Below are 85,610 nucleotides of genomic sequence, written 5' to 3'. Positions count from 1 at the left end.
GCCCGTCACCATTCAGCCCCCCGTCGTCACCCCGCCGGCCGACCCTGTCCTCGACCTGCACAGCCGCCTCAACGCCGACAGCAGCGCGGCGCGCGGCCGCTACCCCGAGCCGACCAACGCGCTGATCCGCCAGGTGGAGCACTGGTCCTGGGCGGTGCTGGCGGCCAACGGCCGGAAGAACGGCCCGGTGCCGGCAAGCGAGGAGACAGATCCCACCGCGGCAGCCCTCGCCATCTACAACCGGATCGTCGACCACGCGGCGCTAGATCCGCAGGCTGCGGCGATGATCGCCGGGTGGGTCCAGGCGATTGAAACCGTGCTGGACGGGCAGCTTCCCGACCGCGAGACGCCGGATCCGGTGACGCCGCCGGCTTCGGGCGAGGTCGAGGCGCTGAAGGCGAAGGTGGCCGCTCTGGTCAAAGAGCGGGATGCAGCTCGGGCCGAGCGGGACGCGCTGCGGAAGTGGCTGGCGGCGGCGCCGGCCTGATCTGGTTGTTGCCGCGGCGCGCATCTAAGCACTACGCTCCGCGCAAATCCCACAGGAGGAGCGCGGGGCAATGGCGAGCGACAACGCGGATCGACTGGTAGACTTGGCCATGTCCCTGCCGCCAAGCCTGCCACGCGAGGAGGCGGTCAACGCCTTCGAGGCCTTCGTTGCGCCGTACCCGCTTGAAGGGAAGGCGCAGATAATCCGTGGCGCTCGGGATGAAATGACTAGCCGGCGGGCGTCAGAAGAACTCGACGCGGTGACCGATGAGCAACAGCTTCACCTCGAAGCTCTGAGTGACTGGCTTGGCGCCTTTTCTGGTTCGGCAGGACGCGACTAAAGCTTGAGCCCCCGACTCGCGGCCCGTAGAATCGGTGGGCTGCGGAGGTTTACCGTCCGCCAAAGCGCGCATCGGGGGCCGGCCTCATCAACGGTGCGACACCTTGAGCCGGAGTAGCCCGGCCCGCAGCACAGGGTTCGACACGGTAAGCCTGCATGCCGTGCCTCGGGTGACCTAAAGCGTAGCCCGGTGGATTGATGGCCCTCTTGCAGCGGGCCGCCCTGCCCAAGGTGAGCGGCTCTGCTCCGGCATCCGTATTGGAACGCCCCGCTGGGAGACTGGCGGGGCGTTCTGCGTTTGTGGGGCGAGGTCGGGATCCCGGCCCCGAACCGCAGTTAATGGCTTATGGGGCCCCCGTTATCGCCAACTCGCGTTGACGGCGAATTTCGCTTGTCAGCTGCCGTCAAGCTGGGACGCCCACGACGAAGAATGTAGGGCACTTAGCATTATAGCAGCTGGTGGGTGCTCGATGGGACATCAGCCCATCGAGCAAGCATTACAGCCCCATAGAGCCATGCACCAACTTAGTTCGGACCAAAGAGGAAGTGGTCCGAGGTCAGGTTGGCGATCGTCGTGTTCATGAAGGTCAGGACGTCGCCGTTGCCAGCATCGACCACCACGTTGCCGCCGCTCTGCACAAACTTGGCGGAAACCTCAGCGTAGCTGTCCAGCGTGGAGCCGAAGGACGTCCACTCTACGTTGTCCCCGTCGACCGCCGAGAAGTCCATGATGGTGTCGGCGCTGGAGCCTTTGGTGAAGACGAAGGTGTCTGCACCGGTGCCGCCGGTCAGCTCGTCGGCACCCGTGCCGCCCACCAGACGGTCGTTGCCGGCGCCGCCGAAGAGCTTGTCGTCGCCCAGGCCGCCGCTCAGCACGTTGGCCAGCGCATTGCCGTAAAGGGTGTCGGCGTAGATCGAGCCCTGCAGATTCTCGACCTGGAAGAACTGGTCGCCGAGGGCCTCGCCCGTGCCGGCCCGCTCGCCGCTCAGGTCAGCGGTGATGCTGGTCGTCGCGTTGCGATAGGTCGCGGTGTCATTGCCGTCGCCGCCGGTCAGGATATCCGCGCCGAGGCCACCCTCGAGGAGGTCGTTGCCGGCCTCGCCCAGGAGTTGGTCGTTGCCCACGCCGCCGGCCAGATAGTTCGCACCGGAATTGCCGCGGATGAAATCGTCATGGACCGAGCCGGTCACGTTCTCGATGCTGATCAGCACGTCGCCGGCCGCACCACCGAGGGTCCCCTGCGTCTCGTCCTGCAGGTTGACCGACACGTACAGAGTGCTGTCGGAGTAATCGGCCGTGTCCACGCCGGTCCCGCCATCCAAGTAGTCGGCACCCGCGCCGCCCTTCAGGATGTCATTGCCCGCGCCGCCGTAGAGGACGTCGTTTCCGGCGCCGCCCTCCAGCGTGTCGGCCAGGCCGCCGCCATACAGCGTGTCGTTGCCGCCGCCGCTTTCGATGGTGTTCTGACCATCATCGTTGCCATGCAGGATGTTGTCGCCATCGTTGCCGATGAGAGTGATCACACGGCCGCTGGTCAGCTGACGCGCATCGACATTGATTGCCGCGATGCTGCTGGTGTCACCGTTCGCGTCAGAGATGCGCACCTCTTCGACCGCCACCACCAGACCTGTCAGCGTCAGCGTATCGGCGGCCGTCGCCGCGAACCGGAGTGTATCGCGATCACTGCCACCATCGATGATCTCGCCGACAGCGAAGTCCGCCGACGAGTTCAGGATGAAGATGTCGTTGCCCTTCTCGCCGTACAGCGCGTCGGCGCCCGCACCACCGGTGACGATGTCGTCCCCAGAGCCCGCGGTGATGCGGTTGGTGTTGCCATCACCGATGAGCACGTCGGCGCGGCGGCTGCCGTTAATGCCCTCGATGCTGATCAGAGTGTCGAGCGTCGTTCCAACACCACCGGTGCCGGTGAGGAGATTAACCGTGACGCCCGTGGTGAAGTCGCTGTAGTCGACCGTATCGTAACCATCGCCGCCGTCCAGCAGGTTGGTGCCGGTATAGCCGATCAGCGTGTCGTCGCCGTCGCCGCCGACGATCTGATCATTGCCTTCGCCGCCATTCAGCACGTCGTTGCCGAGGCCACCACTGAGGTAGTCGTTGCCCGCTCCGCCCAGCAGCGTATCGTCTCCGACATCGCCACTCAGGACGTCATCGCCGTCCAAGCCGGCGATCTGGTCGTTGCCGCCGCCCCCATGCAAGGTGTTCGCCGCGGCATTGCCAGTGATGGCATCAGTAAGGGCGCCGCCGTTGACATTCTCGAACCCGGTCACGGTCTTCGCCGCCAGGCCGGTTATCGCCAGCACACCCGTGGTCAGGTTGACCGTCAGCGCCCGGGTCGTCTCCGAGCTGGCATTGATCACGTCCTGGGCGCCGCTCGTCGCGATCACGGTCTCGACGTCGATCAGCGTGTCGGTGCCGACCAGCAAGCCGCCCCCTGCCGAGACGTAGCGGTCGACAGTCGAGGTGGAGGTGGAGAACACCACGGAGTCGGCCGCGGTCGTGGCGTAGGTGACCGTGTCGTTGCCGCTTCCACCGTTCAGAGTGTTGTCGCCAGCGCCGCCATCCAGGATGTCGTCGCCCTTGTTGCCATGGATCCAGTCGTTCCCGGCACCACCCTTGAGAAGGTTGTTGAAGCGGTCGCCGTAGATGGTGTCGGCGAAGTCGGTGCCGGTGACATTCTCGATGCTGGTCAGCATGTCGCCACCAGACAGGCCCGTCGACAGGTCGATGGTGCGGCCCGCACTGGCCTGCGAGTAGTCGACCGTGTCAATGCCGGCACCGCCGTTCAGCGCATTGGTGCCCAGGCCGGCATGGAGCAGGTCGTTGCCCGCGCCGCCGTCCAGCACGTTGCTGCCGCCGCGGCCGTCGAGGACGTCGTCGCCGGCGCCGCCGGACAGGTGGTTGCCATGGACATCGCCCTTCAGCGTGTCGTTGCCCGAGCCGCCGATCAGGTTCTCGATGTTGACCAGGGTCTCGCCGGCCGCGGCGCCGGCCGAGTTCGCCTGCGCGGTCAGATCGAGCGAGACGCCGCTCGTCTCGGAAGCATAGGAGACCGTGTCGACACCTTCGCCACCGTCGAAGTAATCGACGCCGCCGCCGCCGATCAGAGTATCGTTGCCCAAGCCGCCGGACAGCCTGTTGTCGCGATCGTTGCCGATCAGCGTGTCGTCGAAATCGGAGCCGACGACGTTCTCGATGCTGATCAGGGTGTCGCGGTCGGCGCCGCTGCCGGCGATGCCGGTGGCGAGGTTCACCGTGAGGCCCGTCTCACGATAGCGGTAGTCGACCGTGTCGCTGCCGCCTTCGCCGCCATCGATGGTGTCGTTGCCGATGCCGCCGATCAGCCGGTCATCGCCGGCCCCGCCCAGCAGCCAGTCATTGCCGGCGCCGCCCTCCAGCCGGTCGTTACCGGAAGCGCCGTCAAGGGTGTCGTTGCCGTCCAGGCCCTGCAGGATATTGCCATTCGCGTCACCCGTCAGGAGGTCGTTGAACGTCGAGCCGCGCAGGTTCTCGACCGACACATAGGTGTCGCCCAAGGCCTCGTTGCCGGTGGTGATGGTCGTCGGCGTGTTCTTGCGGGCCGTCAGCGAGGCCTCAACTGCGGAGGCCGCGTTCTCGTAGCTGGCGAAGTCGCTGCCCTCGCCGCCGTTCAGGGCGTCGGCATCCAGGCCGCCTTCCAGCACATCGTCGCCGGCGCCACCGTAGAGCGCATCCTTGCCGGCCAGGCCGGAGAGGTGGTTGTCCTCGGAGTTGCCGTAGAGCGCGTCGGCGAACTTCGAACCCTCGAGGTTCTCGATGCTGCTGTAGGTGTCGCCCGCCGCGTCACCCGTGTTGATCGAGTTGGGCTCCGGGATGAAGATCGTAAAGTCGCCCGGCGGGGAGCTATCGTAGTCGCTCAGCGCCGCGGTGACGCCGCTGGTTGCATTGGTATAGGAAGCGGTGTCGATGCCTCTGCCGCCGTCCAGGTAGTCGGCCCCGGCGCCACCCTCGAGCTTGTCGTTGCCTCGGCCGCCATACAGCTGGTTCTCCGCGGCGTCGCCGATCATCAGGTCGTTGTAGCGGGTTCCGACCGCGTGCTCGATCGAGATCAGGTCGTCATGCTCCGGCGTCGCGTCGCCGGTGACGCGCGTCTCGGCATAGCCCTTGTCCAGGCGCACCTCGACCCCGACGTCGAGATCGCGGAAGTCGGCGGTGTCGTTGCCCTCGCCGCCGATCAGCTCATCGTTGCCGCGGCCGCCCTGCAGCGTGTCGTTGCCGTAGCCGCCATCCAGGATGTCGTCGCCGTCGCCGCCTTCGAAGCGGTTGTCGACGCCCTCGCGGTACCCTTCGCCGCCTGTCACATCGCCGATGATCCAGTCGTCGCCGCTGCCGCCGACGACACCTTCGATATTGGTGAAGGTGTGGCCCCCCGCGATGCCGTCACCCGGAACGAAACCGTCCAGCGAGATGGTAATGCCGTCCTGCGCCTCGGCGACCTCATTATAATAGACTGTGTCAAAGCCCTCGCCGCCGTCGATCGCGATGGCGCCAGCGCCCATGATGAAGTCGTCATCATTGCTGGTGGCGATGAGCTTCTCGATGCCGGTGATGGTGTCGTCGGCGTCGATGGTCCCGCTGGTGCCCGAGTCATAGCCGTGCTTGCGCACGGTGCCTTCGATCAGGTCGACGTGCAGGTGGATGTCCCGGCTGCCGCTGTCCAGCGACTCGTAGCTCAGCGTGTCGTCGCCGTCGCCGCCGCTGACGACATCGGTGCCGAGGCTGCCATTGATCGTGTCGTTGCCGACGCCGCCCTCGATCAGGTCGTCGCCTTCGCCGCCAGTCAGGATGTCGTCACCGGCATTGCCGCGCAGCGTCAGCTCGGCCTCGCTGGTGCCGCCGGTGATGGTGTCGGCATTGGCGGTGCCTTCGACCACCTCGAAGCCGCTGACATCGTAGTGGAGCGGGCCCCCGACGGAGGAGCTGTAGCTGCTGTTGGTGAAGGTGATGTCGACCGTGCCAGAGCCGAGGTCGACATTCATCGAAGCGCCGACGGCGCTCGTCCCGTTCTGCCGCAGCGCGTCTAGCGTGCGGCCGTCGATGGTGTCCTCATCGCCGCTGCTGCCGGTGATCTTCTCCACATGAGCAGCCATGCCGAGCGACTCGCCGTCGGCGTCCTCGAAGGCGGCGACCGGGGTGGGGCCGGAGACGACGTTGATGCCGAAGGAGACATCGGTGCCGGCGCTGGTGTAGTCGACCTCGTCGTAGCCGGCGCCGCCGTCGATCATCATCTCATCGGCGTTCATCCGGAAGATGTCGGCGCCGCTTGTGCCCTGGATGCCTTCGATGTCGCTGATTTGGTCGAACGAGCCGCTGGTGCCGATCTTGCTCACCGTGCCGGAGATCAGGTCGACCTCGACGGTGAAGGCGCTGCCGGCGTTGTTGTAGCTGAGCGTGTCATTGCCCGCACCGCCACTGATAACGTCGTTGCCCAGGCTGCCGGACATCGCGTCGTTGCCGGCGCCGCCATCGAGGAGGTCATTGCCCAGGCCGCCGGTCAGCGAGTCGTCACCGTCATTGCCGTAGAGCTGCAGGTCGGCCGTGCTGCTGCCACCGCTCATGGTGTCGCCGTTCTTGGTGCCCTGGACCTCTTCGAAGTCCGCCACCGTGTAGCTCTGCGTGCTGTAGCCGCTGCCACCCGAGACGACGACCTGCACACTGCCCGAGCCGAGGTCGACCGTCAGGCGGGCGCCCGGATCGCCGGAGATCGGCGCCAGGTTGTCGACCTCGCGCCCGTCGATGACGTCGTTCAGCGCCGTCGTGCCGGAGATGACCTCGACCAGCGTGGCGGTGTCGACGCCGTTGCCGGTGCCCTTCTCGACGCGGACGGTCGCCGCGCCGTCGACGACATCGAGCTCGAGGGTGATGCCGCTGGAGCCGCTGATGCCGCTGTAGTCCAGGGTGTCGGTGCCGGAGCTACCATTAATGGTATCGCTGCCGGCCAGCGAGCCGAGGAACGTATCGTTGCCGTCACCGCCGCTCAAGGTGTTGGTGCCCGCGCCGCCGGCGATGGTGTCGTTGCCGATGCCACCCTCGAGGGTGTCGTTGCCCAGGCCGCCGGTCAGGGTGTCGTCGCCGTCATGGCCGCGCAGCGTCAGGTCGGCCGTGCTGGTACCACCGGTCAGAGTATCGGCATTGTCCGTGCCTTCGATGACCTCGAATCCGGTGACATCGTAATGCAGCACGCCGCTGCTGAACTGCGACGCGTAGGCGGAATTGGTGAAGCTGATGTCAACCGTGCCCGAACCAACATCGACATCCATGCTGGCGCCAACCGGCGCGCTCAGCACGTCATCGGTCAGTTCGTCCAGGGTGCGGCCGTCGATTACGTCGTTGCTGCCGTTGCTGCCGACGACATTCTCGACCTGAACCGCAATATCGACGCCCTGATCCTCTCCCTTCTCGATAGCCAGGACGGATGTCCCGGACATGGCGCTGCCGAAGCCGAGGGATACCTCCGCGCCTGCGCTCGTGTAATCGAGCGTATCGTAGCCGGAGTCGAGAGAGGCGCTGCTCACGAAATCCATGCCGCCACCAACGAAGGTAGCGCTGCCATTAACCACGCCGTAGAAGCTGTCGTTGCCTTCGCCGCCGATCAGTGTGTCTTCGCCCGCGCCAGCCGTAAGGCTGTCATTGCCGAGCCCGCCTTCGAGCAGGTCATTCCCGGCGCCGCCAGCGAGGATGTCATCCCCCTCGTCGCCGTAGAGTTCGTCGTTGCCATCGCCGCCGCTAATGGTGTCGCTGCCCAGGCCACCGGTTAGAAGATCGTCACCGCCATTGCCGCGCAGGGTTAGATTGGCCGAGGTGGCGCCACCGGTGACGACATCGTCGTTCTCGGAACCTTCCACCACCTCAAAGCCGCTCACGCTGTACGTGGTGCTGCCGGATAGGAAGGGGGCATAAGCGGAATTCGCGAACTCTATGCCCACAGAGCCCGAGCCGAGGTCGACGTTCAAGCTGGCATCGGCCGACTGGCCGTCAAGAGACGGTAGGTCGTCAAGGGTGCGGCCGTCGATAACGTCGCCGGTGCCAGAGCTGCCGATGACTTGCTGAACGTTTACAGCGGTGTCGATGCCGATATTGAGGCCCTTATCGATCGCTATACGGGGCTCAGTACCTGAAACGACCTCGGTCAGGCCGAAGGAAACGGGTGCACCGACGCTGGTATAGTCGAGGGTGTTAAACCCCTCGGCCCCATCGATGGCGTCGTTGCCGATGCTTGCGATGAACGTGTCGTCCGATACCGTTCCCGAGAGGACATCGTTGTCAATGGTACCACTGATTACAGCCATTTTTTGACCTCGAAGCGGTGTGACATCACCGCCTTACACACGCCCTGCGTGTACCTCAATGGTGATTTCACGTAACAAGTAAGAAAATTTCGGTAAAAATGATATCTCTGCGAGTAAGGAATTTCGGATGTCTGTCACGGGCCTGCATTTTGCCGGAGCGCCATTGCATATTCTCGACAGCGACCAGGGGCAGCCCGGGCCCTTATTGCTTCGACTCAGGTTACGAGCATGTTTTCTGCCTTTGCCAGAGCGAAACCTAGATTTACGTCCGAGGAAATTCCTTCTTGATACTATGTACCTGAGCCTGATTATGCGGCGCTGCGAACCCGCTGAATGCTCTCGCCGGCAGTCAATCGAAGGACCAGGCTCACGGCGCCAGCGGTAGCTCCACAGGCGCTGCAGCGGATCCCGTCGGCCATGCCCTCGAGCGTCACGTCACCGCGGCTGTCCGCAATGTCAGTGACCGCGATCATCCGGTTGGGCGGACACTCCAGGTGGCTGCATCGCGATCGCACGGCCCAGCTCCTCCAGGAGGAGAGGTGCGTCCCCAACACTTCATGCCGCGCACGAGGCAGGCGGGCTGCATCGAGGTCCATGTCATCATCCTTGCTTCACCCCTGAAGCGCCCCCTCACGACCGGGGTAGCATGGAGAACGTAAAGGGAACAAGAAGGTTGGCGGTTTCCGGCCAATTCCCGAATTGTTCTGGAAACTGGGCCTCTAAGCCTCTGGTCTTGCAGCGATAGAACTTCTTGTCTTGCGAAGTTGGGGCGAGGAGGAGCAGGGCAGGGCGCCGTGCCATTACCAGCCCACAAAAAAGCCCGCCGGATGGCGGGCCTCCTGCGCTCTAGGCTGGATCGGCGGGCTAAGCGGCAAGCCGCCTCAGTTCGTACTCAGGTTGGGAATCAAGATCGACAATATGCGTCGCGGTCTGCCCGACAAGACTCAGGTCCGCGGAGGTCCAACGCTGCTTTGCGGAGATGACCGCAATTCTTTCACTATCCGGATGCGCCAGCGCAATATCACCAAAAGCAGTGTGACACGCGAAGAACGACTGCGGCACATCCACGACGGTTCGGAAAATAGCCGTTCTGTTGTCAGGAAGGGCCACAACAGCGCTCATACTATACAGTCTAGTGCTATCTCCGTTTACTTCGACCGTTCGCCCGACGACCTTCTCTCCGTAGATTCGATCTAATATCTCGAGAAGGCGAGTATCGAGATCAACATCGTGATTGTGAGTGATCCTTGCGACCTGACTAGCCACCCAAGCCTGAACTCTGTTGGCCAGATGGATAATGTAGCCCGGAAGCAAGGCGTCTTTGATGCCCCGCATGTAGAATTCCCCAGCGGAGAAAGACAGCCCATGAAGCTTCGCAAAACGATCTGCATCACGGACGACCCATCCGGTGTCTGGGTCAAGCCCAGCCGAACTCAGCGCCTCCCAAGCGCTACCATGATCCGAGATCGTGCTGTGACCGCGAGGGTCGCGCTGTACCAGTACGACCACATGGTCGCCATTCGGGAACATGCAGTGAGTTGACAGCATGGTACCACCATGACCGTCCCACCTCTCGGGGAACAGGTCTAGCAAACCCGCAAGGATCGTATCGCGCCCAAATGTCGAGCTCACAGCAACACCGGATTAAACGGAGGTAAAGGGATGTTCCCTACGATAGACCAGTGGCTAATACAGTATCTCACAAGCGCTTCGGCGCTGTCGAGATCGCCGTCGATCAACTCCGCAAACCAGGGGCCTCCCTTATCAGGAGGATAGTCGCGGCTCGGGTCAAAAGGGTAATGACGCGCTTGCTTTGGCGGCAACCTTGTCCCATCGCCAAGTGGCGGATGATTTCTGTGCGGCCCGTCCGGATTGAGAGTGACGCGCTCCAGAACGAAGTCTGAAAACTGCAGCCTTAGATTAAAGTTCTGCGGGGAAACCGCCTCGAGCGCACGGCCTCTGACTGCCAAGCCCGGCAAGATCTGGCCGTCTATAGCTAGCGTCACAACCAAGTCCTGCACCTTGGAAAAGGGGGTAAGCCCATCCTTCCTCTTCGGGGCCGGCTGCCACTCTGGGCGGCCCACCACCGTCTTAGGGGCGCGCACCAAGCGCAGATAATCTTCTGCCGTTAACGTAGGCATCGCGCACCCAAGTGGGTCATTTACCCACCCACATTCCTGCTGATCCACACCACGCGGCCGAGGACCACAATGTCCGCAGCAAGGGCGGGGAAGGGCGCTTGGTGACTTGGCATCCGACCTCCTGATCGCACCCGCGTGGAATCGGCGGTGCGCGCTTTCCGACTGGAAGCATCGCATGGGATCTGGGGGTGAGCGAGTGGCCGGCGATTGGCGCTGAGCACGGCCTACAAACGGCAGCGGGCTGACCGGGAAGCGGCTCTCCACAATCCAAATCCGCGCCGGCGTAGCATGGCCATTCAGACGCGCCTGGACATGCGGCGAATGCGCCCGCAGGAAAGGATTCCAGCGGCACGGCGCTTGCTGAAGAGGCTAATAAGCCTAGACCGCTTCTAGATGTAGTATGTGGCCGGTTTGAAGCGCATCGAGGCTAAGCCGTTGACGCGTAATGCGTTGACAGGAAAGGGCTTTCTATGCAGGCCTGCATAAGTCTTATAAGATGTATTATGTCATGTTAACCGGAAGCAATCCGTCACGGCTTGACGCCGGGCGCTGCCTGGACCAGTAGCCGCGCCCCGACGCACGCAGCGCGTCGGACGCCTCAGCCCCCCGTTCCGGGCCCATCGCCCTGCCGATGGAATTCTGCCGCCGCGCTGCCCTGCCGGACTAGGCTCGGCGGCAACGCGGGAGCCCGTCGGGGGCCAGAACACGCGACCACGCTTCAGGACAGGACAGCCGCCATGGCCCCATCGACCGACCTCTCACCGCCGGCCGCGGATCGCGACGCCGTCACGCCGGCCGCCTGGAAGGCGCTCTGGGGCTCGGCCCTGGGCTATGCCATGGACGGCTTCGACCTGCTGATCCTGGGCTTCATGCTGCGCGCCATCTCGGCCGATCTGGGCCTCAGCCCGGCCCAGGCGGCCTCGCTGGTGACGGCGACGCTGGTCGGCGCGGTGGTCGGCGGCGTCGGCTTCGGCATGCTCTCCGACCGGCTGGGCCGCGTCCGGGTGCTGACCTGGACGATCGTCCTGTTCGCTGTCTTCACCGGGCTCTGCGCCCTGGCGCAGGGCTATTGGGACCTGCTGTTCTACCGCACCATCGCCGGCATCGGGCTCGGCGGCGAGTTCGGCATCGGCATGGCGCTGGTGGCCGAGGCCTGGCCGGCCTCGAAGCGCGCCCGCGCCTCCTCCTATGTCGGGCTGGGCTGGCAGGCGGGCGTGCTGGGCGCCGCGCTGCTGACGCCGATGCTGCTGCCCGAGATCGGCTGGCGCGGCATGTTCGCCATCGGCCTGTTCCCGGCCGTCGCCGCCTATTTCATCCGCAAGAACCTGCACGAGCCCGAGGTCTTCGTCCAGCGGACGAAGACCACCGAAAGAAAATCGGCGCTGCGGCTGCTGGTGGCGGATGCGCGGACCACGCGCAGCAGCATCGGCCTTGTGATCCTCTGCGGCGTGCAGAATTTCGGCTATTACGGCGTGATGATCTGGCTGCCGAACTACCTGTCCTCGCGCTTCGGCTTCGGCCTGACGCAGTCGGCGACCTGGACGGCGGTCACCATCCTGGGCATGGCGGTCGGCATCTATGCCTTCGGCCATGTCGCCGACCGCATCGGCCGCAAGCCGGCCTTCCTGGGCTGGATGCTGGGCGCCGCCATCATGGTGGTGGTCTATGCGCAGCTGACCGACGCGACGGCGCTGCTGGTCGCCGGCGCGGTGATGGGCTTCTTCGTCAACGGCATGCTGGGCGGCTATGGCGCGCTGATGAGCGAGCTCTACCCGACGGCGGCGCGAGCGACGGCGCAGAACGTGCTGTTCAACATCGGCCGCGCCATCGGCGGCTTCGGTCCGGTGGTGGTCGGCGCCATCGCCCTCGCCTATGGCTTCCAGGTCGCCATCGCCCTGCTGGCGCTGCTCTACCTGGTCGACATCCTGGCGCTCTGGCTGCTGATCCCCGAGACCAAGGGCGAAGAGCTGGCCTGATCAGGCCAGCGCGTCCCGGGGGCGGGCCGCCCCCGGGGTCAGCGCCGCGCGGCCGTGGTGGTCATCAGCGCGGCGTGGATATTGGCCAGGTGCCGCGTCATGGCCAGCGAGGCGGCGCGCGGCTTGCGGTCCTCCACCGCGCGGAAGATCGCCTCGTGGTCGCGCAGCCAGGTCTTGCGGTACTGCTCCATCGGCATGTAGCGGTGGATCTCCTGCCAGATGCCGCTCTCGATCTGGCCGCGCCACAGCTGGTCGGCCATCTGCACCAGCACGCCATTGCCGCTGGCCTCGGCCAGCAGGATGTGGAAGCGCAGATCCGCCGCATCGGCCTCGACACCGCGGGCATGGTCGGCGCGCATGTCTGCCAATGTCCCGGCCATGTCAGCCAGCTGCATCGGCGTCGCGTGCTGCGCGGCGATGGCCGCGATCTGCGGCTCGATCATGCGCCGCGCCTGCAGGTTCTCGAAGGGGCCGAAGCCGGACAGTGCGCGCACCTCCGCCGCCTCCTGGCGGCTGGCGACATAGGCGCCGCTGTTTTTCCGCACCTCCAGCATGCCGGCCATCTGCAGCGACAGGATCGCCTCGCGGACCGTCGGCCGCGACACGCCGAAGCGTTTCGCCAGCTCGCGCTCGGCCGGCAGGCGGCTGCCCACCGGATGGTCGCTCTGGATCAGCGCGGCGATCTGCCGGGCGATGGTCTCGAAGCTGCGCAGGACGGGCATGGCGGGGAGCATCGCCGGCTTGAAGCACCCGCTTTAAGGGTTTGACAAGCGGAACCGGGACGCAGACAGTGCCCAGGCCAGATTGGTCAGGCCAATTTTACGTCACTTGCTGTCCGCCGCCCCCGAGGAGCTGCCCGCATGCCGACGCCGCCGCCCAATTCCGCCGAAGCGCGGGACGTGCTGTTCCACCTGCATTCGCAGACCAATGCCCAGGCCCATGCCGAGCGCGGCCCGCTGATCATGGAGCGCGGCGAGGGCATCCATGTCTTCGACAGCCACGGCAGGAAGTATGTCGAGGCCATGGCCGGGCTGTGGTGCACCTCGCTCGGCTTCTCGCATGCGCGGCTGAAGCGCGCCGCGGCCGAGGCCTATGACAGGTTCGGCTTCTACCACACCTTCAACCACAAGACGCCGGCGGCGACCATCGACCTGGCCGAGCGGCTGGTGGCGATGGGCCCGATCCCCGAGGCGCAGGCCTATTTCGCCACCTCCGGCTCCGAGGCGACGGAGACCATGGTGAAGCTCGCCTGGGTCTATCACGCGGTCCGTGGCAAGCCGACGAAGCGCAAGGTGATCTCGCGCGACCGCGGCTTCCATGGCTCGACCATCGTCGCCGCCTCGATGTGCGGCCTGCCGCGCATGCACCGCGAATTCGGCCTGCCGCTGCCCGGCTTCCTGCACACGCTCTGCCCCGATCCCTATCGCGGGCCGCAGCCCGGCGAGGACATCTCCGCCTTCGTCGCGCGCCTGGCCGACAGCCTGGAGGCGATGATCCTGGAGGAAGGCGCCGACACCATCGCCGCCTTCATCGCCGAGCCGATCAATGCCGGCGGCGGCATCATCGTCCCCCCCGCCGGCTATTTCCCGGCGATCGAGGCGGTGCTGCGCCGCCACGATATTCTTGTCCTGGGCGACGAAGTGGTCTGCGGCTTCGGCCGCACCGGCGAGATGTGGGGTGCCACCACCACCGGCATGACGCCGGACATGATCGCCATGGCCAAGGGGATTTCGTCCTCCTATTTCCCGATCTCGGCGGTGCTGCTGTCCAAGCCGATCCAGGATGCGCTCGCCAGGATGAACGAGGGCGGCGAGATCTTCGGCCACGGCTTCACCAATTCCGGCCATCCGGTCGGCGTCGCCGTGGCGTTGGAAACGCTGGCCGTCTATCGCGAGATGGATGTGGTCGCGCATACCCAGCGCATGGGCGCCCGGCTGCGCGCCGGGCTCGACGCCATCGCCGCGCGGTCGGGCATCGTCGGCCAGGTGCGCGGCGCCGGGCTGATGATCGGCGTCGAGCTGGTCGCCGATCCCGCAACCAAGACGGCCTTCGACCCGGCGCTGAAGGCCGGCGCCCGCTTCGATGCGGCAGCCCTCGCCAACGGGCTGGTGATCCGGCCGATGGGCGACACCATCGGCCTCTGCCCGCCGCTGATCATCGACGAGGCCGGCATCGACGAGATTCTTTCTCTCTTCGACCGCACGCTGGCCGAGGTCGAGCGCGACCTGCCGAAGAGCCGCCTCGCCGCTGAGTAACAAGCATCCCGCCCCATTCAGGGAACAGCCAGACTCGCCACCCCCGCTGGAGAGCTTCTGCCATGCAACGCCGTGACCTGTTCCGCAGCACGCTGGCCTTGGGTGCTGCCGCCGCCTCTCCCCTCGCCGCCCCGGGCATCGCCCGGGCGCAGGGGCGCCAGGGCAATGCCCGCACGCTGATCTTCGTGCCGCAGGCCGATGCCGCCATCCTGGACCCCACCATCACCACCGGCCTGGTCAACCGCAACCACGGCTTTCTGATCTATGACACGCTCTACGGCATCGATGCCGAGGGCGTGGTGCGGCCGCAGATGGTGGAAGGCCATACGATCGAGGAGGACGGGAAGCTCGTCACCATGCGGCTGCGCGAGGGGCTCCGCTTCCATGACGGCGAGCCGGTGCGCGGCCGCGACGTGGTGGCGAGTCTCAGGCGCTGGGCGCATCGCGATGCCTTCGGCACCTCGCTGATGGCGGTGGTGGACGAGCTCTCCGCCCCCGACGACCGCACCGTGCGCTGGCGGCTGAAGGCGCCCTTCCCGCTGCTGCCGACGGCGCTGGGCAAGGTCGGCGCCATTGTCGCCTTCATCATGCCCGAGCGGCTGGCGGCGGCCGACAACCCGGTGCCGCCGGTGAAGGAGCTGGTGGGCAGCGGTCCCTTCCGCTTCCGCGCCGACCAGCATGTCTCCGGCTCCCGCCTGGTCTATGAGCGGTTCGACGGCTACGTGCCGCGCCCCGAGGGCGTCGCCAGCCTGCTGGCCGGGCCGAAGGTGGCGCATTTCGACCGCATCGAGTGGCAGGTCATGCCCGATGCCAGCACCGCCGCCGCCGCCCTGCAGCAGGGCGAGATCGACTGGTGGGAACAGCCCATCTACGACCTGCTGCCGATGATCAAGCGCAACCTGCGCGTCAATGTCGAGGTGCTCGACCCTTATGGCGCCATCGCCGTGCTGCGCTTCAATTCCACCATCCCGCCCTTCGACAATCCGGCGATGCGCCGCGCCATCCTGGGCGCGGTGAAGCAAAGCGACTTCATGACCGCCGTCGCCGGCGACGACCGCACGCTGTGGAAGGACAAGGTCGGCTTCTTCGCGCCCGGCGGCGTCATGGCCAATGACGAAGGGATGGCGGCGCTGGACGGCAGCCGCAGCATCGAGCAGTCGCGCCAGGCGCTGCAGGCCGCCGGCTACAAGGGCGAGCGGGTGCTGCTGATGGCGCCCTCCGACTTCCCCTCGATCAAGGCGCTGAGCGAGGTCACCGCCGACCTGTTCAAACGGCTGGGCATCAACCTGGACTACCAGGTGATGGACTGGGGCAGCATGCTGACGCGCATGGCCAACAAGGGCGGCATCGACCGCGGCGGCTACAACCTGTTCTGCACCTATTCGCCGGGCGTCACCCATCTGAACCCGGCGGCGCACAACTTCCTGCGCGGCAGCGGCGAGCGCGCCACCTTCGGCTGGCCGACCAGCCCGCAGCTCGAGGCGCTGCGCGACGCCTGGTTCGCCGCCCCCGATGCCGAGGCGCAGCGCGCCATCGGCATCCAGGCCCAGCGCCAGGCCTTCATCGACGTGCCCTATGTGCCGCTCGGCCTGTTCTACCAGCCGACGGTCTACAAGAAGGAGCTCAGCGGCGTGCTCAAGGGGCTGCCGCTGTTCTGGAACCTGCGACGCGCCTGAGGCCCTGATCCATGCTTGCCATCACCGGCTATGTCGACCGCTGGAGCATTCGCCCCGGCGAGACGCTCAACGTCATGATCTCGGTCCAGGGCGGCGGTCCCTATCGGGCGCGGATTGCCCGGGTCATCTGCGGCGATCCCAATCCGAAGGGCCCCGGCTATCGCGAGGTGCCGGCGGACTGGGCGCTGGAAGGCGAGCATGCCGGCACCCAGCAGGACATTTTCCTGGGGTCCTGGGGCGAGGTGCCGGGAGTGACGCTGCCGGCCGGGCCGGTGGCCCTGGCGGCGACGGTCTGGCCGACGCGGCTGGCCGCCGGCGACCAGCCGGTGCTGGCCTGGGCGGGGGCCGGGCATGCGCTGGTGCTCGGCCTCGGCGCGGACGGCGCCTGGTGCCGCCTGACCACGCCGGCGGGCGAGACCCTGCTGCGCGCCGGGCTGCCGCTGACCGAGCGCGCCTGGCATGAGCTCGCCTGCGTCATCGACGCCGAGGGGCGGCTGCAGCTGCGGCAGCGCCCGCTGACGCCGCGGCTGGACCGCGCCGAGGCGGCCGAGGTCTCGGCCCTGGCGGCGCCCTTCCCCGGCGGCGCCGGTGCGGCCGCCATCGCCGCCGAGCGCCGCGACGGCGCGCATTTCAACGGCAAGATCGAGCGCCCGCGCTTCACCGCCGGCGATGGTGGCGCGCCCATCGCCGAATGGGACCTGTCGCGGGCGATGCAGACCGACCGCATCGAGGATACCGGCCCGCAGGCGGCGCATGGGCTGCTGCACAACCTGCCGACGCGCGCCATGACCGGCTCGAGCTGGCGCGGCGACGTGCATCGCTGGACCGAGGACCCGTCGCAATACGGCGCCATCCATTTCCACGACGACGATCTCGGCGATGCCGGCTGGCAGCCCTCGCTGTCCTTCGCGATCCCCGAGGACTGGCAGAGCGGCGTCTATGCCCTCCACTTGGAGACCGAGCGTGACGGCCGGACACACCGCGACAACATCGTCTTCCACCTGCGCGCCCGGGTGCCGGGGTCGCAGGCCCGCGTCGCCTTCCTCGCGCCGACCTTCAGCTACACGGTCTATGGCCAGTTCCAGAAGGCCGGGCGGCAGGCGCGCATCATCCCGCGCTCGCTGGAATGGGGCGCGCTGCCGCAGGCGCCGGACGGGCATCCGGAATACGGCGTCTCGCCCTACAACTTCCATTCCGATGGCAGCGGCGTGGTGATGTCCAGCATGCGCCGGCCGATGATCGACAAGCGGGTCAACCAGATCCACCTGGTCGATCCGAGCGAGGGCGGCTCCGGCCTCTACTGGATCGCCGCCGACAGCTTCGTCACCGACCTGCTGACCCGCAAGGGCATCGACTTCGAGGTCATCACCGACCACGACCTGCACGCCGAGGGCGTGGAGCTGCTGTCGAACTACAACGTCGTGCTGACCGGCCAGCATCCGGAATACCACACGGTCGAGACGCTGGACGCGCTGCAGGCCTATCTCGGCCAGGGCGGGCGCTTCCTGTATCTCGGCGGCAACGGCTTCTACTGGAAGGTGGTGCCGCATGGCACCGGCCCCTGGAGCTTCGAGCTGCGCCGCGCCGAAGGCGGCATCCGGTTGTGGGAGACGCTGCCGGGCGAAAGCTACCACGCGCAGGATGGCAGCTATGGCGGGCTGTGGCGGCGCCTCGGCCGGCCGCCGCAGCAGCTGGTCGGCGTGGGCTTCAGCACCCAGGGCGAGTATATCGGCTACCCCTACGCCTTTCTCGACGCCATCCGCGACCCGCGCGTCGCCTTCATGCGCGACGGCATCGAGGATATCTCCGCCCCCGGCGCGCCGCTGGGCGAGCGCGGGCTGATGGGCGGCGGCGCCGCCGGGCATGAGCTCGACCGTGCCGACGTGACGCTGGGCACGCCGCGGCATGCGCTGGTGATCGGCCGCGCGGTGCTGACCGATCCCAGCTACCAGCCGGTCAACGAGGAGCGGCGCGACCACACCTGGCCGGCGGCGCGGGAGGAGATCATCCGCTCCGACCTGACCTTCTTCGAGACGGCCGGCGGCGGCGCGGTCTTCTCGGTGGGCTCGATGAACTTCATCGGCGCCCTGCCGGTCGACGGCTACGAGAATGTCGCGGCGAGGCTGGTCACCAACATCATCCGCCGCTTCGCCGATCCGGCGCCCTTCCCGCCTCCGCCGCCGAGCTAGGTCACAATCCCGCCGCGAAGTCGCGGATCAGCCGCGCGACGGCGGCGGGCGCCTCGATCGGCAGCAGGTGGCGGGCACCGGGGATGACCTCCAGCCGCGCCCCGGGAAGATGCGGCAGCATCAGCCGGCGCTGCGCCGCGGGTCCGAGATCGCCATCCTCGGCGCCGGCCAGCACCAGGGCGGGCAGCGGCAGCTGGCCGACGCGGTCCGACCAGTCCTCGCGGCTGCCGGATTGCAGCCAGGCGCGCCAGGCGGCGGGGCTGGCGCGCAGCATCTCGGCCTCGGCCAGGGCGCGGGCGGCGTCCGGCAGGATCAGGGCATTGGCCGCGACGAAGTCGCGGGCATGGCGGTCGCGGGTGGCGGCGTCGCCCTCCAGCCAGCCGGTCATCTCGGCGCGGCGGTCTTCGGCCATCGGCTCCGGCGAGGGGGGCGAGCCGGCGAGCGTCACCAGCCCGGCCGGCGGCGGCAGGCCAGAGGCGCCGTCCAGCGCCCGCCGCGCCACCACTGCCGCCACCTTGGCGCCCATGCTGTGCCCGGCCAGCAGCCAGCGTCTCGGCGCCGCCGCGGCGATCCGCCGCGCCACATGCGCCGCCATCTCGGCCACCGTGTAGCCGGGGACGGCGGCGGCCTCGCCGAAGCCGGGCAGGTCGATGCCCTGCAGCACAATGCCCCCCGGCCCGTCGCTGGGGCCGAGCGCCTCGGCCACCGCGCGCCACTGCCGGGCGCTGCCGCCGAGGCAGGGCAGGCAGAACAGGGTCACAGGCGGGGTGGTGGCCGGTTCAGAAGGCATAGCGCACCCGGCAATAGGGCATGCGCGCCGCCAGCAGCGCGATGAAGCGGTCCAGCCAGCGCCGCTTCCACGGCGTGCGGTAGCGCAGGTTGGCGCCGCCGCCCTCGGAGACCTTCTGCTCCTGGATGTCGGGGCGCCAGAGCAGCGCCTCGGCCTTCGGGTGCCAGGCCATGTTCACCTCGTGCAGCGTCTCGTTGTGGGTCAGCATGATGATCTCCGCCGCCAGCTGCTGCTTCACCGCATCGGGCAGGCAATCGTCCAGCATCTCGAACAGGGCGCCCCATTCGCCCTCCCAGCCCTCGCGCAGCACGACGGGGGAGAAGTTGACATGCACCTCGTAGCCGGCGCGGTGCAGCTCGGGGATGGCGGCGATGCGCTCGGCCACCGGCGCGGTGCGCACGTCCAGCAGCCGCGCCAGGTCGGGCGGCATCAGCGACATGCGGATGCGGGTGCGGCCCTGCGGGTCATAGCCGAGCAGCGCCGGATTGACCGCCTTGGTGGCGAAGCTGCCCTTGGCCTGCGGCAGGCCGCGGAACAGCGCCACCAGGTCGCGCACATTGTCGGAGATGGCGGCATCGACGGAAAGATCGCCATTCTCGCCCAGGTCATAGACCCAGGCCTCGGGATCGACCTGGTCGGGCACCGTCTTGCGCCCCTGCTTCGCGGCATGGCGGGCGATGGCGGCGCAGATCGCCTCGATATTGACGAAGACGCTGACCGGATTGGCATGGCCCTTGCGCCGCGCGACGTAGCAATAGGCGCAGGCCATGGCGCAGCCATTCGAGGTGGAGGGCGCGATGAAATCGGCGCTGCGCCCGTTCGGCCGGAAGTCCAGCCCCTTCTTGACGCCCAGCACCAGCGACTGCCGCTTGGCCGCCAGGTAGTCGCCCGGATCGGCCTGCCGCAGCGCCGGGATGCGCCAGTGGGACTCGACCGGGATGCGCTCGGCGTCGGGAAAGCGCGCCAGGATCTCGCGGCCGCGCGGATGCGCTTCCACGGCGGCCTCCAGGTAGATCCGGTCGATGTCGAGCAGCGGGGCGAGCATGCCCGGCTGATGTGGGGATGCCGGCGCGCCTGCCCAGGGGTCCTGCCCAGGGGGTCCTGTCCAGGGGTCCCCGGCGCGGGGGTCAGGCGGCCTCAGGCGCCGGCAGCCCCAGCCGGGCGGCCATCGCCGCGCGGTTGGGGCGCAGCAGGTCGGCCAGGCTCTGCCCGTCCAGCACCGCCAGGAAGGCGGCCAGCGCCTCGCCCAGCAGCCCCTGCAGCCGGCAGGCATGGATCAGCGCGCAGCCGCCGCCGGTCGCCGGGTCCTGGAAGCAGGCGACCAGTGCCATGTCCTCCTCGGTGAAGCGCACCACGGCGCCGACATTGATCGCCTCCGGCGGACGCGCCAGCCGCAGCCCGCCGCCCTTGCCCCGCGTGGTCTCGATGAAGCCGCCGCGGCCGAGATTGTGCACCACCTTGACCAGGTGGTTCTCCGAGATGCGGTGCGCCTCGGCGATCTCGCGGATCGAGACGCGGCGCTCCTGCCGCAGGCCGAGATAGATCAGCGTGCGCAGCGCATAGTCGGTGTGCAGGGTGAGGCGCATGGAGAAGATGTAGGGGATTTACATCTTCAATCCAAGCGGCCATAAAGATGTACGAACTATACACCTTAAGAGGTCGCCATGCCCTGCCCGCTCACGCTGCAGACCATCACCACCGTCAAGGCCACGGTGCCGGCGCTGGAGGCGCATGGCCTCGACATCACCCGCTGCATGTATGCCCGGCTGTTCCAGGACCCGGCGATGCGCGACCTGTTCAACCAGTCGCATCACGGCGAGACCGGGTCGCAGCCCAAGGCGCTGGCCAATGCCGTGCTGGCCTATGCGCGCAACATCGACAATCTGGGCGCGCTGACCGGGGCGGTGGAGCGGATCGCGCAGAAGCATGTCGGGCTGAACATCCTGCCGGAGCATTACCCGGCGGTGGCGGAGGCGCTGCTGGGCGCCATCCAGGACGTGCTGGGCGCGGCGGCGACGCCCGAGATCCTGGCCGCCTGGGGCGAGGCCTACTGGTTCCTGGCCAATCTCCTGATCGGCCGCGAGCAGCAGCTCTACCAGGCCCAGGCCAGTGCCCCCGGCGGCTGGAGCGGCTGGCGCGACTTCGCCGTCGTCGACAGGATCCGCGAGAGCGAGGTCATCACCTCCTTCATCCTGAAGCCCGTCGATGGCGGCACGGTGCTGCGCCACAGGCCCGGCCAGTACCTGACCTTCTGGCTGGAGCTGCCGGGCCGGCCGCCGCTGAAGCGCAACTACAGCATCTCCTCCGGCCCCGGCGACGCGGCCTATCGCATCAGCGTCAAGCGCGAGCCGCAGGGCGCCGCCTCCGGCTGGCTGCATGACACGGTGGAGAAAGGCGCGGTGCTGAAGGTGGCCGCCCCGGCCGGCGATTTCTTCCTCCCCGACGCGCCGCCGCGACCCGTCGTGCTGCTGAGCGGCGGGGTCGGCCAGACCCCCTTCCTGTCGATGCTGCAGGCCGCTGCCGCGCAGCCCGCGGGCCCGGCGGTCCAGTTCGTCCATGGCACCCAGTCCGGCGCCACCCATGCGCTGGGCGCCGAGGCGCGGGCACTGGCCACGGCGTCGGGCGGCCGCATCCAGGTGACCACCTTCTACGAAGGCCCGCGGCCGCAGGACCGCGGCCATGACCTGGAGGGCCGCATCACGCCGGAGTGGCTGGCGGCCAACACGCCGCTGGCCGGCGCCGACTACTACCTCTGCGGCCCGCGCGACTTCCTGCGCGGCTTCGTCGCGGCGCTGCGGCGCCTCGGCGTGCCGGCGGCGCAGATCCACCACGAGTTCTTCGGCCCGGCCGACGAGCTGCTGGTCGCGTGACGGGAGGCGCCGCGATGCCCTGGACCGACCGCCGCCTCCTCGACCTGCTCGGCATCGAGCTGCCGATCATCCAGGCGCCCATGGCCGGCAGCACCACGCCAGAGATGGTGGTGGCCGTCAGCCAGGCGGGCGGCCTGGGCTCGCTGCCCTGCGCCGCCCTGACCGTCGCCCAGGCGCGCGACGCGGTCGTGGCGATCAGGGCCGCGACCGGCCGCCCCTTCGGCATGAACTTCTTCTGCCATGAGCCGCCGTCGCCCGACCCGGCGCGGGCGGCGGCCTGGCAGGCGGCGCTGGCGCCCTATTACCGCGAGCTCGGCCTGGATCCGGCGGTGCTGCCGCCACCCGGCGCCCGCGCGCCCTTCGACGAGGCCTTCTGCGCCCTGGTCGAGGAAGCCCGGCCCGCCGTCTGCAGCTTCCATTTCGGCCTGCCCGGACCGGCGCTGCTGCAGCGGGTGAAGAGAACCGGCGCGCGCATCCTCTCCTCCGCCACCACGGTGGCCGAGGCGCGCTGGCTGGAAGCGCAGGGCTGCGACGCCATCATCGCCATGGGCCTGGAAGCCGGCGGCCATCGCGGCAACTTTCTTTCGGATGACATGGCGACGCAGATCGGCACCTTCGCGCTGCTGCCGCAGGTGGTGGATGCGGTGTCGGTCCCGGTGATCGCAGCGGGCGGCATCGGCGACGCGCGCGGCATCCGCGCCGCCCTGGCGCTGGGCGCCTCGGCGGTGCAGCTCGGCACCCTCTATCTCTTCACGCCCGAGGCGAGGATCCCGGCGCCGCATCGCGCCGCGCTGCGGCAGGCGGCCGGGCGCGAGACGGCGCTGACCAACCTCTTCACCGGCCGCCCGGCGCGCGGCTTCGTCAACCGGGTGATGCGCGAGCTCGGGCCGGTCTCGGCCTTGGCCCCCGCTTTCCCCACCGCCGGCGGTTCGCTGGCGCCGCTGCGCGCCGCGACCGAGCCGGCGGGCTCCGGCGACTTCATGAGCCTCTGGGCCGGCCAGGCGGCGGCGCTGGGGCGGGAGATGCCGGCCGGCGCGCTGACCCGGCTGCTGGCCGAGGAGACGCTGGCGCTGTCCGGCCGCGGCTGAGGCGCTGTTCTCAGGTGGTGGCGCCGGGGGTCAGAAGATCGGCGGCAGTGCGGGCCAGGGCGCGGACGCCATAGCCGATGCAGCGCTCGTCCGGCTGGTAATGCGCGTTGTGCACCTTGTCCGCCCGCCCCGGCTGCGACGAGCCGACCAGCAGGCGGAAGGCCGGCACCATCGCCGCCATCAGCGCGAAATCCTCGCCGCCCAGGCTCGGCTCGTATTCGTCGGCGACATCGCCGAGCTGCGCGCGGATGGCGGCCAGCGTGTGCTGCAGCATGGCCTCGTCGTTGATCACCGCCGGCATGCCGCGGCGGTAGGACAGCGCGCAGCGCACCCGCAGCCCCGCGGCAATGCCCTCGCAGATGCGGCGGATGCCCGCCTCCGCGGCGTCGCGCGCGTCCGGCTGGCGGGTGCGCACGGTGCCGTTCAGCTCGCAGCGCTCGGGGATGACGTTGCGCGCCTCGCCGGCATGGATGGCGCCGATCGTGACGACGCAAGAATCCAGCGCCCGCACCTCGCGCGAGACGATGGTCTGCAGCTGCGTGATCAGCTGCGCCGCGGCGACGATCGGGTCGACCGCGGCATAGGGCCGCGCGCCATGGCCGGACTTGCCGTGCAGCACGATGTCGAAGGAATCGGTCGCCGCCGTCGCCGGGCCATGCACGATGCCGAAGCGGCCGACCGGGATCTCCGGCCGGTTGTGCAGGCCGAGCGCCATGTCGACGCCCTCCATCACCCCCTCGGCGATCATCTCCCTCGCGCCGCCGATGGCTTCTTCCGCCGGCTGGAAGATCAGCCGCACCGTGCCGGCCAGCTGCCCCGCCAGCCCCTGCAGCACCGCGCCGACGCCGAGCAGCGTCGTGGTGTGCAGGTCGTGGCCGCAGGCATGCATCTTTCCGGGGATGGTGCTGGCGAAGGGCAGGCCGGTCTCCTCCTGGATCGGCAGCGCGTCCATGTCGGCGCGGATCGCCAGCACCGGCCCGGGCCGGGCGCCGCGGATGGTGGCGACGACGCCGGTGCGGCCGATGCCGCTGCGGTGCTCGATGCCGAGGCGCGCGAGCTCGGCGGCGACCACGCCGGCGGTGCGGACCTCCTCGAAGGCCAGCTCGGGATGGGCGTGGATGTCGCGGCGGAGCGCGATCAGGCGGGGCTCGATGGCCAGGGTGGCGGCATCGATGGCGGCGCGCAGGTCGTTGGGCAGCGGGGTCATGCGGTGGGCTCGGCTCGTGGCTGGGATGCGGGTTCGGCGGCGGCGGCGCTGCGGGCCAGGGCTTGGCGCAGGATCAGCGGGATCATGCCGCCGGCCTGGACCAGCCGCACCTCCCGCGTGGTCTCCAGCAGCGCGGTGGCGGTGGCCTGCTCGACCCGGCCATCGCCGCGGCGCAGCGTCACCGGCAGGGCGGCGCGCGGCGCCAGCCCCTCCAGGTCCCAGCCGATCTCCAGCGTGTCGCCGGGCTGCAGCCGCATCGCCTCCGGCCGCCAGCCGGCGGGCAGCTTCAGCGGCAGGACGCCCATGCCGACCAGGTTGGCGCGGTGGATGCGCTCGAAGCTGCAGGCCAGCACGGCGCGGGCGCCGAGCAGCTGCGCCCCCTTCGCCGCCCAGTCGCGGGAGGAGCCGGTGCCGTAGCGCTCGCCGGCCAGGATCACCACCGGCAGGCCGAGCCCGGCATAGCGGGCGGCGGCCTGCCAGACCGGCAGCACGGCGCCATCGGGGGCGAAGACGGTGCGCCCGGCGGTCAGCGGCGCGCCCAGGAAGCTGGTCACCGCGCGGTTGGTGAACAGGCCGCGCAGCATGACCTCCCAGTTGCCGCGGCGGGCGGCATAGACGTTGAGGTCGCGCGGATCCTCGCCGCGTGCCACCAGCCAGGATGCCGCGTCGCTGCGGCCGCCGATCGCCCCGGCCGGGGAGATGTGGTCGGTGGTGATGTCGTCGCCCAGCACCAGCAGCGGATGCGCGCGCAGCAGCCCGGCCGGCGCGCGCCCGGGGCCGAACGTCACGAAGGGCGGCCGGCGCAGATAGGTCGAGGCCGGGTCCCAGGGGAAGCGCGGCGTGGCCGGCGCCGCGAGCGCCGCCCAGCCCGGCGAGGCATCGGCCGCCGCGCCGGCCGCGGCGATATCGGCCGGGTCCAGCCCGGCCGCGACCGCCGCCTCGATCTCCTGCCGCCGCGGCCAGAGCTGCGCCAGGGCGACCGGGCGGCCATCGGCATCCTGGCCGAGCGGGTCGCGGGTGATGTCGAGCCCGGCGCGTCCCGCCAGCGCATAGGCGACCACCAGCGGCGGCGAGGCCAGCAGGCCGGCCTCCAGCTGCGCATGCACCCGGCCGGGGAAGTTGCGGTTGCCGGAGAGCACGGCGACCGGCTTCAGCCCGCCCTGCTCCACCGCCGCGGCGACGGCGGGCAGCAGCGGGCCGGAATTGCCGATGCAGGTGGCGCAGCCATAGCCGGCGACGCCGAAGCCCAAGGCCTCGAGGTCGTCCAGCAGCCCGGCGCGCCGCAGCCGCCGCTCGGCCGAGGGCGAGCCCGGGGTCAGCGAGGTCTTGACCCAAGGGGGCACGGCGAGCCCCAGCGCCCGCGCCTGCCGCGCCACCAGCCCCGCCGCCACCAGCAGGGAGAAGTCCGAGGTGTTGGTGCAGGAGGTGATGGCGGCGATGGCCACCGCATCGGCCGGGATGCCGCCGACCGGCGCGGCGCCCGGCTGCGTGCCCGCCCGGGCCAGGGCGCCGGCGACCTCGGCCGGGTCCAGCCGGTCCTGCGGCCGGCGCGGCCCGGCGACCGAGGGGCGCAGCGCGGCGAGGTCCAGCGTCAGCACCGTGGTGTAGCGCGGCGTGGCTGCCGGGTCGTGCCACAGGCCCTGCGCGCGGGCATAGGCCTCGACCAGCGCCACCTGCTCCGCCGGCCGGCCGGTCTCGCGCAGATAGGCCAGGGTCTGGCCGTCGATCGGGAACATCCCCGTGGTGGCGCCGTATTCGGGCGCCATGTTGGCGACCACGGCGCGCTGCCCCGCCGTCAGGCCCCCGACGCCGGGGCCGAAGAACTCGACGAATTCCCCGGCGACGCCGGCCTGGCGCAGCAGCTGCGTCACCGCCAGCGCCAGGTCGGTGGCGAAGGTCCCCTCCGCCAGGGCGCCGTCCAGCCGGACGCCGATCACCTCCGGCACCCGCAGCGAGACGGGGACGCCGAACATCACCCCCTCCGCCTCGATGCCGCCGACGCCCCAGCCGAGCACGCCGATGCCGTTGACCATCGGCGTGTGGCTGTCGGTGCCGACCAGCGTGTCGGGCACCGCCCAGGCCTCGCCGTCGCGGGTCTCGCTGGCCACCACCGTCGCCAGCCGCTCCAGGTTGATGGTGTGCATGATGCCGGTGCCGGGCGGGAAGACGCGGAAGCCCTCCACCGCCTGGGCCGCCCATTTCATGAAGCGGTAGCGCTCGGCGTTGCGGTCCATCTCGCGCGCCATGTTGGCGGCCAGCGCGCCGGGGACGCCCGCGACATCCACCGCCAGCGAATGGTCGGTCGAGGTCGCGACCGGCACCGAGGGGTTGAGCAGCGCCGGATCGCCCCCGGCCTCGGCCAGGGCGTCGCGCATCGCGGCGATGTCGGTCAGCGCCGGGCCGCAGGTGGTGTCGTGCATCAGGATGCGCAGCGGCGCGAAGGGGATCTCCGCCTCCGACCGGCCGGTCTGCAGCCAGTCGAGCAGCGCCTGGCGGCCGGCGGCGCGCACCTCTGCCTCCGGCTGGCGCAGCAGGTTCTCCAGCAGCACGCGGTGCACCCAGGGCATCCGCGCCAGCGCCGGCCCGGCCGCGGCGGGAAGGTCGACGATGCGGCGGCGGCCGAAGACGCCCTCGAGGGTGGAGACGGGTGTCTCCTGCCAGTCCTGCATCGTGCCGCCTCCGTCGCCGGGGCTATACGTCGCATATCGCGATAGAAGACAAAAGACCCCTTTTGCCTGTGGGCGATCGCCGCGATATGAGGCGCCATGCCGCGCATGCCCGCCGCCCTGCTGCACCGCGCCACGGCGCGCCTGATCCTGGCGCATCTGCGCGCCAGCGGCGCCGCCCCCGGCGCACGGCTGACCGAGGAGAGCCTGGCCGCGGCGCTGGGCACATCGCGCGCGCCGGTGCGCGGGGCGCTGGCCATCCTGGCCGAGGCGGGTCTGGCCGGGCGCGACGGCCGCCGCCTGGCGCTGCGCCGCCTGCCGGACGACATCGACGCCGCCGTGCCGCTGGAGGCGCAGGGCCAGGAGGCCGAGGCGCTCTACGCCGCGCTGGTGCGCGACCGGCTGCGCCGCGCGCTGCCGGAGGTGGTCGGCGCGGCCGAGCTGATGCGGCGCTATGCCGCCGGCCGGGTGCTGGTGACCCGGGTGCTGCGCCAGGTGCTGGCCGAGGGCTGGGCCGAGCAGGCCCCGGCCGGCGCCTGGCGCTTCCTGCCGCTGATCGACGGGGCAGAGGGGCAGGAGGAGGCCTATCGCTTCCGCCGCGCGACCGAGCCGGCGGCGCTGCTCGAGCCGGGCTTCGCCCTGGCCGGGCCGATCGCCGCACGCCTGCGGCGGGAGCAGCAAGCGCTGGCCGCGGGCGGCGCCGCCGGCATGACGGCGCGCCAGGTCTTCGAGGCCAATTCCGGCTTCCACCTGGCGCTGATGCAGGCCTCGGGCAACCGCTTCTTCGCCGATGCGGCGCTGCGGGTGACGCGGCTGCGGCGGCTGGTGGGCTATGTCATCGCCGCCGACCAGGACCGGCTGCGGCAGCAATCGGCCGAGCACCTGCAGATCCTCGACCGCATCGAGGCGGGCGACATGCCGGGCGCCGCGGCGCTGATGGCCGCCCATCTGGAAGCCGGGCGTCCGTCCAAGGCGAAGCTGCTGCGCGACGCCCAGGCGCAGCATTTCGCGGGCGGCTGAGCGGCGCGCCCGCGGCAGGGCTCAGCCCGGGTTGCGCGCGCTCCACTCGGCAAAGATGCGCTCCAGCAGGTCGACCTTCTTGCAGTCCTGCGCCGCGGCAGCGCGCTTGAAGGCGCGGCGGAACTCGGCGCTGACGCGGAAGTTCAGCGGCTCGGTGCGGTCCTTGCGCACGGGCCTGGCGGGCTCGGCCTTCGCGGCCCCCGCTTTCGCGGTTTCGGGCGCCGATTCCGGAGCAGGCTTCGGCTCGGGTCTGGACACTGCCTTCGGCGCCTCCCTGGCGGCCTTCTTGCGCTTCTTCCCCTCCGCCTTGGCGGTGGGCTTGCCGGGCGCCTTCTCGGCCAAGGCCCCGGGCAGCGCGCCCAGCGTGTCGTCCTGCGGCGGCGGCGCGCCCTTGCGCGGGGCGCGCTTCACGGCGGCCGGCTTAGGAGCGTCCATGCTTGTCGTCCTTCTTCAGGCGGGGCTGGCGGGCGATGAAGTCGAGGATGCCGGCGGCGAAGGCCTCGGCCCTGCCGCGCAGCGAGGGGTGGCGCGCCTCGGTCGCGACCCGGCCCTCGTCATGCGCGCGGCGATAGCCGGCGCGTTCCGGCCAGGCGACCGGCAGGCAGTGGTAGCCGGCCTCGGCGACATAGCGCGCGGCCTCGGCGATCTCGCCGGCGGTGTCGCCGGCGCGGCACAGCGCGACTCCGATCCGCGCCGGGGCGATGCCGGCCCGCGTCAGCTCATGCGCCAGCCGCACCGAGGGCAGCAGGTCGTCGACCGCCAGGCCCGAAGGGATCAGCAGTGCGTCGGCGGCCCCGGCCACCTCCAGCGTCTGCGCATCGGCGAAGCCGCGGGCATCGAGGATCAGGCAATCCACCTCGGCCTGGCGCGCCTGCTTCAGCGCGTTCTTGACCGTCTCGCAGCGGGCGACCTGGAGTTCCGGCCGCAGCCCGGCCTCGGCGCGGCGCCGCGCCCATTCCAGCGAGGTCGCCTGCCGCACGTCGAGATCGGCCAGCAGCACGCGCTGCCCCTGCGCCGCCATCTCCCGCGCCAGCAGCCGCGCCAGCGACGATTTCGCCACCCCGCCCTTCTGCGACGCGCAGCCCACCACGAGCACCGGCCCGCCTCCCATCCTGTCCTGACGCCGCAGCATAGCCGGCGCGGCAAAAAGCGTGCAAGCGTGCTTTCGTGCGATCAGCCCTGCAGCGCGTGGCGCCGGCAGTGCTCGAGATAGGCGGCCTCGTGATTGGCGACGAGCTCGACCACCGCCCTCCACAGCCAGGAGGGCGCGTCCAGCGTCTTCGACCGCCGGCGGCGCAGCTCGGCGAGCCAGGCCTGGCGGGCGGCGGCGTCCAGCTGCCGCGCATGGGCGCGGCCGACGACGCCGGCGAGCGACGTCGCCAGCGCGATGCCCTCGTCCCTGTCCAGCCGCTCGATCTCGAACTTCAGGTCCTGCGGCAGCAGCTCCCGCAGGAAGACGCTGCGCCCGAGCAGCCGCGTCGCCAGCATGCGCTGGCCGAGATGCGGCGACAGGTGGCGCGCGCCCTCGACCACCCGGCCCGCATTGTCGCGCGGCATGGCGGCGTCCGGGTAGCGCGGGGCGGCGGCGGAGACCGCCTCCTTGACGTCGAGCAGGCAGTAGCGCGGGCGTGCATCCTCCTCGGCCTGCACCGCCGCCAGCACGGCGAAGCGCAGATTGCCGAGCGAGCTGCAGCCCTTGCGCCAATAGGCGCTGTCGGCGACCGTGACCCGCGCGCCGCCGTTGCGGCCGCGCAGCCCGGCGACCAGGCTGCGCAGCTCCTCGGTCGCGATCAGCTCGCGCAGCGCGCGCCGCTCGGCCGGCTGCAGCGGCCAGAAGCGGGCGCCGAGCGGGATCACCGGCGCCACCCCCTCGATCCGCTCGTCGGCCAGGTGCTTCCAGGAGCGGCGCGCGGCGCTATGCAGCAGCTTGCGCATCAGCGGCGGCAGCCGGGCATGCCGGCCGCGGCGGCGCGGCGCCGGCTCCTCCCCGGGATCCGCCTCGAAACTCGCCTCGTAGCCGGCGACCATGCCTTCCAGCATGCGCGCCGTCATCACGCCCGGCAGGTCGGAGCCGCGCGCCGCGGTCGCCAGCGACAGGCCGAGCCGCACCAGGTCATGCGCCGGATTGCCGATCACCGTCTGGTCGAGGTCGCGGATCTGCACCTCGAGATCGCCGTCGCGGCCGCCGACCGGTCCCAGATTGCCGACATGGCAGTCGCCGCAGATCCAAACGGCGGGGCCTTCCGGCAGGGTGGCGCCGCCGCCCTCCTCCAGCCATTCGTAGAAGCGCACCGTGCTGCCGCGCACATAGGCATGCGCCGAGGCCGCCATCTTCGTCGCGCGCCGCGCCGCAAGGGCCGGGCCGCGCTGATCGGGCTTGATGAGGGGGCGGGAGGCTGTCTTCATGGCGGGATTGAACGCCCGTCCGCCGCGGCCGTTCACCCGACGTGGCCGTGAGCGCGGCTTTCTGTCCGAGATGTAACGCGGCGGCGGCGACAGCAGCGAAGGAGGCGGCATGAGCCAGCCGGACGCCTACATGATCGACCAGGCCGAGCAGCTGGCCAGCCAGCTGCGGCTGAACGATGGCAAGTCGGGCTATGTCGAGGCCGAGGCGGATGCCTACCATGTCTATGTCCGGCGCAAGTTCGCCGGCAAGCAGATCGCCGAATGGGACGGCGTGCCGGTGGTCTGGCACGAGAATGTCGGCACCCACAAGGCGGCGAAGCGCTAGCCCCGGCTAAGGCAGCGAGGCCGAGAGCGTCGCCGCCGCGGCGACCAGCGCCGCCACCAGCCCGGCCTTGAGCGCCGCCGGCTGGTCGGCGGCGGTGACGAAGCAGAGCGTCGCCACCACCCTTCCTTGCGCATCCTGCAGGGGTGCCGCCAGGCAGCTGGTGAAGCGGTCGGACAGGCTGGTGGTGACGCAGAAGCCGTCGCGCCGCGCCTGGCGGATATTCTCCAGGAAACCAGCCGGGTCGATCCGCCGCCCGTCGGGAAGATCGTAGTCGGCGGCCGGGATCAGCGCGCGGATCTCGGCATCGCTGCGGCCCGCCAGCAGCAGCCGGCCGGAGGCGGTCCAGGGGATCGGCACCGGCACGCCGATCTCGGCGGTGATGCGGAAGATGCCGCCGGCGCTGACGCTGTCCAGCACGACATACTTGTCGCCATGCAGCGCGCAGAGCTGCGCCGTGCAGCCATCCTCCCGCGCCAGCCGCTCCAGCACCGGCCTGGCCAGGCGATGGATCGGGTTTCGCTCCGTATAGGCATGGCCATAGAGGCCGATGGCGCGGCCGAAATAGACCGCGTTGCCATCCTCCGACGCCTCCAGCACATCGGCGGCGAGCAGCAGCTTCACCAGGCTGTAGGTGGTCGAGCGCGGGGCGTCGATGCGCCGCGCCAGCTCGCCGATGCGCAGCGGTGCCCGGGCGCGCAGCAGCGCCTCGAGCAGGTCGATGACGCGGTCGACGCCGCGCTGGCGCTGGGCGCCCTCCGCCGCTTCCGGGGCCAAGCCGCCCTCCCTGGTCAATCTGTCCCGTATACGGGACATCATTCCTGTTGGCAAGACGAATGACCTGCGCCTAGTGTGCCGCAAAACGAGGAGATCGGCCCCTTGGCCCCAGAAAGTCAGGAGCGAAGCCGGGGCCGAAGCCAGGACCCGGCCAGGGCGTCATCGCGCCCGCGCATCTTCTCGGCGACCATCGCGACCGAGACCAACACCTTCTCGCCGCTGCCGACCAGCCTGCGCTCCTACCAGGACGAGGGCTGGTTCCGCCCCGGCGAGCTGCCCGACGACGTGCCGCGCAGCTTCAGCGCGCCGCTTTTCGTCGCCCGCCGCCGGGCCGCGCGCGACGGCTTCACCCTGGTCGAGGGCAGCTGCTTCGCCACCCATCCTTCCGGCACCACCAGCCGCGACGCCTATGAGACGATGCGCGACGAGGTGCTGGAGCAGATCCGCGCCGCGCTGCCGCTGGACGGGCTGCTGCTCGGGCTGCATGGCGCCATGGTGGCCTATGGCTATGACGACGTCGAAGGCGACCTGATCGCCCGCGCCCGCGCGATCGTCGGCGCCGGTTGCGTCATCGGCGTCGAGCTCGATCCGCATTGCCACCTGACGGTCAGGCGGGTGCAGGCCGCCGACATCATCGTGCTGTTCAAGGAATTCCCGCATACCGACATCGTCGAGCGCGCCGAGGAGCTGCTGACCCTGCTGCTGCGCGCCATCCGCCGCGAGGTGCAGCCGGTTTCGGCGCTGTATGACTGCCGCCAGCTCGGCGCCTATCCGACCACCGAGCCCTGGATGCGCGGCTTCATCGACCGCATCAAGGCGATGGAAGGCCAGGACGGGCTTCTGTCGATCTCCATCTGCCACAGTTTTCCTTATGCTGACGTGCCCGAGATCGGCGTGCGCGTCCTCGTCGTCGCCGATGGCGACAAGGCGAAGGCCGAGGCGGTGGCCACCGCCCTTGGCCAGGAGCTGGTCGCCATGCGCGGCCAGACCGCGCCGCCCTATCTGAGCGTCGAGGACGCCGTGCAGGCCGCGCTGACCGCCGAGCGCGGCCCCGTCGTCATGGCCGATCCGGCCGACAATCCGGGCGGGGGTGCTGCCGGCGACAACACCACCATCCTGCGCCGGCTGATCGAGGCCGATGCGCAGAACGTCGCTGTCGGGCCGATCTGGGATCCGATCGCGGCGCGGCTCTGCTTCGATGCCGGCCTCGGCGCGCGGCTGCCCCTGCGCATCGGCGGCAAGATCGCCCCCACCTCCGGCCAGCCGATCGATGCGATGGTCGAGGTCACGGCGCTCGCCCGGGACGCCTGGCAGATGTTCGGCGAGACGCGGGTCAATCTGGGCGACTGCGCCGCGGTGCGGCTGGGCGGCATCGACATCGTGCTGATCACCGAGCGGTCCCAGGCCATGGGGCTGGAGCTGTTCCGCAACCTCGGGATAGAGCCGGCCGAGCGCCAGGCGATCCTGGTCAAGTCGACCAACCATTTCCGCGGCGCCTTCGGACCGATCGCGGCCCGCGTCCTCTATGTCGATGCCGACGGGCCGATCCCGCGCGACTACCGCCTGCTGCCCTACACGAAGATCCAGCGCCCGCTCTGGCCGCTCGATGACGTCGCCGCGCCGCGGCTGATCCTCTGAGATCGCCGCCGCCGCTGCCGTCCAAGAATCAGGAAAGACCACGTCCGATGCACCGCCGTTCCCTGCTCAGCCTGCCGCTCGCGCTCGGCGCCTCGCTGGCAAGTCCCCTGGCCTCCCCCGCCCTCGGCCAGGATCTGCGCCGCAAGACGCTGCGCATCGTGCCGCATGCCGATCTCGCGGTGCTGGACCCGATCACCACCACGGCGGTGATCAGCACCAACCATGGCTACAACGTCTTCGACACGCTCTATGCGGTGAACGGCAGGATGGAGCCGCAGCCGCAGATGGCCGAGGGCCACACGGTTTCCGACGACGGCCGCGCCTGGACCATCCGCCTGCGGGAGGGACTGCGCTTCCATGACGGGGCGCCGGTGCGCGCGATCGACTGCGCCGCCTCCATCGAGCGCTGGACCAAGAGCATCGACACCTTCGGCCAGATCCTGGCGCCGCTGGTCGAGCGCTACGAGACCCCCGACGAGCGCACGCTGCGCATCCATCTGACGCGCCCCTTCCCGCTGCTGATCGACGCGCTGGCCAAGGCCGATGCCTGCGTGCCCTTCATCATGCCCGAGCGCCTGGCGCGCTCCAACCCGCGCCGGCCGCTGACCGAGATGGTGGGCTCCGGCCCTTATGAATTCGTGCCCGGCGAGCTGGTCTCCGGCAGCCGCGTGGTCTATCGCAAATTCGCCGGCTACCAGCCGCGCGCCGAGGCGCCCGATTGGGCCAGCGGCGGCAAGGTCGCGCATTTCGACCGCGTCGAATGGCATATCGTCGGCGATGCGGCGACCGCGCAGTCGGCGCTGCTGACCGGCGAGGTCGACTGGCTGGAGGCGCCGATCGCCGACCTGCTGCCGAGCCTGGCGCGCAACCGGCAGATCCGCCTGGGCCAGATCCATCCCTCCGGCCAGCTCGGGCTGATGCGGCTGAACTGCCTGCAGCCGCCCTTCGACAACGAGAAGATCCGCCGCGCGCTGATGCAGGCGATCAACCAGGAAGACTACATGCTGGCCGTCGCCGGCGAGGACCGCAGCGGCTGGACCACCTGCCCCGGCCTGTTCCCGCGCGGCACGCAATACTACACCGAGAACGCGGCCGCGCTGATGCCGGGGAATTCCTCCGCCGAGGCGGTGCGCAAGGCCTTCGCCGAGGCCGGCTATGCGGGCCAGAAGATCGTCGTGCTGCATGCCGCCGACCACCGCACCATCGAGCCGCTCGGCCAGGTCACCTATGACCTGCTGCGCCGCGCCGGGCTGAATGTCGAGCTGCAGGCGGCCGACTGGGGCACCATCGCCAGCCGCCGCGGCAATCGCGAGCCGGTCGATCGCGGCGGCTGGAGCATCTTCCACACCTATGGCACGGCGACCGTCTACGGCACGCCGGCGCTGTCGCCGCTGCTGCGCGGCAACGGCGCCCAGGGCTGGTTCGGCTGGTGGCAGAAACAGGAGGTCGAGGACGCGCTGCAGAGCTGGCTCTACGCGCCCACCCCCGAGCAGCGCCGCGACATCGCCTTCGGCATGAACCGCGCGGCGATGCAGGGGGCGGCGACCATCCCGCTCGGCCAGGTGATGAGCAAGACGGCCTTCCGCGCCGACATCACCGGGATCCGCCCGGGCAATGCGCCCTATCCCTGGGGCGTCCAGCGCGCCTGACGTGCGGCGGCGGCGCCGCCCCGGCCCCGGGCGGCGCCGCCTTCGCCTCAGTCTAGGCGCGCGCCTCCTGCGCGAGCTGCGCGACCACGGCGCGGTGCCGCGCGGCGGCGTCGCGGTTGCCCGGGCGCAGCCGGACGCGCTCGGCCAGCAGCATCCGCGCCTGGCCGAGGCGGCGGGCGCGGATGGTCGCCTCGATCAGATACTGGTCCAGGATGTCGCGCTGCGCATGGCTGGCGCCGATCGGCGCGTCGTTGTTGTGCAGCGGCGCGAGGTGGCCGATCGCCCCCGGGTAGTCGCCCTGCTCATAGGCCAGGATGCCGCGGCACAGCGGCAGGCCGAGCTGGCGCACCACCGATGCGGCATCGGCGGCGCCGCCCTCGGCATACTCCTCCATCGAGCGCAGCAGCCGCTCGGCCGCGCCGAAGCGCTGCTTGCGGGCCAGCGCCATCATGTAGTGCAGGTCGGTGAAGATCAGCGCGTGGTCGCCGATGCTCTTCTCGGCGAAATCGGCGAGCGAGTCCCAGCGCGCGCCGACATCGACGCCGCGCAGCGCCAGCCGCGCCAGCAGCGATGCGGCGTTCTGGATGTCGAGATAGAAGGTCGAGCCGTCATTCTGCACCGAGCGGTCGTAGAGGGCGAGCACCTCGTCGTAGCGGCCCTCCTCCAGCTGGAACAGCGCCAGGTGCCACCAGAGATGGCCCTTGAAGGGGTTGCGGTCGGACCAGGCCTCGACCGGGCGCGACAGCCAGGCGATGCCCTCCTGCTGGCGGTCCTCCATCTCCAGCACATGGGCGACCGCATGGATCGCCCAGAGGTCGTCCGGGTTGCGCTCCACCGCCATGCGGCCGAAGCGCTCGGCCTCGCGGTACTGGCCGCATTCCTCGTAGCCGAAGGCCAGCATGCCGAGGACATTGCCATAGCCCGGCAGATCCTCGGACCAGGCCTCCAGCAGGGCGGCCGGCCCGCCGCGCAGCGAATGCGCGCGGCCCGACCAGAAGCAGTTGAAGTGGTGCAGCCGCAGCGCGACGATGTCGCGCGGATGCTCGGCCAGCAGCGCCTCCCAGGTGGAGACGGCGGCGCCGATGCGGCCGTCGCTCCAGTGGCGCAGCGCCGCGACATGCTGCTGCTCGCGCCGCGTCGCCTGCGCCGCCAGCGCCTCGGCCGTCGCCAGCGCGGCGCGCGCCTGCGGCAGCACCGCGAAGGAGCCGTACATCATGAACTGATAGCCGCGCAGGCAATGCGCCAGCGCGAAGCCGGGATCGGCGGCGATCGTCTCCTTGATCGTCGCCATGGTGCTCAGCCGGTATTCCAGCAGCGCGCGCTGCGCCTGGCCGTAGAGCCCGGCCGCCGCCGCGCTGGCGGTGGTGAGGGCGTAGCCCTGGGGGTCCTGCATCGGGCGGGCCGCCGGCGTCACTCGGCGGCCCTGGGGGCGGCCGTGGGGGCAACCCGGTCGGCCGCCGGCGCATAGCCGTCGCGGGTCTGCGGCAGCTTCCAGCCCAGCAGGCGGCTGGCGATCTGGGTGCGCAGCACCTGGGCGGTGCCGCCGCCGATGGTGAACATGCGCGCGTCGCGGCACATCCGCTCCAGCGCCTGGTTGCGCGAATACCCGCGGGCGCCAAAAACCTGCAACGCGTCGTTGGTGACCTTGATCGCCATCTCCGAGGCCAGCACCTTGGCCTGGGCCGCCAGCAGCGGGTCGGGGAAGGGATCGGCGCTGGCGGCGGCGTTGTACAGCGCCAGCCGCGCCGCGCCGATCTGGATCGACATGTCGGCCAGCATCCATTGCAGGCCCTGGAACTCGCCGATCGGCCGGCCGAACTGGTGGCGCGTCCTGGCATAATCCAGCGCCGCCTCGAAGGCGCCCTGGGCGATGCCCAGCGCCACGGTGCCGGCGCCCACGCGCTGGCTGTTGTAGGCGTTCATCAGCTCGGCGAAGCCGCGGCCCCAGCCGCCGGGCGGCTGCAGCGCCATGGCGGCGGGAACCTCGTGGTCTTCCAGGATGACCTCGGCCTCGGGGATGCCGCGCAGCCCCATCGTCGGCTCGCGCGCGCCGATGCGGAAGCCGCGCGCCGCCAGCGCCGCCGCGTCGTCGCGCAGGACGATGAAGCCGCCGATGCCCTGGGGCCGGCCCTGTTCGTCGACGACGCGGGCGAAGACCAGGTGCAGCTTCGACACGCCGGCGCCGGTGATCCAGTGCTTCCTGCCGTTCAGCACATAGACGTCGCCGCGCCGCACCGCCGTGGTGGTCATCTCGGTCGCGGCCGAGCCGGCCTCGGGCTCGGTGATGCAGATCGCCGGCTTGTCGCCGGCCAGCACGGTCTCGGCCGCCAGCGTCTGCTGCTGCGGCGTGCCGTAGCGCATGATGGCGGAGATCGCGCCCATATTCGCCTCGACCGCGATGCGGCCGGTGACGCCGCAGACGCGCGCCATCTCCTCGACGATGATGACGGCGTCGAGGAAGCTGCCACCCTGGCCGCCATGCGCCCTGGGAATGGTGTAGCCGATCAGGCCGGCGGCGGTCATGTCGCGCACCGTGTCCCAAGGGTAGGCCTCGCTGCGGTCGGTCTCGGCGGCGCGGCCGCGGACGCTTTCGGCGACCTCGCGGGCCAGGCCCTGCAGCCGCAGCTGCGCGGCGGTGAGCGTGAACATGCAGTCCTCCCCAGAATTTCTTGCGGGAAGGATGTCACCGGCGGGGGGGCGGTCAAGCGGCGCAATCCGCCAGGGATCGCGGTGGAATTGGCGGGCGGTGCGGCGCGGCGCGCTGAATGGCGGCGCCGGGGAGCGCGCTGCGGCGCCCCCCGGACCCTCCCCGGGATCAGCCGCGGGTGGTGGTGACCACGTCCACGCTGGCCTTGATGGCATTGGAATAGGGGCAGATGCCGTGGGTGGTCTCGACCAGCTGCTTCGCCTCGGCCTCGGCCAGGCCGGGCAGCAGCACGTCGAGCGCCGCGGTGATGCCGAAGCCACCCTCCGAGCGCGGGCCGATGCCGATGGTGGCGGTCACCGTGGTGCCCTCGGGCAGCTTGGTCTTGGTCTGGCCGGCGGCGACGCGCAGGGCGCCGAGGAAGCAGGCCGAATAGCCGAGGGCGAAGAGCTTCTCCGGATTGGCGCCGTCGCCGCCCGGGCCGCCGAGCTCCTTCGGCACGGTCAGCTGCAGGTCCATGCTGCCATCGGCCAGGGCGGTCCGGCCATCCCGGCCGCCGCCCGTCGCGGTGGCCGTCGTCTTGTACTTCGCTTCAACCGGCATGTCGCACTCCGCTGGTTCGCGCGCCGCGAGGTCAACAAGGGATAGGCCAAAGGGATGATGCCCGGGGCGCGCCGGTGAACAGGCTTGCCGGCCAAGCGTCGCAGCCCCGCCGTCCCGGCGCAACCTCAGGAACGCGTGAGGCACGGGGTGCCGGGCCGCCCGGGCGGCGGTGGAATGATGAATTCCCCTCATCACGGCATGCCGGTTCCGGCCAGTGCCGCGGCCGGCGGACGGGCGCTACAGAAGGACACCTGGGCCCGCCCCCACTGGCCGCCATCGCCGAAGATTGACCTGGCCGCCGGCGAATGGCTTAGCGGCCAGGCCGCGTTCCGCCCTTTCATGGCAGGGCAGCCCCCGGTCCTGGCCCTCCGGGGGCGCCTGCACCCGCGTCACTGCACCCCTGTTCCTGCAGTTGGAGGACGAGATGGACCTCATCGTCAACGGCGTGCGCCACACGGTCGCGCTCGAGGCCGAGATGCCGCTGCTCTGGGCGATCCGCGACGAGCTTGGCCTGACCGGCACCAAGTACGGCTGCGGCCTGGCGCAATGCGGCGCCTGCACCGTGCTGGTCGACGGCATCGCCGTGCGCTCCTGCATCACGCCGGTGGAGAGCGTCGCGGGCCAGCAGATCACCACCATCGAGGCGATCGGCGAGGATGCCGTCGGCCGCCGCGTGGTCGAGGCCTGGGTGGCCCACCAGGTGCCGCAATGCGGCTATTGCCAGTCCGGCCAGGTGATGGCGGCGACCTCGCTGCTGAAGCAGATCGCGCAGCCGAGCGAGGCGGAGGTCGCCGCCGCCATGACCAATCTCTGCCGCTGCGGCACCTACAACGCCATCGCCGCCGCCATGCGGCAGGCCGCCCAGGGCTGAGGGAAGCCGCGCCATGACCTTCCTTGCCACCCCCGAGGCGGCGGCGCCGCTGAACCTCTCGCGGCGCGGGCTGCTGGGGGCTGCCGCCGGCGCGCTGGTGCTGGGCCTGGGCGCCCGCCCGGCCGCATCCCAGGCAACGCCGGCCGCGGAGGCCATGCCCAACCCCTTCGCCGCCCTGCTCGAGCTGCGCGCCGACGGCACGGCGCGGCTGCAGATGCCCTTCGTCGAGGGCGGCCAGGGCGTCTCCACCGCGCTGGCGCAGATCCTGGGCGAGGAGCTGGACCTGGAGCCCGCCCGCCTGCTGCTGGAATGCGCGCCGCCGGGGGCGCGGTACAAGCTGCCGGGGGCGCCGCGGGTGACCGGCGGCAGCAGCTCGGTCCGCACCAGCATCGCGCCGCTGCGCCGGCTGGGCGCGACGGCGCGCGCCATGCTGGTCGAGGCCGCGGCCATCCGGCTGGAGGTCCCGGCCGGCAGCCTGACGACCGAGCCGGGCTTCGTCGTCCATGCCGCTTCCGGCCGCCGCATCGGCTATGGCGAATTGGCCGAGGCCGCATCCGCCCAGCCGGTCCCGGCCGGGGTGACGCTGCGCGATCGGGACAAATTCCGCTGGATCGGCAAGCCCGTCGCCCGGCTCGATGTCCGCGCCAAGTCGACGGGGAAGATGGTCTACGGCATCGACCTGGCGGTGGAGGGCATGCTGCAGGCCGCCGTCCAGCACGCCCCGCGCTACGGCATGGAGCCGGCGGAGATCCGCAACGAGGCGGCGGTGCTGGCGCTGCCCGGCGTGCATTCGCTGCACCGCCTGCCCGGCGCCGTCGCCGTGGTCGCCGACCGCTGGTGGCGGGCGCATCGCGCGGCGGAGACGCTGCAGGTCGCCTGGCGCGAGGCCGCGCCCGGCGCCGCCAATGCCATGCCGGCCGATTTCTCGACCCGGGCGCTGCGCGACCGGCAGCAGGCCGCCCCGGGCCCTGGAATCACCGCGGAGACGGCTGGCGACGCCTCTGGCGCGCTGAAGGGCGCGGCGCGGGTGGTTGAAGCCAGCTACGATGCGCCGCTGCTGGCGCATGGCCAGCTCGAGCCGCCCTCGGCGCTGGCCTCCTGGAACGCGGAGGCCGGCACGCTGGAGCTCTGGGTGCCGAACCAGGCGCCGGACATGTACCTGCCCGTGGTGGCGCGCGCCGCCGGCATCGCGCCGGAGAAGGTGACGCTGCATTCACCGCCGCTGGGCGGCTTCTTCGGCCGGCACTTCTTGTACGAGGCGGCCAGCCCCTTCCCCCAGGCCATCGCCCTGACCAAGGCGACCGGCCGCCCGGTCAAGGTGATCTGGAGCCGCGAGGCCGAGTTCCTGCGCGATGCCTTCCGCCCGGCGGCCCTGGTGCGCTTCCGCGGCGGCATCGATGCCAGCGGCCTGCCGGTGGCGCTGGAGGCGGAGATCGTCTGCGACCACCTGCTGAACCGCACCTTCGGCGCGCCCGCCGACCGCCATGACCGCACCGTGGTCGAGGGCATCGCCAACAAGGTCTATGCCTTCCCCAACCGCCGCGTCGCCCATGTGGTGCAGCGCAGCCCCGCCATGGTCGGCTTCTGGCGCTCGGTCGGGCATTCCTACAACGACTTCTTCATGGAGTGCTTCCTCGACGAGCTGGCCGAGGCGGGACAGACCGACCCCTTCGCGCTGCGCCAGCGGCTGGTCGAGAAGAGCCCGCGGCACCAGGCGCTGCTCGCCGCCGTCGCCGAGCTCTCCGGCGGCTGGAAGCGCGGCCCCTTCACTGCACCCGATGGCAGCCGCCGGGCGCGCGGCATCGCGCTGTCCTCGCCCTTCGGCACCGAGGTCGCGACCATTGCCGAGGTGTCGATCCAGGACGGCCGGGCGCGGGCGCATGACGTCTGGGTCGCCATCGACCCGGGCAGCATCGTCAACCCGTCGACCGTGGTCGAGCAGGTGCAATCCGCCGTGGCCATCGGCCTGTCCTCCGCCCTGCTGGAGGAGGTGGTCTACGAGCACGGCACGCCGCGCGCCCGCAACTACGACGGCTATCCGATCCTGCCGCCCGACCAGATGCCGCGGGTGCATGTCCGCATCATCGAGAGCGGCGCGCCGATGGGCGGCGTCGGCGAGCCCGGCGTGCCCGGCGTGCCGCCGGCGGTGGTCAATGCGGTCTTCGCCTTGACCGGGCAGCGGATCCGCAGCCTGCCGCTGTCGCGCGCGCGCTTCGGCCGCGTCTCCTGAGGCGCCGCGGCACCCCCTGACCTCCCGCCCGCCGCCCGGCCTCCGGGCGGCGGGCCAGCCACCTGCAAACCGGGCTGGACGGACATTGAAACGGCTTACCGCATTGCTGGCGATCCTCGTGGTCGCCGGATCCGGCGCGTGGTGGTTCGCCACCCGGATCCCTGCCTCCCCCTTCGACGGCGCGGCGCCCGCGGCGGCGACGCCCCTGGAGCGCGGCGAATATGTCGCCCGCCTCGGCGACTGCGTCGCCTGCCACAGCACCGAGCATGGCGCGCCCTTCGCCGGCGGCCTGCCGATGGGCACGCCGCTCGGCACCATCTTCGCCACCAACATCACCCCGGACCGGGAGACCGGCATCGGCGGCTACACGCTGTCGCAGTTCGACAACGCGGTGCGGCGCGGCATCGGCGCCGACGGGCGGCGGCTCTATCCCGCCATGCCCTATCCCTCCTACGCCAGGATGAGCGACGAGGATGTCCGCGCGCTCTACGACTATTTCCAGCGGCACGTGCAGCCGGTGCGGCAGGCCAACCAGGCGAGCCACATCCCCTGGCCGCTGAACATGCGCTGGCCGCTGGCCTTCTGGAACCTGGTCTTCGCGCCGACCCGGCCCTACCAGGCAGCGCCGCAGCGCGACGCGGCCTGGAACCGCGGCGCCTATCTGGTCGAGGGCGCCGGCCATTGCGGCAGCTGCCACACGCCGCGCGGCCTCGCCATGCAGGAGGTGGCGCTCGATTCCAGCGATCCCCGCTACCTCTCCGGCGCGCTGCTGGACGGCTGGTACGCGCCCAGCCTGCGCGGCGACCCGAACAGCGGCCTGGGCCGCTGGAGCGAGGAGGAGATCTTCGCCTATCTGAAGCGCGGCCGGAACCGGCACAGCGTGGTCTTCGGCTCGATGATGGAGGCCTTCAACAACTCCACCCAGTTCATGACCGATGACGACCTGCGCGGCATCGCCCGCTATTTGAAGTCGCTGCCCGGCGACCCGGCGCGCGACGGCGCGCCCTGGCAATACGACCCGGCGACGCGCACGGCGCTGGCCAGCCCGGCGACGCTGGCCGCGAGCCCCGGTGCCCGCGGCTACATGGCGCGCTGCGGCACCTGCCACGGCGCCGACGGCCAGGGGCGCGGCGAATGGATCCCGCCGCTGGCCGGCGCCAGCTCGCTGCTGGCGCCCGATGCGGCCTCGGCGATCAACATCACGCTGAACGGCGCAGGACGGGTGGTGGCGGGCGGCGTCGCGGATGCCTATCGCATGCCCTCGCTGCGCAACCAGATCAACGACCGCGAGGTGGCGGAAATCCTGTCCTTCATCCGCACCGCCTGGGGCAACCGCGGCGGCGCAGTGACCGAGGAGCAGGTGGCGAAGCTGCGCAGCCAGACCAACCCGGCCAGCAGCGACGTCATCGTGCTGCAGATGCGCTGAGGCCGCGCCGCGGCCGGGCGCGCGCTACAGGCCGAGCGGCCGCATCTCGCGGATCAGCTCGACCAGCAGCCGCAGCCCGGCCGGCACCTGGCGCCGGCTGGAGTAGTAGATCTGGTAGCCCGGGCCGCTGGTCGCCCAGTCCTGCAGCACCAGCTCCAGCGCGCCGCTGGCCAGGTGCGGCGCGAAGACCGGCTCGGCCGCATAGGCCAGCCCCGCCCCGGCCAGGGCCAGCGCCACCATCGCCCGGCCGTCATCCAGGATGAACTGGCTGGGCACGGCGACGGCGAACTCGCCCTCCGGCCCCATGAATTCCCAGCGGTACAGCCGGTCGTCGCCCAGCCGCACGCCGATGCAGCGATGCGCCTGCAGATCCCGCGGCGTCGCCGGCCGGCCATGCCGCGCCAGGTAGTCGGGCGAGGCCGCGACCACCCAGCGCAGATCGGCCGAGACGCGCTGCGCCACCATGTCCTCCGGCACCGTGCCGCCATGCCGGAGGCCGGCGTCGAAGCCGCTGCCGATGACATCGACCATGCGGTTGCTGGCCGAGATCTCCAGCTCGATATTGGGATAGCGCCGGGCGAATTCCGGCAGCACCGGCGCCAGCACCAGCGACACCGCATCCACCACCGCGTTCAGCCGCACCCGCCCGGCCGGGGCGTCGCGGTGGCGGTTCAGCGCCTCGACCGCCTGGCCGATGGCGTCGAAAGGCTGGCTGATCGCCTGCTCCAGCTCCTGCCCCGCCGCGGTCAGCATGACGCTGCGGTTGGTGCGGTTGACCAGGCGGACGCCCAGCCGCGCCTCCAGCCCCTTCAGCGCATGGCTGAGCGCCGAGGGGCTGACCCCCAGCTCCAGCGCGGCCAGGCGGAAGCTGCGGTGCCGCGCGATCGCCAGGAAGCAGGTGAAGTCGGCCAGGTCGGCGCGGTTCAGGGGCATGCGGGCTCTGTAGCGCGGCCGGCGGATGCCAGGAACGCCGCCGCTTCGTGCTATGGACAGAAAGATGGAAACCAAGCCCCCCACCCCCCGCGCCGTCCTCGTCGGCATCCAGCTGCCCGAGGTCGACGATGTCGCGCATGCCGCCAGCCTCGAGGAGCTCGGCCGGCTGGTGAAGACGCTGGGCTACGAGGTGGTCGGCCAGGTGTCGCAGCGGCGCGAGGGCACCGGCGCCGGCGCCGTGCTGGGCAGCGGCAAGCTGGCCGAGCTGGCGGGCTTCACCGGCGGCAGCGGCGTGGTCACCTCGATGGCGCCGGCCAGCCGCTCCAAGGCGCGCGCCCGCTTCGAGGAGGCGGCCGGGCCGAAGGAGGCGGCGGAGGACGCGGCCGAGGACGGGGCCGCCGGGGCGCCGCGCGCCGAGGTGGTGATCGTCGACCACGAGCTGTCGCCCAGCCAGATCCGCAACCTGGAGCGCGCGACGCGGGCCGAGGTGCTGGACCGCACCGGCGTCATCGTCGAGATCTTCCACCGCCACGCCAAGACCCGCGAGGCGAAGCTGCAGGTGGAGATGGCGCGGCTGAAATACGTCGCGCCGCGGATGCGCGAATCCTCGACCGGCGGCGGCCGCCAGCAGGGGCCCGGCGCCGGCGAGACCACCCTCGACCTCGACCGCCGCAAGATCCGCGACCGCCTGGCCGAGCTGCGCGGCCAGCTCGAGGCGGTGCAGCGCGACAGCGACAACCGCCGCTCGGCGCGGCGCGACCAGCTGCGCGTGGCCCTCGTCGGCTATACCAATGCCGGCAAGTCCTCGCTGATGCGGGCGCTGACCGGCAGCGAGGTGCTGGTCGAGGACAAGCTCTTCGCCACCCTCGACACCACGGTGCGCATCCTGCAGCCGGAGACGCGGCCGCGCGTGCTGGTCTCCGACACGGTGGGCTTCATCAAGCAGCTGCCGCATGACCTGGTCGCCTCCTTCCGCTCGACCCTGACCGAGGCGCTGGAGGCCTCCCTGCTGCTCTTCGTCGTCGATGCCTCCGACCCGACCTACGAGGCGCAGCTCGAGGTCAGCCGCAGCGTGCTGCGCGAGATCGGCGCCGATGCCGTGCCCGCGCGGCTGGTGCTGAACAAGATGGACCGGGTCGATGCCGGGCGGCGCGCCATGCTGGCGGAGAAGCACCCCGAGGCCATCATGCTCTCGGCCCATGCGCCGGAGGATGTCCGCGCGCTGCATGACCGCATCATCGGCTTCTTCGAGGCGGAGATGCAGGAGGCCACCCTGTCGCTGCCCTATGCGCGGCAGGGGCTGATCGGCGAGATCTATGACAGCGTCCGCGTGCTGGCCGAGGATTACGACGAGCGCGGCCGCGTGCTGCAGGTGCGCGGCCTGCCCGGCGCCATCGCCCGGCTGCAGCGCAGCCTGGCGGCGCCGGGGCAATAGCCGCGCATTTCGCTTGCGGCTTCGGCCCAGCGGTATTGTTCTCTGCTCAGCAAGACGCTTGGGGAGAAGAGAATGTCGCCGATCCGCCGCCGCGCCGCGGCCGGGCTGGCCCTGGCCGCCATCGCCGGCCGGGCCCGCGCCCAGGCCGCGCAGGAGCCCTGGCCCGCCCGCCCAGTCCGCATCATCGTCCCCTCCGCCCCCGGCGGCGGCGCCGACTTCACCGCCCGGGTCTTCGGCCGCTTCCTGGAGCGGCGCGGCCAGCCGGTGGTGGTGGAGAACCGCCCCGGCGCCGGCGCGGTCATCGGCACCGACGCCGCCAAGTCGATGCCGCCGGACGGGCACGGCTTCGTCCTGGCCACCAACTCGACCCATGCGGCCAATCCCTTCCTGTTCCGGAAGCTGCCCTATGACCCGCTGCGCGACTTCGCCATGGTCGGGCTGTTCGGCAGCTATCCCTCGATCCTGGTGGTCGATGCCCGGGCGCCCTATCGCGACGTCGCGGGCCTGGTGGCGGCGGCGCGGGCCAGGCCGGGCGGGCTGTTCTTCGGCTACTACTCCTCCTCCTCCCGGGTGCCGGCGGAGCTGCTGCGCGCGGCGACCGGGGCCGAGATGGCCGGCGTCTCCTACCGCAACGTCACCCAGATCCTGACCGACCTGCGCGGCGGCGAGGTGGCCTTCGCCTTCCTCGACGCGCTCTCCGCCGCCCCCGCCCTGCAGGAGGGCAGCGGGCTGCGCGCCATCGGCAGCAGCGCCCCGGCCCGCGACCCGCGCCGGCCGGAGATCGCCGCCGTCGCCGAGACCCTGCCCGGCTTCGCCATGGAAGGCTGGATGGGCCTGGCCGCCCCGGCCGCCACGCCGCCCGCCCTGCTGGCCCGCGCCAATGCCGCCATGGCCGAAGCGATCGCGGCACCCGAGGTGCGGAAGGCCTTCGAGGAACAGGGGCTGGCCCCGCGCAGCCTGGGGCTGGAGGCGGCGCGCGACTTCCTGGCCGCCGACACCGCGCGCTGGCGCGAATGGGTGCGCATCGCCGGGATCGAGCCGGAGTGAACGCCGTCCTGCGGAAACCGCTGTCGCAGGCGCTGCTGCACCTGCCCGCCGCCGGCTGGGGCGGGCGCGCGCCGCTGCTGCTGGTGCATGGCGGCTACCACGCCGCCGCCTGCTGGGCGGAATGGCGGGGGGTGCTGGCAGGGCTCGGCCTGGCCAGCGCCGCGCTGGACCTGCGCGGCCATGGCGCCCTGGCCGGCGCGCCTCTTCCACCCACCACCGGCGTCGCCGACTATGCCGCCGATGTCGCGGAGGCCGCCGGGGCGGTCCAGGCCCTGGCCGGGCAGCCGCCGCTGCTGGTCGGGCACAGCCTGGGCGCGCTGGTGGTGCTGGCCGCCGCCGCGGCGGGCGCGCCCTGCGCCGGGCTGGCGCTGCTGGCGCCCTCGCCGCCCGGCAACCTGCCAGGCGTCAGATCCGTGCCGGAGCTGCCCGAAGGGTCCCTGCAGCCGCCGCCGCCGGAGGATGTCGCGGTGGCGCGCTGGATGGGCGGGCGGGCGCCGCCCTCGCCGCTGAAGGAGGAGTGGCTGGCGGGGCTCTGCGCCGAAAGCCCGCGGGCGCTGAACGACCGCTATGCGCTGCGCATCCGCGTCGATCCGGCGGCGATCCGCCCGCATCCCGTGCTGGTGCTGGAGGCCGGGCGCGACGACGCGGCACGCCACCCGGCCGGGCAGGATGCGGCGATCGCGGCCTTCTTCGGCGGCACCCATCGCCTGCTGCCGGAGGCGCCGCACTGCCTGATGTTCGGCGCCCCTGGCGCAGACGCCGCCCGGGCGCTGGAGGGCTGGTTGCCGCAGGGCTGAATGCCGCGGACCACGGGCCCGGCCGGGCGATTTGCCATCGCCGCGGCGCAGCGCGATCATCGGCCGATGCACCCGACCCTCGACGCCCTGGAAGCCTCCGCCCGCCGCAGCGAGACGCCGTTCGGCGCCGGCCGCATCGTCTGGCATGAATGGGGCGCGGGGCCGCCGCTGGTGCTGCTGCATGGCGGCGCCGGCTCCTGGCGGCACTGGGCGCGCAACATCCCTTTCCTGGCCCGCGGGCGGCGGGTGCTGGCGGCGGACACGCCGGGGCTCGGCGACTCTGGCCCGCCGCCGGCCGGCGCCAGCCTCTGGGACATCGCCGACGCCCTGGCGGAGGGCATCCGCCTCCAGGCCGGCGGCGTCCCCGCCGACCTGGTCGGCTTCTCCTTCGGCGCGGTCATCTCCGCCCATGTCGCCGCCCATGTCGCCACCGGCGATGTCCCCGCCGGCCGTGGCGGGCTGCTGGACAGCGTGACGCTGGTCGGCTGCGGCGCGCTCGGGCTGAAGCGCGAGCCCACGCCGCTGGTGCCGGTGCGCGACCGCCAGGGCGCCGAGCGGGTGGCGGCGCATCGCGCCAACCTGGCCAGCCTGATGCTGGCCGATCCGGCCTCGATCGATGACCTGGCGCTGGCCATCCAGGCCTGGAACAGCGACCATGCCCGGCTGCGCAGCCGCGGCGTCGTCAGCGACACCGCGGTGCGCGACGTGCTGCCGCGCATCGACCGGCCGCTGAACGTCATCTATGGCGAGCGCGACGCCATCGCCTATCCCCATATGGAAGACCGCATCCGCCTCTTCGCCGAGCTCCGCCCGGCGGCGCGGCTGCGCATCATCCCGGGCGCCGGCCACTGGGTCGCCTTCGAGGCGGCCGAGGCCTTCAACGCGACGCTGGCCGCGCTGCTGCCGCTGGAGGCCGCGCCCGAGCGCTGAGCGCGGCCTTCAGCCGGGTCATGCCTGCACCGCGGCGCCGCCGAACACCACCTGGTTGCGGAGCTCCGGCCGGAACAGCCCGTAGAGGAATTTTTCGGCGCCCCCGCTGGCGGCCTCCAGCAGGTTCAGCTGCGCCGGCGTCAGCGCCAGCTCGAGGGCGGCCACGTTCTCGGTCACCTGGGCGGCCCGGCTGACGCCCATCAGGGTGGCGGCGACGCCTGGCCGCCCGGCGACCCAGGCCAGCGCGATGCGCGCCGGCGTCTCGCCCGCCTCGGCGGCCAGCTGCTTCAGCGCCGCGACGATCGCCCAGTTGCGCTCGGTGAACAGCGTGTCGCCGAAGGGATTGTCGCCGTCCAGCCGGTGGCCGCGCGCCTCGCCGGAGCCGGCCTTGTTGGGCACGCCGCCCTGCCGGGGCGCCGCGGCCTCGACGGCGGCGCGGTCGTATTTCCCGGTCAGCAGCCCATAGGCCAGCGGGCTCCAGGGCACCAGCCCCAGGCCGAATTCGCGCGCCAGGGGGACATGCTCGCTCTCCACCCCGCGCTCGACCAGGGAATAGAAATACTGCAGGCCGATCGGCGCCGGCAGGCCATGCGCCTGCGCCAGGGTCGCCAGCTGCGCCGCGTACCAGGCCGGCACGTTGGACAGGCCCCAGTAGCGGATCTTCCCCGCCCCGATCAGCGCCGCCATGCCCTGCAGCAGCTCGGCCGCCGGGGTGACGCCGTCCCAGACATGCACCCAGTAGAGGTCGATGAAGTCGGTGCGCAGCCGCTTCAGCGAGCGCTCCACCGCCGCGCGCAGATGCCGCGCGCCGTTGCCGCCCTGCAGCGGCCCCTGCCCGGTGGCGAAGCCCGACTTGGTGGCGATGACCAGCCGGTCGCGCAAGCCGGCCTCGGCGACGAACTGGCCCAGCATCTCCTCCGAGCGGCCGCCGGCATAGACATCGGCGGTGTCGACGAAATTGCCGCCGAGCCCGACATAGCGGTCGAAGATGGCGCGGCTCTCGGCCTCGGCCGCGCCCCAGCGCGCGGTGCCGAAGGTCATGGTGCCGAGCGCCAGCGGGCTGACCAGCAGGCCCGAGCGGCCGAGCGGGCGATAGGTGTCGAGCGGCATGCGGGGGGCTCCTCCAAGGGCACCCGGCCGATATGCATTGCTTTCCGCGCGCCGATTAGGGCCTCTGCCCTGCATGGGTTGCTGAAGGATCTTCAGGAATGGACCGCGAGCTCTGGTCGGGCCTGGCCGTCTTCGCCGAGATCATCGAGGCCGGCAGCTTCGCCGCCGCCGCCACGAGGCTGGGCCTCTCGGCCTCGGCGCTGAGCCATGCGATGCGCAGCCTGGAGGCGCGGCTGGGCATCCGGCTGCTCGACCGCACCACCCGCTCGCTGGCGCCGACGGAGGCCGGCGAGCAGCTGCTGCTGAAGCTGCGCCCGGCCCTGGCCAGCGTCGCCGAGGGTGTCGCCGAGCTCGGCCTGGCGCGCGACCGGCCGGCCGGGCGGGTGCGGATCAACGCGCATCGCCCGGGCGCGGTGCATGTGGTGCTGCCGCGCCTCGCCACCCTGGCGCAGCGCTGCCCCGAGGTCGCGGTCGAGCTGGTGGTCAATGACGGGCTGGTCGACATCGTCGCCGAGCGCTTCGACTGCGGCGTTCGGCACGAGGGCGGGCTGCAGGGCGACATGGTCTCGCTGCGCATCAGCGACGCCATGCCGCTGGTCTATGCCGCCTCGCCCGGCTATCTGGCAGCGCATGGCGTGCCGCGCGCGCCGGAGGAGCTCGGCGCGCATCGCTGCATCAGCTATCGCCACACCTCCTCCGGCGCGCTGCACCGCTGGGACTTCCTGCGCGACGGCGCGCTGGTGCAGCAGGCGGTGCCGACCAGCTTCGTTACCAACGATGTCGACGTGATGCGCGATGCGGCGCTGGCCGGCCTCGGCATCGTCTGCCTGCTCGAGGCGCAGGCGGCGCCGCATCTGGCGGATGGCAGCCTGGTCGCGCTGCTGCCGGGCCGGGCGCCGGTGCTGGCGCCCAACCACCTCTACTATCCGAGCCGCCGCCAGCCCAGCGCCGCCTTCCGCGCCTTCCTGGCGGTGATGCGCGGCTGATCCGGCACCGGTTCCTCCCTCCGCAAGTCATCGTCAAGAAAAAACGCTGCAGGATTTTCGCCAGGACAGTAACGCGCGAAAACACACGCGGAGGTGATGCGAGAAGTGCCGGCAACCGCTGGAGCCCGGCGCGGCGTCTCCCCTAAGGGATCGTTCCACCCTGGGAAGAACCCTGATGGCCATCGTCTATGTCGCCGCCGATGACGAGCGCGGCAACGAGCTCTGGGTCGCGGATGGCGACTTCTCCAACTGCCGGCTGCTGAAGGACATCAGCGCCGGCTTCGCCAGCAGCGATCCCACCAACCTGACGGCGCTGCCCGACGGGCGGGTCCTGTTCGTCGCCACCGACCAGATCCATGGCCGCGAGCTGTGGATCACCGACGGCACCGGGGCCGGCACCCGCATGCTGCGCGACATCGGCACCGGCGACGGCACCGAAGGGCCGGAGAACCTGACCGCCCTGCCCGATGGCCGCGTGGTCTTCACCGCCGATGACGGCGTGCATGGGCGCGAGCTCTGGGTGACCGACGGCACGGCCGGGGGCACGGTGCTGCTGGCCGATGTCACCGCGGGCGAGGACGGCACCGACTTCCGCGGCTTCCACGACCTCGGCAACGGCCGGATCCTGTTCAGCGACGCCTATTACGGCGCGTCGCAATGGGCGACCGACGGCACGCCGGAGGGCACGGTCGAGCTTGGCAGCCTGATGAGCTATCCGCCCGAGGACGGCATCATGAACCTCTCCGTCCGCTACGACGGCGAGGGCCGCGCCTGGTTCCCGGGCCAGCGGATCTTCGAGAACACGGTGGAGGTGGCGCATCTGAGCTGGACCACCGACGGCACCCTCGAGGGCACCTACCGGGTGGATGCGCCCGAGGCGCCGTCCTCCTCCTTCTACCGCGTCGGCGACCAGTGGATCTCCAAGTACTTCCTCTATGAGGACGGGCCGCGCGGCGCGCCCACCCAGTATATCGGCGTCACCGGCGAGACCGGCTCCACGCTGCTGCTGCCGGAGGCCATCGGCGGCAGCGGCAGCTCGCACAGGATGGCGCAGCTGGATGACGAGCGGGTGGTCATGCCGATGTACGGCAACGACCTCTGGGTCAGCGACGGCACCCTGGAGGGCACCTACGCCATCGCCGAGGACATCCTGAAGAGCGAATGGCAGCTGGACTTCCTGTCGCTCGGCAACGGCAAGGTGCTGTTCTCGGTCACCGACTTCGAGGGCGCCGACCTCTGGGTCACCGACGGCAGCGCCGCCGGCACCTTCCAGATCGCGCCCTATGCCCGCTGGACGCCGCAGGCCCTGCCCGCCACCGCGACGCTGCTGGACGACGGCAGCGTGCTCTTCGCCGCCGCCACCGGCGACGGCAATTCGGAAGCCGTCTGGCGGGTCAATTTCTGGGAAGGCGGGCTGGAGCGGGTCGAGGGCGTGCAGCACTGGACCGGCGATGCCATCTTCGAGGTCGCCCGGCTGGAGAGCGACCTGTGGACCGGCGGCGGCTGAGCAGGAGCGGCGGATCGCGAGGCCGGGTCCGCCGCCCGACCTGAACTACCCTGCCCCGAGCCCGGCGCGCCAGGCGGCGGGCGTCGTCCCCAGCGCCGCCTTGAAGGCGCGGGTCAGGTGGCTCTGGCTGGAGAAGCCGCAGGCGGCGGCGATGCGGGCCACCGCGGTGTCGCCGCGCAGCAGGGTGCGGGCGCGCTCCAGCCGCCGGCGCAGCACCCAGGCCTGCGGCGAGACGCCGTGGCTGGCGCGGAACATGCGCTGGAAATGGAAGGGGCTGAGGCCGGCCAGCGCCGCCAGCGCCTCCAGCCGCAGCGGGGTGTCGAGATGCGCCTCGACATGCTCGCCGATCCGCCGCCGCAGATGCGGCGCCAGCCCGCCCTTCAGCGCCGGCGGCCGCGCGCCCCGCGGCAATCCCGGCGGCAGCCCCGGCGCCAGCGCCGCGACCACCGCCTCGGTCACCGCGACATCCGCCGCCAGGATATCCTGCGCCGCCAGCGCCGCCGCCAGCCGGCGCAGCGCGCCGGCCAGGACGGGGGCGTCACAGAAAGCGAGATCGGGCAGCGTCATCAGCCGGGCGTCGCGGTCGAAGCTTTCGGCGAAGGCGCGGCGAAGCTCGGCATCGGGCAGGTAGAGATGCACGAAGGCGAAGCGCTCGGTGATCTCCCAGTCCGAGGACTGCGCCTGCGGCATGATGCAGACCGCGCCGGGATGGCCGTGCCCGCCCTGCCGCCCCAGCCGCCGCGTGCCCTCGCCGCCCTGCAGGTAGAGGCTCAGCGTGTGGCCCTGCGGCCGGCGATAGGCGACGCGGTCATGGCTGTTGCTCCAGACCGCGCCGGCCCGCGCGAAGCCCAGCGCCATGCCGTGCAGCAGGCGTGCGTTGGAGGCGGCGAGCGCCGCCTGGACAGTGAAGGTCGTGGTCTGCATCGGCGGCGCCGCAAGGCTTGGAAGGCCGCCAGGATGCGGCCCGGCCCGGGCGCGGGCAAGGCGCATCCGCCGCAAGATCCTGCAAACCTGGGCTGCGCCGCGGTGCTAGGGCCCGGCCATGCAGAACCTGCTTCTCTTCCTCGCCACCGTGCTGATCTGGGGCAGCACCTGGATCGCCATCGCCTGGCAGGTCGGGCCGGTGCCGGTGCTGGTCTCGGTCTTCTACCGCTTCGGCGCCGCGGCGCTGATCCTGCTGCTGGCGCTGGCGGCGCTGCGGCGGCTGCCGGTGCCGGGCTGGCGCGACCAGCCCTTCATCCTGGCCCAGGCGCTGTGCCTGTTCAGCCTGAACTTTCTCTGTTTCTACAGCGCGGCGGGCCATCTGCCCTCGGGGCTGCTCTCGGTGATCTTCTCGCTGGCGACGCTGTACAACGCGGTCAATGCGCGGATCTTCTTCGGCGACCGCGTCACCGCGCGCACCCTGCTGGCGGCGCTGCTGGGCGTCGCCGGGCTGCTGCTGCTGTTCGGCCAGGAGATCTTCGTCCATCTCGACGGCGCCACGCTGAAGGGGGTCGGCCTCGCCGCGCTGGGCACGCTGTTCTTCTCGCTGGGCAACATGGCGTCGCGCCGCAACAGCGCCGCCGGCATCGCTCCCCTCACGGCCAATGCCTGGGGCATGGCCTACGGCGCCGCGGTGCTGCTGGGGCTGATCGCCGTCACCGCCACGCCGGTCGTGGCGCCGCCGGACGGGCGCTACCTGGCCGCCCTGCTCTATCTGGCGGTGATCGGCTCGGTGGTCGGCTTCACCACCTATCTGATGCTGGTGGCGCGGATCGGCTCGTCGCGCGCGGCCTATACCACCGTGCTCTTCCCGGTGGTGGCGCTGTCGCTCTCCACCCTGTTCGAGGGCTATCGCTGGGACGCGGCGGGGCTCGCCGGGCTGGCGCTGACGCTGCTCGGCAATCTGGTGATCTTCTGGCGCCGCCCAGCCGAAGCTGGAGCGTGATGGCGCGCGGTGGGATCACCGAAAAGGCTGGATCGCGCGATCCAACAAGCCGCGCGTTCGGCGGGCCTGCAGCCTTCCGCAGGCCACCCGACCTAGGCCGCGGCGGCGGCAGCCTGGGCCCGGCCGGCATAGAGCAGGTCGAGCAGGTCGGCGGCCCCGGCATCCTCGCTGGCGGTGACGCTGACCAGCAGCATGCCCTCGACCTCGATGGCGCCGCGCGACCGCTGCCGGCGCCGCCCCACCACCGCGAAACGGTTGCCGAAGCGCGCGCGGAGCTCCCCGGCCGCGGCTTCCACGGCGACGTCGTCGGCCCCGTTCAGGGTGATGCGGACGCCGGTCTGACGCTCCCAATCCATCGCAAGCTCCTCTGTCCTGGGACCTGCATGAACCGGAACCGGGGCGCCCGGGAGATGGGGATAACGTGGATAGCGGTGAAAGGCGGGGACAACTGGCGCCGGCCCCGCTCGGCGCGTCAGTCCGGGCCGGTCAGCGCCTCCGGCACCGGCTGCTTCGAGCGCTCCAGCTGCTCCGGCATCCGCGCCGGGGCGCCATCCGGCAGGCGGTGCGGGACCCCGCCACGGTCGAGCGCGCGCGAGCTGGGCAAGCCAGTCCCACGCCGGCACGCCGCAGCAGTTCGCCGCCCTCCTGGAGGCCGGGCAGCAGCTCTCCAGCAAGGCCGCCCGGGCGAGCCGCCTGGTCGCCGAGTGACGCAAGAAGACAGGCCCGGCGGGGCGACCCGCCGGGCCTTCAGAGCTTCAGCGGCCGACCTTGCGCGCGGCCTTGGCGGCCTCGTGGCTGGCCAGGATCGCGGTCAGGCTCGGGCGCTTGCGGGCATTGGCGACGCGGGCGGCGGCGGCGGCCTGCTGCTCGGCCGCCTTGGCGGCGGCCTCGGCCTCGCGGGCCTGCCGGGCACGCTCCAGCTCGGCCTCGCGCTCGGCGCGCTTGGCGGCCTGGCGGGCGTCGCGGGCCTCGGCGATGGCGATGCGCTCGGCGCGCCGGGCGGCGACCTCCGCATCATCCAGCCCCGGGCGGGCCTTGAAGGCCTCCAGCAGCGCTCGCTTGGCCTTGGCGGCATCGTCCAGCCGCTGATTCACATTGCCGTAGTTCGTCTTACGCAAGAACACGTCCCCATGGATGGTGGCATCCTCACCCCGTGAGTCGGAACGACCCCGGGGCGGGGGCAGACTTACGCCCGATGCGCCGCCGCGTCGACGCATACTTCGCTGTGGCAGCATTGCGGGCGGCCGCAGGCGTGCGGACCCAGGGGCGCGACCCCTGGGCCGGGACCGGTCCTGGCCGTGCCGCCGGTTGACCCTGCGGGCCGCTGCCGGCTAAGCGTCCTGCGCGCGGTGCAGGCCGCCTCCGGGTCCGCGGAAAGGGTTCAACCCGCCTGAGCCGCCCAGACGGTGATTTCCAGCCCTCGTGCTGCCGGCGTTGCGGACCTTCGGCCATCGACGCACGGAGGTCCTGCCATGGTCACCCCGCCGCCAAGCCTGCCCCCGCGGGCCAGCCTCGAGCATCTGAAGAAGCAGGCGAAGCAGCTGCTGCGCCAGTATCGCGCCGGCGCACCCGAAGCGCTGGACCGCTTCGCCCGCTTCCTGCCCGCCGCCGCCGGCCGCTCGTCCACCACGATCGCCGCCATGGATCTGCGGCTGCATGACGCGCAGTCCTGCCTGGCGCGCGGGCTCGGCTTCGTCTCCTGGGCCGCGCTCGCGCTGCGGGTCGAGGCCGAGGCCTTCGCCCGCGAGGCCCCGTTGGCCCGGCGCGACCGCTGGCTGACGCTGGCCTATGGCGGCGACGTCGCGGGTGGCGCGGGGCGGGCGCGGCCGGCCCTGGCCCTGCGGCTTCTGCGTGCCCATCCGGCACTGGCCGATGACCTGGCGGTCGCCTGCGCCACCGGCGATGCCGCGCGGCTGGCCGCCGCCCTGGCCGCCGATCCGGGCTGGCTGCACCGCCCTGCCGGCCCGCTCGCCCTGCCGCCGCTGGTGGCGGTGACCCATTCCGGCCTGCTGCAGCTGGAAGACTTCCGCGCGCCGCTGCAGCGCTGCGCCGGCTGGCTGCTGCAGGCCGGCGCCGATCCGAACCAGCGCATCGGCAACCGCTACCCCCCGGCCTCGCTGGCCGCGCCGGATGACGCCATGCCGCTCTCGGCGCTCTATGGCGCGGCCGGGGTGAACCGCGACCCGGCGCTGACCGCGCTGCTGCTGCAGGCGGGCGCCGATCCGAACGACAACGAATCCCTCTACCATTCGCTGGAAAGCCCGGACTGCGCCCGGCTGCTGCTGCGGCACGGCGCCCGCGTCCGCGGCACCAACGCGGTCCACCGGGCGCTCGACCTGCCGGGGGCCGGGGCGCTGGAACTGCTGCTGGCCCATGGCGGCGACCCTGAGGAGGTGCTGCCCGGCAGCCGGCTGGGCCCGCCGCTGCTGCGCGCCATCGCGCTTGGCCGCTCGCCGCGCCATGTCGCCGCCCTGCTGGCCGCCGGCGCCGATCCGGCGGCGCGCGACGCGGAGGGGGCCAGCGCCTGGCGCCTGGCCGCCCGGCGCGGCCTGGTCGAGGTGGCCGCCCTGCTGCAGGCCGCCGGCGCCGCCGAGGAGCTGTCCACCGAGGAGGAATTCGGCGCCGCCTGCGCCCGCGGCGATGCCGCCACGGCGCGCCGCCTGCAGGCCGCGCGGCCCGACCTGCCGGGCGGCCTGCCCGCGACACTGCTGCGCCTGCTGCCCGACAGCGTCGCGGCCGGCGCGACCGGGGCCGCGCGGCTGATGGTGGCGCTGGGCTGGCCGGTGGCGACGCCGGGCGGCGACTGGCAGGCCTCGGCGCTGAACCTCGCCGTGTTCCGCGGCGACGCGGCGCTGGCCGGCATCCTGCTGGACCACGGCGCCCGCTGGGACGAGGCGCATGGCTTCGGCAGCGACGTGCTGGGCACGCTGTCCTGGGCCTCGCTGAACGAGCCGGACGACGCGGCCGCGCCCGACTGGCCGGGCTGCGCCCGGGCGCTGGCCGCGGCCGGGCTGCCGCCGATGGCGCCCGACCCGGCCGATCCGGAGCGCCTGCTGCTGGACGGGCGGGCGCTGCGCTTCTCCGAGGCGGTGGCCGCGGCGCTGCTGGGGGACTGACCAGGGCGCCCCCTCGCCATTGCCCTGCCCTGCCGGGGGGCGTAATCCCGGCGCCAGGGGCATGCGTTGGGTATGCGGCGGCCATGGCGCGGCATCGGGGACAGGATGACACCGGCTCGGATCTTGATCGTCGAGGATGACCGGGTGGTCGCCCGCGACCTGGCGCAGCAGCTGGCGGCCCTCGGCCACAGCGTCGCCGGCAGCATCGCCCGCGGCGAGGAGGCGGTGGCCCGGGCCATCGCCAGCCGGGCCGAGCTGGTGCTGATGGACATCCGCCTGGAGGGCAGCATGGATGGCATCGCCGCCGCCCAGGCGCTGCGCGACCGCTGCCAGATCCCGGTGGTCTTCCTGACCGCCTATGCCGATGCGCCCACCGTCCGCCGCGCCACCGACACCGAGCCCTTCGGCTATCTGCTGAAGCCCTTCGAGGAGCTGCAGCTGGCCACCGCCATCGAGATGGCGCTGCACAAGCACGCCGCCGAGCGCAAGCTGCGCGCCAGCGAGCGGCGCTACGCCACCACCCTGTCCAGCATCGGCGACGGCGTCATCGCCACCGATGCCGGCGCCGCCGTCAGCTTCATGAACCCGGTGGCCGAGGCGCTGACCGGCTGGAGCCAGGCCGAGGCGCTGGGCCGCCCGATCGCCGAGGTGTTCCGGCTGGAGAACCAGCTGACCGGGGAGCCGGTGGCCGATCCGGCCGCCGCCGCCCTGCGCAGCGGCGTGACCGAGGGGCTGCCGGCGCATACCGTGCTGCGCGCCCGCGACGGCCGCGAGGTGCCGATCGACGACAGCAGCGCCCCGGTGCCCGGCGAGGCCGGCAGCCTGGCCGGCGCCGTCGTCGTCTTCACCGACATGACCCGGCGCCGCGCCGCCGAGGAGGCGCTGCGCCGCGCCCAGGCCGAGCTCGCCCATGCCTCGCGCCTGGCGGTGCTGGGCGAGCTCGCCGTCTCGATCGCGCATGAGGTGAACCAGCCGCTGATGGCGGCGATCACCAATGCCGAGGCCTGCCTGCGCTGGCTGGCGGCGCCCGAGCGCAACGTCGCCCGCGCCGAGGAGGCGGCGCGCCGCGTGGTGCGCAACGGCCACCGCGCGGCCGAGGTGATCGACAGCATCCGCGCGATGGCCCGCAACGCCGCGCCGGAGCGGGAGCGGCTGGCCCTTGCCCCGCTGGTCGAGGACGTGCTGCTGCTGATGCGCGCCGAGCTGAAGCGCGCCGGCATCGCGCTGCGCAGCGCCCTGCCCGCCGACCTGGCGGTGGAGGGCGTGCGGGTGCAGCTGCAGCAGGTGGTGATGAACCTGGTGCTGAACGCGCGCGAGGCGCTGGAGGATGGCGGCGGCACCATCACCCTGGCGGCGCGCGCGGCGGAGGGGCGTCTGCTGCTCAGCATCGCCGATGACGGGCCGGGGGTCGCGCCGGCGGTCGCCGACCGCATCTTCGACCCGCTCTTCACCACCAAGCCGGGCGGCATGGGGCTCGGCCTGTCGATCTGCCGCTCGATCCTCGAGGCGCATGGCGGCAGCATCCGGCTGGCGGCCGGCGAGGCCGGCAGCCGCTTCGAGATAGACCTGCCCGCGGCCGGCGCGCAGCATGCCGCCCCCCGCTGAGCAGGGCTTCGTCCATGTGGTGGACGACGATCCGGACGTGCTGGAGGCGATCGGCGAGCTGCTGCTCTCGGTCGGGCTGCGCCCGGCGCTGTTCGCCGCGCCGGGCGACTTCCTGGCCTCGCCGCGGCGCCGCGGCGGCGGCTGCCTGGTGCTCGACGTCCGCCTGCCGGGGCAGAGCGGGCTGGCGGTCTTCGCCGGGCTGCGGCGCGACGGCCTCGACCTGCCGGTGATCTTCATCAGCGGCCATGCCGACGTGCCGATGGCGGTCAAGGCGATGAAGGCGGGCGCCTTCGACTTCTTCACCAAGCCGGTGCGCAACCAGGACCTGCTGGACACCATCCATGCCGCCCTGGCCGAGGATGCCGCGCGCCGCGGCCGGCGCCAGGCCCAGGCCGCGCTGCGCGCCGCGCATGACGGGCTGTCGCCGCGCGAGCGCGAGGTGATGGCGCTGGTCGCCGCGGGCCAGATGAACAAGCAGATCGCGGGCCATATCGGCATCAGCGAGGCGACGGTGAAGGGCCACCGCATGCAGCTGATGCGCAAGATGGGGCTGCGCAGCCTGGCCGACCTGGTGCGCGCCGCCGACCGGCTGGCGACGGGAGACTAGCCCGCCGCCGCCAGCGGGAAATCGATGGCGAAGCGGGCGCCGCCGCCGCCTTCGCCAGCGCCTTCCGGGGCGCCTTCCGCGGCGCTCTCCGCCGTGACCCGGCCGCGCAGCTGCGCCGCCAGGTCGCCGACCAGCTGCAGCCCGAGCGTCTCCGCCGCCTCCAGCTCGGGCGCGCCCTGCGCGAAGCCGGCGCCGTCATCGGCGACCAGCAGCCGCGCCTCGCCCGGCCCGGTCTGGGTCAGCCGCACCAGGATGCGGCCCCCGGCGCGGCCGGCGAAGGCGTGCTTGAAGGCGTTGGAGACCAGCTCGTTGACGATCAGCCCGCAGGCCACCGCCTTGTCCAGGTCGAGATGCAGCTCGGCGATCTCCGCCACCAGCCGGATCTCCTGTCCCGGCGGGCGATGCGCGCGCAGCAGCTGGCTGCACAGCGCGCCCAGATGCCGCCGCATGGCCACCCGCGCATAGTCGCCGGCGCGGTAGAGGTTCTCGTGCACCAGCGCCATCGAGCGCACCCGGTCGCGGCTGTCGGCGAACAGCGCCGCCGTCTGCGGGTCGGCGATGCGCGAGGCCTGCAGGTTCAGCAGGCTGCTGATCAGCTGCAGGTTGTTCTTGACCCGGTGGTGCATCTCCTTGAGCAGCGCCTCCTTCTCGCCGAGCAGCGCGTTCTCCAGCGCGATCGCCGCCTGTGCCGCCAGCAGCCGCAGCACGGTCAGGCGCGCCTCGGTGAAGACATGCGGCGCCAGCCGGTTCTCCAGGAACAGCAGCCCGGCCAGCCTGGCCTGGCGCAGCAGCGGCAGGCACAGCACCGAGCGCGTCGGCCGCGCGGCGAACCAGGGATCGTCCAGGAAGCCATGCGGCTGGCCCGCATCGCCGATCAGCACGGCGGCCTGGGTCTCCAGCGCCTGGCCGATGACGGCCAGCGGCACGGCGTCCTCGGTCAGCGCCGCATCGCCCGCCCGCGCCTCGTGGATGGTGACGGCGATGCCCTCCGCGCTGAGCTCGGCCTCGGCGGCGACGCGCAGCTCGCCGCTGCGCGGCAGGATCAGCAGCCCGCGCCCGGCCCCGGCATGTTCCAGCACCGTGGTCATCAGCGCCTGCAGCGTGGCCTCGAGCCCGGCCTCGCCGGCCACCGCCTGGGAGCCGCGCACCAGGCTGGCCAGGTCGAAGCCGGCCGGGTCGGCATCGGAGCCGGCAGGGGAGCCAGCAGGAGCAGCGGCGGGGGACGGCAGCAGCGGCGGCACCGCGCCCGCCGGCGCCAGCGCGCGGTGCAGCGGCGCCAGGCGCTGCAGCGGGCCGGTGGCGCCCCAGCGCAGGCAGGCCTCGCGCGCCGCCTGCAGATGCGCCAGCGCCGGCGTCGGCAGGCCGAGCCCGCGATAGAGCCCGGCGGCGCATTCCTGCGCCAGCGCCTCGACCTGCGGCAGGCCATGCGCGCGGGCGGCGGCGATGGCGGCCTCGGCCTGGCGCAGCGCCGCGACCGTGTCGCCGGCCACCGCCGCGACGACGGCATCCAGCAGCGCGGCCCGGGCCAGGAAGTTGTCGGGCGCCTCGGCGGCCCAGAGGCGCAGCTGCGCCTGATGCGCCAGCAGCGCGGCGCCCGGCGCCGCCGGGGCCGCCGCGGCCTCCAGCTGGCCGTGCGCCAGCCCGGCATAGAAATGGAACTCGGCCATCTCCAGATGGCCGGCGGTGGTCCAGAGCAGCGGCTCGGCGCGGGCGGCGAAGTCCAGCGCGGCGGCCGGCGCGCCGTCATGCACCGCCGCCTGCAGCCGGCGGATCCAGTGCCAGCAGGCGGCGATGGCCAGGCCCGGCTCGCCGGCCAGCCGCGCCTCGAAGGCGTCGCGCCCGGGCTCCGGCGGCAGGCCGCGCAGGCTGCGCAGCAGGCCGATCTGGCTGGTGATGATGTCGGCGATCAGCCCGAAGCGGATGCCGCGGATATAGGACAGCTTGGCCTCGGCCTCGGCCTGCAGCTCGGCCAGCGAGGCGCCGGCGGCGATCAGGCTGGTCACCAGGGTGCAGGCGCAGAAGCCGCAATAGGTGACGTCGCCGACCTCGACGGCGGTGGCGAAGGCGCGGCGCAGCAGGGGCAGCGAGCGCGCCACCGGCCAGGTCCAGGGCGCCACGTGATAGGCGAAGCACATCCGCACCCTTGCCTCGTAGCGCGGCGCCTGGGCCTGCTCGACCAGGGCCTGGCCGAGCGCGCCGAAGGCGAAGCCGTCGCGGAACTCGCCGAAGAACGGGCCGAGCACCATGCCGAGATAGGCGAAGCCCAGCGCCGAGGCGTCGCAGCGCCCCTCGGCCAGGCTGATCCGCGCCATGCGGCAGAGCACCAGGCAGACCAGGTTCTGGTCGCTGAAGAAGGCCGGCGGCAGCACCGCGGCCAGCACGTCCATGAAGGCGGCGGTGGCGGCGTCGCCGGCCGGCGGCAGCCCGGCCAGGCCAGCGATCGGGCGGCCGGCCATCTCCTGCCGCAGCAGGCGGTATTCGTGCCACGGCGCCTCGGGGCCGGGATGCGGCGACCAGGCGGTGCCGCTCTCGGCCAGGAAGGCCAGGCAGGCCTCGACGGCGTGCTCGATGCGGTCCTGTGCCGTCAGCAGCGTGACCAGCAGCGCCGCCGCCGCCGCGCGGTCGGCGGCGGCCAGCGGCGTCGCCATCAGCCGGCGCAGCGCCGCCTCGGCCGCCTCCGGCGCGCCGGTCAGAAAGAGGCTTTCCGCCCGGCCGAAGGCGCAGGCGAAGCGGCGGTCGGGCGCGGCCCCGGGCGGCAGCAGCGCGGCGGCCGCCTCGAAATGGCCGAGCGCCGCGGCGAAGGCGGTGCCGCGCCGCGCCAGCCGGCCGGCCGCCAGGTTCAGCCCGGCCAGGCGGTCGCGCTCGGCCGGGTCGTCGACGAGCGCCAGGCCGCGATTGTACTGGCCGACCAGTTCCGGCAGGGCGGCCTCGTCGCCGGCCAGATGCGGTGCCAGGCGGCGGGCGATGGCCAGGTGGCGGGCGGGGCGGTCCGCCTCCGGCAGCAGCGCATAGGCCGCCTCCTGGATGCGGTCATGCGGAAAGCCGTAGCCCCCGCCGGCCAGCACGGCGAGGCCGGCGTCGAGGGCCGGCCGCAGCGCGTCCTCCACCGCGGCCGGGGTATCGCCGGCGGCGGCGGCCAGGCGCGCGGCGCTGGCGGTGCCGCCCAGGCAGGCCAGCGTCGCCAGCAGGTCGCGCGGCGCCGCGGCCAGCCGGACCAGCCGCCCGGCCATCAGCGCGACGACATTGGTGGTGGCCGGCCGCGCCGCGATCCCCGCCAGGTCCCAGCGCCAGCGCCGCGCGGCCGGGTCGAACGACAGGGAACCTTCCTCGGCGAGGTCGGACAGGAAATGGCCGGCGAAGAAGGGATTGCCGCCGGTCTTCTCCGCCAGCAGCGCGGACAGCGGGGCGAGCTCACCGGGGGTCGCGTGCAGCGCCTCGGCCAGCAGCGCCTGCAGGGCGGCGGGCGGCAGCGGCGCCAGGGTCAGCCTCGCCACCGGCACGCCGGCCGCGGCGAAGGCGGCGGCCAGCGGATGGCCCAGCGGATGGCCCTGCGGCAGCGCCTCGTCGCGATAGGCCATGACCAGCAGCAGATGGCGCGGCAGCGCGGCGGCCAGCCCCTCGAGCAGCGCCAGGCTGGCGGCGTCCAGCCACTGGATGTCGTCCAGGAACAGCAGCAGAGGCCGCTCGGCGCGGGCGAAGGCGGCCAGGAAGGCGGCCAGGACACGGCGGAAGCGCAGGGCCTCCTCGGGCGGCGCCAGCGGCTCGACCGGGGCGAGCCGGCCGAGCAGCCGCTCCAGCTCCGGCAGCAGGCCGCGCAGCACCGCCGCGTTGCGGCCCAGCGCCGCCTGCAGCCGCTCGCGCCATTCCGCCTGGGCCGCGCCTGAGAGCGCCAGCAGCCGGCGCAGCAGCCCCTGCATCGCCTGGGCCAGGGCGGCATAGGGGTCGTCGCGGCGGAACTGCTCGCATTTGCCGCCGGCGAGCAGGGCACGGTCCGGCACCAGCCCGGCCCGCAGCGCCTGCACCAGCGCCGACTTGCCGACCCCGGCGGGCCCCGCCACCAGCGCCAGCCGCGCCGATCCCTCCGCCGCCACCGCCTCGAATTCCGCGGTCAGCCGGGCGAGCTCGGCGGCGCGGCCCTGCAGGCGGTCGGGGATGCGCAGCCGGTCGGGGATGTCGCCGGAGCCGGGGACGAAGCCGGGCGCGAAGACGGCGCCGTCCAGGCAGCGGCGCAGATCGGCCTCCAGCCCGGCGGCGCTCTGGTAGCGGTCCTCCGCCGGCTTCTGCAGCAGCCGCAGGACGATGGCCGTCAGCGCCGGGGCGGCGGCCTGCAGCGCCGGGGCGAAGGGCGCCGGCGGGCGGGCCAGATGGGCATGGATCAGCTCGGCCGCGTCGCGCGCGGCGAAAGGCGGCCGGCCGGCCAGCTGCTCATACAGGATGACGCCCAGCGCATAGAGGTCGCTGCGCGCATCGACCGGCCGGCCGACCCGCCCGGTCTGCTCCGGCGCGGCATAGGGCAGCATCTCCCCGGGCAGCGGCGGCGGCGCGGCCTCGGGCGCGCGGGCGCGGCCGAAGCCGGTCAGCCGCACCCCGCCCGCCGCATCGGCCAGCAGATGCGCCGGGCGCAGGTCGCGATGCACCAGCCCGGCGGCATGCACGCCGCGCAGCGCGGCCGCCGCCCCGCAGGCGATGCGCGCCACCACCGGCGGCGGCAGCGCCTGTCCGGGGCGCAGCGGCGTGCCGCCGGCATCCGACAGGCGCAGCGCCGGGCTGCCATCGGCCAGCGTCAGCCGCGCGCCGGGCACCGCCGCCCAGCCCGGGTCCAGCCGCGGCGCCAGCGCCCAGGCCCGGTCCAGCAGCGCGGCGCCGAGGTCGGATGCCGCCTCGGCGGCCAGCAGCAGCATCGGCGGCGCGGCGGCGCGGCAGAGCCGGGTCACGCCATCGCTGGCCAGGAGGGCGAGCCGGTCGGGGGGCAGAGGCATCGCCCGGTCCTAGCACGAAGCGGCTTCGGCCGCGCTTCCCCCTTGACGGCGGCCGCGCGTTTCCGCACTGCAACATTCCACCTTCTGACGCCGCTGCCGGAGCCCGCTCGCCATGGACATCGCCCTGTTCAACCTGATGTCGCAGAACCGCGCCGACGAGATGCCGGCCGAGATCCTCGGCATGACGGTCGAGAAGGTGCGGCTGGCCGAGCGCCTGGGCTTCGATGCCGCCTGGTTCGCCGAGCACCACTTCACCAGCCACTCGGTCTGCCCGTCGCCGCTGATGATGGTCGCCCATTGCGCCGCGGTGACGAAGACCATGCGGCTGGGCCCGGCCGTGGTGGTGCTGCCGCTGCACCACCCGCTGCGCGTGGTGCAGGAGGTCGGCATGCTGCAGGCGCTGACCGGCGGGCGGGTCAATCTGGGCCTCGGCACCGGCCACCAGCCGCATGAGTTTTCCACATATTCCATCCCGATGGCGGAGCGCACCGCCATCCTCGAGGAAGGCTGGGCGCTGATCGAGCGGGGGCTGACCACCGGCCGCGTGCAGCTCGACGGCCAGCACTACCAGGTGCCGGACGCCCCGATCGCCGCTTTCCCCGGAACAATGCCGCCGCTGTTCCTGGCCGGTGGCGAGCCGCGGCTGCTGGCGCGCGCGGCGCGGGCCGGCGCGTCGCTGTTCATCAGCCAGGGGCACCGCCGCGCCGCCGCCGCGCTGGGCATGCGGGAGAAGCTGCTGGCGGCGCTGCGCCAGCACGGCCTGCCGGAGACGGCGCTGAAGCTCGCCATCCAGCGCTATGTCTTCGTCACCGACGACCCGGCCGAGAAGCGCCGCGCCGCCGAGGGCATGCTGCGCTTCATGCGCACCACCCTCTCGCTGCGCGACGCCGTGCCGCCGCGCGACGGCGCCTTCATGCGCGAGGTTCCCTTCGAGGGCGAGCCCGGCATCGACTGGCTGCTGGAGCATGCGCCGATCGGCTCGGTCGAGCAGGTCACAGCCCGGCTGGTCGAGGATTTCGAGCTGCTCGCCCCCAGCCATTGGAGCCTCTACATGGGCTTCTCCGGCCTGCCGGCGCCGCGCGTGCTGGCCTCGCTGGAGCGCTTCGGCCGCGAGGTGCTGCCGGTGCTGCGGCAGCTGGCGCCGGCGCGGGTCGCCGAACCCGTGGGCTGAGGCGCGCGGCGCCGGCAGCGCGGGAGCATCAGCGGCGGCGCAGCACCAGCAGCGTCGCCGCGATCACCACCGCCGATCCCAGCAGCACGGCGGTGCCCGGCACGTCGCCGAACCAGAGATAGCCGATGACGATCGACCAGAGCAGCCCGGTATATTGCACCGGCGCCAGGGCGGCGGCGCCGGCATAGGCCAGCGGCCGCATGACGAGGTAGGTGCAGAGGCCCGAGGCCACGCCCATGCCGATCAGCCCGAGCAGATCGAACAGGCCTGGCGTCACCCACGAATGGAAAAGCGTCGGCAGCAGCATGGCCGAGGAGATCGCCATGTACCAGACGGCGATGCCGATGGTGTGGTCGGTCAGCGACAGGGCGCGCTGCTGCAGCGTGTTCAGCGCGCCGATGAAGGCGCCGGCCAGTGAGCACAGCGCGCCGATGGCGATGATCTCCCCGGCCCCGGGCTGCACGACGATGATCACGCCGGCGAAGCCGAGCAGCACCGCCAGCCAGGAGATCCAGGTGACGCGCTCGCCCAGCAGGGGGGCGGCCAGCGCGGTGACGATCAGCGGGCGGATGAAGGAGATGGCGGTGGTCTCGGCCAGCGGCAGCAGGCGGAAGCCGAGATAGGCCAGCATCAGCGACAGCGTCATGGTCGCCGCATGGGTCAGGTGGCGCATCGGCTGACGCATGCGCAGGCGATGGATCTTGCCGCCGGCCAGCAGGATCAGCAGCAGCGGCGGCAGCGCGAAGGCGTTGCGGAAGAAGGTGATCTGGTTGACCGGGAAGCGCTGCGCCTGGTCTTTCACCACGCCGTTCAACACCGAGAACAGCGCGATGCCCGCCAGCATGATCAGCACCGCGCGCTTCAGGTCGGGCTGCGGATGTGGCTCGACGAGGGGGGCGGCGCTGCCGGGCATCGCGCGCAGCCAGGCCAGGCCGCGGCGCAGGCCTTCCGGCGTCTCCATCGGGCTCTTGTCCTTCGCCGTTGCGCGGGCCATGCTAGGCGATCGTTTGGCGCCTGTCATGATTTCTGCTGTAATATCCGGCAGCAAACCACAGGTCGCCGCAGCGACGCCTGCCGGACGATGCCAGCCTGGAGCCCTGCCTTGGAGACCGACCTGCATGTCAGCAGCATCGCCACCCTGTCGCAGCTGATCCGGACGCGGCGGCTGTCGCCGGTCGAGTTGACCCGGGCCTGCCTCGCCCGCGTCAAGGCGCTGGACGGCCAGCTCAACAGCGTCCTCCTGCTGCTGGAAGAGGCTGCCCTGGCCGAGGCGCGCCAGGCCGAGGCGGAGATCGCCGCCGGACACTGGCGCGGCCCGCTGCATGGCATCCCGATCGGGCTGAAGGACATCTACAACACCGCCGGCATCGCCACGACCGGCCATTCCGCGCTGTTCCGCGACCATGTCCCTGGCGAGGACGCCACCACCGTCCGCCTGCTGCGCCAGGCCGGGGCGGTGATCCCGGGCAAGCTCTCCACCTGGGAATTCGCCATCGGCGGTTCTTCTTTCGATCTGCCCTGGCCGCCGGCGCGCAACCCTTGGGACCCGGCACTGGATCCTTCCGGCTCTTCCTCCGGCTCGGCGGCGGCGGTGGCGGCGGGGCTGATGCCGGGGGCGATGGGCTCGGACACCGGCGGCTCAATCCGCGGCCCGGCGGCCTGGTGCGGCATTGCCGGGCTGAAGCCCAGCTACGGCCTGGTCAGCCGGCGCGGCATCCTGCCGCTGTCCTTCTCGCTCGACCATGCCGGGCCGATGTGCTGGACGGCGGAAGACTGCGCGCTGATGATGCAGGTGCTGGCGGCGCATGACCCGCTCGATCCCGGCAGCGCCGATCCCGGGCCGATCGATTTCTCCGCCGGCATCGGCGGCGGCGTGCGGGGGTTGCGCATCGGCGTGGTGCGGCATTTCTTCGAATCCGACGTCGCCTGCGAGCCCGAGGTGCTGGCCGCCACCGAGGCGACGCTGCAGGCGCTGCAGGCCGAGGGCGCCGTGCTGCGCGACGTCGCCCTCTCGCCTTTCGGCGACTACAACGCGGTGGGCAGCCTGATCTCGCGCTCGGAATCCTATGCGATCCACGAGGATTTCCTGCTCCGCTCGCCGGAGCTCTACGGCGCCTTCGGCCGGGTGCGGCTGATGGGCGGGGCGCTGGTGCGGGCGGCCGACTATATCAACGCGCAGCGCCAGCGCGCCCGGCTGGTGGCCGAGGCGGCGGCGGCGATGCGCGAAGTCGACGTGCTGGTCTTTCCGACCTCGCGCCAGACCGCGGCGCCGCTCGGCGAGGATGCGATGATCAGCGGCCCGCAGCTGTTCTTCAACCGCCCCTTCAACGTGCTGGGCGGCCCGGCGCTGGCGGTCTGCAACGGATTCTCCGGCGCTGGCCTGCCGATCTCGCTGCATATCGGCGGCCGCCCCTTCGAGGATGCGCTGGTGCTGCGCGTCGGCGATGCGGTGGAGCGCATCATGGCGACGCGCGGCCGGCGGCCGGCCCTGGCCATAGCGCGCGACGCCGCGGCGGCGGAATAGGAGAGGCGCGATGACCGAGACCACCGAGCAGAAGCTGGCCGCCCTCGGCCTGCGCGTCCCGGAGACCGAGTTGCCGAAGCTGCTGCGCCTGGCAGGCGACATGGAAAAGGCCGCGGCGATGATGCGCGGCCCGCGCCCCTATGCCGAGGAGCCGCTATCCGCCTTCCGGCTGCCGCTGCCCGCCGCGCCGCGCTCCTGAGCGGCGGCCCGCAGCCAGGCGGCGAGATGGCGCACCGGCGCGCCGGTCTCGCCGTCCTGGCGCAGGCACAGGTAGTAATCCTCGCCATTGCCGATGCCGCGCTCCGACAGCTGGACGAGCGAGCCATCGCGCAGCTCCTGCTGCAGCAGCATCGGCCGGCTGAGCGCGACGCCCAGCCCCGCCAGCATCGCCGAGCGGGTCAGCATGCCGTCCTCGCAGATCATGCCGGTCAGCAGATCGTGCAGGATTACGGCTTCTGGAACGCGACCGACAGCACCGGCCAGACCGGGCTGCGCCGCGCCATCACCGAATGGGAGAAGTGGGTCTCGGCCGGCTGAACCCGATCCAACCACCGCGCCGCCCGGGCCGATGACGAACCGAACCTTCCTGCTGATGCTGCCGGCGCTGCTTGCGCTGGCCATCGGCTTCATCCTGCCGATGGGCAGCGTGGTCTGGACCAGCCTGCACCAGGGCGGGCTTTTTTCGACGGGCGCCTGGGCGGAGGTGCTGTCGTCGCGCACCTTCCTCGGCATCCTCAGCCGAACCTTCACCATGGCCGCGGTGGTGACGCTGCTGACCTTGTCGGTCGCCTATCCGCTGGCCTATTGGGCGGCGACGGCCGCGCGGCGCTGGTCGGGCCAGATCATGGCGCTGGTCGCGGTGCCGTATCTGACCAGCATCCTGATCCGCTCCTATGCCTGGGTCGCCATCCTTGGCGGCAACGGGCTGGTCAACCGCGCGCTGGAGGCAGCGGGGCTGATCGACGAGCCGCTGCCGCTCGTCTTCAACCGCTTCGGCAGCTATGTCGGCATGGTGCATATCCTGCTGCCGATGGCGGTCTTCCCGATCTTCGCCGCCATGCAGCGCATCGACCCGGCGCTGATGCGCGCCGGCGCCAGCCTGGGCGCGCCGCCGGGCAGCGCCTTTGCCACCATCTTCCTGCCGCTGTCCTGGCCGGGGGTCAGCGCCGGCGCGGCCCTCGTCTTCCTGGCGGCCATGGGCTTCTACATCACGCCCGCCTTGCTCGGCGCGCCGGGCGACTATCTGGTGGCCCAGGCGATCGAGGTGCGCGTCAGCACGCTCGCCGAATTCGACACCGCCGCCGCCCAGGCCTGCCTGCTGCTGGCCCTCGTCACCGCGCTGATGCTGCTGCTGCGCCGCCGCATCGTCGCCATGGCGGGGGAAGAAACCTCGGCCGCCCCCGCCCGCCGCCTGCCGATGCCGCCCGTGCTGCGCCGGGCTGCGGCGACCGTCGCCGCGGTCCTGGCCCCGGTCGCGACGCCGCTGCTCTGGGCCTATGGCCTGCTGCTGCTGACCCTGCTGCTGGCGCCGATGATCGTCGTCGTGCTGATCGCCTTCAGCAGCGCGCCCTATCTCAGCTTCCCGCCGCCCGGCTGGTCGCTGCGCTGGTTTTTTTCCTTCTTCGAGGACAGAGCCTGGCTGGCGGCGACCGGCTTCAGCCTGGTGGTCTCGCTGGCCGGCGCCGCGACGGCCCTGGCCATTGGCACGCCCTTCGCGCTGGCGCTTTCCCGCGGGCGCTTCAAGAGGCGGCGGCTGCTCTGGCTGCTGGCGGTGGCGCCGATTGATCCTGCCGCATATCGCGCTCGCCCTGGGCCTGTTCTTCACCGCGGTGCGGCTCGGGCTGAACGGCACGCTGGCCAGCTTCTGGATCGCCTATACTGTCACCGGCCTGCCCTATGTCGTCATTATCCTGGTGGCCGCGCTCCGCCGGTTTGATACCGACCTGGAACGCGCCGCCGCCAGCCTGGGCGCGGCCCCGCTGCGCCGCTTCCGCGACGTGACCCTGCCGCTGCTCGCCGCCTCCTTCGCCAGCGCCTTCCTCTTCGCGTTCCTCGCCGGCTTCGACGACCTGATCATCAGCCTGTTCCTGTCGTCTCCCAACGGCACCACCATCGCCATGCGCATGTGGGAGGATATCCGCCTGGAGATCAGCCCGAAGACTGCGGTGGTCGGCGTGCTGCAGCTCGGCCTGCTGCTGCTGGCCGCGCTGATCGCCCGGCTCCGCCTGTGGTCGGCCCCCTGGCGGACCCGCTGACACCGTCATAGACTTGCCCCCGAACCGACGAGGACCCGCCCCATGGCGCGCACGATCGACCTGAATTCCGATCTCGGCGAGAGCTACGGCCCTTGGCAGATGGGCGACGACGCCGCGCTGCTGCGGGTCGTCACCAGCGCCAACATCGCCTGCGGCGCCCATGCCAGCGATCCGGAGACCATGTTCAGGACGCTGACCCTGGCGCGCGACCAGGGCGTCGTCGCCGGCGCGCATCCGGGCTTCGCCGACCGCGAGGGCTTCGGCCGCCGCCTGATTCCCCACACGATGGGCGAGGTCGAGCGGCTGGTGGCGACCCAGGTCGGCGCGCTGATGGGGGCCGCCGCCCTGGTCGGCACCAAGGTCCGCTTCGTCAAGACGCATGGCGCGCTGGGCAACTGGGCCGCGGCCGAGCCCGACGTCGCCGCCGCCGTCGCCCGCGCGGTGAAGGCGATCTCCCCCGACCTCGCCATGCTGGCGATTTCCGGCACCGCGCTGGACCGCGCCGGCCGCGATGCCGGCCTTCCCACCTTCAGCGAGATTTTTGCGGATCGCGGCTATCTGTCGAACGGCCAGCTGGTGCCGCGCAGCCGCCCCGACGCCATGCTGCACGACCCCGAGGAAGCCGCCACCCGGCTGATCCAGTTCCTCGAGACCGGGCTGATGCCCGTCGTCGACGGCGCGCCGATCAAGCTGGACGCCGTCTCGGTCTGCGTCCATGGCGACAGCCCCGGCGCCGTCGCCATGGCCCAGCATATCCGCCGCCGCCTGGGTGAGGCCGGCATCACCGTGGCGCCGTTCCTGTCCCAACCATGAGCCCTGCCTATCCGGTGTTCCGGCCGGTCGCCGATCACGCGCTGCTGGTCGAGTTCGGCGACCGCATCGACCGCGACGTGCATGACCAGGTGCTGCGCCTCGATGCCGGCCTCTCGCCCGAGAGCGTCCCCGGCTTCCTCGAGGCGGTGCCGGCCTATGTGAACATCCTGGTCCGCTTCGATCCGATGCAGACCGACCACGCCAGCGTCGAGGCGGCGCTGCGGCGCCTGCTGGGCGGCCCTGCCAGGGTGCCCAAGCCCGGCCGGCTGCGCGAGGTGCGCGTCTGCTACGAGGCCGAGCTCGCCCCCGACCTGGCGCGCGTCGCCGAGGCCACCGGGCTGGACACCGAGGCGGTGATCGCCGCCCATCTGGCCGGCGACTACCGCGTCTATATGTACGGCTTCGCCCCCGGCTATGCCTATCTGGCCGGGGTGCCGGAGGCCATCCGGCAGCCGCGCAAGACCTCGCCGGTGCGCGGCACGCCGGCCGGCAGCGTCACCATCGCCGGGCCGCAATGCCTGGTCACCACCATGATCATGCCGAATGGCTGGTGGAACATCGGCCGCTCGCCGACCCGCATCCTGGATGGCGGCGACAGCGCGCGGCCCTTCCTCTTCGATGTCGGCGACAGCGTCCGCTTCACCCGCATCACCCGCGACCAGTTCGAGGCGGAGAGCCGCGCATGAGCAGCGCCACCCTCGCCGTCACCCAGGCCGGCCCCCACGTCACCTTCCAAGATGCCGGCCGCTTCGGGAAGATGCGCTTCGGCGTGCCGACCTCCGGCCCGATGGACCGCGCCAGCTACGCCGCGGTGCAGGCCGCCCTCGGCAATCCGGACGATGCCGGCGCCATCGAGGTCTCGCCCGGCGGGCTGACGCTGGCCTGCGAAGCCGGCGCGGTCAGCATCGCCGTCGCCGGCGGCGGCTTCCAGGTGATGCTGGACGGCGCCCGTCACGGCGCCTGGACCGTGCTGACGCTCCGCGCCGGCAGCCGCCTGACCATCCGCCCCGGCTTCTGGGGCTGCTGGACCTATCTGGCCTTCGCCGGCCGGCTGCGGGTGGCGCCCTGGCTGGACAGCATCTCCACCCACGGCCCCACGGGCCTCGGCGGCGGGCTGCTGGCCGAGGGCCAGGTCATCACGGTGGACGACACCCGGCTGCTGGCGCCGCGCGCCATCCCGCTGCCGGTCTGGGCCCGGCCGCCCGCGGAGGTGCCGGTGGTGCTCGGGCCCCAGGACCGCTTCTTCGCGCCCGAGACCATCGCGACCTTCCTTGGCGCAGCTTACGCCCTCAGCGACGCCTATGACCGCATGGGCGTGCGGCTGACCGGCCCGGCCCTGCCGCCCAATGCCGCGCTGGACATGCCGTCGGAGCCGATCGCCCGCGGCTCGGTGCAGGTCTCGGGCGACGCGGTGCCGACGGTGCTGCTGGCCGACCACCAGAGCACCGGCGGCTATCCGAAGATCGCCACCGTGCTGTCGACCAGCCTGGACAGCTTCGTCCAGCTGCGCAGCCGGCAGCGGCTGCGCTTCCAGGCCGTGAGCCCCGCCCAGGCGGTCGGGCTGGTGCGCAGCCGGACGCTGGCGCGGCACCGCTACCTCGAGATGCTGCGCCAGGGCGCCCTGCCCTAGCCAGGCCGGCCCGGGCGGGCGATGACCGGCTTTTCATTTCGCCGCCCCACCGACCCTGCCCTAGCCTGCGCTTCCCTCGGGGACGGGAGCGCCACCCATGCGGCAGTTCATGCTGACCTACGGCCTGCCCTTCGACGCCGCGCATCTGGCCGCCGTCGACGACCGGCTGGAGGTGCTGGGCCAGCGCCTGCTCGACCGCGGCCCGCTGCGCGACGTGCTGCGCCGCCAGGGGCTGCATTTCCTCAGCATCACCACCGTGCCCGGCGATCCTGGCAGGCCGGCCCATCTGGTCGTCGAGATCTCGGTCGACGACAGCGAGCAGCAGGCGACCCGGATCCTGACCGAGCGCCTGGGCGCCGAGATGGCGCTGATCCTCGACGCCGCCGGGCTGCCGCGGGAGGAGCTGCACGACCTGCTGCGCCGGCACCGCATCCGCAGCGGCGCCGGACTGTTCGACGTGCCGGGGCTGGATTTCTGCGGCACGCCCGGCATGTCGGTCGCCCGCATCCGCGACGAGCATGCGCTGACCCGAAGGCTGCGCGACATCATGGATGCCGGCGACATGCCGGGGCCGACGCCGCTCGCCCGGCTGCGCGCGCTGCGCGACCGCGTCTTCGGCGACGACCTGCCGGCCGGGCTGCACGCCATGCGCCAGGTCGAGCCGGTGGCGCCGCTGCCGGCCGCCTCGGGGATGAAGGACGGGCTGGCCAGCGTCATCCTGGCCGCCGCCTGGAGCTTCCTCTGGCCGGTGCTGCTGCCGCTCGGCGCCCTCGTGCTGCTGGCCGGCTGGCTGGCGGCGCGCGCCGGCGGCGCGGCGCTCGGCTTCGCCACCCTGGTCGCCGCGGCGGTCGTCGCGCTGCTGGCGCTGGGCGGGCTGCTGGCCTGGCTCTACGCCCTGCTGCGCCGGATGGAGCGCGCCAACACCGCCGATGACAGCCTGCCCGACCCCGCCGTCCTGGAGCAGGTGGCGGCGCATGAGAACCGCGCGCTGCAGAACCACCTGGCCGGCATCTCGGTGATGCAGGCGGGCTGGTTCCGCCGGCTGACCCTGCGGCTGGCCTTCCGCGTCATCGGGCTGATGGCGGCAAAGCATTTCCGCCCGGGCTTCCTCGGCGAGATCGGCACCATCCATTTCGCCCGCTGGGTGCTGCTGCCCGGCACCGACCGGCTGCTGTTCTTCTCCAATTTCGGCGGCAGCTGGGAAAGCTACCTGGAGGATTTCATCACCAAGGCCTCGAACGGCCTGACCGGGGTCTGGAGCAACACCGCCGGCTTCCCGGCGACCGAGAACCTCTTCCAGAAGGGCGCGACCGATGCCGACCGCTTCAAGCGCTGGGCGCGCCGCCAGCAGCGCCCGACCCGCTTCTGGTATTCGGCCTATCCGCGCCTGACCACCGCGCGCATCCGCGCCAATGCCGCGATCCGCCACGGGCTGCTGACCGCCGCCACCGAGGACGAGGCCGCCGCCTGGTTCAGCCTGCTCGGCTCCAGCGCGCGCGCCGCCGGCAGCATCGAGACCGGCGAGGTGCAGTCGATCTTCTATGGCGGGCTGAAGCGCCAGCCGGCCGGCGCCAGCCTGGTGCTGTCGCTGCCCGAGGGTATCGCCGCCGCCCGCGCCTGGCTGCGCGCGCTGGAACCCCGCATCACCTATGGCGAGGAGCTGCCGCGCGGCACCGTGCACCAGCTCGGCCTCACCCATGAGGGCCTGCGGAAGCTCGGCCTGCCGCCGGCGACACTGCAGGATTTCCCGCTGGCCTTCCGCCAGGGCATGGCGCATCCGACCCGCGCCCGCATCCTGTCCGACACCGGCGATGACGGGCCGGCCGACTGGCTCTGGGGCGCCGATCCGCGGCCGGATGCCGTGCTCAACCTCTATGCCGAGGATGCGGCGGCGCTCGAGGCCGCCATCGCCGAGGCGCTGGCGCTGGGCGGCCGGCTGCTGCACCGCCTGACCATGGCGCCGCCCACCGCGCCGGATGGCGGACCGATGCGCGAGCCCTTCGGCTTCGTCGACGGCGTCTCGCAGCCGGTCGTGCGCGGCACCCGCCGCTGGATGCGCGACGCGGACGCGATCCATGCCGTCGAGCCCGGCGAGTTCCTGTTCGGCTATCCCGACAACCGCGGCGGCCGCGCCCTGTCGCCGCGCCTTCCCGCCGCGGCCGACCCGGCCGCGCTGCTGGCGCTGCACGACCAGCGCCATTCCGACGGGCTGCTGCTGCCGAGCTTCGCCCCGGGCGGCGCCGGCGGCGACCGCGATTTCGGCCGCAACGGCAGCTTCCTGGTGGTGCGCCAGCTGGAGCAGGATGTCGCCGGCTTCGAGGATTTCATGACCCGCGCCGCCGGGGAGCTGGACGGCCGCGCCGGCGTGCCGCCCGGGCTGACGCCGGGCCAGCGCGCCTGCTGGATCGGCGCCAAGATGGTCGGCCGCTGGCAGGACGGCACCTCGCTGATCCGCCACCCCACCGAGCCGGGCCAGGGCTGGCCGGACGCGCCGCAGGCCGAGAAGGACAAGAAGAAACGGGTCCCGATGGACAACGACTTCCTGCTCGGCGCCGAGGATCCGACCGGCCAGCGCTGCCCCTTCGGCGCGCATATCCGCCGCACCAACCCGCGCGATTCCTTCGCCCCCGGCTCGCGCGAGCAGCTGGCGATCACCAACCGCCACCGCATCCTGCGCCGCGGCCGCGGCTTCGAGGCCGCCGGCAGCGGCGATCCGGCGGCGCGCAACCCGGGCCTCTACTTCATGTGCCTGAACCTCGACATCGAGCGGCAGTTCGAGTTCATCCAGCAGAGCTGGGCCATGGCGCCGCAGTTCCACGGGCTGGAGAACGAGGTGGATGCCGTGCTGTCGCGCGGCGGCCGCAGCGCGCGGCTGACCGTGCCGACGCCGGAGGGCCCGCTGACCATCCGCCGCTTCGCCGATTTCGTCCGCCTCCGCGGCGGCGGCTATTTCTTCATGCCCGGCCGCCGCAGCCTGCGCTGGCTGGCGCAGGACCCCTGACGGATCCTTGAGCTGATCCACAGTTTATCGCAGCCCCGGTTGAGCCGCGCGCGCCGCTTCCTATCCTAGTCCGCGGACAGAGACCCGGGGAGGCTGCGTGGCGATCGACGTGAAGGCGGTGGAACGGCTTGCCACCGATCAGGCGTCGCTCAAGGCCGCCGCCGGGCTCGCCAGGCCGGGCAAATGGTCGGGGCTGGGCGCCAGCCATGACGCGGCGCTGATCTGGGGCGACTGCGCCGGCTCGGGCGCCAACCCCTATCGCGTCGCCGCCGATCTGCGCGACCTGGGCAGCAAATGCACCTGCCCATCCCGGAAATTCCCCTGCAAGCACGGGCTGGCGCTGCTCTGGCTGAAGGCCGAGGCCATCGCCCCCTTCCCCGCTGGCGACACGCCGGACTGGGTCAGCGACTGGCTCGGCCGCCGCCGCCCGGCCGCCGGCAGCGCGCCGCAGCCCGCCGCGGCGCCGGCCGCCGGCAAGGATCTTTCCGCCGCCCGCGTCGAAGAACCGGAAGCCGCGGACGACCCCAAGGCCGCCGCCCGCCGCGAGGCTGCCGCGAAGAAACGCGGCGAGGACACCCAGCGCGCCATCCTCGAGGCGCTGGAGGCGCTGGAGCAATGGGTCGGGGACCAGCTGCGCCTCGGGCTCGCCGGCTTCGTCGAGGATGCCACGGCGCGCTGCCGCCGCATCGGCGCGCGGCTGGTCGACGGCAAGGCCGCGGCGCTGGCCGGCCATGTCGACGAGCTGCCGGGACGGCTGCTGGCCCTGCCCGCCGGCGACCGGCTGCGCGGCGCGACGGTGGAGCTCGGCCGGCTGGTGCTGCTGGCCCGCGCCTATCGCGCCGCGCCGGAGGAGGCCACGCTGCGCCGCGCCGTCGCCACGGCCGAGACGCGGGAGGCGCTGCTGGACGACCCTGCCGCGCCGCGCGTCGCTGCCACCTGGGAGGTGCTGGCTGAGCAGGTGCGCACCCGGCGCGACGGGCTGGTGTCGCAGACCACCTGGCTGCTCAATCTGGGCGCCACGGGGCCGCGCTTCGCCATGCTGCTGGATTTCTTCCCTGCCAGCGCCGGCAGGCGCGCCGCCGTCTTCACCCCGGGCGAGCAGTTCGACGCCGAATTTTTGTTCTATCCGGCGCCGCTGCCGCTCCGTGCCGTGCTGCTGCGGCGGGGAGCGACGCGGGAGGCGGCCGATCAAGACTGGCCCCAGCCCGCGCCCTCGCTGGAAGACGCCCTGACCGCGCCGCTGCTGCAGGAGCCCTGGGCGGCCGCGCATCCGCTGCTGCTGCCGGCGGGGCGCATCGGCTTCGACCGTGCCGGCGCGCCCTGGTGGCAGGCCGATGACGGCAGCGCCGCGCTGCCGCTGGCCGGCGAGGCCACCGGGCTGCTGACCGGCACCGTGCTGACGCGGGCCGCGGCGCTGTGGTCGGGCAACCGGCTGCAGCTGCTGGCGGCGCAAAGCCCCTGGGGGCGCATCGCCCATGACTGAGCGCCTGCTCGAAGCCTTGGGCCCGGTGCTGACGCGCTGGACCATGGGCGGCGGCGCGGCCCCTGCCGCCCCCGCTGCCTGGCGCGACGCCCTGGGCGAGGAGGCGGCGGAGGCCGAGCTGCGGCTGCTGGCGCTGTCCGGCCATTTCCTGGGCAGCCTGACCCTGGCCGAGCCGGCGGGCGAGATCCACGCCCTGGCCCCGCTGCCGCGCCTGGCGAAGCCGCCGGTGCCGGAGGCGCTGCGGCCGCGCGCCCGCCGCCTGCTGCAGGCCGTCCGCGAGCCAAGCCGCCGCCGCGACCTGCTCGATTTCCTCGATGCCCGCGGCTGGACCTTGCATCCCGGCGACTGGCTGCCGGGGCCGAATGACGAGGTGCCCGATGTCTATACCCCCTGGCAGGACTGGGCCGCCTCCGCCGACAGCGCCGAAGGCGCGCCGCAGGCGCTGAGCGCCGAAAGCTGGGAGGAGATGGCCCCTGCCGCGCGCCGCGTCGCCTTCGCCAGCCTGCGCCGGCAGGACCCGGATGCGGCGGCGCTGCTGCTCGGCCAGAAGATCGGCGCCGAGACGGCGGATGAGCGGGTGCGGCTGCTGTCGATGATCCGCCAGGGCCTGACCGAGGTCGACCGGCCGCTGCTCGAGGGCTTCGCCAATGACCGCGCGCCGCGGGTGCAGGCCACCGCCGCGGCGCTGCTGGGGCGGCTCGGCCATGGCGCCACGGCCGAGAGCGACGCGGCCGAGCTCGCTGCCTTCTTCGAGGTGCAGACGAAAGGCTTCCTGCGGCGGACGCGCACCGTGGTGCCGCAGCCGCCGAAGACCCCGGCGCAGCGCAACCGCCGCTTCAGCCTGATGCAGTCGGTGCCTTTCCCCGTCTTCGCGGCCTCGCTGGAGCTGACGGCGGAAAAACTGATTGCCGGCTGGCCTTGGGGCGCTGATCACGGGCTGGACCGGGCGCTGGCCGGCATGGCGGCGCGCTCCAGCCCGGATGCCGCTGTCGTCGCCGTCGCCGAGGCGCTGATGACCGGCGCCAGCCTCGATCCCTATGGCCTGCACTCGCTGCTGCCGCGGCTGGCGCCGGCGCAGCGCCGCAGCCTGGCGACGCGGCTGCTGAACGCGCAGGGCGGCACCTATGCCCAGGCGCTGATCATCGCCGGGGCGGAAGGCGCGCTGGACGATGCGCTGCGCACCGCCGCCGGCATCGCCCTGCTGCAGCGGCTGCAGGACAGCGCCGCCACCACCGGCGATCCCGCCGGGGAGCTGCTGGCGCTCGGCCTGCTGACGACGCAGGCGGAGGCGCGCCGCGCGCTGGAGCGCATCGCCGCCGTCGGCCTGGTCGCCGCCGACCCGCGCCTGGACATGCTGCGGTTGAACGCCGCTTTGGACAATGGAGGAACCACCCGATGAGCGAGACGCTGCGCAGGCCGGCCGAGGCGATCTATGCCGGCGAGCTCGCCGCCCTGGCCGCGGGCGACGGCGATCGCCGCCCGCCCGGCTGGGCGCTGTCGCCCCGCGCGGTGGTGACCTATCTGATGGGCGGCGCCGCCGCCGACGGCACCGCCATCTCGGAGAAATACGTCGGCGACCGGCGGCTGATCGAGACCGCGGTGGCGACGCTGGCCACCGACCGCGCGCTGCTGCTGCTGGGCGTGCCCGGCACCGCCAAGTCCTGGGTCTCGGAGCACCTGGCCGCCGCCATCACCGGCGATTCCACCCTGGTGATCCAGTGCACCGCCGGCACCGACGAGAACCAGGTGCGCTACGGCTGGAACTACGCCCAGCTGCTGGCCAGGGGCCCGAGCCGCGAGGCGCTGGTGCCCACCCCGCTCATGCGCGCCATGGAAGGCGGCAAGCTCTGCCGGCTGGAGGAGCTGACCCGCATGGGCAGCGACGTGCAGGACACGCTGATCACCGTGCTGTCCGAGAAGATGATGCCGATCCCGGAGCTCAACAGCGCCGTCTATGCGCAGCGCGGCTTCAACATCATCGCGACCGCCAACAACCGCGACAAGGGCGTCAACGAGCTGTCCTCGGCGCTGAAGCGGCGCTTCAACGTCGTCGTCCTGCCGCTGCCCGACAGCGCCGAGGAGGAGGTCGCCATCATCGTCAAGCGCGTGGGCGAGATGGCGCAGAGCCTCGACCTGCCGGCGCCGAAGAACGTGGCCGAGGAGGTGGCGCGCGTCGTCGCCATCTTCCGCGAGCTGCGCTCGGGCTCCACCGAGGACGGCAAGGTGGCGCTGAAGTCGCCCTCCGGCGGGCTGTCGACGGCGGAGGCCATCGGCGTCATGGTCGGCGGCATCAGCCAGGCGACCTTCTTCAACGACGGCCGCCTGACGCCGGAGACGCTGGCCAGCAACATGATCGGCGCCGTCGTCAAGGATCCTGTCCAGGACAAGGCCGTGCTCGGCGAATACCTGGAGACGGTGCTGAAGAAGCGCCGCGGCTTCGAGGGCTATTACGCCGCGCTGACCGACCAGATCTGACGCCATGCCGGCCGATCTTCTGTTCTACGGCATCCGCCACCACGGGCCGGGCTCGGCGCGGCGGCTGGTGGAGGCGCTGGCGGCGGCGCGGCCGGCCGCCGTGCTGATCGAAGGCCCGGCCGACGCCTCCGACCTGCTGCCGATGCTGGCCGATCCCGGGCTGCGCACGCCGGTGGCGCTGCTGGCCTATGCCGAGGAAGACCCCGCCCAGGCCAGTTTTTTTCCCTTTGCCGAATATTCCCCCGAGTTCCAGGCAGCGCGCTGGGCTGTCGCCAACAATGCTGTGCTGCGCTTCATCGACCTGCCGGCGACCGACCGCCTCGGCGAGCGGCTGGCCGGGGCGCCCGAGGAGGCGCTGGAAGAAGACGAGGTCAGCCGCGACCCGATCGGCATCCTGGCCGCCGCCGCCGGCTATGCCGATGGCGAATCCTGGTGGTCCGACGTCATCGAGGAAAGCGCCTCCGGCCTGCCGGTCTTCGCCGCCGTCGCCGAGGCCATGGCCGCGCTGCGCGCCGAGGCCGGCCCACCCTCCCCGCGCGAGGCGGCGCGGGAGGCGCATATGCGCCTCGAGATCGCCCGCGCCGCCAAGGAAAGCGACGGCCCCGTCGCCGTGGTCTGCGGCGCCTGGCACGTTCCCGGCCTGCGCGAGAAGCGCAGCCATGCCGAGGACCGCGCGCTGCTGAAGGGCCGGCCCAAGGCCAAGGCGAAGTTGACCTGGGCGCCCTGGACGGCGCCGCGGCTGGCGCGCGGCAGCGGCTATGGCGCCGGCGTCATCGCCCCCGGCTGGTGCGCGCATCTCTGGGACAGCCATGATGCGGCCGACCGCGCCTCGACCTGGCTGGCGCGCATCGCCCGGGTGATGCGGGAGCGCGGGCATTTCGTCTCCACCGCCTCGGTGATCGAGGCGCAGCGGCTGGGCGTGGCGCTGGCCGCCATGCGCGAGCGGCCGCATCCCGGCTTCGAGGAGCTGCGCGACGCCGCCATCGCCTGCCTCTGCCACGGCGAATCTGCCGTCTGGCACGACATCGCCGCCGAGCTGCTGATCGGCGCCGATGTCGGCGCCATCCCCGAGGGCACGCCGCTGGCGCCGCTGCTGGAAGACCTGCAGCGGCAGCAGAAGGCGGTGCGGCTGAAGCCCGAGGCGCTGGAGAAGCCGCTGACGCTGGACCTGCGCAGCGACAGCGGCCTGGCGCGCTCGACCCTGCTGCACCGGCTGGCGGCGCTCGACGTGCCCTGGGGGCGGCTGGCCGATGCCGGGCGCAGCCGCGGCACCTTCCGCGAGAACTGGGTGCTGGCCTGGCAGCCGGAATTTTCTGTGCGTTTGGTCGAGAACCTCGTCCACGGCGCGACCATCGCGGATGCCGCCGGCGCCCGGCTGGCCGAGGCGATGCGCGGCGAGCCGGCGCTGGGCCCGCTGGCCGGGCTGCTGCGCAGCGCCATGATCGCCGTGCTGCCGCAGGCGGCCGAGATCGGCACGGCGCTGCTGGAGACCCGCGCGGCGCTGACCAGCGACGCGCTGGCGCTGCTGGCAGCCCTGCCGCCGATGGCCGAGATCCTGCGCTATGGCGAGGCGCGCGCCGGCACCGCCGAGCATCTGGCGGCGCTGATGCCGCGCATCGCCGTGCAGGCGGCGCTGGCCCTGCCCTATGCCGCGCGCAACCTCGATGCCGAAGCCTCCTCGACATTGCGCGACGCCATCCTGGCCGCCGAGGCCGCCATCCAGCTGGCCCAGCTCGACGCCGAGACCGTCGCCGCCTGGCATGGAGCACTGGCAACAATGCTGGAGGACGAGCAGGCGACGCAGCTGGTCGCCGGCGCCGCCGGCCGGCTGCTCTACGAGGGCGAGCAGATCGGCGCCGAGGCCGCCGCCGCGCTGCTGCAGAGAAGGCTGTCGCCCGGCATCGCCGTGGCCCAGGCCGCTGGCTTCTTCGAAGGCTTCCTGGCCGGGGCCGGGCAGCGGCTGATCCATGACGCCGCGCTGCGCCAGGCCGTCGATGGCTGGATGCTGGGCCTGGAGGAAGACAGCTTCGTCGCCAACCTGCCGCTGTTCCGCCGGGTCTTCTCCGACCTCGACCGCCAGGAGCGGCGGCGGCTGATGGATGCGGCGCGCGGCCAGGCCGAGGCCAGCGCGCGCGGCTACCGGCTGCTGCCGGGGGCGGCGGCGCTCTGGCCGGCGCATGAGGCGCGGATCCGCGCGCTGATCGAAGCAGGAGCGCCGCGATGAGCGAGCAGGAACGCGACCGCCGCTGGACCCTGGCGCTGGGCACCGAGAGCGAGGACGGCGCCGCGCCGCTCTCCGACAGCGACCGCCGCATGGCGCTGGCCCTGTCGGCGCTCTATGGCGACGGCAGCGACCGCAAGGGCCGTGGCGGGCTGGGCGGCTCGGCGCCGCGGGTGGCGAAGTGGCTGGGCGACATCCGCGACTTCTTCCCGACGCCGGTGGTGCAGGTGATCCAGAAGGACGCCTTCGAGCGCAAGGGGCTGCGGCAGATGCTGCTGCAGCCGGAATTCCTGGCCACCGTCGAGGCCGATGTGAACCTGGTCGCCGACCTGGTGGCGCTGCGCGGCGTCATGCCGGAGAAGACCAAGGAGACCGCGCGGCTGGTCATCGGCAAGGTGGTGGAGGCGCTGATGGAACGCCTGCAGCGCCGCACGGCCGAGGCGGTGCGCGGCGCGCTGGACCGCGCCCGCCGCACGAACCGGCCGCGCTTTTCCGACATCGACTGGCCGCGCACCATCCGCGCCAACCTCTCCCACTATCAGCCCGAGCACCGCACCATCGTCCCCGAGCGGCTGATCGGCTTCATGCGGCAGCAGCGCCGCATCACCGATCTGGACGAGGTTGTTCTCTGTGTCGACCAGTCGGGGTCGATGGCGAGCTCGGTGGTCTATGCCTCGATCTTCGCCGCCGTCATGGCCTCGCTGCCGGTGGTGGCGACCAAGCTGGTCTGCTTCGACACGGCGATCCTCGACCTGACCGAGGAGCTGGCCGATCCGGTCGAGGTGCTGTTCGGCGTGCAGCTGGGCGGCGGCACCGACATCAACGCCGCCGTCGCCTATTGCGAGGACCGCATCGAGCGGCCGTCCAAGGCGCATCTGGTGCTGATCACCGATCTCTACGAGGGCGGCGACGCCGACGCCCTGGTCGACCGCCTGGCCGGGCTGGTGCTGGCGGGGGTGAACGTGGTCGTGCTGCTGGCGCTGTCCGACCAGGGCCGGCCGTCCTATGACTCGAGGCTGTCGGCACGGGTGGCGGCGCTGGGCATCGCGGTCTTCGCCTGCACCCCGGACCAGTTCCCGGAGCTGATGGCGACCGCGCTGCGGCGCGAGGACGTCCATGCCTGGGCCGCCGACCGCGACATCAAGCTGATCCGGTCGGACAGCTAGGCGCGGCGCCGCGCCGCCATCCCGGCCAGCACCATGCCGGCGAAGACCAGGGTCAGCCCGGCCAGGAACACCGCCGACAGCCGGTTGCCCAGGAAGAAAACCGAGGCTAGCACGCCGATCAGCGGCACACCGAGGGTGAAGTTCGACATGGCGAAGGCGCTGATGCGGCGGCCATGCTCGGCCGAGATGACGAAGCAGGCCGAGGTCGCGACCGGCCCGATGAAGGCCAGCAGCTGCAGCAGATGCGGCGTCATCGGGATCGCGGCCGGCGAGCCCTCCACCGCGCAGGCGATCGCCGTCAGCGGGATGGTGGCCAGCAGCATCTGCCAGGGGGCGAGGGCCAGCGGCGGCGTGGTCCAGCGGTGGCGGCGGATATGCAGGATCACCGCCGACCAGCAGATCGCGCCGCCCAGCAGCAGCGCGGCGCCGGTGACCACGCCCGGCCGCTGCCAGTCCATCTCCAGCGGCGAGACGATCAGCGCGACGCCGGACAGGCCGACCGCCAGTGCCAGCGCCTGGGCGCGGCTCGGTGCCTGGCGGAACATCGCCCAGCCCATCAGCAGGCTCCACAGCGGCGTGGTATAGGCCAGCAGCACGGCATGGCTGGTGTCGGTGCGGGTCATGGCGATCATGCCCATGCCGGTGAAAGCCATCATCTGCAGCAGCCCGATGCTGGCGACGATCGGCCAGTCGGCGCGCGGCGGCAGGCGCAGCTGGCCCCGCAGGCCGACGAAGACGAACAGGCAGACCGCCGCGCTGCCGAAGCGGATGGCGGCCAGCCAGAGCGGCGGCACCGATTGCAGCGCCAGGGCCGTCGCCGGCCAGCTCAGTCCCCAGAGCAGCACCATGGCCAGCAGCCAGAGCCGCGTGCCGGTGCCCGCCGGCAGCTGGATCGGCGCCAGGGAGGCGATCGGCGTGTTCTGCGCATGGCTCATGGTCGGCGGCATTCCCGGGCATCGGTCTCGGGGGAAATCATCCCCTGGTCGCGCCGGGAAATCTGACCTGTCTCAGCTTTGTTTGCGGCGAATTCAGGTTAGATTGACCGGGAACGGCATTAGGACCGGAGAAACATGCCCGACCCCCGCCAGGTACTGGACGAAGCCAGCCTGCGCATCCTCGACCTGCTGCAGACCAACAGCGAGATCAGCAATGCCGAGCTCGCCGAGCGCGTCGGCATGTCGGCCTCGCCCTGCTGGCGGCGGGTGGCCGAGCTGCGCGCCCGCGGCGTCCTCCGCGGCGCCGTCGCCCTGGTCGATCCGCTGGCGCTGGGCCTCGCGGTCAATGTCTTCGTCCATGTCACGCTGAAGCAGCAGGACAAGGCCTCGCTGAAGGTTTTCACCGATGCCATCGCGCGGCGTCCGGAAGTCATGGAATGCTACCTGATGACCGGCGAGGCCGACTTCATGCTGCGCGTCGTGGTCGAGGACCTGCTGCGCTACCAGGAGCTGATGCTGGACTGCCTGACGCAGATCCCGGTGGTCTCCAACATCCGCTCCAGCTTCGCCCTCGACCAGGTGAAATACACCACCGCCCTGCCCACCAGCCATCTGCGGCGCTGACGCGGAGCCTTGGCCGACTGCGATTCTGTGCTGGACAGGCGCGGTTCAGATGTTCTTAATTTGTTCCCATGGAACACGCGCTCATTCGCACCACGCTGATCGACCCGGTCGCTGCCGTCCGGGTGAGGTCTGTCATCAACCAGGCGCTGCGCGCCGGCTCCACGATCCGCGACGCCCGCAGCGAGGGGCGCGGCTATCTGCGCGCCCTCTGCCCGTCGCTGCCGCGGCAGCAGGTCAGCGAGGCGGTGGATTGCATCCTGGCCGAGCTCGACCCGATGTTCGGCGACCTGATGCTCTGCGAGGCCGATCGCCATGCCCCGCCGCCGCCCGCGGCCAGCGTGGCGCAGCTCAGCCTGGGCCTTTGACGGTTCAGAGGTAGAGCGGCGCCATCTGCCGCCAGGCGCGGCCCTGATGCGCCCGGCCCGACCAGACATGCAGGGCATGCGGGATGGCCTTCTCCGCCAGCAGCCGGCCCAGATGCCGGTTGTTGCCGAGGAAGGGGTCGGCCTCGCCCACCGCCAGCACCACCTCCATCCGCTGCAGATGGCCGAGCCGCCAGGCGCAGCCGAGGCCGGGCAGGAAATGCGACGGCGTGTTGAAATAGACCGCGTCGTCGTAATGCCCGTCGAACAGGTCGGAGAAATGCTCGACCGCCAGGGTCAGGTCGTAGCGGCCGGAGAAGGCGGCGACCTTGGCGAAGAGATGCGGGTGGCGGAAGGCGATGTTCACCGCCTGCCAGGCGCCCAGGCTGCAGCCATGCGCGATGGTGCAGGGATGCGGGTTGCGCGCCGCCAGCAGCGGCATGACCTCGTGCAGCAGATAGTCCTCGAACTGCGCCTGGCGCCGCAGCCGGGCGGCCGGCGGGCAATGCGGGTTGCCCAGGGATTCGGCATAGAGCCCGTCGACGCAGAACAGCTGCAGCTGCCCCGCGGCCAGCTTCGGCGCCAGGCTACCGACCAGGCCGATCGTCTCGTATTCCCAGAAGCGGCCGTCGCGCGTCGGGAAGACCAGGACCTTGGCGCCGGCATGGCCGAAGACCAGCAGCTCCATGTCGCGGCCGAGGCGCGGGCTGTGCCAGCGGTGGTATTCGCGGTTCATAGCGCGGCGAAGAAATCTCCCACGGCCTGGCGCAGCGCGCCTTCCTGCCGCTCGCGCCCGGGATAGTCGAAATGCCCGGCCGGCAGTGTGAAGAGTGACTGACAGCCGCCCGTGCCCCGGTCCGGCAGGGCATTGGCGATGGCGAACTGCCCCGGCGGCGCCACCACCGGATCGAACAGCGCCGCTGCGACCAGCATCGGGATGGCGATGAAGCGCGCGGCGGTGGCGGCGTCGTACCAGGCCAGGGTCTCCACCACCTCGGCATGGTGGCGCCAATAGGCCTGCACCGCGGCGCCGCTGCCGATCGAGGGCAGGGTCAGCCGCAGCGGATGGTTGCCGAAGCTCGGCACCTCCAGATGGCCGCGGCGAATGCGCGCGTCCCAGGGGATGGCCAGGGCGCCGATGCCGCCGCCGAAGCTGACCCCGGTATAGCCGACATGCCCCGCCACCTCGGGGACGATGTCCTCCAGCGCCGAGACCGCCAGCCACAGATCCTCGACGCAGCCGCCGAGGATATAGGCGTCGCGCTTGTCGATGTCGTGCAGCACATGCCATTGCGGATCGGTCGAGATCGGCGCCCGGGCGCCGATCTCGACCGATCCGCAATGGCATGTGCTG

At 72.1% G+C, this 85,610-nt stretch carries 68 protein-coding genes; 41 read left to right on the top strand and 27 right to left on the bottom strand.

What is annotated here, in order from left to right:
• On the top strand, positions 1-487 hold a 487-nt coding region (locus tag BKE38_RS31890), incomplete at its 5' end, for a hypothetical protein (protein WP_165694138.1).
• A 70-nt stretch (positions 488-557) separates the two neighbouring features.
• Positions 558-827, top strand: a complete 270-nt coding sequence (locus tag BKE38_RS07305; RefSeq protein ID WP_076956684.1) for a hypothetical protein — start codon at positions 558-560, stop codon at positions 825-827.
• 524 nt (positions 828-1,351) lie between these two features.
• Here BKE38_RS07305 and BKE38_RS33145 read toward each other — a convergent pair.
• Positions 1,352-8,173: a calcium-binding protein gene (locus BKE38_RS33145; RefSeq protein ID WP_131829507.1), complete on the bottom strand. Its 6,822-nt coding sequence runs from the start codon at positions 8,171-8,173 to the stop codon at positions 1,352-1,354.
• Positions 8,174-9,037: 864 nt separating this feature from the next.
• Complete coding sequence (locus tag BKE38_RS31330; protein ID WP_207553521.1) at positions 9,038-9,508, bottom strand: hypothetical protein; 471 nt, start codon at positions 9,506-9,508, stop codon at positions 9,038-9,040.
• 1,543 nt (positions 9,509-11,051) lie between these two features.
• Between BKE38_RS31330 and BKE38_RS07245 the strand changes: the two genes are divergently transcribed.
• Positions 11,052-12,290, top strand: a complete 1,239-nt coding sequence (locus tag BKE38_RS07245; RefSeq protein ID WP_076956682.1) for an MFS transporter — start codon at positions 11,052-11,054, stop codon at positions 12,288-12,290.
• A gap of 38 nt (positions 12,291-12,328) precedes the next feature.
• Here the strand turns inward: BKE38_RS07245 and BKE38_RS07240 are convergent, their stop codons facing one another.
• A complete protein-coding gene (locus BKE38_RS07240) occupies positions 12,329-13,012 on the bottom strand; it encodes a FadR/GntR family transcriptional regulator (protein WP_207553520.1) in 684 nt (227 codons plus the stop codon).
• Positions 13,013-13,150: 138 nt separating this feature from the next.
• On the opposite strand from BKE38_RS07240, the gene BKE38_RS07235 reads away from it, so the two are divergent.
• The 3 genes from BKE38_RS07235 (at position 13,151) to BKE38_RS07225 (ending at position 18,410) form a co-directional block, all read left to right on the top strand.
• Positions 13,151-14,545 (top strand): aminotransferase, encoded by a 1,395-nt coding sequence (locus BKE38_RS07235; RefSeq protein ID WP_076956681.1) that lies wholly within the window; start codon positions 13,151-13,153, stop codon positions 14,543-14,545.
• A gap of 62 nt (positions 14,546-14,607) precedes the next feature.
• Positions 14,608-16,221, top strand: coding sequence for an ABC transporter substrate-binding protein (locus tag BKE38_RS07230; protein WP_076956680.1), 1,614 nt, complete (start codon positions 14,608-14,610; stop codon positions 16,219-16,221).
• 11 nt (positions 16,222-16,232) lie between these two features.
• A complete protein-coding gene (locus BKE38_RS07225; RefSeq protein WP_076956679.1) occupies positions 16,233-18,410 on the top strand; it encodes a N,N-dimethylformamidase beta subunit family domain-containing protein in 2,178 nt (725 codons plus the stop codon).
• Position 18,411: 1 nt separating this feature from the next.
• On the opposite strand, the gene BKE38_RS07220 is transcribed toward BKE38_RS07225, so the two are convergent.
• The 3 genes from BKE38_RS07220 to BKE38_RS07210 form a co-directional block, all read right to left on the bottom strand.
• The gene (locus BKE38_RS07220; RefSeq protein WP_083747355.1) at positions 18,412-19,200 is read right to left on the bottom strand and encodes an alpha/beta fold hydrolase; all 789 of its coding nucleotides are present in this window, start codon (positions 19,198-19,200) and stop codon (positions 18,412-18,414) included.
• Complete coding sequence (locus tag BKE38_RS07215) at positions 19,190-20,245, bottom strand: spore photoproduct lyase family protein (RefSeq protein WP_076956677.1); 1,056 nt, start codon at positions 20,243-20,245, stop codon at positions 19,190-19,192. The genes BKE38_RS07220 and BKE38_RS07215 overlap by 11 nt, the downstream gene beginning before the upstream one ends.
• An 82-nt stretch (positions 20,246-20,327) precedes the next feature.
• The gene (locus tag BKE38_RS07210; protein ID WP_076956676.1) at positions 20,328-20,786 is read right to left on the bottom strand and encodes an RrF2 family transcriptional regulator; all 459 of its coding nucleotides are present in this window, start codon (positions 20,784-20,786) and stop codon (positions 20,328-20,330) included.
• A gap of 78 nt (positions 20,787-20,864) precedes the next feature.
• Here BKE38_RS07210 and hmpA point away from each other — a divergent pair, with 78 nt between their 5' ends.
• Positions 20,865-22,070 carry an NO-inducible flavohemoprotein gene (gene hmpA, locus BKE38_RS07205; RefSeq protein ID WP_076956675.1) on the top strand — a complete coding sequence of 402 codons (1,206 nt, stop codon included), beginning with the start codon at positions 20,865-20,867 and terminating at the stop codon, positions 22,068-22,070.
• A gap of 14 nt (positions 22,071-22,084) precedes the next feature.
• Complete coding sequence (locus tag BKE38_RS07200) at positions 22,085-23,158, top strand: NAD(P)H-dependent flavin oxidoreductase (protein WP_076956674.1); 1,074 nt, start codon at positions 22,085-22,087, stop codon at positions 23,156-23,158.
• A 10-nt stretch (positions 23,159-23,168) separates the two neighbouring features.
• On the opposite strand, the gene BKE38_RS07195 is transcribed toward BKE38_RS07200, so the two are convergent.
• Complete coding sequence (locus BKE38_RS07195; RefSeq protein ID WP_076956673.1) at positions 23,169-24,365, bottom strand: M20 metallopeptidase family protein; 1,197 nt, start codon at positions 24,363-24,365, stop codon at positions 23,169-23,171.
• Positions 24,362-27,034 (bottom strand): aconitate hydratase AcnA, encoded by a 2,673-nt coding sequence (gene acnA, locus BKE38_RS07190; RefSeq protein ID WP_076956672.1) that lies wholly within the window; start codon positions 27,032-27,034, stop codon positions 24,362-24,364. Before acnA ends, BKE38_RS07195 begins: the two co-directional genes overlap by 4 nt.
• Before the next feature lie 96 nt (positions 27,035-27,130).
• On the opposite strand from acnA, the gene BKE38_RS07185 reads away from it, so the two are divergent.
• Positions 27,131-28,051 carry an FCD domain-containing protein gene (locus BKE38_RS07185; RefSeq protein ID WP_083747354.1) on the top strand — a complete coding sequence of 307 codons (921 nt, stop codon included), beginning with the start codon at positions 27,131-27,133 and terminating at the stop codon, positions 28,049-28,051.
• A 21-nt stretch (positions 28,052-28,072) separates the two neighbouring features.
• Here the strand turns inward: BKE38_RS07185 and BKE38_RS31830 are convergent, their stop codons facing one another.
• The 3 genes from BKE38_RS31830 to BKE38_RS07170 form a co-directional block, all read right to left on the bottom strand.
• Positions 28,073-28,486, bottom strand: a complete 414-nt coding sequence (locus BKE38_RS31830; protein WP_165694137.1) for a hypothetical protein — start codon at positions 28,484-28,486, stop codon at positions 28,073-28,075.
• A complete protein-coding gene (locus BKE38_RS07175) occupies positions 28,473-29,147 on the bottom strand; it encodes a ParA family protein (RefSeq protein WP_207553519.1) in 675 nt (224 codons plus the stop codon). Before BKE38_RS07175 ends, BKE38_RS31830 begins: the two co-directional genes overlap by 14 nt.
• A 77-nt stretch (positions 29,148-29,224) precedes the next feature.
• Positions 29,225-30,457 (bottom strand): DUF2252 family protein, encoded by a 1,233-nt coding sequence (locus tag BKE38_RS07170; protein WP_076956691.1) that lies wholly within the window; start codon positions 30,455-30,457, stop codon positions 29,225-29,227.
• A gap of 109 nt (positions 30,458-30,566) precedes the next feature.
• On the opposite strand from BKE38_RS07170, the gene BKE38_RS07165 reads away from it, so the two are divergent.
• A complete protein-coding gene (locus BKE38_RS07165; RefSeq protein ID WP_076956669.1) occupies positions 30,567-30,782 on the top strand; it encodes a hypothetical protein in 216 nt (71 codons plus the stop codon).
• Between the two features lie 6 nt (positions 30,783-30,788).
• Here BKE38_RS07165 and BKE38_RS07160 read toward each other — a convergent pair whose 3' ends face one another.
• Positions 30,789-31,556, bottom strand: coding sequence for an IclR family transcriptional regulator (locus tag BKE38_RS07160; protein ID WP_207553518.1), 768 nt, complete (start codon positions 31,554-31,556; stop codon positions 30,789-30,791).
• 102 nt (positions 31,557-31,658) lie between these two features.
• Here BKE38_RS07160 and BKE38_RS07155 point away from each other — a divergent pair, with 102 nt between their 5' ends.
• Together BKE38_RS07155 and BKE38_RS07150 are read left to right on the top strand one after the other, a co-directional pair.
• Positions 31,659-33,194, top strand: a complete 1,536-nt coding sequence (locus tag BKE38_RS07155; protein ID WP_083747352.1) for a M81 family metallopeptidase — start codon at positions 31,659-31,661, stop codon at positions 33,192-33,194.
• 47 nt (positions 33,195-33,241) lie between these two features.
• On the top strand, positions 33,242-34,843 hold the full coding sequence (locus BKE38_RS07150) for an ABC transporter substrate-binding protein (RefSeq protein WP_076956667.1): 1,602 nt from the start codon (positions 33,242-33,244) through the stop codon (positions 34,841-34,843).
• A 52-nt stretch (positions 34,844-34,895) separates the two neighbouring features.
• Here the strand turns inward: BKE38_RS07150 and BKE38_RS07145 are convergent, their stop codons facing one another.
• From BKE38_RS07145 to BKE38_RS07135, 3 genes are all read right to left on the bottom strand, one after another.
• A complete protein-coding gene (locus BKE38_RS07145; RefSeq protein ID WP_076956666.1) occupies positions 34,896-36,236 on the bottom strand; it encodes a tetratricopeptide repeat protein in 1,341 nt (446 codons plus the stop codon).
• 17 nt (positions 36,237-36,253) lie between these two features.
• Positions 36,254-37,492: a 3-sulfinopropanoyl-CoA desulfinase gene (gene acdA / locus BKE38_RS07140; protein WP_076956665.1), complete on the bottom strand. Its 1,239-nt coding sequence runs from the start codon at positions 37,490-37,492 to the stop codon at positions 36,254-36,256.
• A gap of 166 nt (positions 37,493-37,658) precedes the next feature.
• Positions 37,659-38,090: an organic hydroperoxide resistance protein gene (locus BKE38_RS07135; RefSeq protein WP_076956664.1), complete on the bottom strand. Its 432-nt coding sequence runs from the start codon at positions 38,088-38,090 to the stop codon at positions 37,659-37,661.
• A gap of 424 nt (positions 38,091-38,514) precedes the next feature.
• Here BKE38_RS07135 and BKE38_RS07130 point away from each other — a divergent pair, with 424 nt between their 5' ends.
• The 3 genes from BKE38_RS07130 (at position 38,515) to BKE38_RS07120 (ending at position 42,617) form a co-directional block, all read left to right on the top strand.
• Entirely contained in the window at positions 38,515-38,961 is a 447-nt protein-coding gene (locus BKE38_RS07130; RefSeq protein WP_076956663.1) for a (2Fe-2S)-binding protein, read from the top strand.
• A 13-nt stretch (positions 38,962-38,974) separates the two neighbouring features.
• Positions 38,975-41,191, top strand: a complete 2,217-nt coding sequence (locus BKE38_RS07125) for a xanthine dehydrogenase family protein molybdopterin-binding subunit (RefSeq protein WP_076956662.1) — start codon at positions 38,975-38,977, stop codon at positions 41,189-41,191.
• Between the two features lie 103 nt (positions 41,192-41,294).
• Positions 41,295-42,617 (top strand): c-type cytochrome, encoded by a 1,323-nt coding sequence (locus tag BKE38_RS07120; protein ID WP_242662260.1) that lies wholly within the window; start codon positions 41,295-41,297, stop codon positions 42,615-42,617.
• Between the two features lie 24 nt (positions 42,618-42,641).
• Here BKE38_RS07120 and BKE38_RS07115 read toward each other — a convergent pair whose 3' ends face one another.
• Positions 42,642-43,550 carry a LysR family transcriptional regulator gene (locus BKE38_RS07115; RefSeq protein ID WP_076956660.1) on the bottom strand — a complete coding sequence of 303 codons (909 nt, stop codon included), beginning with the start codon at positions 43,548-43,550 and terminating at the stop codon, positions 42,642-42,644.
• 64 nt (positions 43,551-43,614) lie between these two features.
• On the opposite strand from BKE38_RS07115, the gene hflX reads away from it, so the two are divergent.
• From hflX to BKE38_RS07095, 4 genes are all read left to right on the top strand, one after another.
• Complete coding sequence (gene hflX / locus BKE38_RS07110; RefSeq protein WP_242662258.1) at positions 43,615-44,985, top strand: GTPase HflX; 1,371 nt, start codon at positions 43,615-43,617, stop codon at positions 44,983-44,985.
• 72 nt (positions 44,986-45,057) lie between these two features.
• On the top strand, positions 45,058-46,032 hold the full coding sequence (locus BKE38_RS07105; protein WP_076956658.1) for a Bug family tripartite tricarboxylate transporter substrate binding protein: 975 nt from the start codon (positions 45,058-45,060) through the stop codon (positions 46,030-46,032).
• Positions 46,029-46,829 (top strand): alpha/beta hydrolase, encoded by an 801-nt coding sequence (locus BKE38_RS07100; protein ID WP_165694136.1) that lies wholly within the window; start codon positions 46,029-46,031, stop codon positions 46,827-46,829. The genes BKE38_RS07105 and BKE38_RS07100 overlap by 4 nt, the downstream gene beginning before the upstream one ends.
• Positions 46,830-47,759 carry an alpha/beta fold hydrolase gene (locus tag BKE38_RS07095; RefSeq protein ID WP_083747350.1) on the top strand — a complete coding sequence of 310 codons (930 nt, stop codon included), beginning with the start codon at positions 46,830-46,832 and terminating at the stop codon, positions 47,757-47,759.
• An 18-nt stretch (positions 47,760-47,777) separates the two neighbouring features.
• On the opposite strand, the gene BKE38_RS07090 is transcribed toward BKE38_RS07095, so the two are convergent.
• Positions 47,778-48,869: an aldo/keto reductase gene (locus BKE38_RS07090; RefSeq protein ID WP_076956657.1), complete on the bottom strand. Its 1,092-nt coding sequence runs from the start codon at positions 48,867-48,869 to the stop codon at positions 47,778-47,780.
• 98 nt (positions 48,870-48,967) lie between these two features.
• Here BKE38_RS07090 and BKE38_RS07085 point away from each other — a divergent pair, with 98 nt between their 5' ends.
• The gene (locus tag BKE38_RS07085; RefSeq protein ID WP_076956656.1) at positions 48,968-49,855 is read left to right on the top strand and encodes a LysR family transcriptional regulator; all 888 of its coding nucleotides are present in this window, start codon (positions 48,968-48,970) and stop codon (positions 49,853-49,855) included.
• A gap of 175 nt (positions 49,856-50,030) precedes the next feature.
• A complete protein-coding gene (locus BKE38_RS07080) occupies positions 50,031-51,362 on the top strand; it encodes a hypothetical protein (RefSeq protein WP_076956655.1) in 1,332 nt (443 codons plus the stop codon).
• Between the two features lie 45 nt (positions 51,363-51,407).
• On the opposite strand, the gene BKE38_RS07075 is transcribed toward BKE38_RS07080, so the two are convergent.
• A complete protein-coding gene (locus BKE38_RS07075; RefSeq protein ID WP_076956687.1) occupies positions 51,408-52,286 on the bottom strand; it encodes a helix-turn-helix transcriptional regulator in 879 nt (292 codons plus the stop codon).
• A gap of 118 nt (positions 52,287-52,404) precedes the next feature.
• Between BKE38_RS07075 and BKE38_RS07070 the strand changes: the two genes are divergently transcribed.
• On the top strand, positions 52,405-53,289 hold the full coding sequence (locus tag BKE38_RS07070; protein ID WP_076956654.1) for a DMT family transporter: 885 nt from the start codon (positions 52,405-52,407) through the stop codon (positions 53,287-53,289).
• Between the two features lie 92 nt (positions 53,290-53,381).
• Here BKE38_RS07070 and BKE38_RS07065 read toward each other — a convergent pair whose 3' ends face one another.
• From BKE38_RS07065 to BKE38_RS07060, 3 genes are all read right to left on the bottom strand, one after another.
• On the bottom strand, positions 53,382-53,645 hold the full coding sequence (locus tag BKE38_RS07065; RefSeq protein WP_076956653.1) for a hypothetical protein: 264 nt from the start codon (positions 53,643-53,645) through the stop codon (positions 53,382-53,384).
• Between the two features lie 116 nt (positions 53,646-53,761).
• Positions 53,762-53,893, bottom strand: coding sequence for a hypothetical protein (locus tag BKE38_RS33605; RefSeq protein ID WP_278247609.1), 132 nt, complete (start codon positions 53,891-53,893; stop codon positions 53,762-53,764).
• A gap of 151 nt (positions 53,894-54,044) precedes the next feature.
• The gene (locus BKE38_RS07060; protein ID WP_076956686.1) at positions 54,045-54,407 is read right to left on the bottom strand and encodes a DUF6481 family protein; all 363 of its coding nucleotides are present in this window, start codon (positions 54,405-54,407) and stop codon (positions 54,045-54,047) included.
• Between the two features lie 354 nt (positions 54,408-54,761).
• Between BKE38_RS07060 and BKE38_RS07055 the strand changes: the two genes are divergently transcribed.
• The 3 genes from BKE38_RS07055 to BKE38_RS07045 all read left to right on the top strand — a co-directional run bounded on the left by BKE38_RS07055 (position 54,762) and on the right by BKE38_RS07045 (position 58,617).
• The gene (locus BKE38_RS07055; protein WP_076956652.1) at positions 54,762-56,405 is read left to right on the top strand and encodes a hypothetical protein; all 1,644 of its coding nucleotides are present in this window, start codon (positions 54,762-54,764) and stop codon (positions 56,403-56,405) included.
• A gap of 123 nt (positions 56,406-56,528) precedes the next feature.
• Positions 56,529-58,010: an ATP-binding response regulator gene (locus BKE38_RS07050; protein ID WP_165694135.1), complete on the top strand. Its 1,482-nt coding sequence runs from the start codon at positions 56,529-56,531 to the stop codon at positions 58,008-58,010.
• The gene (locus BKE38_RS07045) at positions 57,994-58,617 is read left to right on the top strand and encodes a response regulator transcription factor (protein ID WP_076956650.1); all 624 of its coding nucleotides are present in this window, start codon (positions 57,994-57,996) and stop codon (positions 58,615-58,617) included. Before BKE38_RS07050 ends, BKE38_RS07045 begins: the two co-directional genes overlap by 17 nt.
• Here BKE38_RS07045 and BKE38_RS07040 read toward each other — a convergent pair.
• Positions 58,614-63,596: an AAA family ATPase gene (locus tag BKE38_RS07040; protein ID WP_076956649.1), complete on the bottom strand. Its 4,983-nt coding sequence runs from the start codon at positions 63,594-63,596 to the stop codon at positions 58,614-58,616. The two genes, BKE38_RS07045 and BKE38_RS07040, sit on opposite strands and share 4 nt — an antisense overlap.
• A gap of 112 nt (positions 63,597-63,708) precedes the next feature.
• Here BKE38_RS07040 and BKE38_RS07035 point away from each other — a divergent pair, with 112 nt between their 5' ends.
• Positions 63,709-64,767 (top strand): LLM class flavin-dependent oxidoreductase, encoded by a 1,059-nt coding sequence (locus BKE38_RS07035; protein WP_076956648.1) that lies wholly within the window; start codon positions 63,709-63,711, stop codon positions 64,765-64,767.
• A 28-nt stretch (positions 64,768-64,795) separates the two neighbouring features.
• On the opposite strand, the gene BKE38_RS31325 is transcribed toward BKE38_RS07035, so the two are convergent.
• Positions 64,796-65,761, bottom strand: a complete 966-nt coding sequence (locus tag BKE38_RS31325; protein ID WP_165694134.1) for a DMT family transporter — start codon at positions 65,759-65,761, stop codon at positions 64,796-64,798.
• 108 nt (positions 65,762-65,869) lie between these two features.
• Between BKE38_RS31325 and BKE38_RS07025 the strand changes: the two genes are divergently transcribed.
• Entirely contained in the window at positions 65,870-67,291 is a 1,422-nt protein-coding gene (locus tag BKE38_RS07025) for an amidase (protein ID WP_165694133.1), read from the top strand.
• A 10-nt stretch (positions 67,292-67,301) separates the two neighbouring features.
• A complete protein-coding gene (locus BKE38_RS07020) occupies positions 67,302-67,490 on the top strand; it encodes a hypothetical protein (protein WP_076956645.1) in 189 nt (62 codons plus the stop codon).
• Here the strand turns inward: BKE38_RS07020 and BKE38_RS31825 are convergent.
• Positions 67,430-67,714, bottom strand: a complete 285-nt coding sequence (locus BKE38_RS31825) for a LysR substrate-binding domain-containing protein (RefSeq protein WP_076956644.1) — start codon at positions 67,712-67,714, stop codon at positions 67,430-67,432. The genes BKE38_RS07020 and BKE38_RS31825 overlap by 61 nt on opposite strands.
• A gap of 145 nt (positions 67,715-67,859) precedes the next feature.
• Here BKE38_RS31825 and BKE38_RS33140 point away from each other — a divergent pair, with 145 nt between their 5' ends.
• The 11 genes from BKE38_RS33140 (at position 67,860) to BKE38_RS06965 (ending at position 82,335) form a co-directional block, all read left to right on the top strand.
• Complete coding sequence (locus tag BKE38_RS33140) at positions 67,860-69,227, top strand: ABC transporter permease subunit (protein ID WP_242662250.1); 1,368 nt, start codon at positions 67,860-67,862, stop codon at positions 69,225-69,227.
• Entirely contained in the window at positions 69,121-69,546 is a 426-nt protein-coding gene (locus BKE38_RS07010) for an ABC transporter permease (protein ID WP_242662264.1), read from the top strand. Before BKE38_RS33140 ends, BKE38_RS07010 begins: the two co-directional genes overlap by 107 nt.
• Before the next feature lie 42 nt (positions 69,547-69,588).
• Positions 69,589-70,359, top strand: a complete 771-nt coding sequence (locus tag BKE38_RS07005; RefSeq protein WP_076956642.1) for a LamB/YcsF family protein — start codon at positions 69,589-69,591, stop codon at positions 70,357-70,359.
• Positions 70,356-71,045 (top strand): 5-oxoprolinase subunit B family protein, encoded by a 690-nt coding sequence (locus BKE38_RS07000; protein WP_076956641.1) that lies wholly within the window; start codon positions 70,356-70,358, stop codon positions 71,043-71,045. The genes BKE38_RS07005 and BKE38_RS07000 overlap by 4 nt, the downstream gene beginning before the upstream one ends.
• Positions 71,042-71,989, top strand: a complete 948-nt coding sequence (locus tag BKE38_RS06995; RefSeq protein WP_076956640.1) for a 5-oxoprolinase subunit C family protein — start codon at positions 71,042-71,044, stop codon at positions 71,987-71,989. Before BKE38_RS07000 ends, BKE38_RS06995 begins: the two co-directional genes overlap by 4 nt.
• Before the next feature lie 97 nt (positions 71,990-72,086).
• The gene (locus tag BKE38_RS06990) at positions 72,087-74,990 is read left to right on the top strand and encodes a Dyp-type peroxidase (RefSeq protein ID WP_076956639.1); all 2,904 of its coding nucleotides are present in this window, start codon (positions 72,087-72,089) and stop codon (positions 74,988-74,990) included.
• Positions 74,991-75,087: 97 nt separating this feature from the next.
• Positions 75,088-76,473, top strand: a complete 1,386-nt coding sequence (locus BKE38_RS06985) for an SWIM zinc finger family protein (RefSeq protein ID WP_076956638.1) — start codon at positions 75,088-75,090, stop codon at positions 76,471-76,473.
• The gene (locus tag BKE38_RS06980) at positions 76,466-77,872 is read left to right on the top strand and encodes a DUF5691 domain-containing protein (RefSeq protein ID WP_076956637.1); all 1,407 of its coding nucleotides are present in this window, start codon (positions 76,466-76,468) and stop codon (positions 77,870-77,872) included. Before BKE38_RS06985 ends, BKE38_RS06980 begins: the two co-directional genes overlap by 8 nt.
• Complete coding sequence (locus tag BKE38_RS06975; protein WP_076956636.1) at positions 77,869-78,948, top strand: ATP-binding protein; 1,080 nt, start codon at positions 77,869-77,871, stop codon at positions 78,946-78,948. The genes BKE38_RS06980 and BKE38_RS06975 overlap by 4 nt, the downstream gene beginning before the upstream one ends.
• A 4-nt stretch (positions 78,949-78,952) precedes the next feature.
• Positions 78,953-81,172, top strand: coding sequence for a DUF5682 family protein (locus tag BKE38_RS06970; protein ID WP_076956635.1), 2,220 nt, complete (start codon positions 78,953-78,955; stop codon positions 81,170-81,172).
• Positions 81,169-82,335 carry a VWA domain-containing protein gene (locus BKE38_RS06965; RefSeq protein WP_076956634.1) on the top strand — a complete coding sequence of 389 codons (1,167 nt, stop codon included), beginning with the start codon at positions 81,169-81,171 and terminating at the stop codon, positions 82,333-82,335. The genes BKE38_RS06970 and BKE38_RS06965 overlap by 4 nt, the downstream gene beginning before the upstream one ends.
• Here BKE38_RS06965 and BKE38_RS06960 read toward each other — a convergent pair.
• Positions 82,332-83,270 (bottom strand): DMT family transporter, encoded by a 939-nt coding sequence (locus BKE38_RS06960; RefSeq protein ID WP_076956685.1) that lies wholly within the window; start codon positions 83,268-83,270, stop codon positions 82,332-82,334. The two genes, BKE38_RS06965 and BKE38_RS06960, sit on opposite strands and share 4 nt — an antisense overlap.
• A 135-nt stretch (positions 83,271-83,405) precedes the next feature.
• Between BKE38_RS06960 and BKE38_RS06955 the strand changes: the two genes are divergently transcribed.
• Together BKE38_RS06955 and BKE38_RS06950 are read left to right on the top strand one after the other, a co-directional pair.
• A complete protein-coding gene (locus BKE38_RS06955; protein ID WP_076956633.1) occupies positions 83,406-83,894 on the top strand; it encodes an Lrp/AsnC family transcriptional regulator in 489 nt (162 codons plus the stop codon).
• Positions 83,895-83,962: 68 nt separating this feature from the next.
• Positions 83,963-84,259, top strand: coding sequence for a hypothetical protein (locus tag BKE38_RS06950; protein WP_076956632.1), 297 nt, complete (start codon positions 83,963-83,965; stop codon positions 84,257-84,259).
• Positions 84,260-84,263: 4 nt separating this feature from the next.
• Here BKE38_RS06950 and BKE38_RS06945 read toward each other — a convergent pair whose 3' ends face one another.
• Both BKE38_RS06945 and BKE38_RS06940 read right to left on the bottom strand, forming a co-directional pair.
• The gene (locus tag BKE38_RS06945) at positions 84,264-84,992 is read right to left on the bottom strand and encodes an esterase family protein (RefSeq protein ID WP_076956631.1); all 729 of its coding nucleotides are present in this window, start codon (positions 84,990-84,992) and stop codon (positions 84,264-84,266) included.
• On the bottom strand, positions 84,989-85,610 hold a 622-nt coding region (locus tag BKE38_RS06940), incomplete at its 5' end, for an acetylxylan esterase (RefSeq protein ID WP_207553517.1). The genes BKE38_RS06940 and BKE38_RS06945, both read right to left, overlap by 4 nt.

It is taken from the genome of Teichococcus deserti (genome assembly GCF_001982615.1).
Taxonomy (GTDB): Bacteria; Pseudomonadota; Alphaproteobacteria; order Acetobacterales; family Acetobacteraceae; genus Pseudoroseomonas; species Pseudoroseomonas deserti.
This window is presented reverse-complemented; position numbering and strand designations above follow the sequence as displayed.

Bases quoted from the DNA above. Each gene is read 5' to 3' on its own strand.
- BKE38_RS06995 (WP_076956640.1), top strand. From the start codon at position 71,042: ATGAGCAGCGCCACCCTCGCCGTCACCCAGGCCGGCCCCCACGTCACC.
- BKE38_RS07150 (WP_076956667.1), top strand. From the start codon at position 33,242: ATGCACCGCCGTTCCCTGCTCAGCCTGCCGCTCGCGCTCGGCGCCTCG.
- BKE38_RS07240 (WP_207553520.1), bottom strand. From the start codon at position 13,012: ATGCCCGTCCTGCGCAGCTTCGAGACCATCGCCCGGCAGATCGCCGCG.
- BKE38_RS31825 (WP_076956644.1), bottom strand. From the start codon at position 67,714: ATGATCTGCGAGGACGGCATGCTGACCCGCTCGGCGATGCTGGCGGGG.
- BKE38_RS07230 (WP_076956680.1), top strand. From the start codon at position 14,608: ATGCAACGCCGTGACCTGTTCCGCAGCACGCTGGCCTTGGGTGCTGCC.
- BKE38_RS31325 (WP_165694134.1), bottom strand. From the start codon at position 65,761: ATGGCCCGCGCAACGGCGAAGGACAAGAGCCCGATGGAGACGCCGGAA.
- BKE38_RS07035 (WP_076956648.1), top strand. From the start codon at position 63,709: ATGGACATCGCCCTGTTCAACCTGATGTCGCAGAACCGCGCCGACGAG.
- BKE38_RS07245 (WP_076956682.1), top strand. From the start codon at position 11,052: ATGGCCCCATCGACCGACCTCTCACCGCCGGCCGCGGATCGCGACGCC.
- BKE38_RS06965 (WP_076956634.1), top strand. From the start codon at position 81,169: ATGAGCGAGCAGGAACGCGACCGCCGCTGGACCCTGGCGCTGGGCACC.
- BKE38_RS07105 (WP_076956658.1), top strand. From the start codon at position 45,058: ATGTCGCCGATCCGCCGCCGCGCCGCGGCCGGGCTGGCCCTGGCCGCC.
- BKE38_RS06960 (WP_076956685.1), bottom strand. From the start codon at position 83,270: ATGAGCCATGCGCAGAACACGCCGATCGCCTCCCTGGCGCCGATCCAG.
- BKE38_RS06945 (WP_076956631.1), bottom strand. From the start codon at position 84,992: ATGAACCGCGAATACCACCGCTGGCACAGCCCGCGCCTCGGCCGCGAC.
- BKE38_RS07210 (WP_076956676.1), bottom strand. From the start codon at position 20,786: ATGCGCCTCACCCTGCACACCGACTATGCGCTGCGCACGCTGATCTAT.
- BKE38_RS07040 (WP_076956649.1), bottom strand. From the start codon at position 63,596: ATGCCTCTGCCCCCCGACCGGCTCGCCCTCCTGGCCAGCGATGGCGTG.
- BKE38_RS07170 (WP_076956691.1), bottom strand. From the start codon at position 30,457: ATGAAGACAGCCTCCCGCCCCCTCATCAAGCCCGATCAGCGCGGCCCG.
- BKE38_RS33140 (WP_242662250.1), top strand. From the start codon at position 67,860: ATGACGAACCGAACCTTCCTGCTGATGCTGCCGGCGCTGCTTGCGCTG.
- hflX (WP_242662258.1), top strand. From the start codon at position 43,615: ATGGAAACCAAGCCCCCCACCCCCCGCGCCGTCCTCGTCGGCATCCAG.
- BKE38_RS06970 (WP_076956635.1), top strand. From the start codon at position 78,953: ATGCCGGCCGATCTTCTGTTCTACGGCATCCGCCACCACGGGCCGGGC.
- BKE38_RS07075 (WP_076956687.1), bottom strand. From the start codon at position 52,286: ATGCAGACCACGACCTTCACTGTCCAGGCGGCGCTCGCCGCCTCCAAC.
- BKE38_RS07235 (WP_076956681.1), top strand. From the start codon at position 13,151: ATGCCGACGCCGCCGCCCAATTCCGCCGAAGCGCGGGACGTGCTGTTC.
- BKE38_RS31830 (WP_165694137.1), bottom strand. From the start codon at position 28,486: ATGGACGCTCCTAAGCCGGCCGCCGTGAAGCGCGCCCCGCGCAAGGGC.
- acnA (WP_076956672.1), bottom strand. From the start codon at position 27,034: ATGCAGGACTGGCAGGAGACACCCGTCTCCACCCTCGAGGGCGTCTTC.
- BKE38_RS07020 (WP_076956645.1), top strand. From the start codon at position 67,302: ATGACCGAGACCACCGAGCAGAAGCTGGCCGCCCTCGGCCTGCGCGTC.
- acdA (WP_076956665.1), bottom strand. From the start codon at position 37,492: ATGTTCACGCTCACCGCCGCGCAGCTGCGGCTGCAGGGCCTGGCCCGC.
- BKE38_RS07135 (WP_076956664.1), bottom strand. From the start codon at position 38,090: ATGCCGGTTGAAGCGAAGTACAAGACGACGGCCACCGCGACGGGCGGC.
- BKE38_RS07070 (WP_076956654.1), top strand. From the start codon at position 52,405: ATGCAGAACCTGCTTCTCTTCCTCGCCACCGTGCTGATCTGGGGCAGC.
- BKE38_RS07220 (WP_083747355.1), bottom strand. From the start codon at position 19,200: ATGCCTTCTGAACCGGCCACCACCCCGCCTGTGACCCTGTTCTGCCTG.
- BKE38_RS33145 (WP_131829507.1), bottom strand. From the start codon at position 8,173: ATGGCTGTAATCAGTGGTACCATTGACAACGATGTCCTCTCGGGAACG.
- BKE38_RS07005 (WP_076956642.1), top strand. From the start codon at position 69,589: ATGGCGCGCACGATCGACCTGAATTCCGATCTCGGCGAGAGCTACGGC.
- BKE38_RS07045 (WP_076956650.1), top strand. From the start codon at position 57,994: ATGCCGCCCCCCGCTGAGCAGGGCTTCGTCCATGTGGTGGACGACGAT.
- BKE38_RS07165 (WP_076956669.1), top strand. From the start codon at position 30,567: ATGAGCCAGCCGGACGCCTACATGATCGACCAGGCCGAGCAGCTGGCC.
- BKE38_RS07000 (WP_076956641.1), top strand. From the start codon at position 70,356: ATGAGCCCTGCCTATCCGGTGTTCCGGCCGGTCGCCGATCACGCGCTG.
- BKE38_RS07305 (WP_076956684.1), top strand. From the start codon at position 558: ATGGCGAGCGACAACGCGGATCGACTGGTAGACTTGGCCATGTCCCTG.
- hmpA (WP_076956675.1), top strand. From the start codon at position 20,865: ATGCCCTGCCCGCTCACGCTGCAGACCATCACCACCGTCAAGGCCACG.
- BKE38_RS07225 (WP_076956679.1), top strand. From the start codon at position 16,233: ATGCTTGCCATCACCGGCTATGTCGACCGCTGGAGCATTCGCCCCGGC.
- BKE38_RS06990 (WP_076956639.1), top strand. From the start codon at position 72,087: ATGCGGCAGTTCATGCTGACCTACGGCCTGCCCTTCGACGCCGCGCAT.
- BKE38_RS07200 (WP_076956674.1), top strand. From the start codon at position 22,085: ATGCCCTGGACCGACCGCCGCCTCCTCGACCTGCTCGGCATCGAGCTG.
- BKE38_RS06980 (WP_076956637.1), top strand. From the start codon at position 76,466: ATGACTGAGCGCCTGCTCGAAGCCTTGGGCCCGGTGCTGACGCGCTGG.
- BKE38_RS07145 (WP_076956666.1), bottom strand. From the start codon at position 36,236: ATGCAGGACCCCCAGGGCTACGCCCTCACCACCGCCAGCGCGGCGGCG.
- BKE38_RS07185 (WP_083747354.1), top strand. From the start codon at position 27,131: ATGCCGCGCATGCCCGCCGCCCTGCTGCACCGCGCCACGGCGCGCCTG.
- BKE38_RS07215 (WP_076956677.1), bottom strand. From the start codon at position 20,245: ATGCTCGCCCCGCTGCTCGACATCGACCGGATCTACCTGGAGGCCGCC.
- BKE38_RS07125 (WP_076956662.1), top strand. From the start codon at position 38,975: ATGACCTTCCTTGCCACCCCCGAGGCGGCGGCGCCGCTGAACCTCTCG.
- BKE38_RS07095 (WP_083747350.1), top strand. From the start codon at position 46,830: ATGCCGCGGACCACGGGCCCGGCCGGGCGATTTGCCATCGCCGCGGCG.
- BKE38_RS07085 (WP_076956656.1), top strand. From the start codon at position 48,968: ATGGACCGCGAGCTCTGGTCGGGCCTGGCCGTCTTCGCCGAGATCATC.
- BKE38_RS06975 (WP_076956636.1), top strand. From the start codon at position 77,869: ATGAGCGAGACGCTGCGCAGGCCGGCCGAGGCGATCTATGCCGGCGAG.
- BKE38_RS07065 (WP_076956653.1), bottom strand. From the start codon at position 53,645: ATGGATTGGGAGCGTCAGACCGGCGTCCGCATCACCCTGAACGGGGCC.
- BKE38_RS31330 (WP_207553521.1), bottom strand. From the start codon at position 9,508: ATGCGGGGCATCAAAGACGCCTTGCTTCCGGGCTACATTATCCATCTG.
- BKE38_RS07055 (WP_076956652.1), top strand. From the start codon at position 54,762: ATGGTCACCCCGCCGCCAAGCCTGCCCCCGCGGGCCAGCCTCGAGCAT.
- BKE38_RS06955 (WP_076956633.1), top strand. From the start codon at position 83,406: ATGCCCGACCCCCGCCAGGTACTGGACGAAGCCAGCCTGCGCATCCTC.
- BKE38_RS07090 (WP_076956657.1), bottom strand. From the start codon at position 48,869: ATGCCGCTCGACACCTATCGCCCGCTCGGCCGCTCGGGCCTGCTGGTC.
- BKE38_RS07080 (WP_076956655.1), top strand. From the start codon at position 50,031: ATGGCCATCGTCTATGTCGCCGCCGATGACGAGCGCGGCAACGAGCTC.
- BKE38_RS06950 (WP_076956632.1), top strand. From the start codon at position 83,963: ATGGAACACGCGCTCATTCGCACCACGCTGATCGACCCGGTCGCTGCC.
- BKE38_RS07130 (WP_076956663.1), top strand. From the start codon at position 38,515: ATGGACCTCATCGTCAACGGCGTGCGCCACACGGTCGCGCTCGAGGCC.
- BKE38_RS07115 (WP_076956660.1), bottom strand. From the start codon at position 43,550: ATGCCCCTGAACCGCGCCGACCTGGCCGACTTCACCTGCTTCCTGGCG.
- BKE38_RS07195 (WP_076956673.1), bottom strand. From the start codon at position 24,365: ATGACCCCGCTGCCCAACGACCTGCGCGCCGCCATCGATGCCGCCACC.